General features: G+C 71.9%; 102 protein-coding genes (2 of these 102 running past the window's edge). 33 read left to right on the top strand and 69 right to left on the bottom strand.

The window, feature by feature from the left end; genetic code table 11:
• Window positions 1-1,205: the start of an Ig-like domain-containing protein gene (locus tag DEI91_RS04105; RefSeq protein WP_146244201.1), read on the bottom strand. Its footprint begins 5,509 nt before the window's first position; the window shows 1,205 of its 6,714 coding nt (coding positions 1-1,205); the start codon lies at window positions 1,203-1,205; its stop codon lies beyond the left edge, outside the window.
• Between the two features lie 323 nt (window positions 1,206-1,528).
• Complete coding sequence (locus tag DEI91_RS04100; RefSeq protein WP_111051051.1) at window positions 1,529-1,852, bottom strand: hypothetical protein; 324 nt, start codon at window positions 1,850-1,852, stop codon at window positions 1,529-1,531.
• A gap of 286 nt (window positions 1,853-2,138) precedes the next feature.
• On the opposite strand from DEI91_RS04100, the gene DEI91_RS16170 reads away from it, so the two are divergent.
• The 3 genes from DEI91_RS16170 (at window position 2,139) to DEI91_RS04085 (ending at window position 4,240) form a co-directional block, all read left to right on the top strand.
• Window positions 2,139-2,672, top strand: coding sequence for a VanZ family protein (locus tag DEI91_RS16170; protein ID WP_181439474.1), 534 nt, complete (start codon window positions 2,139-2,141; stop codon window positions 2,670-2,672).
• A 72-nt stretch (window positions 2,673-2,744) separates the two neighbouring features.
• Entirely contained in the window at window positions 2,745-3,908 is a 1,164-nt protein-coding gene (locus DEI91_RS04090) for an ATP/GTP-binding protein (RefSeq protein ID WP_258374282.1), read from the top strand.
• Window positions 3,905-4,240, top strand: coding sequence for a hypothetical protein (locus DEI91_RS04085; protein WP_111051050.1), 336 nt, complete (start codon window positions 3,905-3,907; stop codon window positions 4,238-4,240). Before DEI91_RS04090 ends, DEI91_RS04085 begins: the two co-directional genes overlap by 4 nt.
• A 334-nt stretch (window positions 4,241-4,574) precedes the next feature.
• On the opposite strand, the gene DEI91_RS04080 is transcribed toward DEI91_RS04085, so the two are convergent.
• From DEI91_RS04080 to DEI91_RS04000, 18 genes are all read right to left on the bottom strand, one after another.
• On the bottom strand, window positions 4,575-5,138 hold the full coding sequence (locus DEI91_RS04080; RefSeq protein WP_111051049.1) for a hypothetical protein: 564 nt from the start codon (window positions 5,136-5,138) through the stop codon (window positions 4,575-4,577).
• A gap of 451 nt (window positions 5,139-5,589) precedes the next feature.
• On the bottom strand, window positions 5,590-7,410 hold the full coding sequence (locus DEI91_RS04075) for a DUF4012 domain-containing protein (RefSeq protein WP_181439473.1): 1,821 nt from the start codon (window positions 7,408-7,410) through the stop codon (window positions 5,590-5,592).
• Between the two features lie 39 nt (window positions 7,411-7,449).
• Window positions 7,450-8,421, bottom strand: a complete 972-nt coding sequence (locus DEI91_RS04070) for a GDP-L-fucose synthase (protein ID WP_111051047.1) — start codon at window positions 8,419-8,421, stop codon at window positions 7,450-7,452.
• On the bottom strand, window positions 8,421-9,449 hold the full coding sequence (gmd, locus tag DEI91_RS04065; protein ID WP_111051046.1) for a GDP-mannose 4,6-dehydratase: 1,029 nt from the start codon (window positions 9,447-9,449) through the stop codon (window positions 8,421-8,423). Before gmd ends, DEI91_RS04070 begins: the two co-directional genes overlap by 1 nt.
• A 32-nt stretch (window positions 9,450-9,481) precedes the next feature.
• The gene (locus DEI91_RS04060; RefSeq protein ID WP_181439472.1) at window positions 9,482-10,393 is read right to left on the bottom strand and encodes a beta-1,6-N-acetylglucosaminyltransferase; all 912 of its coding nucleotides are present in this window, start codon (window positions 10,391-10,393) and stop codon (window positions 9,482-9,484) included.
• A gap of 184 nt (window positions 10,394-10,577) precedes the next feature.
• Window positions 10,578-12,023: an oligosaccharide flippase family protein gene (locus tag DEI91_RS04055; RefSeq protein WP_111051044.1), complete on the bottom strand. Its 1,446-nt coding sequence runs from the start codon at window positions 12,021-12,023 to the stop codon at window positions 10,578-10,580.
• Window positions 12,020-12,994 carry a hypothetical protein gene (locus DEI91_RS15910; RefSeq protein ID WP_146244200.1) on the bottom strand — a complete coding sequence of 325 codons (975 nt, stop codon included), beginning with the start codon at window positions 12,992-12,994 and terminating at the stop codon, window positions 12,020-12,022. Before DEI91_RS15910 ends, DEI91_RS04055 begins: the two co-directional genes overlap by 4 nt.
• The gene (locus DEI91_RS04050) at window positions 12,991-14,079 is read right to left on the bottom strand and encodes a glycosyltransferase (RefSeq protein WP_111051043.1); all 1,089 of its coding nucleotides are present in this window, start codon (window positions 14,077-14,079) and stop codon (window positions 12,991-12,993) included. Before DEI91_RS04050 ends, DEI91_RS15910 begins: the two co-directional genes overlap by 4 nt.
• Window positions 14,076-14,642 carry a DapH/DapD/GlmU-related protein gene (locus DEI91_RS16825; RefSeq protein WP_309148039.1) on the bottom strand — a complete coding sequence of 189 codons (567 nt, stop codon included), beginning with the start codon at window positions 14,640-14,642 and terminating at the stop codon, window positions 14,076-14,078. The genes DEI91_RS04050 and DEI91_RS16825 overlap by 4 nt, the downstream gene beginning before the upstream one ends.
• Complete coding sequence (locus DEI91_RS04040; protein WP_111051042.1) at window positions 14,639-15,700, bottom strand: glycosyltransferase family 4 protein; 1,062 nt, start codon at window positions 15,698-15,700, stop codon at window positions 14,639-14,641. Before DEI91_RS04040 ends, DEI91_RS16825 begins: the two co-directional genes overlap by 4 nt.
• The gene (locus DEI91_RS04035; protein WP_111051041.1) at window positions 15,700-17,001 is read right to left on the bottom strand and encodes a hypothetical protein; all 1,302 of its coding nucleotides are present in this window, start codon (window positions 16,999-17,001) and stop codon (window positions 15,700-15,702) included. Before DEI91_RS04035 ends, DEI91_RS04040 begins: the two co-directional genes overlap by 1 nt.
• The gene (locus DEI91_RS04030; protein WP_111051040.1) at window positions 16,998-17,864 is read right to left on the bottom strand and encodes a glycosyltransferase family 2 protein; all 867 of its coding nucleotides are present in this window, start codon (window positions 17,862-17,864) and stop codon (window positions 16,998-17,000) included. Before DEI91_RS04030 ends, DEI91_RS04035 begins: the two co-directional genes overlap by 4 nt.
• On the bottom strand, window positions 17,857-18,999 hold the full coding sequence (locus DEI91_RS04025; protein ID WP_146244199.1) for a glycosyltransferase family 4 protein: 1,143 nt from the start codon (window positions 18,997-18,999) through the stop codon (window positions 17,857-17,859). The genes DEI91_RS04030 and DEI91_RS04025 overlap by 8 nt, the downstream gene beginning before the upstream one ends.
• A complete protein-coding gene (locus DEI91_RS04020) occupies window positions 18,963-20,066 on the bottom strand; it encodes a glycosyltransferase family 4 protein (protein WP_181439471.1) in 1,104 nt (367 codons plus the stop codon). Before DEI91_RS04020 ends, DEI91_RS04025 begins: the two co-directional genes overlap by 37 nt.
• The gene (locus DEI91_RS04015; RefSeq protein WP_181439470.1) at window positions 20,059-20,679 is read right to left on the bottom strand and encodes a WecB/TagA/CpsF family glycosyltransferase; all 621 of its coding nucleotides are present in this window, start codon (window positions 20,677-20,679) and stop codon (window positions 20,059-20,061) included. The genes DEI91_RS04020 and DEI91_RS04015 overlap by 8 nt, the downstream gene beginning before the upstream one ends.
• Before the next feature lie 171 nt (window positions 20,680-20,850).
• Window positions 20,851-22,317 carry a sugar transferase gene (locus tag DEI91_RS04010; RefSeq protein ID WP_111051298.1) on the bottom strand — a complete coding sequence of 489 codons (1,467 nt, stop codon included), beginning with the start codon at window positions 22,315-22,317 and terminating at the stop codon, window positions 20,851-20,853.
• A 13-nt stretch (window positions 22,318-22,330) separates the two neighbouring features.
• Window positions 22,331-23,263, bottom strand: a complete 933-nt coding sequence (locus DEI91_RS04005) for a hypothetical protein (RefSeq protein ID WP_111051036.1) — start codon at window positions 23,261-23,263, stop codon at window positions 22,331-22,333.
• A 16-nt stretch (window positions 23,264-23,279) separates the two neighbouring features.
• On the bottom strand, window positions 23,280-24,725 hold the full coding sequence (locus tag DEI91_RS04000; protein ID WP_111051035.1) for a polysaccharide biosynthesis tyrosine autokinase: 1,446 nt from the start codon (window positions 24,723-24,725) through the stop codon (window positions 23,280-23,282).
• Window positions 24,726-24,882: 157 nt separating this feature from the next.
• Between DEI91_RS04000 and DEI91_RS03995 the strand changes: the two genes are divergently transcribed.
• The 4 genes from DEI91_RS03995 (at window position 24,883) to DEI91_RS03980 (ending at window position 32,361) form a co-directional block, all read left to right on the top strand.
• A complete protein-coding gene (locus DEI91_RS03995; protein WP_111051034.1) occupies window positions 24,883-25,605 on the top strand; it encodes a CPBP family intramembrane glutamic endopeptidase in 723 nt (240 codons plus the stop codon).
• 111 nt (window positions 25,606-25,716) lie between these two features.
• Window positions 25,717-26,853, top strand: a complete 1,137-nt coding sequence (locus DEI91_RS03990) for an acyltransferase (RefSeq protein ID WP_181439469.1) — start codon at window positions 25,717-25,719, stop codon at window positions 26,851-26,853.
• 210 nt (window positions 26,854-27,063) lie between these two features.
• Entirely contained in the window at window positions 27,064-30,921 is a 3,858-nt protein-coding gene (locus DEI91_RS03985) for a TIM-barrel domain-containing protein (RefSeq protein ID WP_220038041.1), read from the top strand.
• A gap of 147 nt (window positions 30,922-31,068) precedes the next feature.
• The gene (locus DEI91_RS03980; RefSeq protein WP_111051032.1) at window positions 31,069-32,361 is read left to right on the top strand and encodes a PP2C family protein-serine/threonine phosphatase; all 1,293 of its coding nucleotides are present in this window, start codon (window positions 31,069-31,071) and stop codon (window positions 32,359-32,361) included.
• A 220-nt stretch (window positions 32,362-32,581) separates the two neighbouring features.
• Here DEI91_RS03980 and DEI91_RS03975 read toward each other — a convergent pair whose 3' ends face one another.
• Window positions 32,582-33,271: a response regulator transcription factor gene (locus tag DEI91_RS03975; protein WP_111051031.1), complete on the bottom strand. Its 690-nt coding sequence runs from the start codon at window positions 33,269-33,271 to the stop codon at window positions 32,582-32,584.
• A complete protein-coding gene (locus tag DEI91_RS03970; RefSeq protein WP_111051030.1) occupies window positions 33,268-34,581 on the bottom strand; it encodes a sensor histidine kinase in 1,314 nt (437 codons plus the stop codon). The genes DEI91_RS03975 and DEI91_RS03970 overlap by 4 nt, the downstream gene beginning before the upstream one ends.
• A 176-nt stretch (window positions 34,582-34,757) precedes the next feature.
• On the opposite strand from DEI91_RS03970, the gene DEI91_RS03965 reads away from it, so the two are divergent.
• On the top strand, window positions 34,758-35,117 hold the full coding sequence (locus DEI91_RS03965; RefSeq protein WP_111051029.1) for a hypothetical protein: 360 nt from the start codon (window positions 34,758-34,760) through the stop codon (window positions 35,115-35,117).
• Window positions 35,118-35,349: 232 nt separating this feature from the next.
• Here the strand turns inward: DEI91_RS03965 and DEI91_RS03960 are convergent, their stop codons facing one another.
• The 6 genes from DEI91_RS03960 to DEI91_RS03935 form a co-directional block, all read right to left on the bottom strand.
• Window positions 35,350-38,814: an SdrD B-like domain-containing protein gene (locus tag DEI91_RS03960; protein WP_111051028.1), complete on the bottom strand. Its 3,465-nt coding sequence runs from the start codon at window positions 38,812-38,814 to the stop codon at window positions 35,350-35,352.
• A gap of 118 nt (window positions 38,815-38,932) precedes the next feature.
• Entirely contained in the window at window positions 38,933-40,963 is a 2,031-nt protein-coding gene (locus tag DEI91_RS03955; protein WP_258374281.1) for a potassium transporter Kup, read from the bottom strand.
• A 106-nt stretch (window positions 40,964-41,069) separates the two neighbouring features.
• A complete protein-coding gene (locus DEI91_RS03950) occupies window positions 41,070-41,744 on the bottom strand; it encodes a response regulator transcription factor (RefSeq protein ID WP_111051026.1) in 675 nt (224 codons plus the stop codon).
• Complete coding sequence (locus DEI91_RS03945; protein ID WP_111051025.1) at window positions 41,741-43,132, bottom strand: sensor histidine kinase; 1,392 nt, start codon at window positions 43,130-43,132, stop codon at window positions 41,741-41,743. The genes DEI91_RS03950 and DEI91_RS03945 overlap by 4 nt, the downstream gene beginning before the upstream one ends.
• Window positions 43,119-44,093 (bottom strand): CPBP family intramembrane glutamic endopeptidase, encoded by a 975-nt coding sequence (locus DEI91_RS03940; RefSeq protein WP_111051024.1) that lies wholly within the window; start codon window positions 44,091-44,093, stop codon window positions 43,119-43,121. Before DEI91_RS03940 ends, DEI91_RS03945 begins: the two co-directional genes overlap by 14 nt.
• A 153-nt stretch (window positions 44,094-44,246) precedes the next feature.
• A complete protein-coding gene (locus tag DEI91_RS03935; protein ID WP_111051023.1) occupies window positions 44,247-45,191 on the bottom strand; it encodes an NAD(P)-dependent oxidoreductase in 945 nt (314 codons plus the stop codon).
• 70 nt (window positions 45,192-45,261) lie between these two features.
• Here DEI91_RS03935 and DEI91_RS03930 point away from each other — a divergent pair, with 70 nt between their 5' ends.
• Window positions 45,262-45,684: a MarR family winged helix-turn-helix transcriptional regulator gene (locus tag DEI91_RS03930; protein WP_111051022.1), complete on the top strand. Its 423-nt coding sequence runs from the start codon at window positions 45,262-45,264 to the stop codon at window positions 45,682-45,684.
• Window positions 45,685-45,719: 35 nt separating this feature from the next.
• On the opposite strand, the gene DEI91_RS03925 is transcribed toward DEI91_RS03930, so the two are convergent.
• Window positions 45,720-46,208, bottom strand: coding sequence for an SRPBCC family protein (locus DEI91_RS03925; protein WP_111051021.1), 489 nt, complete (start codon window positions 46,206-46,208; stop codon window positions 45,720-45,722).
• Window positions 46,209-46,388: 180 nt separating this feature from the next.
• Here DEI91_RS03925 and DEI91_RS15905 point away from each other — a divergent pair, with 180 nt between their 5' ends.
• Together DEI91_RS15905 and DEI91_RS03920 are read left to right on the top strand one after the other, a co-directional pair.
• Window positions 46,389-46,640, top strand: coding sequence for a hypothetical protein (locus tag DEI91_RS15905; protein WP_146244198.1), 252 nt, complete (start codon window positions 46,389-46,391; stop codon window positions 46,638-46,640).
• 254 nt (window positions 46,641-46,894) lie between these two features.
• Window positions 46,895-49,519: a LamG-like jellyroll fold domain-containing protein gene (locus tag DEI91_RS03920; RefSeq protein ID WP_111051020.1), complete on the top strand. Its 2,625-nt coding sequence runs from the start codon at window positions 46,895-46,897 to the stop codon at window positions 49,517-49,519.
• Between the two features lie 108 nt (window positions 49,520-49,627).
• On the opposite strand, the gene DEI91_RS03915 is transcribed toward DEI91_RS03920, so the two are convergent.
• Window positions 49,628-49,951, bottom strand: a complete 324-nt coding sequence (locus tag DEI91_RS03915; RefSeq protein WP_220038040.1) for a DUF1330 domain-containing protein — start codon at window positions 49,949-49,951, stop codon at window positions 49,628-49,630.
• A 180-nt stretch (window positions 49,952-50,131) separates the two neighbouring features.
• On the opposite strand from DEI91_RS03915, the gene DEI91_RS03910 reads away from it, so the two are divergent.
• The 5 genes from DEI91_RS03910 (at window position 50,132) to DEI91_RS03890 (ending at window position 55,349) form a co-directional block, all read left to right on the top strand.
• Entirely contained in the window at window positions 50,132-50,740 is a 609-nt protein-coding gene (locus DEI91_RS03910; protein WP_111051018.1) for a TetR/AcrR family transcriptional regulator, read from the top strand.
• Between the two features lie 103 nt (window positions 50,741-50,843).
• The gene (locus tag DEI91_RS03905; RefSeq protein ID WP_111051017.1) at window positions 50,844-52,547 is read left to right on the top strand and encodes an endo-1,4-beta-xylanase; all 1,704 of its coding nucleotides are present in this window, start codon (window positions 50,844-50,846) and stop codon (window positions 52,545-52,547) included.
• 68 nt (window positions 52,548-52,615) lie between these two features.
• A complete protein-coding gene (locus DEI91_RS03900; RefSeq protein WP_111051016.1) occupies window positions 52,616-53,230 on the top strand; it encodes a hypothetical protein in 615 nt (204 codons plus the stop codon).
• A gap of 67 nt (window positions 53,231-53,297) precedes the next feature.
• Complete coding sequence (gene pip / locus DEI91_RS03895) at window positions 53,298-54,269, top strand: prolyl aminopeptidase (protein ID WP_111051297.1); 972 nt, start codon at window positions 53,298-53,300, stop codon at window positions 54,267-54,269.
• Between the two features lie 102 nt (window positions 54,270-54,371).
• A complete protein-coding gene (locus tag DEI91_RS03890) occupies window positions 54,372-55,349 on the top strand; it encodes a nuclease-related domain-containing protein (protein ID WP_111051015.1) in 978 nt (325 codons plus the stop codon).
• A 71-nt stretch (window positions 55,350-55,420) separates the two neighbouring features.
• Here DEI91_RS03890 and DEI91_RS03885 read toward each other — a convergent pair whose 3' ends face one another.
• From DEI91_RS03885 to DEI91_RS03875, 3 genes are all read right to left on the bottom strand, one after another.
• A complete protein-coding gene (locus DEI91_RS03885; RefSeq protein ID WP_111051014.1) occupies window positions 55,421-55,750 on the bottom strand; it encodes a hypothetical protein in 330 nt (109 codons plus the stop codon).
• Window positions 55,751-56,427: 677 nt separating this feature from the next.
• Entirely contained in the window at window positions 56,428-56,985 is a 558-nt protein-coding gene (locus DEI91_RS03880) for a low molecular weight phosphatase family protein (RefSeq protein ID WP_181439467.1), read from the bottom strand.
• Between the two features lie 2 nt (window positions 56,986-56,987).
• On the bottom strand, window positions 56,988-58,280 hold the full coding sequence (locus tag DEI91_RS03875) for an adenylosuccinate synthase (RefSeq protein WP_111051012.1): 1,293 nt from the start codon (window positions 58,278-58,280) through the stop codon (window positions 56,988-56,990).
• A 187-nt stretch (window positions 58,281-58,467) separates the two neighbouring features.
• On the opposite strand from DEI91_RS03875, the gene DEI91_RS16165 reads away from it, so the two are divergent.
• Window positions 58,468-58,626, top strand: a complete 159-nt coding sequence (locus DEI91_RS16165; RefSeq protein WP_181439466.1) for a hypothetical protein — start codon at window positions 58,468-58,470, stop codon at window positions 58,624-58,626.
• A gap of 132 nt (window positions 58,627-58,758) precedes the next feature.
• On the top strand, window positions 58,759-58,932 hold the full coding sequence (locus tag DEI91_RS03870; RefSeq protein WP_111051011.1) for an Rv0909 family putative TA system antitoxin: 174 nt from the start codon (window positions 58,759-58,761) through the stop codon (window positions 58,930-58,932).
• 115 nt (window positions 58,933-59,047) lie between these two features.
• Here DEI91_RS03870 and DEI91_RS16160 read toward each other — a convergent pair whose 3' ends face one another.
• Both DEI91_RS16160 and DEI91_RS03865 read right to left on the bottom strand, forming a co-directional pair.
• On the bottom strand, window positions 59,048-59,215 hold the full coding sequence (locus DEI91_RS16160) for a hypothetical protein (protein WP_181419427.1): 168 nt from the start codon (window positions 59,213-59,215) through the stop codon (window positions 59,048-59,050).
• 137 nt (window positions 59,216-59,352) lie between these two features.
• Entirely contained in the window at window positions 59,353-62,982 is a 3,630-nt protein-coding gene (locus DEI91_RS03865; protein ID WP_111051010.1) for a S8 family serine peptidase, read from the bottom strand.
• A gap of 156 nt (window positions 62,983-63,138) precedes the next feature.
• Here DEI91_RS03865 and DEI91_RS03860 point away from each other — a divergent pair, with 156 nt between their 5' ends.
• The 4 genes from DEI91_RS03860 (at window position 63,139) to DEI91_RS03845 (ending at window position 68,271) form a co-directional block, all read left to right on the top strand.
• The gene (locus DEI91_RS03860; protein WP_111051009.1) at window positions 63,139-63,795 is read left to right on the top strand and encodes a TetR/AcrR family transcriptional regulator; all 657 of its coding nucleotides are present in this window, start codon (window positions 63,139-63,141) and stop codon (window positions 63,793-63,795) included.
• Complete coding sequence (locus tag DEI91_RS03855; protein WP_111051008.1) at window positions 63,792-64,529, top strand: hypothetical protein; 738 nt, start codon at window positions 63,792-63,794, stop codon at window positions 64,527-64,529. Before DEI91_RS03860 ends, DEI91_RS03855 begins: the two co-directional genes overlap by 4 nt.
• A complete protein-coding gene (locus DEI91_RS03850) occupies window positions 64,526-66,607 on the top strand; it encodes a YhgE/Pip domain-containing protein (RefSeq protein ID WP_111051007.1) in 2,082 nt (693 codons plus the stop codon). The genes DEI91_RS03855 and DEI91_RS03850 overlap by 4 nt, the downstream gene beginning before the upstream one ends.
• Before the next feature lie 605 nt (window positions 66,608-67,212).
• Window positions 67,213-68,271, top strand: coding sequence for a LacI family DNA-binding transcriptional regulator (locus tag DEI91_RS03845; RefSeq protein ID WP_111051296.1), 1,059 nt, complete (start codon window positions 67,213-67,215; stop codon window positions 68,269-68,271).
• Window positions 68,272-68,379: 108 nt separating this feature from the next.
• Here the strand turns inward: DEI91_RS03845 and DEI91_RS03840 are convergent, their stop codons facing one another.
• Together DEI91_RS03840 and DEI91_RS03835 are read right to left on the bottom strand one after the other, a co-directional pair.
• Window positions 68,380-69,054: a TrmH family RNA methyltransferase gene (locus DEI91_RS03840; RefSeq protein ID WP_375537663.1), complete on the bottom strand. Its 675-nt coding sequence runs from the start codon at window positions 69,052-69,054 to the stop codon at window positions 68,380-68,382.
• 43 nt (window positions 69,055-69,097) lie between these two features.
• Window positions 69,098-69,775 carry a TetR/AcrR family transcriptional regulator gene (locus DEI91_RS03835; RefSeq protein WP_111051006.1) on the bottom strand — a complete coding sequence of 226 codons (678 nt, stop codon included), beginning with the start codon at window positions 69,773-69,775 and terminating at the stop codon, window positions 69,098-69,100.
• A 99-nt stretch (window positions 69,776-69,874) separates the two neighbouring features.
• Here DEI91_RS03835 and DEI91_RS03830 point away from each other — a divergent pair, with 99 nt between their 5' ends.
• Window positions 69,875-70,672 carry an HAD-IIA family hydrolase gene (locus tag DEI91_RS03830; RefSeq protein WP_111051005.1) on the top strand — a complete coding sequence of 266 codons (798 nt, stop codon included), beginning with the start codon at window positions 69,875-69,877 and terminating at the stop codon, window positions 70,670-70,672.
• 5 nt (window positions 70,673-70,677) lie between these two features.
• Here the strand turns inward: DEI91_RS03830 and DEI91_RS03825 are convergent, their stop codons facing one another.
• Entirely contained in the window at window positions 70,678-71,631 is a 954-nt protein-coding gene (locus DEI91_RS03825) for a CPBP family intramembrane glutamic endopeptidase (protein WP_111051004.1), read from the bottom strand.
• On the opposite strand from DEI91_RS03825, the gene DEI91_RS03820 reads away from it, so the two are divergent.
• A complete protein-coding gene (locus tag DEI91_RS03820; protein ID WP_111051003.1) occupies window positions 71,630-72,358 on the top strand; it encodes a metal-dependent transcriptional regulator in 729 nt (242 codons plus the stop codon). The two genes, DEI91_RS03825 and DEI91_RS03820, sit on opposite strands and share 2 nt — an antisense overlap.
• Before the next feature lie 93 nt (window positions 72,359-72,451).
• On the opposite strand, the gene DEI91_RS03815 is transcribed toward DEI91_RS03820, so the two are convergent.
• Complete coding sequence (locus DEI91_RS03815) at window positions 72,452-73,096, bottom strand: HEAT repeat domain-containing protein (RefSeq protein WP_111051002.1); 645 nt, start codon at window positions 73,094-73,096, stop codon at window positions 72,452-72,454.
• Window positions 73,097-73,186: 90 nt separating this feature from the next.
• On the opposite strand from DEI91_RS03815, the gene DEI91_RS03810 reads away from it, so the two are divergent.
• Window positions 73,187-74,137: an aldo/keto reductase gene (locus DEI91_RS03810; RefSeq protein WP_111051001.1), complete on the top strand. Its 951-nt coding sequence runs from the start codon at window positions 73,187-73,189 to the stop codon at window positions 74,135-74,137.
• A gap of 84 nt (window positions 74,138-74,221) precedes the next feature.
• Here the strand turns inward: DEI91_RS03810 and DEI91_RS16155 are convergent, their stop codons facing one another.
• A complete protein-coding gene (locus DEI91_RS16155) occupies window positions 74,222-76,141 on the bottom strand; it encodes a hypothetical protein (protein ID WP_111051000.1) in 1,920 nt (639 codons plus the stop codon).
• On the bottom strand, window positions 76,138-76,689 hold the full coding sequence (pyrE, locus tag DEI91_RS03800) for an orotate phosphoribosyltransferase (RefSeq protein ID WP_181439465.1): 552 nt from the start codon (window positions 76,687-76,689) through the stop codon (window positions 76,138-76,140). Before pyrE ends, DEI91_RS16155 begins: the two co-directional genes overlap by 4 nt.
• Before the next feature lie 88 nt (window positions 76,690-76,777).
• On the opposite strand from pyrE, the gene DEI91_RS03795 reads away from it, so the two are divergent.
• Both DEI91_RS03795 and DEI91_RS03790 read left to right on the top strand, forming a co-directional pair.
• Window positions 76,778-78,463 (top strand): hypothetical protein, encoded by a 1,686-nt coding sequence (locus DEI91_RS03795; protein ID WP_111050998.1) that lies wholly within the window; start codon window positions 76,778-76,780, stop codon window positions 78,461-78,463.
• A gap of 101 nt (window positions 78,464-78,564) precedes the next feature.
• Entirely contained in the window at window positions 78,565-79,920 is a 1,356-nt protein-coding gene (locus DEI91_RS03790; protein ID WP_146244197.1) for a peptidoglycan DD-metalloendopeptidase family protein, read from the top strand.
• A 45-nt stretch (window positions 79,921-79,965) separates the two neighbouring features.
• Here DEI91_RS03790 and DEI91_RS03785 read toward each other — a convergent pair whose 3' ends face one another.
• The 6 genes from DEI91_RS03785 to DEI91_RS03760 form a co-directional block, all read right to left on the bottom strand.
• Window positions 79,966-80,763, bottom strand: a complete 798-nt coding sequence (locus DEI91_RS03785; protein WP_111051294.1) for an aminoglycoside 3'-phosphotransferase — start codon at window positions 80,761-80,763, stop codon at window positions 79,966-79,968.
• Between the two features lie 122 nt (window positions 80,764-80,885).
• On the bottom strand, window positions 80,886-81,476 hold the full coding sequence (locus DEI91_RS03780; protein ID WP_111050996.1) for a hypothetical protein: 591 nt from the start codon (window positions 81,474-81,476) through the stop codon (window positions 80,886-80,888).
• Window positions 81,473-82,087 carry a hypothetical protein gene (locus DEI91_RS03775; RefSeq protein WP_111050995.1) on the bottom strand — a complete coding sequence of 205 codons (615 nt, stop codon included), beginning with the start codon at window positions 82,085-82,087 and terminating at the stop codon, window positions 81,473-81,475. Before DEI91_RS03775 ends, DEI91_RS03780 begins: the two co-directional genes overlap by 4 nt.
• Window positions 82,084-82,425 (bottom strand): hypothetical protein, encoded by a 342-nt coding sequence (locus tag DEI91_RS03770; protein ID WP_111050994.1) that lies wholly within the window; start codon window positions 82,423-82,425, stop codon window positions 82,084-82,086. The genes DEI91_RS03775 and DEI91_RS03770 overlap by 4 nt, the downstream gene beginning before the upstream one ends.
• A complete protein-coding gene (locus tag DEI91_RS03765; RefSeq protein ID WP_110823409.1) occupies window positions 82,422-82,613 on the bottom strand; it encodes a DUF2273 domain-containing protein in 192 nt (63 codons plus the stop codon). The genes DEI91_RS03770 and DEI91_RS03765 overlap by 4 nt, the downstream gene beginning before the upstream one ends.
• On the bottom strand, window positions 82,610-83,056 hold the full coding sequence (locus DEI91_RS03760; RefSeq protein ID WP_111051293.1) for an Asp23/Gls24 family envelope stress response protein: 447 nt from the start codon (window positions 83,054-83,056) through the stop codon (window positions 82,610-82,612). The genes DEI91_RS03765 and DEI91_RS03760 overlap by 4 nt, the downstream gene beginning before the upstream one ends.
• 99 nt (window positions 83,057-83,155) lie before the next feature.
• Here DEI91_RS03760 and DEI91_RS03755 point away from each other — a divergent pair, with 99 nt between their 5' ends.
• Window positions 83,156-83,992 carry an exodeoxyribonuclease III gene (locus DEI91_RS03755; RefSeq protein ID WP_111050993.1) on the top strand — a complete coding sequence of 279 codons (837 nt, stop codon included), beginning with the start codon at window positions 83,156-83,158 and terminating at the stop codon, window positions 83,990-83,992.
• A 16-nt stretch (window positions 83,993-84,008) separates the two neighbouring features.
• On the opposite strand, the gene DEI91_RS03750 is transcribed toward DEI91_RS03755, so the two are convergent.
• Window positions 84,009-84,932, bottom strand: coding sequence for an AEC family transporter (locus DEI91_RS03750; RefSeq protein ID WP_111050992.1), 924 nt, complete (start codon window positions 84,930-84,932; stop codon window positions 84,009-84,011).
• A gap of 61 nt (window positions 84,933-84,993) precedes the next feature.
• Here DEI91_RS03750 and DEI91_RS03745 point away from each other — a divergent pair, with 61 nt between their 5' ends.
• Window positions 84,994-85,578, top strand: coding sequence for a nitroreductase family protein (locus DEI91_RS03745; RefSeq protein WP_111050991.1), 585 nt, complete (start codon window positions 84,994-84,996; stop codon window positions 85,576-85,578).
• A 76-nt stretch (window positions 85,579-85,654) separates the two neighbouring features.
• A complete protein-coding gene (locus DEI91_RS03740) occupies window positions 85,655-86,419 on the top strand; it encodes an HAD-IIB family hydrolase (RefSeq protein ID WP_111051292.1) in 765 nt (254 codons plus the stop codon).
• Between the two features lie 78 nt (window positions 86,420-86,497).
• On the opposite strand, the gene DEI91_RS03735 is transcribed toward DEI91_RS03740, so the two are convergent.
• The gene (locus tag DEI91_RS03735; RefSeq protein ID WP_110823401.1) at window positions 86,498-87,121 is read right to left on the bottom strand and encodes a phosphoribosylanthranilate isomerase; all 624 of its coding nucleotides are present in this window, start codon (window positions 87,119-87,121) and stop codon (window positions 86,498-86,500) included.
• Window positions 87,122-87,202: 81 nt separating this feature from the next.
• Window positions 87,203-88,258, bottom strand: a complete 1,056-nt coding sequence (locus DEI91_RS03730) for a serine/threonine-protein kinase (RefSeq protein ID WP_111050990.1) — start codon at window positions 88,256-88,258, stop codon at window positions 87,203-87,205.
• A gap of 215 nt (window positions 88,259-88,473) precedes the next feature.
• Here DEI91_RS03730 and DEI91_RS03725 point away from each other — a divergent pair, with 215 nt between their 5' ends.
• Window positions 88,474-88,671, top strand: a complete 198-nt coding sequence (locus DEI91_RS03725; RefSeq protein WP_110891495.1) for a DUF2945 domain-containing protein — start codon at window positions 88,474-88,476, stop codon at window positions 88,669-88,671.
• A gap of 30 nt (window positions 88,672-88,701) precedes the next feature.
• On the opposite strand, the gene DEI91_RS03720 is transcribed toward DEI91_RS03725, so the two are convergent.
• From DEI91_RS03720 to DEI91_RS03655, 14 genes are all read right to left on the bottom strand, one after another.
• The gene (locus DEI91_RS03720; protein ID WP_111050989.1) at window positions 88,702-89,403 is read right to left on the bottom strand and encodes a DedA family protein; all 702 of its coding nucleotides are present in this window, start codon (window positions 89,401-89,403) and stop codon (window positions 88,702-88,704) included.
• A gap of 158 nt (window positions 89,404-89,561) precedes the next feature.
• On the bottom strand, window positions 89,562-91,724 hold the full coding sequence (locus DEI91_RS03715; RefSeq protein WP_111050988.1) for a fructose-specific PTS transporter subunit EIIC: 2,163 nt from the start codon (window positions 91,722-91,724) through the stop codon (window positions 89,562-89,564).
• Between the two features lie 115 nt (window positions 91,725-91,839).
• Window positions 91,840-92,868 carry a 1-phosphofructokinase family hexose kinase gene (locus DEI91_RS03710; RefSeq protein ID WP_111050987.1) on the bottom strand — a complete coding sequence of 343 codons (1,029 nt, stop codon included), beginning with the start codon at window positions 92,866-92,868 and terminating at the stop codon, window positions 91,840-91,842.
• Window positions 92,865-93,653, bottom strand: coding sequence for a DeoR/GlpR family DNA-binding transcription regulator (locus DEI91_RS03705; protein ID WP_111050986.1), 789 nt, complete (start codon window positions 93,651-93,653; stop codon window positions 92,865-92,867). The genes DEI91_RS03710 and DEI91_RS03705 overlap by 4 nt, the downstream gene beginning before the upstream one ends.
• 168 nt (window positions 93,654-93,821) lie before the next feature.
• Entirely contained in the window at window positions 93,822-95,009 is a 1,188-nt protein-coding gene (locus DEI91_RS03700) for an ABC transporter permease (RefSeq protein WP_111050985.1), read from the bottom strand.
• Window positions 95,006-95,800: an ABC transporter ATP-binding protein gene (locus DEI91_RS03695; RefSeq protein ID WP_111050984.1), complete on the bottom strand. Its 795-nt coding sequence runs from the start codon at window positions 95,798-95,800 to the stop codon at window positions 95,006-95,008. The genes DEI91_RS03700 and DEI91_RS03695 overlap by 4 nt, the downstream gene beginning before the upstream one ends.
• Window positions 95,797-96,840, bottom strand: coding sequence for an efflux RND transporter periplasmic adaptor subunit (locus DEI91_RS03690; RefSeq protein WP_111050983.1), 1,044 nt, complete (start codon window positions 96,838-96,840; stop codon window positions 95,797-95,799). Before DEI91_RS03690 ends, DEI91_RS03695 begins: the two co-directional genes overlap by 4 nt.
• A complete protein-coding gene (locus DEI91_RS03685) occupies window positions 96,837-97,334 on the bottom strand; it encodes a hypothetical protein (protein ID WP_111050982.1) in 498 nt (165 codons plus the stop codon). The genes DEI91_RS03690 and DEI91_RS03685 overlap by 4 nt, the downstream gene beginning before the upstream one ends.
• On the bottom strand, window positions 97,334-97,849 hold the full coding sequence (locus DEI91_RS03680) for a hypothetical protein (protein WP_111050981.1): 516 nt from the start codon (window positions 97,847-97,849) through the stop codon (window positions 97,334-97,336). The genes DEI91_RS03685 and DEI91_RS03680 overlap by 1 nt, the downstream gene beginning before the upstream one ends.
• Before the next feature lie 107 nt (window positions 97,850-97,956).
• Complete coding sequence (locus DEI91_RS03675; RefSeq protein ID WP_146244196.1) at window positions 97,957-98,469, bottom strand: hypothetical protein; 513 nt, start codon at window positions 98,467-98,469, stop codon at window positions 97,957-97,959.
• Between the two features lie 47 nt (window positions 98,470-98,516).
• Window positions 98,517-99,692: a HAMP domain-containing sensor histidine kinase gene (locus DEI91_RS03670; protein WP_111050979.1), complete on the bottom strand. Its 1,176-nt coding sequence runs from the start codon at window positions 99,690-99,692 to the stop codon at window positions 98,517-98,519.
• Entirely contained in the window at window positions 99,689-100,342 is a 654-nt protein-coding gene (locus tag DEI91_RS03665) for a response regulator transcription factor (protein ID WP_111050978.1), read from the bottom strand. Before DEI91_RS03665 ends, DEI91_RS03670 begins: the two co-directional genes overlap by 4 nt.
• A 42-nt stretch (window positions 100,343-100,384) precedes the next feature.
• Entirely contained in the window at window positions 100,385-100,942 is a 558-nt protein-coding gene (locus tag DEI91_RS03660) for a DUF2231 domain-containing protein (RefSeq protein ID WP_111050977.1), read from the bottom strand.
• A gap of 233 nt (window positions 100,943-101,175) precedes the next feature.
• A complete protein-coding gene (locus DEI91_RS03655) occupies window positions 101,176-103,344 on the bottom strand; it encodes an ATP-dependent Clp protease ATP-binding subunit (RefSeq protein WP_111050976.1) in 2,169 nt (722 codons plus the stop codon).
• 199 nt (window positions 103,345-103,543) lie between these two features.
• Between DEI91_RS03655 and DEI91_RS03650 the strand changes: the two genes are divergently transcribed.
• Window positions 103,544-104,902 (top strand): heparan-alpha-glucosaminide N-acetyltransferase domain-containing protein, encoded by a 1,359-nt coding sequence (locus tag DEI91_RS03650; protein WP_111050975.1) that lies wholly within the window; start codon window positions 103,544-103,546, stop codon window positions 104,900-104,902.
• On the opposite strand, the gene DEI91_RS03645 is transcribed toward DEI91_RS03650, so the two are convergent.
• The 4 genes from DEI91_RS03645 to DEI91_RS03630 form a co-directional block, all read right to left on the bottom strand.
• Window positions 104,847-106,283 (bottom strand): MFS transporter, encoded by a 1,437-nt coding sequence (locus DEI91_RS03645; RefSeq protein WP_111050974.1) that lies wholly within the window; start codon window positions 106,281-106,283, stop codon window positions 104,847-104,849. The two genes, DEI91_RS03650 and DEI91_RS03645, sit on opposite strands and share 56 nt — an antisense overlap.
• Before the next feature lie 105 nt (window positions 106,284-106,388).
• Complete coding sequence (gene tatA, locus DEI91_RS03640) at window positions 106,389-106,694, bottom strand: twin-arginine translocase TatA/TatE family subunit (protein ID WP_111050973.1); 306 nt, start codon at window positions 106,692-106,694, stop codon at window positions 106,389-106,391.
• A gap of 192 nt (window positions 106,695-106,886) precedes the next feature.
• Entirely contained in the window at window positions 106,887-108,341 is a 1,455-nt protein-coding gene (locus tag DEI91_RS03635; RefSeq protein WP_111050972.1) for a sugar transferase, read from the bottom strand.
• 104 nt (window positions 108,342-108,445) lie between these two features.
• A complete protein-coding gene (locus tag DEI91_RS03630; protein ID WP_111050971.1) occupies window positions 108,446-111,079 on the bottom strand; it encodes a glycoside hydrolase family 2 protein in 2,634 nt (877 codons plus the stop codon).
• 275 nt (window positions 111,080-111,354) lie between these two features.
• Between DEI91_RS03630 and DEI91_RS03625 the strand changes: the two genes are divergently transcribed.
• A complete protein-coding gene (locus tag DEI91_RS03625) occupies window positions 111,355-111,777 on the top strand; it encodes a pilus assembly protein CpaE (RefSeq protein WP_111050970.1) in 423 nt (140 codons plus the stop codon).
• Window positions 111,778-111,918: 141 nt separating this feature from the next.
• Here the strand turns inward: DEI91_RS03625 and DEI91_RS03620 are convergent, their stop codons facing one another.
• Window positions 111,919-114,797, bottom strand: the 3' portion of a protein-coding gene (locus tag DEI91_RS03620; RefSeq protein WP_146244195.1) for a hypothetical protein. The gene runs 262 nt beyond the window's last position; 2,879 of the gene's 3,141 nt are visible here — the last part of the coding sequence; its start codon lies off the right edge, out of view; its stop codon occupies window positions 111,919-111,921.

Here is a 114,797-nt window from a genome sequence, read left to right as displayed (position 1 = left end):
GGCGTGGTGGCCGCGCGGACGGGCTTCATCCGGTTCGTGAAGGTCACGACGACGTCCGTGCCGTCCGCGGAGGTCGCGGCAGGGAACGCGAAGGAGCCGGAGTTCCCCGTCCCCTGGGCGATGACCGCGTCGTTGTTGACGTTCACGGCCTTCCATGTGGTGTCGTAGTTCGCGAGGTCCGTGGTGCCCGCTGCGGTCTGGGTCGCGGTGTAGGTCTTCGCCGGAGTCGTCAGGACGGCACCGGCGTGGTCGGTCTGGACCCCGGTCATGACGCCCGCGGTCGTCGCGGTGTTGCCGCTCGAGACACCGCCGCCCGTGACCCGGAGGCCGAATTGATCACTCGTCCGCCAACGCGCGTCGACGCTCGCCTGAGCCGAGAGGGTGTTGGCGTAGTTGCAGGTCGCCAGGTCGTTCGACGTGTAGTTGCCGGTCCCGATCCGGAACGAGGTGGCCAGGTCCCCGGATCCCGGATCGATCTTGTACATCATCGTGCCGACGGATGCGTAGAGGTAGCCGTCCGAAGAGAAGGCGATGCCCGGGCTGCCGCTCTGGTCGGCGGCGATGGGGAGCGTCGCCACGAGGGACGTGGGGAGGTTGACGTTGCCGCTCGTCGCGGGGATCGTCTCGGTCTCGACGCGGCGGATCTGGTTGCCGGTGACGACGAAGAGCAGCCCGCGCGTGCTGAACGCCATGTCGCCGTTCTTGTTCGCCAGCAGGTTCCCGAGCGTACCGACCTTCCCGATCTTCTCGCCGGTCTTCGGGTTGTAGGCCGCGAGGTACGCGGGATCGCCGCCGTCGGCGGTGTAGTAGATGCCGGTGGCCGGGTTCACCGCACCTCGGAGCAGGCCGCGGCCGCCGTTCGGGTCCGCGCCGGTCACATCGGGCAGCCGGACGTCGTTGACCGCGTCGTACGAGGCGATGACGTTGCTCGAGTTCGCTGCGTAGGCCGCGATCCCGTTCCGCGCGACTCCGAGCGCGTTGATCGCGGGCGACATGCTCTTGACTGCCGTCACGGCACCCGTGGTGGCGTCGATGGCGGACATCTGACCGTTGCCGTCGATGCCGTACAGCGTGTTCTGGTCGCAGGACAGAGCCGACGCAGCGACGGCGGGGTCCGCGGCGACCGCCTGTGTGACGGCAGCGCCGACGAGCAGGGCGGCACCGAGCATGGCGAGGGGGCGGAGGCCGAACGCACGGCGAGGCACAGCGGTGCCCTGGGGAGCAGGCAGCATGAGTCACTTTCGGGTCGAGACAGCGAGCCTGGCGCGGTCGAGGATCCGAGGGACTCGGGGAACGGCAGCCGACGCCGGTCCTGATCCTGGCAGGAAGCTGAGGCCCCATGGGGACAAGCGGGGTCCCCAGTAGGGGGGACCAGTGCCAGAACGCGGGGTACACGCCCCCGGACTGGGGACACCGCTCCGGGAACGTCGAAGCCCCGCCGGTGTTCCGGCGGGGCCTCGGTCATGCTGATCCGGAGGTCGTGCCTCCGGGTGGTGCTTCGCTTCTGCGCGCTCCGTGTTGGGGTCGGTCAGTCGACCGGTCGGATGACGGACGGGAGCACGATGTGCAGGCGCTCGGCGAGACGCGACTGTGCGTCCTCCAGCGAGCGGAAGTCCCCGACGTACTGGCCGAACGTGTCGGACACGAAGTAGTGCCCGTCCCGCTTGTCGACCGTGCCACCGAAGTAGCCGCCGTAGTTGGCGGACCAGAGGCCGGTCTCGACCTCGGACCACGTGAGCACGGCGCGGGACGGAGTGTGGGCCACCTGGGCCTCGAGCACGGCGATCGTGTCGACGGTGTCCGTGTCGAGGGTCACCTCGACCTGGTGCATGTCGTGGCTGATGATCGTCATGGCCCTGCTCCTTCACGTTCCGGGGTACATCTGCTTGCGAGAACCACGGTACGGGGGACGCCATCGACCCACCAGCCAGCCCCGTGGATTCACGGGTTCTCCTGATCCGCTCCGGTATCGAAGCCCGGAAAACCGGGACAAGACGTCACGTTTCCGGGGTACAGGGGACAAACCGGGGTACTCGCGATCTGGACGGAACGCGTCGGACAGGGGTCGGGCCTCCCGTCCGACGGTCCACCGGTCGGTGGATCCGGTCTGGAGGCCCGTCCCGGTAGCGTCACCTCCTGTGACCCCTGAGCGTCCAGACGACCGCGTGCACGACGTGCCGTCGGCGCCGGTCGGGCGCGTGGCCGGGTCCGCGATCCGCCGCCACGGTGGGACGAGTGCGCACGCGACCGGGCGGAGTCGCAGCGTCGCTGCAGTGCTCGCCGTCGGTTACGGGGTGGCGGTGGTCCTCATCGGCTTCTGGGGCAGCCCGGTCGACGCCCGTGTGCAACCACTGCTCGCCCGCGTGGTCGCCGCGGCGCAGCGACGTGGAGCGCCGGACTGGTTCGGGTACGGGCTGTTCGAGTCCCTGGCGAACGTGGCGTTCTTCGTGCCGCTCGGCCTGCTCGTGGTGCTGCTCGCCGGCGCGCGCTGGTGGTGGGCCGGCGCCGCGTCGGGGTTGCTCGTCAGCGCGGCCATCGAGACCGGGCAGGCGCTGTTCCTACCGGCACGGGTGGCGACGATCGACGACGTCGTGGCGAACACGATGGGCGCCGTCGTGGGGGCGCTGCTCGGGGTCGTGGTGCTCGGGGTGGCGGCGCGGCGACGACGCTGACGGCCGGTCGCAGGCGGTTCACCTGCGGGCGGCTCAGCCTTCCCGCACGTCCCCCCGCCTACGGTCGGGGACATGGCCACGAACAGCACCCCGATGGTGGAACAGCACATCGCCGTCTTCGGAGGGAGTGGCAGCGGCAAGACCGTCCTGCTCTCGTCGTTCTACGGTGCCGCTCAGGAGCCGAGCGTCCGCCGGGCGAACCGGTACGCCGTGACCGCCGAGGACCGCGCCCAGGGCCGCACGCTGCACCGCAACTACCTGGGCATGCGCGACGGCGACACCGTGCCCGGCCCGACGCGGTTCGCCTCGACCTCCTACCGGTTCGTCATCGAGCCGTCGGCGGACGCCCTGCCGAAGGGCCGATCGAGGCAGAAGGCGGTGAAACCCCTGCGGATCGTCTGGCACGACTACCCCGGTGAGTGGTTCGAGGAGGACCCGAGCTCCGCCGACGAGGCCACGCGCCGGGTCGAGACCTTCCGGTCGCTCCTCAGCGCCGACGTCGCCGTGCTCCTGGTGGACGGACAGCTCCTCGCCGAGCACGCCGGCGAGGAGGACCGCTACCTCAAGGCGCTGCTCACCGACTTCCACACCGGGCTGTACGCGCTCCGCGACGACGTGCTCGAGGACGGCAAGCGCCTCACGCGCTTCCCGCGGATCTGGACCCTCGCGCTGTCGAAGGCCGACCTGCTGCCCGACGTCGACGTCGAGGCGTTCCGCGAGCTCGTCATCGGCAAGGCCGGCGGGGAGCTCGACGAGCTCCGCACCGTGCTGCAGAGCTTCGTCCAGGACCCCGACGCGCTCGACGTCGGCGAGGACTTCCTGCTCCTGTCGTCCGCGAAGTTCGAGCCGGGCGCCATCGACGTCACCACCCGCACCGGCGTGGACCTGCTCCTGCCGATCACGGCGATGCTGCCGTTCGAGCGCTTCGCGAAGTGGGCCACCACCCGGCAGCGCGGCGCCCAGGTGGCCGAGCAGTTGCTCAAGTTCGCCGGTCCCGTCGTCGGGTTCCTCGCCACCTCGCGCTACGGCAAGTCCCCGCTCGTCGGCGCGGCCGCGGGCTGGATCGGAGGCGGCATCGGATCCCGCGCGGTCAGCTTCGCCACGAAGCGCGTCGCGAAGTTCAAGGACGAGGCCACGGCCGAGCAGGAGTTCACCAGCCGGGTGCTCGCGCGCTTCGCCGAGGACCTGGACCGCGGCGTCGAGCAGCGTGTGCTGCGCCGGGGCGACGAGTCGTGAGCTTCATCTGGGCGACCCGTGGTCGTACGTGGGGCTTCCGGTTCCTGTCGACCGAGCAGCCGGGGCAGGACCCGTTGGCGCGCTACGAGCAGGCGTTCGACGGGGTCCGCGACGTGCCGGCCGTGGTCCGTCGTCGCGCCGGGGTGCTCGCCGTGCGCTTCCCCGATCCGGAAGGACGCCGTGACCGGTCCGGGCGGCCAATCCCCCACGAGTTCGTGCTGACGCCGCCGCTCAGTGACTCGGTCCGCTCGGTCGAGGACGCGGTCGCGCAGGTCTGGCCGCTCGTGCGGGAGCGGTACGCCGAAGTGTGGGACTTGCCGAAGGCACCGTGACCTCGGCATCGTGTCCGCAGAGCTGCGGACACGATGGGGTCGCCGTTCGTCGCTCGTGTTACGAGCAGCCGGGAATCCGCCGCGTTCGACTGCCAGGAGGCGCAGCGGCCGTCTGCCCGACCCGTCGCGGACGTACGGTCAGCACGTGAACCCGAATCGCAGACAGTACCGTCGTCCCTCCGCTTTCCCCTGGTGGCTCTGGGTGGTCGCCCCGCTCGCCGTCATCGGCGTCGTCGGCGTCCTCCTCGTCGTGACGTGACGTCACACACACCCTGAACACGACGGAACCCCCGGAGCCTGACGGCTCCGGGGGTTCCGCTCAGTGAGCTGAAGCTCAGACGGTCTCGCGCTGGCGACGGACCGAACCGCGCACGACGAGCAGGCCGCCACCGAGGACGACGGCGCCACCGGCGACCCAGAGGGCCAGGGTGGAGACGGTCGAACCCGTGAAGGCGAGGGAACCGTTGGTGCCGGTGCCACCGGTCGAGCCGGCGCCAGCAGCGACGTCAGCCGGGGCGATGGTGAAGGACGCGACGCCGACGACACCGGAGGTGGCGCCCGTGGCGGTCAGGTTGTAGCTGCCCGAGCCGCCCACCGGGAGGGTGACGCGGACGTCGAGCGAGCCGTCGGCGTCGGCGACGTACCCACGCGAGACGGTGGTCACGGGCAGGGCACCGAGCGTGGCGTCGTTCACGCCGGCACCGGTGATCTGGACGTTGACCGTCTCGTTGTCCTGGAAGGCGCCTTCGCTGAAGTTGATGACGACGATGCCGCCGGCAACGTAGTTGCCCGAGATCGTGACGTCCGAGTCGGGAGCGTAGCCAGCTGCGTTGGCAGCGGCGGGAGTGGCGAGCAGTGCGGCGCCAGCCAGCACGACCGCGGCGATGAGCTTCTTCATGAAGTGGTTCCCCTAGTGATCTGATCCGACAGACCCTGATACCAGAGCCCTGCCTCCGCAGATGTCAATCCCCCCCTGACCACAGACATGGCAGGTGCGATTGGCGAAGTTCCCTCAATGTAGCGGATGTTCACAGTTTGTTGCCACCCTTCGTGCAACGAATTCGTGAACTCGAGCTGGGTCTAGTCACAGCATTCGTGTGATCGCGACGACGTGCGTCCATGCGCCTTCATCTACGACAGAGAGAACCCCCGGTCACGACCGCCTGACCACCACCCGAAGCTGCATCGGGTCGCAACGGTGCGGACGACTTTGCCGACCTTGGTGGCCACTCAGGCCGCCCACCACCCCCGGACTGGGGGCAGAGCAGCACGCGTAGTACGGCGAAACACCGCGTGGTGATGCCCCGTCCAGCTGGCGAAGATCCCCTATTGTCCGCGTCGCTCCAGCATCAGCCGACCGGAACCGGCTCAGCGCAGTCGAACCGTAGCGGCTCGACCTTCGTCTGACGGACACCCGGAGTCGACTCTGCCTGCACGCCGGCCTTGGCGAACTTCGCCTCCCCGAGGAACGCGACGCGGAAGGTCGTGCTCTCCCCTGGTGCGAGCAGCGTCTGGATCTGCGCGACGGGGTGCTCGCCGTCCATGACGGTCTGCAGGGCCGCGCCCTTGCCGTCCTGCGAGGCACCGAGGTAGATCGCGCCGGGCGGTGCGTACACCGCCATCAGGGTCTTGATCTTGCCGGGCTCTGTCCCGAAGTCGCCCCCACCGGTCACGTATCGCGGAAGGCTCGTGGCAGCATCGGCGGGCGCGGTGTTCTTCAGCGTGACCTCGACCACCGAGGTCGGCCGTCCGTCCTTCCGGCAAATAGAACTGCCGACGGAGACCTTCTTGTCGAGGTAATAGTCCATCTTCGCAGCGGTGCCGTCGTTGAGGTAGACGCCGAACTCACGGGTCTGCGCCGACGCGGTCGGGAGGGTGCCGGCGACAGCGGTGCCCGCGATCTGCTTCTGCTCCGCCTCGTCCGCGCTCCAGAGCCGGAGTCGCCCGTCCTTCGTACCTTCGGTAAGCGCGCCGATGAACGCCTTGGTGTCGAATTCTCCACTCGACACCTTGTCGAACACCGCACTCGCCGCCGACGCGAAGAACGCGTCCTGCACTGTCGGGTCTGGGTACTTGGCGTAGACGTCGCTCAACAGGAGCTTCGCGGCGTTGTCCGAGGTCAGCGTGTCCCCGGTCGGCAGCTGCACCGGACCGGTCGCACGCAAGATGTAGCCGAGGGTCACCGGGTCGATGGCCAGGACGCCGTCCACCTGCTGGCCAAACTCCTGCTTCCACATCTCGCGAGCCAGCGCCCCCGTGACGTCGAAGCGCGGTGTCAGGTTGACGTCCTGCATGTAGCGACCCGTGATGTCGCCGTAGAGGCTCGTCGTCGCCGCGGACAGCGGTAGCACTGGCTTGTCATACGGCCCGAAGGACGATCCCGCCGCTTGATTCGCGAGCGCGATCGCCCCGTCTCTCGCCTGCAGCAGAGCCACCGCGCCGGGGATACCGCCACCGGCACGCAGCTCGGCGTTGTTCTGGAAGAGCAGGACGTAGTCGCGCGCGCCGTCGTGTCCGAGCATGGCGGGCGCGAGCTGCAGCACCTTGTTGACCGTGGTCGCCTGCTCGGTGACCGATCCGAGCGCATTGCGCAGTTGATTGACCGCCGACGTCACTGGCGACAACGTCGCGCTCGTGTCGATGGCATCCGCTTCACCGCTGGCCTTCGCCAGGGTCTTCGTCGCGCGGGCGACCGACGGCTGTGCGTCCACGAGCGGCTGGAGTTCGATGCGACCACCCTTCGGTGCGAGCGCGTCCTGATTCAGGTCGCCGATGACCTCGGTGACCGGGCGCACTGCCCCCGCTGCGACCTGGTCCACGATGACCGCGACCTCGCGTACGGCCCGGAGGTTCGACCCGAAGAAGGGTGTGATCTGCGCGGCGCTCCAGATCGGATCGCTCGTCAAGCTCCGCGCCGACGACGCGTGGTCCTCCAGCTGCTTCGCCGTGCGCTGCGCCGCCGATGCATCGCCGTCAGTGATCTGCGAGCGCAGCGTGCCCACGAGCGCAACCGACTGCTCGAGGTGCCGCTTCGCCAGCAGCCCGCGAACTCCGACCCAGGCGACGGCGACGATCAAGAGGAGGACGAGCGCAAGGACGATCCACAGCACGATCCGGGCCCTGGACCCCCGGCGTACAGCAGCGCGTCGCGACTCGGGCAGGTCGGACATGGGCCTAATTCTATGGTTGCTCATGTCCGACCTGCGTCGTCATTCGCGGATCGTGTCGACGTGCTCTCGGTACCAGCTGATGGTGCTCCGAAGTCCGTCTTCGAGACCGATGCCTGCGGTCCACCCGGCGTCGGCGAGCTTGGAGACGTCGAGCAGCTTCTGCGGCGTTCCGTCGGGCTTCGTCGTGTCCCACTCCGTCTCGCCCTCGAAGCCGACGATCTTCGCGATCGTCTCGGCGATCTCCTTGATCGTCACGTCCGAACCGGTGCCGACGTTGACCTGCTCAGGCCCGTCGTAGTGCTCCATGAGGTGCAGAACTGCTGCGGCCATGTCGTCGACGTGCAGGAACTCGCGACGAGGCGATCCGGTCCCCCAGTTCTCGACTCGGTCCGCGCCCGACTTGGCCGCCTCGTCGTACCGACGGATGAGAGCGGGCAGGACGTGCGAGCCCTGCGGCGAGAAGTTGTCGCCGGGTCCGTAGAGGTTCGTCGGCATCGCCGAGATCCAGTGCTTGCCGTGTTGCCGGCGAACCGCCTGGACCTGCATGATTCCGGCGATCTTCGCGATGGCGTAGGCGTCGTTCGTCGGCTCGAGGTGCCCCGTGAGCAGCGAGTCCTCGTGGATCGGCTGCTCCGCGAACTTCGGGTAGATGCACGACGATCCGAGGAACATGAGGCGCTCGACGTCGTGCTCGACGGCGGCGTCCATGACGTTCACCTGGATCTGGAGGTTCTCGCTCAGGAAGTCGTGCGGGTACGTGTTGTTCGCCATGATGCCGCCGACCTTCGCCGCCGCCAGGACGACGTACCGCGGCTTCTGCTCGGCGAAGAACGCGAAGACGGCGTCGCGGTCCTTCAGGTCGAGTTCCGAGGAACTGCGCCCGACCAGATCCGTGAAGCCCTCGGACTGGAGCTTCCGCCAGACCGCAGAACCGACGAGGCCCCGGTGCCCGGCGACGTAGACGCGCCCGGCTCGATCGAGCGGCCCGGGAACGAACTCGTTGTCCGCCATCATGCCTCCCAGCTCGCGAGCTTCACCTTGTCGATCCACGGGCGACCCTCGTGCTCGAGCGCTTCGATGTCGGCGTCGACCATGATGCGCGCCAACTGCGCGGTGTCGACCGTCGCTTCCCAGCCGAGCTTCTCCTTGGCCTTCGACGCGTCGCCGACCAGGGCGTCCACCTCACTCGGACGCAGGTAACGCTCGTCGAACCGGACGTGGTCTTCCCAGTTCAGCCCCGCGTGCGAGAACGCGGTCGAGAGGAAGTCCTTGACCGTGAAGTCGCCGCCCGTCGCGAGCACGAAGTCATCGGGCTCGTCGACCTGCAGCATCCGCCACATGCCCTCGACGTACTCAGCGGCGTACCCCCAGTCGCGAACGGAGTCGAGGTTGCCGAGGTACACGTGGTCTTCGAGCCCTGCCTTGATCCGAGCCACTGCCCGTGTGATCTTCCGGGTGACGAAGGTCTCGCCGCGACGCGGCGATTCGTGGTTGAACAGGATCCCGTTGACGGCGAACATCCCGTACGCCTCGCGGTAGTTCCGGGTCACCCAGTAGCTGTAGACCTTCGCGGCGCCGTACGGGGAGCGCGGCCAGAAGGGCGTCTCCTCGTTCTGCGGCGGCGGCGTCGCGCCGAACATCTCGGACGACGACGCCTGGTAGAACCGCGTGTGGATGCCGGACATACGGACAGCTTCGAGCATGCGCATGGAACCGACACCGGTCACATCGCCTGTGTGCTCAGGCTCATCGAAGGAAACCCGCACGTGCGACTGGGCCGCGAGGTTGTAGACCTCGTCCGGCTTCAGTTCGCCGAGCAGGCTGACGAGTCGCGCTCCATCACCGAGGTCGCCGTAGTGCAGGAAGAGCTTGGCATCCGGGTTGTGCGGATCGACGTAGAGATGGTCGATCCGCGAGGTGTTGAAGGTCGAAGCACGACGGATCAGGCCGTGCACTTCGTATCCCTTTGCGAGCAGCAATTCTGCCAGATACGACCCGTCCTGACCTGTGATGCCGGTGATGAAGGCTTTTTTCTGCAACGTTCCCCTTTTCCGAGTGTCGTACCTGTGCATCATTCCTGATGCAATCTCTCAACCTTGATCCGGTCGCGAAGACCGTCGCTCTCGCCCGAAACGATCTTCCGGATGAAGAACATCGGGCTGCGAGCGACCTCCACCCAGTCGTCGTTCGTGAAGACACGGATGAGCGTTGGATCGATGAGATGGAGGTTGGCATACCGCCAGTTACCTGGGCCGACGTAGTCCTCGAAACCGCCAGCTGGTGTCGAGTTCGCGAACGGCGTGCTCATGATCAACGACTGGTAGAACTTCTCCTCCGGGCAGAAAAGCGCCGCGAAGTAGTGCTCAATCTCGGGGGTCACTGCCTCTTCCATCGACCGCATGCACTCGGCGGTCACCGCGAAATGCGTCCCCCCATGCCCGACGACGAGTCCGTCAGGAACTGGCGGCACGCGCTTTCGGCTCAACGGACCGTCGACGAGCCGGATAATCCCGTTGCGCAGCTTGCGCAGCGCCTTGTTGCCGGTCCGTCGTGACAGCAAAGGCAGGTCGCGGTGATGAGTGCGATCGATCTGGCGGAAGTACTTCGGCTCACTCTTGGCAATTTCGAAGGCCCGCAGGTACTGCCGCCCCTGGTTTGACCTCAGATGGTCCACCAGGTCCGCCACTGGACGGAGCGGGTAGTCAGATCCGGAAAGCATGATGAGGTAGTCGTCATCGGCGGCGACGCGGAGGGCTTCACGCACGAGTATCCGGATGGCTCGGACCTGGGAGTAGCCACCCCAGTTGACTTGGACACGCTCGGTGAAGGTCACGTTGCCATGCCCGCCGACGGCGAGCTCGAAGTCCTCCATGCTCGCTTTCGCGTCCACATGCACGATGACCCGATAGGGCTCCAGCGCGGTCACGAGTTCACGGAGGTGCTGAGCGTCTTGGAAGGTATACACAAGGAAGATCGGCGTCATCTCAACCCTCCGCGGTTGCATGGCACGGCAGTGCTCCTATCGCGCAGCGACACGAGAGCCAGCCGAACGCCACAGCGCAGCTTGCCCTGCAGGAATCTCGCCAGGTGACGAGCGCTTCTCAGCATAAGACCCCGCCGTGCCCGAATCTGCACCTGTTGAAGCAGTGCGGACGACCGGCAGATGCTCATGCCCCGTTCCTGCCCAGGATTCCACGCCGCCTGAGAATCGCAAGCGGTCCGAAGGATCGTCGCCGTGCGAGGACCCAGAAGCCGAGGGTGACGAGGCCGACGAGTCCCAGGACGAGTTCGACGATCGATCCGTCGGCAGAGGCGAGGAGCAGGTACAGCGCGAGGTACAGGACCACTGCGAAGGCAAGGGGCTGAGCGTAGCCGATGGCGACTTCGACGAGACCCAAGGCGCCCAGGCGCCGGGCCTGGAGCAAGTGCACGATGTGACGGACCACCGTGGCAGCGATCATCGCGAGGATCGCGAACTCGTACTCCCTGTGCACCAGAACCAACATCACGCCTGTCGCACTGATGAGGAAGGCGAGCGCCTCCGCTACCCAGATCGCGCGGAAGAGCGACGCTGATTCCAATGCGCCCGCGAACAGCACCATGAGTGGCTGCAGGGCACCGAGCACAGCGAGCAGGGGGAGGATGCGCGCGGCCTGGTCCCAGCCGGGGCCCAGGACCACGCCGACGATGACCGGTCCTACCCCGGCCATGACTGCCCCGATGGGGAGGGTCAACCATGCCACGAGGCCCAACATGTCCAGCCAAGCTGACCGAGCGGCAACACTGCCCACTGGATAACGGCGGAATTCTGGGTAGATGACCTGCATCAATGCGTTCTGCAGCTGCGAGAAGGGAACGGTCGACAGGACATCCGCCCTGTTCCATGCTCCGAGTACTGCTGTCCCGATGAACTGGCTGACACTCCACCGCGGCGCATTGCCCGACACGTACTGAACGATCGACACCGCGACGATCTTCGTACTGAAACGGACGTTGTCAGACCGGAGCGCGAGCCTTCCCGGGGCCAAAGCACCGCGAAGTCGTCCCGCCGCCCAGATGAACGTCCCCCACTGACCTACGATGGCCGACACCGCCAGCGACTCGGGGCTCTTGAACACCAAGACCGCGCCCGCACCGATGGCCATGCCAATGACGTTGGCCACGAACGTCGCCACGGCCAGATCGCGGAACACGCCCTCCCGGCGAAGCAGCCCGCTGCTCAGGCTCAGCATCGGCAGGATGAGAGCGCTCACCGCCAGCAACCGGACGGGTCCGGCAGCCTGAGGAGCTGCCCACAGCGCGCTCCACAGGTCTGCAGTCCCCAAGGTGAAGAGAGCCGCGGCTCCCCCGATGAGCAGCGCGTACGTAGCGAGTGGGCGGGTCGACTGACGGTCAGCATCCGGCGCACGGGCGGCGGTCTGCGCCAGCCCCCCGGATCCGAGGAGGTTCACGAACGCTGCGATGGAGAGCGCGACGCTGTACGCGCCGAAGACGGACGGATCGGCGAGTCTCGAAGTCAGCGCCGCGTAGCCGAGCTGCACGATCACGGTCAGGAGCTGCAGTCCATACACCCAACCCGCGCCCGCCGCGAGACGCCGGCCGATGGAACTCATGCGCCTTCCACCGGAAGCATACGGCTGAGCCGGGCCGTGTCGAGTCCACTGCTCGGTACATAGGCGAACCACCGTCCGGAGTCAGGGACACGATGCCACCATGGCACACGGGCGATGACCGGCGCTCGTGACACCAGCGCAGCGAAGAACCCGAACGAACTAGGTGCGGCGACGATGAGCTGTGCAGAAGCAATCGCAACGAAGTCGTGGTCCCGGTCCCCGGAATCATTGATCTGCACCCCGAGTTGTTCCAACTCCTTGAGGTCGCCAGCATCGCCAGAGGTGTACAGACGGATGGGCATCCGTTCGAAGCGGCCGATCGATCGGATTTCTGCGATCAGCTTCTTGTAATAGGGCACACCGAGCCAGCGGTCCGGATGTGTGGTCGGACCGACGTCTCCACGGCGAGCATGTACAGCGATGTGATCGCTGGTGGATTCCGCTGTCAAGAGCTCTCGTCCGAGATAGCCAGCCAGCACGGCGCGTCGCAGGGCAGGCGCTGCTGGTGTCTGGTCCCACCGTCGCTGATCGAGGCTGAGACGGCCGATCCAAGGCCTCGCGCGCCCTCTCGCCGCGCGGTCCACAGCGTGCCGAAGGGCAGGGAGAGCCCAAGGCTCGGTTTCGAAGCCCGTCGCCGGCAGACGTCGCTCCAGGAGCCGATTGCTCGGAAGTGCGGCAGTCAACTCGGACAACGCGAACAAGCCCCGCGAATCTTTCGTCACGTCCCCACCGAAGTAGGGGACTCCGAGGTCCTGCGCCCAGAGGTACCCCGACACCCAGGTCGACAGCTGATGACCGAGGTCGGGATACGGGTCCACTCGAGCCCGCAGCCCCACCATGTTCTGCGGAGGACGCCACCCCCCCTGGTCGATCGGGATCGAGGCGGCCCGCCGTAGCTCCCGATGAGCGATCGAGCGCTCGGCCTTGATGGCTGCTCTGAGCGGCAAGGTCCGCAACGGCTTGAGCTTCACCGACTTGCATCCCGGTTCGCAGCCCAGATGGTCCGCGCACCGGACGGGTCGATCCAGGTTCTGCGCCAGTTCAACATCTGCAGCATGAGATCGTCCTGCCGGAACGTCGCCGCCGCGAACTCCCGCCCTGCCTGGATCCGGCGCAGCCGCTCGTCGGTCGTCGTATTCTCCAGGACGGAGTCGATGGAGGCGATGAGCGCTTCGGGGGAAGTCCCGCGGATCAGGAAGCCCTCAGCCTTGTCACCGAACAGCTCGTCATACCCCGGGTGGTCGGTCGTGGCGTGGATGGACCCTGATGCCAAGGAGATCGGCAAGCGATTCGAGAAGTAAGAGTCTTCATTCGCAAAATGGTCCCAGTTGGCACTCACCCATCCTGATGTGATGGCCTCGTCCTGCGCTTCGAACGGGGCCGGTCCTTTCGCTGTCGGACCTTCCCATCCGCGGCCGTAAACGGCGAGTCGGGTGCCGAAGTGCTCCTGCATCAGTTCGACGAATCGGATCCGCTCCCGCCAGTCCGGAAGTCCGCGGAGCCGCGGACGGTTCCTGTTCGCGACAATCACAACCTCGAACGGGCGGTCTTCCCGGAGCGGTCGATCGAAGTTGACCGAACGGTTCGGCTCGTAGGCCGAGGGCAGCCAGCGGACGTTCTTGCTTCCTGCACGACGGAAGTTGTCGGCGAACGTTCCTCTGCCCACCGTGAAGACGACATCGGCTGCGCGCCCCGCCTCACGCGCTTCGATCGGAAGAGGATGCAAGTGGCGTGAGTAGGGATCTGCCTCGTGGTAGATGAAATCCGAGCGGCACGATGCCTGGAGGTCGGCGAAATGACTTCTGCGGAGCCCGGTGCCGACGAGGTGTTGCATCAGGAGGATGTCGGGCTGGAAGGCTGCTACTCGTTCGAGCAGCTCTCGCCGGTGCGCCCTGGCATCACCGCCACTACGCACGGCGTCCAAGAGACTGAAGACCTCGAGCGACTCGATCATCCCCGCGCGATGGAGCATCTCCAATGGCTCGCGGAAACCGACCTGGCGAAAGCCCCCGAACTCGTTCGGGACGTAGAAGATCCTCGGAGCACGTCCGCTCATGCTGACCCCCCGTTCTCTTGCGTGCTCCTGAGCCGAACGCCCGCGCTCCGCAGCGCGGACCAGTGCTCTTGGAGAGCGACCTCTTCGAATCTCGTACCGACGATCCTCGCCGGATTGCCGGCGACGATCGTGTTCGCGTCGACGTCTTTCGTGACGACCGCTCCAGCCGCGATGACCGCGCTGTCACCGACAGAAACGCCGGAGAGGATCACGGCGCCGAATCCGATCCAGACATCGCTACCGATGATCGTGTCATCGCTCAGCGCATTGGTGGTCCCCACCCATGGAGTGGCCGTGATGGGTGTCCCCACAACCCTCATGTCGTGATCGCGACGGCCGACGATCGCTGATCTGTTCGCGACGAGGACGTGGTCTCCGATCGACCCGTCAACCTCGATGCGGACGTCAGAACCAATGTGAACGTGATTACCGATCCGGAGCGACCGCGGAGCCCAGATCCTCACACGTTCACCCATCACGAGCGCGTCGCCCGACAACACCGTCGACGGCAGAGCGTTCTGACGCTTCTGCCGCTTGATCCTCCTGAGGAGTGCGCGGATCATTTCGTCCCTCCGTTCCGCACGACGGCCGCGCGGTAGATCTCGACGTACTCGGCGGTTCCTCGCGCAGGCCGAAAGTCGACTGTCAACGCCTGGGTGCCCCGAGAAGCCCTCCGCAGGGATTCGAGCCAGACGGCGGGCTCGCGGGAGGACACCATCGTCACCCCTGGTTGGGACGCTGCCCAGCGGAGACCTGGAGCGTCCGCCACCACCGCGGGCAACCCGACGACAAGCGCCTCGGCCAATGCCACCGGCATTCCTTCGTTGACGCTCGGCATCGCAAAGACACGGCCGCCGACCAGCGTCGTGATCGGGTCGCGGGCACCGCGTGACACGAGGAGACCCCTCTTCTCGAGCTCCTCGAGGAGACGCAGCTCAGAGGGCTCAGCATGGTCCTCGGATCCCACATGAGCCACCCGCAACCCGCCCATCAGCGCGGCTTCCAACACGACATCGTGGTTCTTGATCCAAGAGCAGTTCCCGACCAACACCACCGGTGCCGAAAGATCGTGAGGATCATCGTTGGGGTGGGCCCCAGTGAGCGCGAAGTACCGCGGGTCAACCCAGTTGTAGACCACCTTCACTCTCCTGGCGAAGCGTTCTTCATTGGATGCCACGTCGTGACTGGGGACGATGACCGCGCGAACGAACCGGTCGGCGACAACCGCCTGAAGGAATCGGCTCACGAACCACTTGCCCCGGGCAGTGAAGACATTGTGCACGGTCCTGACTATCGGCACCGCGCGTTCGATTCGTCGGATGGTGAGCACGTTCTGCAGGTAGTTGCCCTCAGAGTGCAGGTGAACGACGTCTGGTCGAAAGTCTGCGATGACACGCGCCAGGAATCGCCGTCCGGCTGCACTCCGGAGAGGCTGCTCGGTTGTCGAGACGCCGTAGCCCGCAAGTCGGATCTCGGTTGCATAGGGATGCTGGACGCCGAAACCCGCGACATGAGCGGCTACGCCGGACGCCTTGAAGTCGGCGGCCCCGGAGACGAGCATGCGTTCCATACCGCTGGGACGCAGCTCACCGAGGATGTGGAGGACGCGAAGGTTCGGCATCAGTGGCTCACCCGCAGGCGAGCATCGTCCAGGCGCGGGTTCGCCGCTTCCATGTCATAGCGCGGGAACTTCCTATCGAGGAACGCGAAGGCCAGCGGTACGCAGGTCCACCACTGCCACGAGTAGGTCCAGCCGTACACGAGGAAGCATACGAGGATGCATGCGACGAAGACGTCTCGGCCAGGGCGAAGGCCTTCGAACACGCGCGGCACGATGATGGCAAGCAAAGCGAGGAGGCCGATGAGTCCCTCGCGCAGGTACACCGTGACATACCAGTTGTGCGGCGCGAAGACCACCCAGCGTCCGACGCCCTCGAAACGACCGAATCCATGACCGAAAGGCATGCCGAACAGGACGCTCAGTGGTCCGCCGCCCAGGGACTGCACGACGAGACCGATCCAACTGGTGAGCCGCGCATCGTACGTCCCGGTGTTCGAGGCGGAGCCCACGAACTCGGCGACGAGGTTGCTGTTCGCTGCGCGACTGACCGCTATGGCGAGACCGATCACGAGGACTGTTGCGGCGAACGGGATGATCTTCTGCCGAAGCGCGCGGGGTGCGCGCCACACGAGAACGAGCGCCAGAGCAATCATGGTCAACCACACCGTGCGCTGCTGGCTCACCGCCACGACCAGCATGAAGATCGCGGACAAGAACACGTACCGCTGCTGATTGGTGCGGTTCCAAAGCCGGAGCGCGAGCACCGCGCAGAGGACGAGGAGGAAGGCCTGTGATGAGACCAGCGGGCGCCCCGTCTGGCTGAGTTCCCCGCTGACGGCCACGAAGTCGTCGGTGCCGCCCAGGCCGTAGCGCGCAGCGTGGTAGGCCGCGACAAGACAGAGACCCACGCCTTGAACGACGACGAAGTACTTCTCGGCCCACACGACGTCTTCGTGCGCCCACTCCCGGGTCACCCCCCAGAAGACGATCCCCATCACGTAGAGGAAACCCCGTGCCTCGTTGACTGCAAGGCCGAGACCGTACTGCGATATGCCACGGGCGAGCGACACCGCGAGCAGTACGAGCAGGAGAACGCTCGCGAACACGACGAGCGGAGAGAGCCGCGACAACGCCTTGCGGGAGTCAATCGTTGCTGCGATGAACAAAGCGACGGCCAAGATGTCGCCGACAGTGATCGTCGTCCCGCCGAACGTCCCGATCGTTCCGAAGTTGGGGAATTCCCACGCGGTCAGGGCGTAGAGCGACACGGCCCAGAACACGAGCCGCGGATTCAAACGAACGAACCCGACCAGCAACGCGATGACGATGGCGCCGACGAGCAGCAGAAGCAATGTCGTCATCGGACCGGCCTCCCAGCGGAGAGCGCCCCACGCAGGTTGCGCACCCACCACAACGCGTACGACGAAGCAAAGAAAAACCACCAAGATCTCGGCTGATGCCGTCGGAGGTAGCGCAGGAGAGACCGTGGGTTCCCAGCGCCCTTCTTCCCGACGTAGGCGCGCCAGGCCGCCGCGAGCGACGAATGAGCCACCGCCGCGTTCCTGCTGCAAAGCCCGACCGCTCCGCCAGCGACCCAGACGGGAACGCCGCTCGACGAAGCTCTCATGCCGTAATCGACATCGGCGAAGGCGTGACTGAAGCCCCCGTCGATCGGACCGACCGACCGTGCAACGTGCACCGGCATGAGCACGACATTGCCATTGAAGGCGTCGACACGGATTGCCTCTTCCGTGACGCTCGGTGGCGCTACGAGATCGAATGCCAACGGATGAACTCCACTACGGCGGAGGCCACCGTAGGTCAACGCGCCGCTCGTCGGGTCGATGGTGCTCCCCACGATGACGCCGGGAGCGAGTGTCTTTGACGAGTGCAGCAGATCCCGCAAGCCTGACGGCGTCAGCTCCACGTCATCGTTGAACCACATGAGCCAGTCCGCGGGTTGTACGTCAGTTCGCGTCAGGACCTTCTGCTCGGCGGTCGCCATCGATTTCGCCCAGAAGGCGGATCCGTCCCCCCGAAGGACATGCAGTTGCTCGACGACGTTGGAAGCACCAGCGATCGTGCCATCACTCGATCCGTCGTCGAACAGGGTGACGTCGAAGTCGACGTCCGCTTGTGCCGTCGCCACTTTCAAAGAGCGCAACGCCCGAACCGTGGTGGCTTCGCGGTTGTGACTCGCCACGATCACGTGCAACTTAGTCATCGGAGTCCTCGATTGCTTGTTTCATACCGGAGCGGAATCGACGGGCCATCTGCTCCACCGAGAAATCCACGGCTGCCGCTCGGCATCGTTCCTGCATCGCTTCCAGCGCGGCCCGATCCCTCAGGAGTTCGACCGTCTGCATTACCGCCTCTTCTACGGACGACGCCGTCAAGCACGTCTCGCCGGGCTCCAGGTACCCGTACTCAGGAGCGTGCAGGGACGAGGACAGTGTGACGATCGGCCGCCCCGCCACCAGACTGTCGACCGCCACCAGCCCGACCCGACCCGGGAGTAGGAGCACATCGCTCTCGAGGAGTGCGCGCGCTTTGTCTTCGCCCGACAGCGGGCCGCGGTACTCGAGCCAGCTGTACCGGTCGTGCGCTGCTGAGACATCAGCACGCAGTTCGCCATCTCCTGCCACCACGAGCCGGAAGCCGGGCTCGATCTCGTGGACCTGCGTCGCTATCTCGATCAGTTCCCCGACACGCTTGCTTGCGTCGAGGCCACCGATGAACAGTGCCTGAAAACAGTCGGGGACGATGGAAAGACGGACCGCGTCGAGGTCTCGGCGAAGCCGCTCGGCGTCGATGCTGTTGCGCAACACAGTCGTCTTCGAATGGTCGATGCCGACCCGCGTCGCCCACTTCACCCCTGACTCCGTGTAGGCGAAGAACCACGCAGCTCGTCGCAGTAGCGCGACGCTGTACGCGCGTTCCAGGAGGGACGGCGTCTTCACCACGTCCGAGCCATGACCCCACATCGCAACCTTCTTGGCAGTCCAAGGCCATGCGAGGAGCAACGGGACGTCGAGGTTCCGGCGGGCCTGCTCGACGACGATGAGGTCGGAGCGGCGCACCGCTGGAGGAAGCACGCGGAGCGTGAGCCGCCGACCCAGGATCTTGAACTCTCTTTGCCGGATTCGGCGGAGCCATGGCTGCGGCCCCGCGCCGTCGTTGCGCCGCGCCAGATCGCCGGCAGGTTCCCCTGCAAACACCACCAACTCGTCCCCGTCGGCCGCCGCCGCCGCCGCCATCGCTGCGAAGAGGGGAACACGGTAGGCCGGCACGTACTCCTGGACGATCGCGAATCTTCGACCTGTCATTCCGGAGCACGTCCCGACAAGAGAGACTGCCACGCTCGTCGATACCCGACCAGACTGAACCGCTTGTCGAACGTCTGGCGCGCCCCGGCGCTGAGGTGCCGCCGCAGGTCGGCAGACCGCAGTACCGCGAGGCAACGATCGGATGACGCAAGCCAGTCATTCTTCGTCACGAGGTACCCGTTGACGCCGTCAGCCACAATGTCCTTGATCCCGCCCACATCGTAGGCGACCACGGGCACTGCGAGACGGAGCCCCTCCAGCAAGGTGAGTGGCTGAGCTTCGAACCGGTAACTACTCGGGAAGACCAGCACCGAGGAGGCGGCTACGACGTCGTCCCGCTCCGCATCGAACAGCGGTCCGGCAAAACGCACTCTGGCCTGGGAATCAGGACTAAGCATCGCCCGGAGATCGTTCGTGTACTCCGGCGACGAGGTCCCACCGATCACGACAGCGCGGGCAGTCGGCACCTCGGTGAGGCACCGATCGGCAATCCTCATGAAGTCCTCCGCACCCTTGCCCGGGATGAGGTTCGACACGTAGACCAGCTGCGGGCTTTCGTGCACTTGGGTGCCCGCGGGTTCTACCGTCCCGACGGTGTTGGGGATGACCTGAATGACGTCGTTGAACCCACGCACGTCGTCCTTCATGGACTCTCCGAGAACCACGACGGACCGCGCTCCAGCGAGCATCGCCCGCACCCCGCGCGCCTGGAGCCTTCCCATGGCGGCGAGTTCCGAGTACCCGGAAGTGTGCACGTACGCGATGTAGTCCCGCCGCTTTGCCCTGAGCAGGAGGCTCAGCAGCACGTCCATCCAGAACGAGGGCGGTCGGTTGGTGGTGAAGAAGACGACGGACGCAGCACGATGCCGATCGAGGGCACGCCAGAGTCGCGTGAAGAGCGAGAACGCGGCGAAGAGCTTCCGCAGGCTCGTCTCGCCGATCTCGCCGACCGAGGTGCTGAAGCGACGATCCACGAGGGACGTGACCAGGCCCAATTTGTCACACGACTCGAGGAAGGTACGGGTCATGATCGTGGAGCCGTGCACGGGAGGAGGAAGTTGACTGATCGCGATCACGTCAACTGTCGACCGCTCAGCCACGATGCCTCCGGAGGGCGAGGATGACGAAGCGCAGATTACCGAACACATAACGCCGCCAAAGACGGCGTGGCTCCCGCCCGAAGCGGTAAGCCCACTCCAGGCCAGTCCGGCGCCAGAAAACCGGCGCTTCGACCACGTCACCCGACACAAAGTTGAAGGCAGCACCGACCGCGAGAACGACGGCCGGGTGACTGGCAGCAATGCGGGCGACCTCGTAGTCCTGCTTCGGAGTGCCGATCCCTACCCAGACCACGTTTGCCCTGGTCCGCTTCAGCATCACGTCGATCTCCTGGTGATCGGCCGGCTCGAGCGGACGGAACGGCGGACTAAAGCTCCCGACGACCGACGCCTGCGGGTATCTCGTGGCGATCGTCGACTGGAGGCGCGCAAGGGACTTCTCCGTACCACCCAGCAGGAAGTGGCGCATGCCTGTGTCGGGCGCTGAATCGAGCAGCGCGCGGAAAGCGTCCGGCCCGCGCATGTGAGCGACATGATCGGATTTGCGCCGCGCGAGCCACGCGAGAGGAGTCCCGTCAGCGACATTCACACTGCCGTGTTGGAACAGCTCGAGGTACGTCCTGTTCTCCGTGAGTGACACGGTGTAGGCGTTCACGAAGTGCACCGGGACCCCGCTGTCACGCAGCGTCGCGGCGACGAGTCGTACACGTTCCAGAACTTCTTGTGCCGGCCTTGCTACGAGCGAGACGCCCGCCACTCGGACACGAGGAAGTCCGAGGAGTTCGGCTCTCGCAGTTCCCTGATCGCCGGAATGTCGGTCGTTCATTCAGTACGCCCCTCGGCTCGCGGTAACGGCTCTGAACGTCTTCCAGAGGATGAGCAGGTCGCCGACCATCGACCAGTTCTCCACGTAGAACAAGTCAAGACGGACCGAATCTTCCCAGGAGAGGTCAGACCGTCCGCTCACCTGCCAGAGGCCAGTGAGCCCGGGTTTGACTAGGAAACGTCGATGCACGTGCGCGTCGTACCGTTCGACCTCACGTCGCAGTGGTGGCCGCGGGCCCACCAGCGACATGTCCCCGCGGATGACATTGGCCAATTGCGGGATCTCGTCCAAGCTGTACCGCCGCATGAACCCCCCGACCCGGGTCACCCGGGGGTCGTTCTTCATCTTGAACAGCACGTCGTTGCCCTCGGCGCGATCGAGCTGGCTGAGCTCCTGCAGCCGGGCTTCAGCGTCCACGACCATCGACCGGAACTTGATCATGCGGAACGTGGCGCCATCGAGCCCGACGCGCTCCTGCCGGAAGAAGACCGGCCCGGGCGACGTCAGCTTCACCATCAGGGCCAGGACGAGCAGGACCGGCGACAGCACGATGATGAGCGCCGTCGATCCGATCAGGTCGAACGCCCGCTTCGTGTAGAGCTTCCGGCCCGAGTAGGTCGGGGTCTCGACGTGGATGAGCGGCAGGCCCTGCACCGGGCGGGTGTGGATGCGTGGACCGCCGATGTCGGTCAGGCTCGGCGCGACGACCAGGTGCTGCCGGCCGGGCTCGAGGGACCAGCTGAGCTGCCGGACGCGTTCGGGCGGCAGGTCGTCGGCACTCGTGATGACGACGGTGTCCGCCCCTGTTTCCGCGAGGGCCTCGGCCAGGTCGTCGAACCCGCCGTAGCTCTGCACGGTGGAGCCGGGTAGGACACCGCGGGTCCCTGTCGAGACGGCGGCGCCGACGACGCGGTAGCCGGCCTCGGGCGTCCGGCCGAGCTCGCGTGCGAGGTGCAGGACGCTGCTGGTCGACCCGATCAGCAGCACCTTGGCGGAGTAGTTGCCGCGCTTCCGCTCGGCGACGAGCCACTGGCGCCACATCCACCGCGACAGCAGCAGGACGAGGATGCCGACCGGGAACGCGATGAGGATGTAGCCGCGGGCCAGGTCCACGTGCAGCAGGTAGGCGGCGATCGCGAGGAAGCCGAACACCCGCACGCTCGAGTCCGCGACGAGGCGGTACTCGGTGCTGCCGACGCCGATGACGCGGTGTCCGCGGGTGTCGTACAGCGCGAGGGCGCTCATCCACACGGCGATGACGACGATGGAGATGCCGGTGTAGCTGAGACGCAGGTCGGCGGTGTTCGTCGCCAGGTTCGAGTCGAGCCCGAGCCAGGCGATCTGCACGCCGAAGACGACCCAGAACAGTGCCAGGAGATCAGTGACCAGGACGCGGCGCGAGTAGGACCGGCTCCACTCCTCGGTGGAGCCCGTCGACGCGGAGACCCGCAGCGCGCCCGCGGTCATGGTCGCCACCCGGTCACCATGTGACGCCGCCGTCCGCCGAGACGGAGACGGTGTCGTCCGCCCAGAGCCAGATGCTCTGCCCGACGCGGTCGAGGCTGACGGGGCCGGCCGTCGCGGCGTCGGCGTCGCAGCCGACGGCGGTCGTGGGGGTCTCCGGTGTCACGCCGATCGCAGTCATCGAGGCGATCTCGACACCGGCGCAGGCTTCCGCTCCGACGCGGGCCAGCAGGTACGAGTCGCCGTTGTCCGCCATCGCACGGACCCCGCCGACCGGCACGTCGACCCACTCCCCGGCACCGGACCGCCACTCGACCTGGCCGTCGCAGACGACGACGGAGGTCTGCTGCCCCTGGTACGCCTCGATCGGCTCGCTGCACGGGGGCTCGACGACGCCGGCGGTCGTGACGATGCCCGCCGTCGAGATGCCGGCGCCGGCGGCGCCGGGAGCGCCGTCCGTCCAGGTCGCGCCGTCGTCCGCGCTGGTGCGGACGGTGGGAGTGCAGTCCGCACCGATGCCCGCCAGGATCGCCAGGTCCGTACTGGAGGCCCGGATCGCCATCAGCGTCGACACGTCCGGTCCCAGCGCGACCGGCACCCACGTCGCTCCACCGTCCACGGTGTGTTCGAGGGTGGGTGCGGCACCGCCGCACGTCTCGCCGGACGCGCGCCACGCCTCCTGGCCGTCCACCGCGGACAGGAAGCGGCGCGTGTCGCCTGCGGCCGCCGCGGTCGGAGTGGGGGTCGGATCGGTGCTGGCGTCCGGGGAGCTGGAGAAGGTGGGGATGGGTCCCGCCGGGTCACCGGCGTTGGGCGCCGTACGTCCGAGCGCGAGCAAGACGAGCGCGATGTCGACGACCACCAGCACGACGACCACGACGGCGACCCAGACCAGGGTCGTCCGTCTGGTCGACGAACCGAGGTTTCGGGTCCCCCGGCGAGTGTCCATGTCCCCCGACCTCGTCTCAGCGCTCAGCGCGGCTCAGTGCGCCGAGCTTCTTCCCGCCGCGCTTGGGCGGCTTGACCTTCGGTGTGTCCTCGTCCGCTTCCAGGCCGTAGCCGTACCCGTAGCCGTACCGGCCGTAGCCGTAGGCGCCCGGGCCGCGGACCGGCATCATCGTGATGACGAACCCGGCGATCGGCGCACCGACGTTCTCGAGTGCCGAGACGGCGGCGGCGAACTGGCCCTTGTGCGTCTTGCCCGAGGCCACGGCGACGATCGCGCCGGAGGCCTTCTTCGACAGGATCGCGGCGTCGGTGACGGGCAGGAGCGGCGGGGCGTCGAACAGGACGTAGTCGAACTCCTTCTCGAGGCGTTCGATGAGGTCCTGCATCGCCCGCGAGCCGAGGAGCTCGGACGGGTTCGGCGGGATCTGACCGGCCGGCAGGACGACGAGGTTGCCGCGGCCCCAGGGCTGCGCGACGTCCTCGAGCTCGGCGCGGCCGATGAGCACGTCGGTGAGACCGGCGTTCGTGTCGACGTCCATGTACTCGGCGACGCGGGGGCGACGGAGGTCGGCGTCGATGAGGATGACGCGGAACCCGGCGCTGTCGAGCGCGATGGCCAGGTTGGCCACGGTGGTGCTCTTGCCCTCGGACTGCACGGAGGACGTCATCACGAAGGTGCGCGAGCCGGTCCCGAGGTCCAGGAACTGCAAGTTCGTGCGGAGCGTGCGGAAGGACTCGGCGCGCGGGCTGCGCGGGTCGACCTGCACGATGAGCGGACGCTCCGAGGCCTTGCTGTCGAAGGCGATGCCGCCGACGACCGGCTTGTCGCTGATCTTCTCGACGTCCTGCTCCGTGCGGACGCGGTTGTCGAGCGTCTCGCGCAGGACGGCGATGCCGACGCCGAGCGCGAGTCCGACCAGCAGGCCGAGGGCCACGTTGACCGGGACGTTCGGGCTGACCGGGGCGCTCGGCACGTCGGCCTGCTTCACGCGGGTGAGCTTGACGCTGCTCGTGCCCTCGGCGTCGGTCGCCTCGATGTCCTCGACGACGTTGGTGAGGCTCTGCGAGGTCGCGTTCGCGATGTCCGCCGCCCGGACCGGGTCGGTGTCGTTGACGCTGATGGAGATGAGCGTCGTGCTCGTCGGTGCGCTCGCGGACACCATCGTCGCGAGCTGCTCGGCGTTCATGTCGAGCTGGAGCTTCGAGATGACCGGCAGGAGCACGATCGGGGTGGACACCAGGTTCGAGTAGGTCAGGACGCGCTGCTGCGTGAAGGTGTTGCCCTGGGCCAGGTCACTCGCGCTGCCCGAGGTCTCCGTCGACACGAACACCTGGGCGGAGGCGGAGTACACCGGCTTCTTCAGCAGTGAGAAGCCCGCTGCCGCGGCCACTCCGACCAGTGCCAACACCAGGATGAGGACCCATCCCTTGCGCAACACCGTGATGTAGTCGCGTAGTTCCACGCGGCCCGCCTTCCCCGACGATCCTGCCGCGCTCCTGCGGTCCCAGCACAGGCGCACCGGGGATGTCCCGGCCTACGGCATTCAAATAGTGCCACATGATCGAGCAACGCTCGGCTGTGTCGGGCGATCCGGTCGCCGCGTCCTCTACGGTGACCCCATGAGCACCGAGTCCGACGTGAAGCACGCCGAGCCCGACACGAGCCGCCAGCGCGACCTGGTCATCCTGCTCGTCGCCCTCGGGGTGGCGGTCATCCTGGCGCGCGTCGTCGGCGGCGTGAGCCGGAGCGGCGGCATCCCGTCACCCGTCCTGCAGGTCCTGGCAGCGGACGTCGCGGTCTGGTTGCCCCTGGTGGCGGGGATCGTCTGGGTGCTGCGGCGGTCGCCGAACCCCGGCCGGAGGCGGGTCCTGCGGCTCGAGATCGGGGACGCGGTCTTCGCGCTCGGCATCGTCATCCTGGTCCGGGTGTTCGACGCGTTCCTCGGGCTGGCGTTCGGCGGCCGGACCGGCCTGGAACCCGTCCCCACCCTCGGGACGCCGGACATCGCGCTGCTCGTGGTCTCGGCGATCGGCATCGTGCTCGTCAGTCCGTTCCTCGAGGAGGTCTTCTTCCGTGGCCTGTTCCAGCGCCGGATGGCCGAGGAGCTCACGCCGCGCACCCGCTTCATGGCCGTGCTGCTGACCGCGTTCCTCTTCGCCGTGCTGCACGTCCTGCTCGGCGCCGGGACGACGCAGCTCGACGGCTTCCGCGTCTTCCTCACCACCTTCGCGCTCGGGTCCCTCACCGGCACGCTCGTCGCGATGACGGACCGGATCGGCGGCGCGATCCTGGCGCACGTCCTCTTCAACGCGGTGGCGGTCGTCGCGACCTGGCCGCGCTGACCCGCCTCTGATCGACGGGCCGCTCCGCCACACGGCAGGCGCGCGCCGCGCTGTCCACATGTCGTGTACGGGATACGAGGTGCTGGACGTCACCTGCCCCAGGCTTGGTGTGTGACCAGCACGACGACCGTCCCACCCACCGCCCACGCTCGTGTCTCCTCCCTCGACGGGTTGCGCGGTGTCGCGGCGGTCGTCGTGCTGGTCCACCACGCGCTGCTGACCGTGCCGCAGCTCGCCGGCACCGCGTACGGCCGGGTGCCGGAACCGGGCACGCTCGCGCACCTGCTGACCACGACCCCGCTGCACCTGTTCTGGGCCGGGCACGAGGCCGTGGTCGTCTTCTTCGTCCTGAGCGGCCTGGTCCTCACGCTGCCGGCCCTGCGGAACCCGGTCATGTGGCGTTCCTACTACCCTGCTCGCGCCCTCCGGCTCGGCGTGCCGGTCCTGACAGCGGTGGCGCTGGCCGCACTCGTCGCCGTGGTGGTCCCGCGGTCCGGAGCGGCGGACCGCGGGCCGTGGCTCGCCGAGCACGCGTCGGGGCCGTCGCTCGCGGACGCCGTCCTGGCCGCCGTCCTGCTCGGGCCGAACCCGGTGGACAGCGTGCTCTGGTCGCTGCGGTGGGAGCTCGTGTTCTCCCTCGCGCTGCCGGCGTGTGTCCTGGTGGCCCGGCGGACGAGCCGCACGTGGTGGCTCACCGCGGTGCTCGCGATCGCGACCTCGACCGTCGCCGCCGCCGCGCAGGTCGACGCCCTGACGTACCTGCCCGTGTTCCTGGTCGGGTGCGCCCTCGCCGCAGGCTGGGACCGGATCCCCCGGGTGGTCGGGCCGAGCGGTGTCGTCGCGGCCGGCGCCGCCTGCCTCGGCATCACCGCCGCGTGGTGGATCGCACCAGTGCTGCCGACAGCCCTGGCTCCACTGGCGGACGTCCTGACACTGCCGGTCGTGCTGGGTTCGGCCGCGCTCCTCGTGGTGCTCGCCGGGCGGTGGGACGTGGCGCAGCGCCTGCTCGAGCGGCCACCCGTCCGCTGGCTCGGCGGCATCTCGTTCAGCCTCTACCTGGTGCACGAGCCGGTCGTCGTCTCGGTCACGCTCCTGCTGCCGCCGGGCCTCGCGTGGCTGACCCTGCCGATCGCGGCCCCGGTCGCGCTCGGGCTCGCCGCGCTCTTCGCCCGCTGGGTGGAGTTCCCGGCGCACCGCCTGGCGAAGCGGGTGGGACGAGGCGTCATGACCGGGGCGAGCGTGCGCTGATCGGGTGATCCGGGCCTCCCGTCCGGTCCGCGGAGCGCAGCCGCGAACCCTCCGATCTCCTGTCGGACTTCCCTGAACGACCTGTGAGCCCTACTCTTTCCCACGTTGTAACGCGGGCTGTCGGGGGTGCCCGCGCAACGACCCCAGCAGATCGCTGTCGGACTCGAACCGACGAACGACCGGACGACGCCGTCCACGAGGAGCTCACCTTTGCGTCCCACTCTCACCTCGACCCGGAGGCGCCGACGCGTCCTCGGGTCGTCCCTCGCCGGAGCCCTGGTCGGCGCACTCGCGCTCGGCGGCCTCGGCATCTCCGCCCTGCCGGCAGCCGCCGCGCCGGACGCCCGCACCGTGGTGTCGGGAGACGCCCGCTTCCAGGTGCTCTCGCCCACCCTGATCCGCACCGAGTACGCCGGTGACGCGCAGTTCATCGACGAGGGCACCTTCAACGTCGTCGGCCGCGACGACTTCGCCCCGACGCCGTTCACGCAGACGCGCGCGGACGGCTGGCTGACGGTGAGCACCGGGGAGATGACCGTGCAGTACCGGGAGGGCACCGGCGACTTCAGCCAGGACAACCTCCGGGTGACGCTGGAGACCTCCACGGGGCAGACCGTCACCGGATCGCCGTGGGTCACCGCCGAGACGCCCTCCTGCGCGGTGGGCACCCTCTGCGAAGGCGAAGCCCTCGCGCTGCAGGGCCTGGCGAACGCCAAGGACCACGCCGGCTACACCGGATCGGGCTTCGCCGCCGGGTTCGAGAACGTCGGCAACTCCATGACCTTCCGCACCGACGTGCAGCGTGCCGGCGCCTACGACCTCGCCATGCGGTACGCGAACAACCGCGGCGGCGACGGCAAGCTCGAGACCCGCACGCTGAGCATCGTCGTCGACGACCAGGCGCCGGTCACCCTCAGCCTGCCCGCCGGCGCGAACTGGGACGAGTGGAAGCAGACCACGGCCGCCCTCGACCTGACCGCGGGCACGCACACCATCCGCATCGAGCGCAGCGCGTCCGACTCCGGCCGGGTCAACGTCGACAGCCTGGCGGTCGTCCCCTCGGGTGCCGCCTACCCGACGCCGACCGACGCGGACGCCGGACAGGACTGCGCCTTCGGCGTGGTCTGCGAGGCCGAGGACACCGGCAAGGCCGGCGGCGCCACGGTCGCGACCGACCACAACGGGTTCTCCGGCGACGGCTTCGCCGCCGGGTTCGAGCGCGCCGGCGCCCAGATGACCGCGCACGTCACCGGTGTCCCCGCCGCGGGCGACTACGCGCTGCAGGTCCGGTACGCGAACGGCTCCGCCGCGGCGCCGACCCTCACCGCGGCCCCGGCCGGCCAGACCGCCACGACCGCCGAGCTCCCGCGCACCAGCGGCTGGGACTACTGGAACACGGTGACGGTCCCGGTGCACCTGGCCGCCGGCACGAACGACGTCGCGATCGGCTGCCCGACCGTGGCGGCCAACTGCAACGTCAACTTCGACACCATCGCCGTCGTCGACCAGTCCTCACCGGTCCTCGCCGCGCACGCCCCGCTCGGCGGCTACCGTCGCGACCTCGACACGACGAACGGCTCCGTGAAGACGAACCCCGGCCTGCTGTACCAGGACGGGTGGTCGCTCCTCGACGACACCGCCTCGGCGCTGGACGACCCCGCGACCGAGGAGCCGACGCCCCGCGGTGACCACGGTGGGAAGGGCTACCAGGACGGCTACGTCTTCGGGTACGGAACCGCGTACACGACCGCGCTCAAGGACCTGGCGACCCTGACCGGGCCGTCGAAGCTCCTGCCGAGCTGGGCGTACGGCGTCTGGTACTCCGAGTACTACGACCGCTCGCAGCAGGACTACCTGGACATCGCCGCGCGCTTCAAGGCCGAGGGGGTGCCGGTCGACGTCATGGCGATCGACACCGACTACAAGACCGGCAGCACCACGAACCAGGGCGACAGCAAGTGGAACGGCTGGTCGGTCGACCCCGCCCGGATCCCCGACATGACAGGGCTGCTCGCCGACTGGCACGAGCAGGGCATCCACAACACGCTCAACATCCACCCGTCGATCTCGGGCAGCGACCCGGAGTTCGCGAAGGCGCAGGCCACCGCGAAGGGCAAGCTCACCAAGGGCGACGGCGACCGCTACCTGTTCGACTGGTCCGACCCCGACCAGCTCAAGGCGTACTTCGAGCTCCACGACACCCTGCAGCCCGAGGGCGTCGACATGTGGTGGCTCGACTGGTGCTGCAGTGAGAACTCGAAGTACTCGGCGAACGGCGTCACCCCGGACGCGTTCATCAACCAGCAGTACGCGGAGTACACGGACGAGCAGCTCGAGGGCCGCGGCCTGGCGTTCTCCCGTGCGTACGGCTCGCTGACCGCGGGCGGCTACGGCAACCCGCAGGCCGTCCCGACCGGCCCGTGGGCGGACAAGCGCACCACCGTGCACTTCACCGGCGACACCACGTCCTCGTGGCAGGAGCTCGCCGCGCAGGTCGGCTACACGCCCGGTGAGTCGGCGGCGACCGGCCTGTCGGCGATCAGCCACGACATCGGTGGGCACAACGGTGGTCAGTACGGCATCGAGGGCAAGGAGCCGGGCACGACCCAGCTCCCGCCCGACATGTACGCCCGTTGGGTGCAGTTCGGCGCCTTCCAGCCGATCGACCGTCTGCACAGCAACCACAGCGACCGGCTGCCGTGGCAGTACCCGGCCGAGGCGAACGCGTCGGCGAAGCAGTTCCTCAACCTCCGCGAGGACCTGCTCCCCCTCACCTACACCCTCGCCGCCGACGCCAGCCGCACCGGTACCCCGATGCTGCAGCCGCTCTACCTGCAGTACCCGGAAGCGCAGGAGTCCTACGCGCAGGCCGGCTCGGAGTACCTGTACGGCGAGGACGTCCTCGTCGCACCGGTCACCACCGCGAACGGTGACGACGGCACCGCCACCCGTTCGGTGTGGTTCCCGGCCGGCGACACCTGGACCGACTGGTTCACCGGGAAGACGTACGAGGGCGGCACCACGGCCGACGTCACGACGGACCTGACCACCATGCCGGTGTTCGTCCGCAGCGGCGGCATCGTCCCGACCCGCTCGCACCACGTCGCGAACGACGCCGCACCGCTCGACGCGGTCACGGTGACGGTCGCGACCGGCGCGGACGGCACGTTCGCCCTGCACGAGGACTCCGGTGAGGGCCAGCCCACCGCTGCGGGGGCCTCGGCCCGTGCGGCCGGGAACGCGGCGTCGACCGCCATGCGGTTCACGCAGCAGGCGACCGGTGGGACGCTCGACATCTCGCCCGCCGACGGCTCGTTCGACGGCCAGGTGCGCGAGCGCTCCTGGACGGCGACGTTCACGAACGCCGAGCGTCCGCAGTCGGTCACGGTCGACGGCGCCCCCGTCGCCGCGTCCGAGTGGACGTACGACGCCGACAGCCGCACCCTCACGGTGCCGGTCGCCGAGCGCTCGGTGGCGGACCGGACCGTCGTGCGGTACTCGACCCTCGCGGCCGCCGTGCCGAGCCTCCAGGTCGAGGACCAGCGGGTGACCGCCGGGAACACGCAGACCGTGACCGGCACCGGGTTCCCGGCGGACGCGGCGGTCACGCTGGCGACGACGCCCGACCTGGGCGACGACGTCACCGTCCGCACCACCGCGGACGGGACCTTCACGGCCGAGCTGGACGTGCCGGCGACGGCCGCCGCCGGTCGCGTGGACGTGACCGCCTCCGTGGGCGGCGCGGTCCTGGCCCGGGCCGCCTTCACCGTGACGGCTGCGCCGCCGACGGCCTCCCCGTCGCCCACGCCGAGCACCGGTCCCGGTGCCGGCGCAGGCCCCGGGGCAGGTGGCCCCGGCGCCGGCGGCCCGGGTGCTGCCGACCCGGGAGCCGGGAACTCGGGCGCCCAGCCCGTCGGTGACCAGCCGGGAGGCTCGGGTGCGGACCGCGACGGCGCGCTCGCCTGGACCGGTGCGAACGTCGTGCCGATCGGCATCCTCGCCCTGGTGCTCCTCGCCGCGGGCGGGCTGCTCCTGGCGCAGCGGAAGCGGCGCCGACACGCGGAGTGAGTCGGACGGGCTGAGCGCGCGACGCTGAGCCCGCGGCCGGACGACGGCGGGGTACCCGGGAACGGGTGCCCCGCCGTCGTCGTGCTGGCCCCTCTTCGGGTCGCCACACCGGCGTGTTCCAGTCCGACCCAGTAGCCTGCCCTGAGCATGTCTCGCCCCACCAGCGTCATCGACAACCCCCTCGTCCGGCAGGCTCCGATCAGCGGCCTGCTGGCCCTCGGCGCGCTGTGCACCGTGGCGCTGCCGTCGCTCGCCGTGACCCACGTGGAGCTCTTCCTCGCGAGCCTCGTCGCGACCGCGATCGCAACACTGCTCGCCGCGGTCGCCGTGTACTTCCCGCGTGCGGTCGCGCTCGTCCCGATCCTGCTGGCCGTCGACTTCGTCTCGATCGCGCTGTTCCGGACGGGCACCGGGGCGGGAGCGTCGGTCTTCACGTCGCTCGTGGTCCTGCCCGTGGTGTGGTGGGCGTCCCTCGAGGGGCGACGCACGATCGTGTACTCGGTCATCGGCGTGACGTTCGTCATCCTGGCCCCGTTCGTGCTCCTGCCCGGTACCGTGCCGCGTCCGAACGAACTCGTCCGCCTCGGGATCACCGTCATCGTGTTCGGCACCGTCGCGGTCATCGTGCACGAGTTGTCCCGCCGCGCCCGACGGTCGGTCCTCACCGCCGAGGCCCGTGAGAGCCGCGTCCGCGCCGAGATCAGCCGCGCGGCCGCCGTGCAGCGGTCCCTCCTGCCGACCTCGAGCGACCACATGGGCGACGCCGTCACCGTCGCCGGGGCGTGCCTGCCCGCGAAGAGCGTCGGCGGCGACTTCTACGACTGGTACCGCACCCGGGACGGCATCGCCGTCAGCCTCGGCGACGTCATGGGCAAGGGCGTCGGGGCCGGCCTGATCGCCGCCGCCGTCCGCGCCACGATCCGCAGCGCCCGCACGGTCGACGACACCTCCGAGGCGCTGCGCCGCGCCTCCGACGGCCTCGTCGCCGAAGGGGCCGGCACCGACGTCACGTTCACCACGCTGTTCCACGCCCGGATCGACGACGACGGCACCCTGCAGTGGGCGGACGCGGGCCACGGCCTGAGCTTCATCCTCCGCGTCGACGGGGGTGTGGAGCGCCTGCGGTCGGTCGACCTGCCGCTCGGGATGGGCCTCCGCGACGAGTGGGCGACCACCACCGGGATCCTCGAGCCGGGCGACCTGCTCATCTCCTTCAGCGACGGCGTGCTCGACCTGTTCGGCGGACGTGACGACGCGGTCGACTCGGTCGCCGAGCTGGCAGGCACCGACCGGACGCCGGCCGCCATCGTCGCGGCCCTGTCCGAGCGCGCGGCCCAGGTGCCGCACGACGACGACGTGACCGTCATCGCGATCCGCCGCGAGGCCGTCGTGTCCTCGCCGACCGAGGTGGCCGCGGCGCCGCTGACGCGCTCCGTCTGAGCGGGCCGCGCGATCCGCGTTCGGCGACGCCGTCATGGGCGCGGAGACCGTCGCCCAGCGCGCTTCGTGCCGGACGGGAGGCCCGTCGCGGCCCCGCCACGCGCCTCCCGGCCCGCCGTCCGCACGCGCGGCCACCAGGGCGGGCGGTCATGCCCGGGGACACCGTTCGGCTTCGCGTGTGCGGATGGTGTCGCTCAGCGCGGACCGTGCCGGTCGACGGCTACGCGGACCAGTCCGGCCGGACGAAGCCGCTCTCGTAGGCGAACACGACGGCCTGCACGCGGCTCGTCGCCCCGACCTTGGCGAGGACGCTGCTGATGTGGGTCTTCACGGTGGCCTCGCTGATCCAGAGGTCCTTCGCGATCTGCGCGTTGCTCGCGCCGCGGACCAGGGCACCGAGGACCTCCCGCTCCCGGACGCTCAGGGCGGCGAGCGCCGACGCGTGTTCGGCCGGCGGGGTCGGCGCTGCCGGGCCTCCGGTGGCAGGGGCCGTGAGCAGCCGGTTCTCGAGCAGGGCGCGGGTCATCGACGGCGCGATGAGGGTGTCGCCGGTGTGGGCGGCCCGGACCCCGGCCGCGATCAGGTCCGGGCCGGCGTCCTTGAGCAGGAAGCCCAGCGCACCGGCACGGACCGCGTCCAGCAGGTACTCCTCGTCGTCGAACGTGGTGAGGATGACGACGGCGCCCGCCGTGCCCGCGGCCACGATCGTGCGGGTGGCGGCGATGCCGTCGAGCACCGGCATCCGGACGTCCATGAGCACGACGTCCGGGCGGAGCTCGGCGCAGACCGCGACCGCCTCGGCGCCGTTCGGGGCCTGTCCGACCACGGTCAGGTCCGCCTCGGCGTCGACCATCATGCCGAGTCCGGTCCGGACGACCGCCTGGTCGTCGACGATCACCACGCGGATCACGGGGCCACCACCTGACGGTCGACGGGCACGGGGGCGGGCTGGGTCGACGCGCGGCCCGGCACCGTCGGGGTCGCGACCACAGCCGGGACCGACGCTGCCCCACGGACATCACGCGGGGCCTCCAGCACGACCCGCCAGCCGCCGCCGTCGACCGGGCCAGCACCGAGCACCCCACCGATCGACGCGGCACGCTCCCGCATGCCCCGGATCCCGGCCCCGCCCGCGGCGAGCGCCGGCACCCTCGGACCGCCGGCGGCGCCGCCGTCATCGAGGACCTCGAGGCGGATGCGGTCCTCCGTGGCGGCGAGGGTGATCCGGACCGAGGAGCCGTCGGAGTGCACGAGGGTGTTCGTCAGGGCCTCCTGGCAGACGCGGAGCACGGCGAAGTCCTGCATGACGCCGAGGCTGCCGGGCACACGGAGGTCGACCTCGACACGGACGCCCGTCGCGCGCACCCGTTCGGCAGCGTCCTCGATCGCACTGCGCAGCGACACCGGGGCGTCGGTCGTCCCGCCGTCCCCGCCGGCGCGGAGCACCCGCACCACCTTCCGCATCTCGGACAGCGCCTGCTGCCCGGTCCCCGCGACCCACGAGGCGTACTCGGCGAACTCGGCCTGGTCGGCGACCCCGACACGCACGAGGGCCTGCGACCGGACGACGATGGCGGCCATGTGGTGGGCGACGACGTCGTGCACCTCACGGGCGACGGCGGTCCGCTCCTCCGAGGCGATGCGGGCGTGGTCGGCCTCGCGCAGACGCACGAGCTCCTCGTTCCGGCGCTGCAGGACGAGTTCGGAGCGTCGACGCCGAGCGGTCGCACGGCCGAGGAACGCGCATGCGACGAGCAGGATTCCCATCAGGACGATCGTCGACCAGTCCGCGTTGCTCGACCACACCCGCCAGTCACCGAGCACGGCGAGCCAGTCCCGGACGGGGACGGAGGTGAGCGGCAGGAACATCGCGAGCACGGTCGGCACCGCTGCGACGGCGAGCACCACGAGCACCCGACGGCCGGCGGCACACGCCAGGTAGACGGCGATGACGAGCGGGATGAGGCGGACCTGGAGGACGTCGAACGTCCACGACGGCCACGCCACGACGACACCGACCCCCACGAGCAGCGGGTACGGCAGTCGTTGCCCCACGGCGATGCACGCCGCGACGAGCAACGCGGTCAGGCGGTAGTCGTCGAGCCGGGTCGGGTACCACCCGGCTCGGTGCAGCCCCTCCATCGCGACCAGGGCGGCCCCGAGGAACGCAACCCCCGCGAGCGCGGACCGCGCCGCCGGCGGGATCGACAGAGGACGCATGGCGAGAGGCTAGCCCCCGCAGAGCGCCTCACGCCTCCCCCGAAGGTCGGAGTCACCGGTGGGGACGATCAGTCGGACGGCCGGGAGGGCCCAGTCGGACCACCGATGCGGCCGACGTCCGCCTCGTCGCAGGCTGGGACCACCGCACACCGCGGCCCATCCGACGGGAGCACGTGATGCAGAAGAAGACCGCAGCCACCCTGACCACGCTGGCCCTCATCGCCGCGATCGCCGCCACCGGCGTGGCCGCTGCGACCGTCGCGGGACCGGAGGCGACGGGCACGACCGACGGCACCGTCAGGACGGGCGGGGTCTCGACGGTCGTGCAGACCACGGCCCCGACGACCGACGACGACGGCTGGCAGGGGCAACTCCCGGACGCCGACCGGTTCCGCACGCTCTCCGACGCCGAGCAGCGGGCCGTGTTCACCCGCGTGGACCGTCTCATCGGGGACCTCCGCGGGACGGGGGACGGCGCCGGACTCGTCGCCCAGCTCAGCGGGTACCGCGGCGAGATCGAACGCGCTCGCGGGTGACCGCGCGACCCGGCGACCAGGCGACCCGGGGACCCGGCGTTCCGGCGATCCGGCGATCCGGGGCCCGGGGCCCGGGGACCCGGGGACCCGGCGTTCCCGCGATCCGGCGATCCGGCGATCCGGCGATCCGGCGACCAGCGACCGGATGCCCGGATGCCCGGATGCCCGGATGCCCGGACGAGAGGCGCGGGGCGGCCCCGCCACGCGCTCCCGTCCGGGCACGCCCGTCATCTCACCGACGGCGGACCCGGACCCGGTCCCGCCGGGCGACGACGATCGCCGCGCCTGCGCTGAGGAGCAGCAGAGCGACACCGACCAGCACCGGGAGACCGGCGGCCCCGGTGAAGGCGAGGTCACCCCGCCCGGGCCCCGCGCTGCCGTCAGCGCGCTCCGGGTGCCGCGCGTCCGCGGAGGCCGAGCTGTCGTGCCGACCCCCAGGTCCGACCTCCCCCGGCGAGCCGGTCCCGGCACCGGGCGTACCTGGTCCGTCCGGGCCGTCCGGCCCTCCGCCACCGCCCGCGTCCTCGTCCGGCAACAGTCCCGCGTCGACGGAGGTGGTCCGCTCGACGCCGTGGAGGACCCCCTCGGCCGTCGTCCGGCGACCGAGGGTGACCGTGGCCGTCCTACCGTCGGGACCCGCGTCCGAGTCGATCGCGTCGTCGTCGCCGATGTGCTCCCGGGTGAGGTGGCGCCCGTCGGGTGCGGCGAACGCGACGACGTAGGCGCCGGGACGGAGTCGACCGAAGTGGTAGCGGCCGTCCGCGTCCGTCGTCGTCCTGCGGTCGACGCGGTGCCCGTCGTCGTCCGTGCCGGTGAGCCGCACGTCGACGCCGCGGACGCCGGGCTCGTCCGGGTCCTGCAGCCCGTCACCGTCGAGGTCGGACCAGACCCGGTCACCGATCGCGCCGGCCACGACCCGGATCGACGCGCAGTTCGACCGGACGTCGAGGGTCAGGTTCGCCGAGCGGAGGCCGAACCGGTTCGCGTATGTGTCGCCGTCGTGTTCGCCTTCGGTCGTGAGGGCCAGCGTGTGGGTCACGGTGGTGCCGGGCGGGACGGGGGCCGACCGGGTGATGCGGAAGGCGGTGACGTCCCGCAGGGAGCCGGGGCACCCGTGGTGGCCGAAGTCCGCCTCGGCGCACCAGACGGTCGATCCGCCGGGCCGGTTCGACGCGTCGTCCCCGTCGAGCGAGACGTCAGCCGGCGCGGCGGCGGTGTACCGCACGGTCTCCCCGGCGCCGACGTCGACCGGGACCGGCCCGGCGAGGGTCGTGCGCCCGTGGAACGTCCCGTCGTCCGCACCCGCCGGGTCGGGCAGGACGTCGATGAGGTCGACGTCCCGCGCCGGTTCGGCGTCGGTGTCCGTGTAGTCGAGCTCCCACCGCAGCTGGTCGCCCACGACGACGACCGGTTCGACGGCCCGTTCCTCGACACCGACGCCGGCGGTGGTGACGACCTGCAGGGCACGCTCCGCCTGACGGAACCCGAGGTCGGAGGCATCCGCGGGCGACGCGATCTCGACCTGGTTCCGGATAGGCCCGGCGGGCGCAGCCGACGAGACCGTGGCGCGGTACGTGATCGGGGGGACGGGCACGTTCGGCTGGACGTCGTGCATCGTCCAGGTCAGCCGCTGGTGGGGATCGCCGTGCGGGTCCCGGACGGTGTCGATCGCCGGGGGCACCGACGCACTGTCCGGGACGTAGGCGGTGTGCAGCGGCAGGGTGTCGCGGACGGTGACGTCGGTCGGACGGCCGCGGGCGTTCCCGTTGGTCAGCGTCGGGTAGAGGGCGTACTCGACGGTGCCGCCTGGCACGGTCGCGCTGGTCTTGTCCGGGGTGTCGGCGGCGTCGTGACCGGTGTCGACGGTCTTCTTCGTGATCCTCGCGAGGTCCTCGGTGATGACGACGCTGTCCGTCAGCACACCGACGCCGAGCGCGGGGTCGGCCGTGTCGTGCACCCACCCGTGGTGACCTGCGCCGAACGAGAGGTGCCCGAAGTCCACCGCGCGGGTCCCGTCCGGCGCCGACAGGACCGTCACCCAGGAGTGCAGGGTCGCGGACTCCCCGCCCCGCAGGTCACCGACGGCACGGACGGCCCCGACCGCACCGATCCCACCGGGGACGTCCCGGGGCGAGTCGTACCACGGACCGTCGGCGTCGTCGCAGGTGTGCTGCTGTCCCTCGGCCGGCGAGGTCATGGCGTAGGCGGCGTACTGGACGCGGGCGTCGGTCAGTCCACTGACCCCCGCGACGACCGACGAGCCGCCGATGCCGGACAGGCGTTGCGTGGCCCGGTCGAAGGTGTCGCACAGCACGGCACCGCGGTAGGGCGTCAGTCCGTGGTTCTCCATGGCGACGTCACTGCGGAGTCGAGCGCCCGGCGTCGTCCACGGGTCGCCGTGCCGAGCGGAACCGGGGCGGACCGCGGCGCCGTCGCCGACGACGCGGTAGAGCCACTTCCCGCCACTGCCGTCGGCGAACTCCACGATGTTGCGCTCGGAGACGTTGTCGTCGGTCGGCTCGACACCGCCGGGGTAGTTCGGGGCGCCGCTCACTGAGGTGGTCTGCAACGGGGTGTACCGGTTGACGGAGCGCACGTTCGTGCCGTCGGGCGGTGTCGGCATCCAGAAGCTGATGTAGCCGCTGACGACGTACCCGATCTCGCCGCCCGCGATGGGACCGCCGTACTCGTTCTCCGTCGGCATGCGGTCCGGGTCGGTCACGGTCCCGGCGATCGTCACGTCCACGTCCTGCCCCGGGGCGCTCTGGCGGCAGGTGAACGTGCCCGAGTCCGCGACCGCACCGGCTCCGCCTCCGGTGCCGGCCGGCAGCCCGCCCAGGCCCGGCACGTCCGGGGAGAGCGGGCCGCACGCCGGCTCGTCCCCGTTCCACAGGCGGGCACCGGAGGGCAAGCCACCGAGGATCTGTGAGACGTCGTCGGTGAACGTCATCGGTCCGGCGCTCTTCTCGAAGCCGACCAGTCCCTGTCCGGGGACGACAGGTCGCCAGGCGACCGCGATGGGGTAGACGAGCTGGATCCCGCGTGCTCCTCCGGGGCCGGGGACGTCGGTCCGCAGGACCGACGCCTGGACCTTCTTCGACAGGTCGTACCGTGCGGCCGCGGACACGACGGTCGTCGGCGACGTTGCGGAGACCGGGTCGTTCTCGGCCTCGTCGGCGGTGCCGGTCCCGGTGACGCGGATCTCGTCGCCGTTCCGCAGGTCGGCGGAGACGTCGAGGACCGCGGGGACCGCGATCGCGTGCCCCTCGGCGATCGTGCCGAGGTCGCACGTCAGGTCCTGGCCGGAGACCATCGAGCCGCCACCGGTGCACGGACCGGGCACACCGGCCCAGCTGGTGCCGGCGGGCGCGGTGAGCGTGAAGCGCTCGTGGGCGCTGGGGCCACCCGTGGAGTTCATCGTCACGCGGTAGGTGACGGAGTCGAGCGTGCGGACGACGCCGTTGTCGTCGCGGGTGTCACCACCGGGGACGTCCTCCGGGGTGAACGGGCCGTTGCCGTCCTCCGCGACCTCGATCGCGAGGCCGACCACCGCGTCCGTGGCCGCATCCGCACGTGCCGCGGCGGGAGTCGTCGGAGCAGTCGATGCGACAGCCCAGGTCGGTGTCGCTGCGGTCAGGGCGAGTCCGACCGCCGTCACCGCCGTGAGCGCGGTGCGGAGGGGGATGTGTGGTCGCAAGAGGGCTCCAAGGGGGCGGGCACGCAGCTGTACCCGCATCTGATGTACCGGACATCACCCATCGAACCCCATCGGCGGCTCCTTGTCCGCTTCCCGGTATTCCGTATTCCACAACGGCTCAGACTTCGACGTCACTCCCCATCGTCACCGTGCGCCGGAGCGGCAGCCCGAACCGTGCGGCCGGGTCGGCGGCGTTGTGGGCCATCGCGACGAACAGCTTCCGTCGCCAGGACACCATGCCGCCCTTGCCCGACCCGGTCCGGAGCGCGCCGCGGGAGATGAAGTACGACGCCTCGGTCATGTCCTCCTGCGCCAGGTCGAGCACGCCGGCGGCGCACGCGGCACGCATGGCAGCGGGCAGGTCCTGGTCGTCGGAGAACCCGAACGTGATCGTGATGTGGTCGATGCCGTCCTCCGCGTGGCCGAGCTCGTCGCGCCTGAACGCATCGGACAGGGCCACGTGCGGGACGTTCGCGGTGAGGACGGACACGATGACGACCCGCTGGTGCACGACGCCGTTGTGCTCGACGTTCGCCCGGAGCGCGAGCGGGGTGGTCTCCTTGTTGGGGTGCGGGAACACGGCGACGCCGGGGACCCGCGGGATGTGGTCGGCGTTGACCGTGTCGATGAACTCCGACAGGGACCCCTCGCGCTTCCGCCGCTCCTGCTGCACGAGCTGGCGGCCGCGGTGCCAGGTCGTCATGAGGGTGATGACGGCGAGGGCGATGAGGAGCGGCACCCATCCGCCGTGCACGACCTTCGACAGGTTGCCGGCCAGGAAGGTGAGCTCGAGGCCGCCGAACACGACGGCGACGAGCACGAGCTTCCACGTCGCCCAGCGCCACAGGGGCTTCACGACGACGAGCAGCAGGAGCGTGTCGACGACGAGTGCCCCGGTGACGGAGACCCCGTACGCGGTGGCGAGCGCGGCCGAGGACCGGAAGGCGAGCATGATCGCCATCACGCCGATGAACAGCAGCAGGTTGACGGCCGGCAGGTAGACCTGGCCGCCCTCGCGCTTCGACGTCTGGCGGATGGTGAGCGGCGGGAGGAGCCCGAGCTGCACGGCCTGCCGGGTGAGCGAGAACGCGCCGGAGATGACGGCCTGGCTGGCGATGACGGTCGCCGCGGTGGCGAGGACCACCACGGGGATCTGCGCCCAGTTCGGGAACAGCAGGAAGAACGGGTCCTTCGTGGCCGTCGGGTCCTCGAGCACCAGCGCTGCCTGGCCCAGGTAGTTGCAGACGAGCGCGGGGAACACCACGAAGAACCAGGCCCGGAGGATCGGCATGCGCCCGAAGTGGCCCATGTCGGCGTACAGCGCCTCGGCACCGGTGATCGCGAGGACGACCGCGCCCATCGCGATGAAGGTGATGAACGGGTGCGCGAACAGGAACGCGATCGCCCAGGTCGGGGACAGCCCCTGCAGGACGCCGGGGTGCTCGACGATGTGCGGGATGCCGGCCACGGCGATGACGACGAACCAGAGGAGCATCACGGGTCCGAACGAGGCACCGACCTTGGCGGTGCCGAACCGCTGGACGACGAACAGGCCGACGAGGATGACGGCCGCGATCGGCACGACGAGGTGCTCGACCGACGGAGCCGCGGTGCCCAGGCCCTCGACGGCGGACAGCACGGAGACGGCCGGCGTGATCACGGAGTCGCCGTAGAACAGGGCGACACCGACGATCCCGATGACCAGGAACACAGTCGTCCCGCCCGGCCGGTTCGCGTAGAGCCGCCTGGCGAGTGCGGCGAGCGCCATGACCCCGCCCTCGCCGTGGTTGTCGACGCGCATGAGCACGAGCACGTACTTGATCGACACGACGATCGTGATCGACCAGACGAGCAGCGAGATGACGCCGTACACGTCCTCGGGGATGGGCCGGACGATCCCGCCGTCGACCGAGAACACCGTCCGCATCGAGTAGAGGACGCTCGTGCCGATGTCGCCGAAGACGACGCCGAGCGCAGCGAGGGCCAGGCCCGCCTTGCCACGGTGCCCACGGGCCTCCCGACCGGCGGGCTGCCGGGCGGCCGTCGCGGGGTGTGTGGCGTCGTCGCCGGGACCGGCGTCTCCGGGCTGGGCGTCGCGCGCAGCCGACGGCTGGTCGGACGACGGCGACGACGCGCGGGTCTCGGTCACGGCGGGCACTCCACTCCAGGCCGTCCGGGCGACGGCCGCGCCCATCATGCACCCGCGGAGTGACAGCGGAGCACCAGGCACACCTGACGCAGCGTCGAACGGCTGCTCACGCGTCCTGGTCCGGCACCGTGACGATGCGGTTCTGGTACGCCCACACCACGGCCTGCAGACGCGATCGGACGCCGAGCTTCGGCAGCATGCGCGCCAGGTGCGACTTCACGGTGGAGACCTCGACGACGAGCTCGGCCGCGATCTCCTCGTTCGACATCCCCTGCGCCAGGAGCAGCAGCACGTCCCGCTCCCGGGCGGTCAGCACGCCGTCGACCCGGTCCCCCGTCACCGGCTGCAGGCTCCGGCGCGAGGTGAACTCGCGGAGCACCCGCCGGGTCAGGGCCTGGTCGAGGGTGCCGTTGCCCGCCGCGACCTGCCGGACGGCGCCGATGATCGTGTCGGGCTCGGCGTCCTTGAGCAGGAACCCGGACGCCCCGGCCTCGAGGGCGCCGAACACCAGGTCGTCCATGTCGAACGTCGTGAGCATGAGGACGGGCACGGCGGGGTCGGCGTCCGGGCGGCAGAGTTCGCGGGCGACCTCGATGCCGTTCCGGACCGGCATCCGGATGTCGAGGACGGCGACGTCGGGCCGGGTGCTGCGGGCGAGCGCGAGCGCCTCGCCGCCGTCGGCGGCGATCCCGACGACCTCGATGTCCGGCTCGGCGTCGAGGAGCGCCGAGACGCCGGCCCGGACGAGCGGCTGGTCGTCGGCGACGAGCACGCGGATCACCGCGCCACCTCCTGGTGGTCGGCCGCCGTGTCCGAGCCGGGCTGGGCCTCCCGGCCGAGCCGCAGGGCGACCAGCCAGCCGCCGTCGTCCGTCGGACCGACCTGGAGGCCCGCCCCCACCAGTTCCGCCCGCTCGCGCATGCCGCGGAGCCCGTTGCCACCCGCGGGCGTGCTGCCCTGCGCCGGCACGGCGGCCGGCCCGTTCTCGACGCGCACGAGGAGGTGGTCGTCGGCGCGGTCGTCGATCGTGACGGTGCACGACGCTCCCGGAGCGTGCAGGGCCGCGTTCGCGAGCGCCTCCTGGACGGTGCGGTACGCGGCGAGCTGCGCGAGCGGGCCGACGCCGTCGCCGAGCGGACGACCGACGCGGGGCGCGCGGTCGGTGGCCAGGACGTCCAGGCGGACGTCGCTACGGAACCGTGCCCGTTCGACCAGGTCGACGATCCCGGCGACGGTCTCGACGGCACGCTCGGCGGGGCTGTCCTCGCGGAGCAGGCCGACCAGGCGGCGGAGGTCCTCGAGGACGGCGGTGCTCTGCTCCCGGACCTGGCGGACGCCCTCGTGGGCACGCTCGGGGTCGGTGTCGATCTGGCGGTCGATGACGGCGGACATGAGGGCGATCCCGGAGAGGTGGTGGGCGGCGATGTCGTGGAGTTCCCGGGCCATGGCGGCACGCTCGCGGGAGACGGCGGCGTCGATCAGGGCGTCCTGCTCCCGGTCGACCGCGGTGGCCTCGGCGGTGCGGGCGACGCGGACCTCGCGGCGGGACAGCACCACCAGGGTGACGAGCAGCGGCAGGCCGACGGCGCCGACAGCCTGCAGGACGCCCTGGCCGACCGAGGTCGTCAGGCCTTGGGTGAAGTCGGCACGGAAGCCGCCCGCGAGCACGGCCCAGATCGCCGCTCCCCCGATCACGACCAGCACGGCCGCTGCGGTGAGTGCGGGCCACAGCCGTGCGAGCGGGACGCGGAGTGCGGCGAGGACGACGGCCACCGCGACGGCGAACGGCGTGAGCCCGAAGAGCTCGAACGCCTGCGGGGCGAGGACGGCGACGAGCACCGGGATCGCCGCCACGACGACGAGCGTGGTGCGCGGTGCCCGGCGGGCGGCGAGCAGGGCGGCCGCCTGGGCGAGGAGCCCGACGGTCAGGACCGTCCACGGCGCGCTGCCGACGGCCGGGTAGCTGACGGTCTCGCCGACCGTGTCCGGGTCGGCGGCGTCGAGCGGCGGCAGGGCGAGCAGCAGACCGAGGGCGACCACGGCGGTGCCGAGCGCGACGAGCACGTCGGTGCGGCGCTCGCGGGCGGTGGCGGGACGCCGGGCGGGCGCAGCGCCCCCGGCCTCGGCCTCGGCCTGGGGGCGCTGCGCGAGCGGCTCAGCGGGTGCCATGCTGCGATCCTACGAGGGGCTCCGCCGACGGGATCGGGGCGTCGATCGGCAGCGCCCGACGTGCCGGGTCGTACCCGAGGTGCCCACGGGTCGCGATGAGCAGCACCACGGCCGTGATCGTCGACATGATCGTCAGGCCGATCATCAGCGTGCCGGCGGTCATGCTCGGGTACATCGTAGGGAAGAACGTCGAGATCGTGTTGTTCACGCCGACGTGCAGCAGCAGAGCGAGCGGCAGGCTCTCGCCCGTCTTGTTGAAGACCTGCACCATCAGGACGTTGAACGTGATGGTGAACAGGGCGAACACGACGGGCTCGCTCCAGTGCGCGTCCGGCCACCCGCCCCAGTCGCTGAGGTACAGCGGCATGTGCCACAGCGCCCACACCGGGCCGAGGATCGCCGCGGCACCGAGGCCACCGAAGCGGTGCTGCAGGCGGGGCAGGGCGAAGTCGCGCCAGCCCGGCTCCTCGCTCAGACCGGTGGAGAACAGCTGGATGACGAGGCCCGGCACCACGGCGGCGAACACGAGGGCGGTCGGTGCGTGCACGTCCCCGCCGGCGAACGGCAGCGCCGACACGATGATCAGGGCCGGCACGACGACGAGCGCCAGGGCGTACCAGTACCAGGCGACCCGCCAGCGGAACAGGCGTCCGACCCAGCGGCGGAGACCCGGGCGACCGTCGGCGACCGCGGTCACGATGAACGCGCCGCCGAGCGGGCCGAGCAGTGCGCCGGGCAGCACCCCGGTGAACTGCGCGCTGCCGAGGACCTCGGCGAAGTGGATGTCCCAGACGCCCATGCCGTGCGGCGACAGGATGTAGGGGACCCACGCGAGCCAGCTCAGCCCGAGTGCGAGGGTGAAGAACGACCCGAGCGGGTGCCGCGCGATGACGCCGCGGATGCCGTGCCGGTCCTGCGGGGCGGTGCCGGTCGTCGACCGGGCTTCGATGGTGTTCGTCATGACATCGACGCTAGGAACTGCGCCGCGCCGGGACGACCGGCCGAGGGACGCACCTGCGGGACTTGCATCGAAGGATGCAGGCCGAGGCCGGTGCGGACGGGAGGCGCGGGGCGGGCCCGCACCGCGCCTCCCGTCCGGCTCCTGGTCCGACGACTACCGCTCGTTCCCGGCGCGCAGCCAGGCGATGTAGTCCGCCGCTGCCGCCGCCGCGTCGTACTCGGGCGTGAACCCGGTGTCGTCGCGGAGCCGCGTGATGTCGAGCCACTGCTGCGGCTGGTCCGGTCCGACGGGCAGGTCGGCCGTGAAGTCGGGCACGACCGTCCGGATCGCCTCGACGACGTCGGCGTTGCTCGTGGCGTGCCCCGACGCGACGTTGTAGGTCAGGTGCCGCAGTCCGGGAGTGCGCATGAGGAGGGTGAGGGCACGCCCGGTGTCCTTGACGTACAGGAGGTCGAGCGCGTCGTTACGGTGCGGAGGCGCCACGAGGCCGGAGACGTCCGGGGTCGTCCCGCGCGCGGCTCCGAGTGCGAGCGACGGCGCGGCGAAGAACGGGTCGGGCTGGTGGCCGCCGGGACCCCACGTGCCCGAGATCCGCGCGTTGACGATCTGCACGTCCGTCAGGTCCGACAGGTGCAGGGCGAGCAGCTCGGCGATCTTCTTGAACGTCGGGATGGCGTGGACGTGCCGGAACGAGATCGGGTCGTCCTCGGAGAGCGCCCCGGCGCCGCCGAAGCCGTAGACACCGATCGTGCTCGCGACCACCACGCGGGGGACGTCCCATGCCCGGGCCGCACGCACGATGTTGAGGAAGGCCTCGATCGCGGTGCTCGTGGCGTCCACGGGGTCTCCGCCGTCACCCGCCCAGGGCAGCGCGACCGCGAGGTGCACGATGCCGGTGATCGGGAAGCGGCGGCCCACGGCGAGGACGGCATCGAGGTCGGCGACGTCCGCCTGCACGACGTGCACGGGCAGGTCGGCGAGCTGTGGCGGCACCTCCGGGGTCCGGCGCTGGAGCAGGACGCACTCCTCTCCTGCCTCGACGAGGGACCGGACGGTGTGGGAGCCGATGAAGCCGGCTCCGCCTGTGACGAGGATCATGCTCGGACCTTTCGTTTAGACCACTGATCGTCAGCGGTACTGACGATCAGCGTAGGACTAAGATCACACCATGTCCAGCGATGCCCGACCGACCGACGTGCTCGGGTACCTCCTCAAGCACGCGACGATGGTCCTCAGCGAGCGGACGGACACCGCGCTCGCCCCGCTGTCGATCGACGGCAAGGAGTTCGGCGCGCTGCGGGTCCTCGCCCGGCGCGAGCCGATGTCCCAGCTCCAGGTGGCGCAGACCCTCGGCATCGACCGGACGACGATGGTCGCGCTCCTCGACACCCTCGAGCGGAAGGGCATCGTGGCGCGACACCCGGATCCGGCAGACCGTCGACGCAACGTCGTCGAACTCACCGAGCAGGGCGAACACGTGGTGGACGCGGCCGAGGCGCTCCGCCACCAGGTCGAGGAGGAGTTCCTCGCACCCGTCGGAGCAGCCGACGGCGAGCGACTCCGACGGACGCTCCGGGCACTGCTCGAGTAGGAGTCGGGTCCCTCAGCCGTGCGAGCGGACGCCCGTCACCGATCCCGGTCCGGAGCCACGGCAGCCAGCACCACCGGGTCCTCGCAGCCCCGCGCGAAGCCCGCGATCCGCCGGTCGATGTCCCGCTGCAGCACGAGCACGCCGATGCGCTCCGCGAGCGGGGCGAGCCACTTCGGCTTGCAGGTGAAGTTGTAGCGCCAGACCGCCAGCGTGTGCCCCGGCTGCCCCTCGGCGGCGCTGAACCGCCATCCGCCGCCCATGCGCTCGAAGAACCACGAACCCTTCGTCATCTTCATGCCGACGTTCGACGGCGGGTTGTACGAGACGTACTCGCTCTCCATCGCCAGCCCGAAGCGCTGCACCGTGTACGTCCGCACGCCCTTGCCGGGGACGGTCGCACCGATGAGGTGCTGCCGCCGGATGAACGGGTCCCACCGCTTCCGCACCTCGCCCTGCGTCTGCGAGACGGCGAAGGCGACGTCCACGTCGACCGGGACGACACAGCGGGACTCGACGACGGGCATGCGCCCATGCTGGCACGCGGCGGGACCGCCGGACGGGAGGCACGGGGCGGGCCCGTACCGCGCCTCCCGTCCGTCCGTCGAACTCCTCATCGGCGGGATGCTCGTCGTGCTCCCGTTCCTCGAAGCAGGTCGCCACGGCGCCGGTGCGCCAGGAGCAGGACGACTGCGTATCCTCCGATCATGCGCACCCCGAGAGAGACCTTCGGCTTCGAAGGAACAGGACGATCATGGGCTCGCGTCCTGCTCGACCTGGTGAGTGGCACGCTCGTACTCTCCGGCGGCGCTGTCATCGCCAGCAGTGCAGCGCTCGGTCACTCGACTGCGATCTGGATCGGTAGCGGAGTGATCCTGCTCGGGGTCGTCTGTTGGGTTGCCAGCATCTTCCTGTCCGTTCGAGCAGCACGGCGCGAGCCGCAGGATCCGTCTCGGTAGCCGATCGTCTACCGGACACTGAGTGCGAGTCGACTCGGACGCCCGGACGGGAACGTGCGACTCCGGACCCTCCATGGGGTGTAGCCGCCGTCATCGGGGGTGAGGAGGACCCCACCATCGAACTGCAGCGCCACGGCAAGGCCGACACCGGAAGGAAGTCGTCCGCGCGGCGACAACGCCCGCGTTGCCTCCCGCTCACACTGTGGTCACACTCAGGAAACCAGCGGGACAGACGACGCCACCAGCATCGTCGCGTGACCGCACACCGACCACTCCCCCGGGCCTCCCGACGGAGGACCACCGCCCTGGGTGTCACCGCCCTCGCTGTGGCCGCCACCGTCGGCCTCCCCGCCCTGACCGCCACCCCCACCCCGGCCGCAGCCGCCCCTGCACCGGCCGCCGACCTCGCGTCCCGGTTCACCCTCGCGGTGCTGCCGGACACGCAGTTCTACTCCCGCTACTCGGCCTCGCAGTTCCTCCCGCGCTACGGCGACGACCCGTTCCACGTGCAGACCCAGTGGCTGGCCGACAACGCCGACGAGCTGCACATCCCCTTCACCACCCACGTCGGCGACGTCGTGGACCAGGTCGGCCAGGCGGGCGAGTGGCAGGCCGCCGACCGGGCGATGTCCGTGCTCGACGCGGCGGGCATGCCGTACAGCATCACGACCGGCAACCACGACGTCCGGAACTCCGCGGACACGGTGTTCGACACGTCGTACGACCTCGCCGCCGAGCCGTACCTGCGCACCTTCCCGGCCACCCGCGCCACCGGTCAGCCGACCATCGAGTCGGGCACGGACCGCACCGGGCTGAGCCAGTTCCACGTGTTCGAGGCCGAGGGCCAGCGCTTCCTCTCGCTCGCACTGCCGTGGCGGGCCTCCGACGAGACGCTCGCGTGGGCGAACCAGGTCATCGCGGCCCACCCGACGCTGCCGACGATCCTCACCTCGCACGAGGTCATCAACATCGCGACCGACGGGCTCACCGCGGTCGACACGGCCTACGGCGAGCGCCTGTGGAAGAACGTCATCGCCCCGAACGACCAGGTGTTCCTGACGTTCAACGGCCACTTCCACGGCTCCACGTGGAAGAGCCGCACGAACGACGCCGGGCACGCCGTCACGCAGGTCCTCATCGACCACCAGATGGACTACGAGGGCGGCAACGGCTACCTCGGCCTCGTGGAGTTCGACCTGACCAACGGCACGCTCGCGATGCAGACCGCGTCCCCGTGGGTGACGTGGAAGCCGTCCGAGACACTCACGTCCTACGACCAGCCACTGCTCGACGCCGCGAACCAGCGCTACAGCGTGCCGGTGGACTTCCGCACCCGGTTCGCGGGCTTCGCGCCGGACTTCCGCGCCGGCACCGCCGACGAGCCGCCGCTCATCGAACGCGCACGGCAGATGCTCCTCGACGGCTTCGAGGGTGCACCCCCGGTCACGACCGAGCTCCCCGGCGGCCGCGCCGACCACACCGTCGTCGACGGCACCCTCGCCTGGTGGCGTCCCGGCGAGCAGGAGCCCGGCACCCTCGCCCCCGGCGCCACGGTGACCGACGTCGTCGGCGACGCCGACCTCACCCGCATGACGCACGCCGAGTCGGGCTCCCCGACCGCGCAGGACGGCGACGTGACCGTCACCGACGAGTCGCACCCGCTCTCCTCGGACGGCGCCGGCCTCTGCTTCGCGAACGCCGACAAGGCCGCGAAGCGCTTCAGCGCGCTCACCTCCCCCGGTGACACGGTCGTCGACCGGGCGACCTTCCCGGAGGGTTACACGATCGAGACGTTCCTGCAGGTCGACCCCTCGTGGACCGACGGCGCGAACTCCTGGTCGAAGGCGATCGTCCGCAGCGGCAACCGCTCGCAGATCGGCGTCCCGCAGACCCGCTGGGACTGGACCGCCTCGCCCGCAGCGCTCGGCATCTCGAACCTCAAGGAGTTCCAGTGGACCGAGGTGACCGCCGACCCGTCGAAGGGTGACCGGACGGCGTGGTCGGGCGAGATCATCCCCGGCCGCTGGCTGCACGTCGCCCTCGTGAACGACGTCGACGCCCGCACCACCACGATGTACATCGACGGCGCTCCGGTGCTCCGCAACGCCACGGACACCGGCGGTCAGACCGTGCAGGACGGCATGCCGTGGCTGTTCGGCAGCGACTGGGTCGACGACGCCGCGACGAACGGCTGGAACGGCTGCATCGGGGAGACCCGCGTGGTCGACCACCCGGTCAGCGCCGAGTCGTGGCTGACCGCCCGCGCCGACCTCGACGTCCTCACCGTCGACGAGCCGGGCACCGAGGTCGCCCCGACGTCGATCACGGGCTCCGGCCACCCGGGCGCCACGGTGACGCTCTCGGGCGCGGTCGCCGGCAGCGCCGAGGTCGCCGAGGACGGCTCCTGGTCGGTCGACGTCGCCGGCAAGGACGACGACGACATCCGGGCAGCTGCCCTCGTCCGCGCCGCCGCGACCGGCGAGGCGCAGGCCGTGCAGTCGATCGGCACCCGCAGCGGCGCTGCGGTCGCGTTCGCGGTTGCCCTGCCGGACGCCGCCGAGCCCACCGACCCGGCCCCGACCGACCCCGCGTCGCCCGTCCCCGGTGACGGCGGCGACGACGCTGGTGACGACGGCTCGGTCTCGCCCGCTCCGGGTACCGGCCTCCCCGGCGCCGACGGCCCGGGTGCTGACGGCCCGAGCGCCGACGGTCCGGGTGCCGGTGACGGCACCACGCCGGACGGCGACCTCGCCTTCACGGGTGCCCACGGCCTCGGGCTGCTCGGCGTGACGGCGCTCCTGCTGCTCGCCGCGGGGACCGCGGTCCTCGTCCGCCGACGGCTCGGCACGCTCCCGCGGATCGCGCCGACGGAGCAGTAGCAACAGACGGACGGGAGGCACGGTGCGAGCGCGCGCCGTGCCTCCCGTCCGTCGTCGGTGCCGGACCGACACCCCCGTGGCGATCGGCGGGTCGGCGTCGGGTGACGGTCAGGCCGCGGCGGGCACGCCGGGCAGGAAGACCAGGCGACGACGCACGGCGGTGGCGGCGATCGCCCGGGCCGGGGCGTACGCGTCCGAGTCGTACCAGGTCTGCAGGGCCTCCATGTCGGGCCACTCGACGACGGCGACGACGACACCGGCATCGCCCTCGGCGACCGTCGGTTGTGCACCCAGGACCACGAAGCGGCCGCCGAACTGCTCGACCGTCGCCGGGGTCAGCTCGGCGTACCGCTGCGCGCCGGCGGGGTCGAGCACCTCGAGGACCTCGGTGATGCTGTAGGCGGGGGGACGAGCGGTGGTGGTGTCGGACATCAGGGTCTCCTCGGTTCGTTCGGGCTGCGTGCGTGCTGCCCGGAGTGGGACGTCGAGCGACGTCGAAGCAATGATGTTGCTCGTCATCATTGATTGTCAAGCCCTTTGATGCCGACTAACATCAAAGCGAGCCGCGGCTCCGTCCGCCGGAACCGCGCCGACCGCACGAGGAGGAGACCGATGCCCCGCATCACGCAGGCCCAGAAGGAACGCAACCGCGAGCAGATCGTCCGCGCGGCGAGCGAGGGCTTCAAGCTCCACGGTGTCGACGGCGTCGGCATCAAGGACCTGATGCAGAGCGCCGGCATGACCAACGGCGGGTTCTACAACCACTTCGCGTCGAAGGAGGACCTCGTGCTCGAGGTCTACCGGCAGGGCTTCGCGGACTCACTCGCGGCCGTCAGCGCAATCCGCGCCGACCACGCCGACACGGCCGAGTCTGCCCTGGGCGCCGTCGTCGACACCTACCTGACGGCTGCACACCGCGACCACCCCGAGACCGGCTGCCCCTCCGCGGCCCTGCCGGTGGACGCCGGGCGGCACGGTGCTGCGGCGCAGGGCGCGTACCGCGACGGGCTCGAGGGGTACTTCGGGAACCTCACCGAGCTGCTGACCGAGCACGCTCGGCAGACCGGCACCGAGCTCGCCGCGGAGGACGCCCGGCGTCAGGCGGTGGCCGTGTTCACCCAGATGGTCGGGGCGATCGTGGTCTCGCGGGCCGTCGCAGGAGCGGACCCGACGCTGGCGGACGAGGTCCTCGCTGCGAGCGCGCACCAGCTCGGACGGTGACGACGGTCGCCGTGCTGCGCGCTCGGTAGGCTCCCGACATGCCGACCCGCCCCGTCCGCGACGACCGGACCGCCCCGCCCGCCGCCACGGACGACGTCCGCTGATGGCAGCCGCGACCACCCGGCGACGGTGCGCCACGAGCGCGGCGGCCGCCGGCCTCCTCCTCGTCCTGGTGGGCTGCAGTTCGACGGAGCCGCCGGACGAGCGGGGCACGGTCATCGACGTGCTGGCGCAGGACTGGAGGCACGTGCCCGGGGTCGCCGCGGACGGCGACGGGGTGCGGGTCACGGCGACCGGGAGGCGCATCGTCGAGCAGGACGGCGGCGGCGGCCGACCGGACCCAGCGCTGGACCTGATGGGGACGCACCTCGTGGCCGAGGGCGACTTCACGCTCCGGGCGTCGTTCACGGACGTGACCGCCGACGCCACCCTCACCGTCGCCGACAGCCCGCCGGTGATCGCCGACGAGTTCCGGATCGAGCCCGCGGGTCTCCGACTCACGCTCCGCGGCGACGACCTCGGGATCGCGGTCTCCGACGGCTCGCCCCCACAGGACGTGACCGACCCGCGGCCGACGAGCGAGGAGCACGTCACCGTCGCCGACCCCGAGGCCGGGTTCTCCGTCCACCGTTCCGGCGACCTGCTCGAGGTCGCGAGCGACGGGGAGACGGTGGCCTCCCTGCCGCTCGGCGACGTCTTCGACTCGGGCGACCTCTGGCTGGGGATGTCGAGCGAGGAGGGCTCGTTCACGGTCGACGCGCTCACCGCCACGGCACCAGCGGGGACTCCCCTGTCCGTCGCCGGTCCCGCCGCGGCCGATGCCGAGCGGTCGCCCGACGGGCTCCAGGCGCTCGCCGACCGGGTCCGCCCGGGCTTCCGGATCGGGGCGGCGGTGGCGCTCGGCCCGCTCGCCGCCGACCCCGACACCGCGAGCGCGTTCGTGGGTGAGTTCGGCGCCCTCACCCCGGAGAACGTCATGAAGCCGCAGGCGCTCTCCCCGCGGCAGGGCGAGTACACCTTCCAGGAGGCCGACGCCCTCCTCGACCTCGCAGAGCGCGAGGACCTCGCCGTGCACGGCCACACCATCGCCTTCTCGGAGGCGATGCCCCGCTGGATGCGCGAGCTCCCCGCCGACACCGAACCGGAGCGCCGGGCCAGCGCCGAGGTGCTGCTCGACTACGTCGACACCGTCGTCACGCACTTCCGGGGCCGGCTCGACTCGCTCGACGTCGTCAACGAGCCGTTCGACGTCGACCAGGGCACGGACCTGCAGGAGAACACCTGGTACCGCGTCTTCGGACCGTCGTACCCGGTGGTCGTCTCGAAGGCCGTGCACGACGCGGACCCCGACGTCCGACAGTTCGTCAACGAGAACGGCGCGGACGTCCCCGGTCCCCGACAGGACGCCCTGCGGCAGCTCGCCCTCGACACGAACGAGCAGGGCGGGTACATCGACGGTGTCGGCCTGCAGGCACACGTCTACGACCTCGAGACCGACACCGTCTCGGCCGAGGACCTCACGACGACCCTCGACGACTTCGCGGAGGCCGGGCTGCTCGTCCGGATCTCCGAGAACGACGTCACGGACAGCGAGGGTGCGGACGCCCAGGCGGAGCAGTACGCCACCGTGCTCGGGACCTGCCTGCGCTCGGACGCCTGCGTCTCCTGGACCACGTGGGGCGTCGACGACCGCTACGACTGGTTCGTCGACGACGACGGCGGCCTGCAGCAGGGGCACGACCTCCTGTTCGACGACGGTGAGCCGACGCCCGCGTACGACGCCGTGCGGGCGGTGCTGGCGAGCTGACCACCGAAGAGCGGCGGAGCTCGCGACGGGAACGTCAGCACGGCCGGGCAGGGTCGTACGCTGGGCCGGTGGTGGAGCTCATCGTCCTGGTCATGGCCGAGTACATGGTCGACGACTCCCCGCTCTGGTACCGAGGATCACGGGAACACGTCGGGGTCGCGGACGCCGAGGGCCTCGGGCTGAGTGCGTCGCTGCGGGACGACCTCAGAGCGTGGAACGACGTCTACGACTCCCGCAGCGAACCGGACTTCGCGTGGTCGTCCGCCGAGGAACGGGACGCACATCGTGTCACCGCCTTCACGTTGGCGAGCCGCGTGCAACTCGAACTCGGGGACGACGCGCACGTCTGGTGCGGAGCGGGACAGGGCATCGACATGGTCGCCAGCGGGGGAAGGGCCGTCGTCCTCACGAGCAACCAGGCCGGGACCGACGTCCTGTTCCTCCGCGACGGGAACGGCGACCGCATGACAGCTCGTGCCGCTGGCCTGCGTGAGGGGACGGCGAAGGCGATCGTCCGCTGGCGTGCCGTGACCGAGCGCGTCGACAGGCCGTTCGGCGGCGCCGAGACGCGTGCCCTCGGACTCCGGACGGCCGGGCGCATGCAGTCGGACCTCGGGACGGAAGCACAGGTCGTCTTCACGGCCGGCGTCTGGGCGCCGGACCGGCACGACCAGGTCGACTGATCCTCCCGCGTCGCGGCCCGACGGTACGGTGGCAGCGACCGCCACCCACTCGCTCGAGAGGACCCCCGTGCGCCAGCTGTACCCGCCGCTCGACCCGAACCGCTCCGGACTGCTCGACGTCGGGGACGGCCAGCAGGTGTACTGGGAGGAGTGCGGCTCCCCCGACGGCAAGCCGGTCGTGTTCCTGCACGGCGGGCCCGGCGCCGGCTGCTCCCCCGACCACCGACGGCTCTTCGACCCCGCCCGCTACCGGATCGTGCTGTTCGACCAGCGCAACTGCGGCCGGAGTCTGCCGCACGCCGGCGACCCCGCGACAGACCTGTCGGCGAACACGACGTGGACCCTCGTCGAGGACATCGAACGGCTGCGGGAGCACCTGGAGATCGACGCGTGGCAGGTGTTCGGCGGCTCCTGGGGGTCCGCTCTCGCGCTCGCGTACGCGGAGACGCACCCGGAACGGGTCTCCGAACTCGTCATCCGGGGGATCTTCACGCTGCGGACGAGCGAGATCGACTGGTTCTACGAGGGTGGGGCCGCGAACGTCCTCCCCGACCTGTGGGAGCAGTACCTCGCCCCGGTCCCGGTCGACGAGCGGCAGCCCGGCGGACTCGTCCGCGCCTACGAGCGACTGCTCGCCGACCCGGACCCGGCCGTGCACGGACCGGCCGCGGTCGCGTGGGCGAGCTGGGAGGCGGCGTCGATCACCCTCCTGCCCCGACCCGACCTCGTCGCCCGGTACGCGGACCCGACGACCGCGCTGGCGTTCGCCCGGATCGAGAACCACTACTTCACGCACGACGGCTGGTTCGAGGACGGGCAGCTCATCCGCGACGCCGGCCGACTCGACGGCATCCCGACCGTCATCGTCCAGGGGCGCTACGACATGTGCACACCGGCCGTGACCGCATGGGACCTGCACCGGGCACTGCCGTCCGCGGAGTTCCGGATGATCGACGACGCCGGGCACGCGTTCGACGAGCCGGGGATCCTCGACGCCCTCATCGAGACGACCGACCGCTTCGCCGACGGGGTGCGCTGACCCCACGCGGCTGGACGCGCTGACCGGACCGACGGCGGAGGTGCGGAGGACGCGCCGACGCGGGACGCGCCTCCCGGCCCGTCGGCGTGGTGTGGTTGGTCCATGACCAGCGACCTCGTGCCGTGGTTGGTCGCCGGGGGGCTCGCCGTCGTGGTGGTCGTCCTGGTGGTCCTGCTGCGGCGACACCAGACGTCCACCCGCGCCGAGCTCGACGCCGCCGACCGGGCGCGCCGAGACGAACTCGCGCAGCGCGAGGCGGAGCACCGCGACGAGACCGCTCGCATCGAGGCGGACCGCGCCGCGCAGGTCGAGGCGGCGGAGGCGCGCCGGCGGGACGCCGTCTCCGAAGCCGAGGAGAGCCGCGCGCTCCTGCGCCGGGGCATGAAGTGGGAGGAGGCGTCGGAACAGGCGATCCTCCGCGCTTGCCGGGCCGCGGGTGTGAACGGCGTGCTCATGACGAACGTCGTCTTCGTGCCCGTCGGTGAGACGGAGCAGGGATCGTGGCGGACGTTCGTCGCGCAGGTCGACCACGTGCTGGTCTCGGACTCGGGGCGCGGCCTGGTGATCGAGAGCAAGCGCTGGGGCGGCATCGTCTTCGACGGGCGTCGGCCGAGCGAGGTGCACCCGGCGTTCCGGAACCTGGTCGACGAGTCGTCCCTCGTCCCGCCGTTCGCCGTCCAGGTGCAGAGCCGGAAGGTGCTCAACGCCGAGGAGGAGGCCGAGAACTGGTGGCGGGTGCGGGTGCAGGCGAAGAGCGCGTCGCCCGCGCAGCAGGTCCGGCAGCAGGCGCGTCGGCTGGCGCGCTTCGTCGACGACCGCACCGGCGTCTCCCGCACGTGGTTCGACACGTGCGTGTTCTACTCGTCGCCGTCGGCCGCGGCCTTCGTGCAGGCGGAGGACCGCAGCGGCACGGTGACCACGAGCATCGTGACGAACGACCACGAGCTGCAGTCGGCACTCGCGGCCTGGGCGGCGAAGGACCCGGTGCCGAACCGGACCCGGGCGGACGCGGTCGTGCGGGCCCTCGCCGGGCAGGGCGCGCACGCGATCACGGTCGGGAACTACCGACTGCCGGAGTGACACCGGCCCTCCACACGCGACGACGCCCCGCTGGCCTGTGCCAGCGGGGCGTCGTCGTCAGTCGGAGCGGGCTACGCGACCGGGCGGATGACCGACGGGAGCATGACGTGCAGGTGACCGGCGAGGGCGGTCTGCGCGTCCTCGAGCGACGAGAAGCCGCCGACGACCAGGCCGAAGGTGTCCGAGGCGATGTACCGGCCGTCGCGCTTGTCGACGGTGCCGCCGAAGTAGCCGCCGTAGTTGGCGATCCACTCGTCGTCGCCCTCGAGCGTCCAGGTGAGCTTCGCCCGAGCGGCGCGGGCGCTCGTCGCGGCCTCGGCCTCCAGGACGGCGACGATGTCGACGGTGTCGGTGTCGAGGGTGACGTCGGTCCCTGCGGTCCGGTTGATGGTCGTGCTCATCGCGCTCTCCTGTCGTGTTCGGGGTACGTGCTGCGGTACCTGAACGCTACGACACCGAGCGGGCCGATCGACAGCGGAGCCCGTCGATTCACGGGTTCAGCCCCGGATGTTCATCCGTGATCCCCGGAACGACGGGCTTCGTCATCCGCCGGTCGGGGTACATCGGGGGGCATCGGGGTACTCGTGTTCCGGACGATCAGGGTGCGCGGTGGCGACGCGGACAGCCAGCTCGCGGCCGCCGGCGGGTCGAGGCCGTGGGGGCCCGCTGAGGCGGTGCCGGTCTGGTGAGATGCCGCCAGCTCGTCGCGACGCCGCCGGCCCGCTGGGACGCCGCCAGCCCGCTGAGACGCCGCCACCTCGCTCGAACGCCGCGACATCCCGAGGCGTCTCGCGGAGGACGCGGCGTCGCGCACAGACAGGGGCGTCCTCCGCAGACGGGGGCGTGTGCCCGGCCGCGTCGCGAGACGCCCCCGAGTCGCCGAGACGCCGCCGGAACCGGGGGCGTCTCGTGGAGAACGCGGCGTCACGCACAGACGGGGGCGTCTCGCGCACAGACGGGGGCGTCTCCCGCGCAGACGGAGGCGTCTCCCGCACAGACGGGGGCGTCTCGCGCTGACCCCTGCACCGGGACGCACCGCACGCTGCACCGCACCGCACGGCCCACGCGCCGCCCGCCCTCAGGAGACGGCGCGGAGGGCGTCGGCGATCGTGGCCAGCGCCGCGTCGATCTCGTCGGCGACCCGCACGTGCGTGGACTCCGAGCGACGGTAGGGGTCGTCGACGTCGTCGTCCGCCGGGTCCGCGGGCGGCGGCACGGCACCGCGCAGGCGCGCGACCCGCTCGACCAGGGCCTCCGGCGAGTGCACGTCGGCGAGGTCCCCCGGCTCGAGGCCGTCGAGCACGCGCGCGAACTGCTTGATGGTGAACGCCCGCTTCGCCGCCCGCGGTGCGAGTTGCACGACCGCGGACCGGTGCGAGCGCTCGGCCGTCAGGACGAGGTCGGCGGACGCGGCGATCTGCTCGGTCAGGTAGCGGGACCGGTGCGCCTCGGTCGAGCCACCGAGGCGCTGCGACTGCGCGGCCGCGGCGCCGTCCATGACCGCACCGTCGTCGGCGATGGTGCCCGCCGACTCGACGACGTGCACGGACGCAGCCGGCCCGAGGCGCGCCTGCAGCACCTGGGCGCCCAGCGGGGAGCGGCAGATGTTGCCGCTGCAGACGAAGAGGATCCGCACGCTCAGCCCTGGCCGAGCAGGTCGTGCCGCACGACGATCGCGTCACGACCGGGACCGACGCCGATCGCGGAGATCCGGGCGCCGGACATCGCCTCGACCGCGAGCACGTAGTCCTGCGCGTTCTTCGGCAGGTCCTCGAACGAGCGTGCGCCCGTGATGTCCTCGGACCAGCCCGGGAACTCCTCGTAGACCGGCTTCGCGTGGTGGAAGTCGGACTGGGACACCGGGACCTCGTCCACGCGCTCCCCGTCGACCTCGTACGCGACGCAGACCGGGATGGTCTCGAGGCCGGTCAGGACGTCGAGCTTCGTGAGGACGAAGTCCGTCACGCCGTTGATGCGGGCCGTGTAGCGGGCGATCGGGGCGTCGTACCAGCCGCAGCGACGGGGACGGCCTGTCGTGGTGCCGAACTCGAAGCCGTTGGCGCGGAGGAACTCCCCCGACTCGTCGAACAGCTCGGTCGGGAACGGACCGGCGCCGACGCGGGTCGTGTACGCCTTGACGATCCCGATGATGCGCTCGAGCCTGCCCGGCCCGATGCCCGAACCGGTCGCCGCGCCACCGGCCGTGGCGGAGGACGAGGTCACGAACGGGTAGGTGCCGTGGTCGACGTCGAGCATGGTGGCCTGACCCGCTTCGAACAGCACGGTCTCGCCGCGCTCCAACGCCCGGTGGATCTCGAGCGCGGTGTCGGCGACCATCGGCCGGAGGCGGTCCGCGTACGACAGCAGCGACTCGACGATCTCCTCCGCGTCGATCGCCCGGCGGTTGAAGACCTTGACGAGCAGGTGGTTCTTCTGGTCGAGGGCGGCTTCCACCTTCTGGCGCAGGATGTTCTCGTCGAAGATGTCCTGGATGCGGATGCCGACGCGGTTGATCTTGTCCGCGTAGGTCGGTCCGATGCCGCGACCGGTGGTGCCGATCTGGCGCTTGCCGAGGAACCGCTCGGTCACCTTGTCGATGGTGCGGTGGTAGTGCGTGATGACGTGGGCGTTCGCGGACACCCGGAGCTTCGACACGTCGACGCCGCGGGCCTTGAGCGCGTCGAGCTCCTGGAACAGGACCTCGATGTCGACGACGACGCCGTTGCCGATGACCGGGGTCACGCCCGGGGTGAGGATGCCGGACGGCAGCAGGTGCAGCGCGTACTTCTCGCCGCCGACGACGACCGTGTGCCCGGCGTTGTTGCCGCCGTTGAACTTGACGACGTAGTCGATGCGGGAACCGAGGAGGTCGGTGGCCTTCCCCTTGCCCTCGTCGCCCCACTGGGCGCCGATGATGACTGCTGCGGGCATCTGGTTCTCCTCACGTTGGCGGAGGACCGCACACGGCCGTCCGGGCCGGTGGTCCACCCGAGTCTATCGACTGGTCACCTCGGCGTCACCGGCCGGACGGTCCCTGTGCAGGACGTCCGCGGCACGGAGCACGCTGGGACACACACGATCCGCCTCCGCAGGATCCGCACCGACGGAAGGAACCACCATGAGCGACCCGATCGACGACGTGAGCCGCCTGCTCGACGGCCAGCAGGCCGAGGACCTCACCGACGGCGGCATCGGCTCCGTCGAGGGCGCACCGCAGGACGTGATGCCCGAGACCGACCGTGGGCGCGAAGCCGCCGAGGAGCGCCCGGACGCCTGAACAGCCCCGCTGCATGAACAGCCCGCCGCCTGAACAGCCCCGCCGCCAGGACAACTCCGACGCCTGGACACGGGCGGAGCGGCCCCGGAGCACGGTGGACCGGTCAGTGATCCGACGAACGGAAGGAACACCATGAGCGACCTCAGCGACAAGGCCAAGGACTTCGCGAACAGCGACAAGGGCGAGAAGGCGACCGATGCCGGCCTCGACAAGGCCGCCGGCGCGGCCGACAAGGCCACCGGCGGCGGCCACGGCGACCAGATCGACAAGGCGGAGAACGCCGCCGACGGCAAGATCGGCAACTGAGCCGGTCACGCCGCCCGGCACGATCGCGCCGCAGACGGACGGGAGGCCCGGTACCAGCTGGTACCGGGCCTCCCGTCTGTCCGTGGCGCGCGTCACGCGACCCGCGGTCGGGGCATCACCCCCGGAAGAAGTCCGCGTACGACGGGTCCCCGATCGGCTGCGTGTGCCCCGGCTCGGCCAGTCGCTCCTCGACCATCGCCCGGATGACGTCCGGCGGCGTGAGCCCGCGTCGACGCCACTCCATCGGGTTCTGTCGGAGCTGCACCAGGGTGTTCGTTCGCATGCATCAACTCTGGCACCCGTTACCTAGTTCGTCTAACTACATGTCCCGTACGCGCACTGGTCGTCGCTCGTCCGGCCCCGGACACGGAAGGGGTGCGGTGCCGATCGGCACCGCACCCCTGTCCTCGGCTGTCCGTCCTAGCGGCGGGACACCTTCGCGGTCGGCTCGGACGTCGCGGTCCCGTCCTGGAACCCCTTCGCCTTCGCGACGACCGTCACGGACATGCGGTGACCGACGTCCGAGGTGCCGAGCGTGTACCGCTGCGACGTGGCGCCCGCGACGACCTCGCCGTCACGGAGCCACTGGTAGCCGTAGGTCACGCGCTTGCCGTTCCACGAACCGTGCTGGGCGGCGAGCCGCTTGCCGACCACCGGGTTCCCGGAGACCGTGACCGCGCTGCCCGGGCGGAGCGCCAGGACCGGGGCGGCGACCGTCGTGGTGACGGTGTCCGCCTGGTCGCCGACCGCGTTGCCGAGGTGCAGCAGCAGCACCCGGGCGCTGGTCACGGCAGCGTCGCGGGTGACGCGGAGCGAGCCACGGTCGGCGAACAGCACGCCGGTCGAGGTGCCCTGCGCGAAGGTGAGCGCCGGCGCCGTCGGGTCGTAGGTCGCCTCGGCCGTCTCGTCGACGACGTACGAACCGCTCGTGGCGAGTGCCGGGGCGTACGCCGACTCGGTGAGGACCGAGTACGAGAACGCCTTCGTGGCACCGATCGTGGCGGCCTGCACGGTCAGGACCTTCACCGCACTGTCGAACGTGTTGAGGTCCTGCCCCGCGGTGCCGCCGTTGAGCGGCTGCGAGTCGACGGTCTTGCCGGTCGCCAGGTCCACCGTGGTGGCGAACGTGGCGTCGACCGTGGCCGACTTCGCGTCGTACACCAGGTAGTCCGGCTCGCCGTCACGGTCGGTGTCGATGAGCACCTCGACGTTCGTCACGGCACCGGGGTTCGCGTCGGGGCCGGCCGTCTGCACGCCGAACGCCAGCGTGCCCGAGGCCGCGTCGTAGTTCGCGCCGAAGGCACGGACGTCGGCTGCTCGCAGCGACTGCTCGGCCGAACCCGCCGGGACCGGCTCCTGGCCGTCCGTCCCACCGAGCACGAACGGTGCGACCGCCGCGTGGTACCCCGTCGTCGCGTCACCCTGGTCGACCGTGCGCCCGGTGAGGGCGAGGTCGGCCGTGGTCTCCCCGGCAGCGAAGGTCACGTCGGAACCGTGCACGGCGCTGACCGGCTTCGGGGCCACGTAGGCACCGAGGCGGAGCGGGTTGAGCTTCCGGTCGGTCGGCGCGAAGGACACGACCCCGGACTCGGCCGCGACGAACTCACGCTGGTAGCCGGACTGCACCGGCTCCTGGGTGGGGTCGATGACGCGACGCAGCTGCGTCGGGTCGGCGATCGTGTACGTCAGCTTGACGGTCGCGGTGCCGTGCGCCGGAGCGGTGACCCGCTTCGTGCTGAGCGCGAGGGTGACGCCCGGCTGGTCCACCTGGGCCTGGTAGGCCACGTCGTACGTGTGCGGGCGGCCGTCGGTGTTCTGGATCTGCAGGGTCCGGGACTCGCTGGTCTTCCCGCTGACCTCGACGACGCCGAACGAGGCGGTGACGAGCTGGTCGTTCTCGATGCTGCGGACCGTGGTCCCGGCCGTGACCGCCTGCAGCGCGTCCACACGGCCGGTGCCCTGTCGGAGCAGCGTGGCCGTGCGGTCGCCCTGCTCGACGTCGTGGGTGGCGGTGTTCATCACGGCGGCCTTGACCTGCGGGGCCGTCCACGACGGGTGGGACTCGAACGTCAGCGCGACGATGCCGGCCACGTGGGGCGTGGCCATCGACGTGCCGCTCATCGACATGCGGTCGTCACCGGTGCCGTTGGCCGCGGAGATCACGTTCACGCCGGGGCCGGCGACGTCCGGCTTGACGACGTCGTCGAACGAGCCGTGCACGCCACGGCTGGTGAACGGCGCGAGTGTGTTCACGCTCGCCGCGTCGGTCGCCAGTTCGGTGCCCTTGAGCTCCTCGGCGAACCGCACGTGCAGGGTCCCGGCCTTCGCGGCGGCCTGGAGGCTCGCCACACTGTCCGAGGTCAGCTCGGCACCCGGGATGGTCGCGTTCCCCGCGATGCCCGAGTCGAAGCTGGTCACGGTCCCGGCGAGCAGGACGCCGACACCGCCGGCAGCCTGCACGTTGGTGAAGCGCACACCGGAGCCGCACTCGAGCGCCCCGTCCGTCCACTTCAGCCAGACGACCTTTCCCGCGATCGTCGCGGCCTCGTCCGCGCTGAACGCCGCGCACCCGTCGATGTTCGTGCTCGGGACGACGACGTCGCCCTCGACCGGCAGGTCGCCCTGGTAGTTCTGCGAGTACTGCGAGCGGTACGTGCCCGCGACGTCGGCCGGCGCGGTCGCCTGCACGCCGTCGAACAGCGACTGACCGGTGGCGCTCGCGGCGACGGTCAGGGCGCCCTCGGCATTGCCCGGCGAACCACCGATGTCGGTGAAGTCGTCGGCGTTGCCGGAGGCGATGACGGGCAGGACACCGCGGGCGGTGAGCGCGTCGATCTTCGCGTTGTCGGGGTCGTCCGGTGCGCCGTAGTCGGAGCCGAGCGACAGGTTGAGGACGTTGATGTCCTTGCCCTCGGTCAGCGCCTGACCGACCCAGTCGAGCGCGGCACCGGTCAGGTCGGTGGACCCGCCCCCGTCGCCGAACACCTTCAGGGCGTAGAGCCCGGCCTCGGGCGCGGTACCCGGGCCGATCCACATGTCCTGCACCTGCTGCGTGGTGAGCTTCGTGTAGTCACCGCGGAAGGTCTGCTTGTCGGCGTCGAGCCCGTACCCCGCCGCGGTGCCGGACACGTGCGTGCCGTGGTCGCCGCCCTTGCCGTCGATCGGGTTCGCGTCCGGAGCCGGGGTCGGGTCGTACGCCGGGTCACTCGAGTCGGCGTTGTAGGTCGGGCCGGCGAAGTCGTAGCCGCCCAGGAACTTCGATGCGTCGAACCAGCTCGGGTCGGGTGCTCCGGTGCTCGCGAGCGCGGCGTCGTACGCGGCCGTGGTGCCCGGTCCGCCGAAGTCGGCCTGCGTGTAGTCGAGCCCGGTGTCGAGCACGGCGACGTTCACACCCTTGCCGGTGCGTCCGGTCTGCTGCCAGGCGTCGAGCGCCCGGGTGTAGACGTCGCTGGCGGCGTTCTGCGGCGCGACGCCGTCGGCGCCGGGTCGCACGAGGCTCGGGTCGACGCCGGAGGGCGCGGCGCCGGCGTCGGCGTTGACCGTCGGCTCGACGACCTTCTTCGGCGTGAGCGGGATGACGCTCTCGACGTCCGAGCGGGCGGCCACCTTCCGCAGGGCTGCGACGTCGGCGACGACCGCGACACCCGGCACGGTGTACTCGGTCGAGTACAGCTCGGTCGCATCATCGTCAGCCTGCTGGACGGCGTCACTGACGGCGTCCGTGGTCGCGGTGATCGCCTCGACGCGCTGCTTCGCGGCCGACGACGGTGCCTTCGACCTGGTGAGGTCGCCGCCCTTGGCCTGCGCGTCGACCTCGAGCGCGCCCTGGCCGGTCGTCCGCACGAACGCGGCGATCGTCTTCGCGGGCTTCGCGTCGCGCAGCGGCTGCGCGAGCTTGAGGTCCGCCGCGGACAGGCCGGACGGCGCCGCGGACGCGGCTCCGCCGACGGCGAGCCCGCCGCACGCCAGGGCGGCGACGGCGATGCCGGCGGTCAGGACGCGTGCGACGCGGGAGGGGTTCGGGTCGTGGTTCGGTGTTTCACGGTTCAAAGGGCGCACTCCGGTTCATCCGTGTTCCGTGGGAATTGGTGTGAAGTTATGCGGCCGTTCACAGCTGGCGCAGTCCGCTCTTCGGGGGACGTGCCCTGTCCGGGGGGTGCCTCCGAACAACTTGCACACGTGTGTGCACGTTATTACGATGGCCTCGTGACCACCCCCGATCCGCCTGTCCGCGCGCCACGGCGCGATGCAGCCGAGAACCGCGCCGCCCTGATCGACGCCGCGAGGACCGTCCTGCAGGGTGATCCGGACGCCGCACTCGAGACCATCGCCACCGCCGCCGGGCTGTCCCGGCGTGCGGTCTACGGACACTTCCCGTCCCGCGACGACCTCGTGCGCGAGGTCGTGACCACCGGCGCCACCCGCGTGGCCGCCGCGATGCCGACCGCGTCCGACCTCGGGGCGCTCCCGCCCGCGGCCCGGCTCGCGGCGATCGCGGTGACGCTCTGGACCGAGGTCTCGCACGTGCGCTCGATGGCCCGCGTCGCGATCCGCAGTCCGTTCGGCGAGTCCGTCGCCGAGGTCTTCGCGCCCCTGCGCGCCCAGGTCCGCACCGCGTGTGCGCTCGGGATCGCGGACGGCTCGATGCGCGACGACGTCGACGCCGACACCCTCGGTCGACTGGTCGAGGGAGCCTGCATCGCCGTCCTCGACGAGGCCACGCGATCCGGCACGAGCGACGAGGACGGCCGCCGCATGGTCGTCCTCTCCGCACTCGGCATGGCCGGCATCGACTGGCGCACCGCGATGCTCTCCGAGCCGGTCACCCCCGCCACCCCGAACTCCGTGGAGGAACCCGCATGACCCTCGAACTCGACCACGTCGGCATCGGGGACGCCCCCGGAGCCGCGCTGCCCGTCGTCTCCGCCGTCGCCGCCCCCGGGCACCCGGGCATCCTCGCGGTGGAGACGGAACAGGCCCCCGTGCTCGCGTCCCTCGTCGCCGGGGGTCGCATGACGCCGGACACCGGACGGGTCCTGCTCGACGGACACGACGACCCCGCGGCCGTCCGCCGCGCGTTCGCCCTCGTCGACACCCCGGGCGTCGCCGAGCCCTTCCCCGTCATGAGCCTCAAGCGCATCGTGCACGAGGAGCTCGCCTTCGCCGGGCGTCGGCCCTCCCGCGCGGACGTCGCGACCGTCCTCGAGGAACTCGACATGACGACCTGGGCCGACACGCACGTGCAGCGTGTCCCGACCGACGTCCGCATCCGACTGCTCGCCGAGCTGGCGCTCCTGCGTCCGGACGTCACCGGGCTCGTGATCACGTCGCCCGAGCGGCACGGCGGAGCGACCGCGGAGTGGTTCGCCGTCGTGCGGGACATCGCCCGGCGCGGCGTGACCGTCGTGCTCGTCACCTCGAAGGCCGCAGCCGAGGCGGCGAGCGCCCTGCTCGACACCATCACCGACCACGGCGACGCGGCAGACACCACCCAGGGTCCCGAGGACGCGACCCGGTCCGGGAGCAGCCCCACCGGCCTCCCGGCCGACACCTCCGACACCACCGACGCAACCGCTCCCCTGGAGACCCGCTCGTGACCATCCCCTCGCTCGTCCGCGCCGAACTCGCGCGCCTGACCGCCACCCCGCTCGCCCGCCTGGCGTTCATCGCCCTCATGTGCGTGCCGCTGCTGTACGGCGGCGCCTACCTCTGGGCCAACCGCGACCCGTACGCCAAACTCGACCAGATCCCGGCCGCCATCGTCGACCAGGACGCCGGGGCCACCCTCGACGGCGAGCGCGTCGACTACGGGAAGGACGTGGCGGAGGAGGCGATCGACGGGCACGACTTCGACTGGACCGAGACCACCGCCGCCGACGCCCGGTCCGGCGTGCGCAACGGCACGTACGACTTCGTCGTGACGATCCCGCACGACTTCTCGGCGTCCCTGGCGTCGGCGCAGTCCGACCACCCGGAGCGCGCCGAACTCGTCATGACCACGGCGGACACGAACTCCTACCTCGCCTCGACCATCGCGGAGCAGGCCGGCAAGACCATGCGGACGGCCGTCGCCGAGCGTGTCGGGAAGGAAGCGGCGACCACGCTGCTCGTCGGGCTCGCGGACGTGCGGGACAGCCTCGGGGACGCGGTCGACGGCGCCGGTGAGCTCGCCTCCGGTGCAACCGAAGCCGCGAACGGGGCGGACCGGCTCGAGGACGGCACCGCGGAACTGGCTGCCGGCGCCGGGACCCTGGCGTCCAGCACGGCTGCACTGCCCTCGCAGACGGCGCAGCTCGACTCGGGCGCGCAGCAGGTCGCGACCGGAGCGGCGTCCCTGGCCACGGGCCTCCGGTCGGCGCAGCAGCAGACGGCCGCGCTGCCGGACCAGACGCGGCAGCTCGCCGACGGTGCCGCGCAGGTCGCGGCCGGCAACGCCGAACTGGCCGCCCGCGTCGACGAGGCGAACACGACCGTGCAGGCGATCCAGCCCGTCGACGCGGACGCCGTCCTGCAGGACATCACCGCGAACCTGCCCGAGGGCGTCACCCTGACGCCGGAGCAGCAGCAGGCCCTGACCGCCACCGTCACCTCGGCCGTCGACCGGGCGAACAGCGCCGGAGTGGACGCGAAGCAGCAGCTCGGTGCGACCACGCAGCAGATCGACACGCTCAGCGCCGGTGCCCGCCAGGTGTCCGACGGCGCGGCAGCACTGGCCGACGCCGCCCCGCAGCTGTCGTCCGGCATCGCCACCGCCGCGGACGGCGCCTCGACGCTGTCGACCGGTGCCGCACAGGTGGCCGCGGGGACGCAGCGGTTGGCCGACGCCGCCCCGCAGCTGTCCTCGGGAGCGTCGCAGCTCGCCACCGGTGCGGCCTCGGCGGACGACGGTGCGCAGTCGCTCGCCACCGGCGTGCACGCACTCGAGTCCGGCTCGTCGGAGCTGGCGTCGCAGCTGGACGAGGGCCGGACGGAGATCCCCGCGTCGACCGCGTCGTCGCGGAACGCACAGGCCTCCGTCATCTCGGACCCGGTCACGGTCGGCGACGACAACATCGCCGCGGCCTCGAACTACGGAGCCGGCCTCGCACCGTTCTTCATCTCGCTCGCCGCGTGGATCGGCATGTACGCACTGTTCCTCATCCTCAAACCGATCTCGAAGCGCGCCATCACCGCCGTGCGCCGACCCCTGCGCGTCGTGTTCGGCGGCTGGCTCACCCCGGCGCTCCTCGGCGTCGTGCAGATGGCCGCGCTGTTCCTGATCGTCCGGTACGCCCTCGACCTCGACGTCGTGCACGCCGGCGGGACGGTCGGCGTCATGGTCCTGGCGTCGGCGACCTTCGCGGCGATCATCATGACGCTCAACGTGCTGCTCGGCTCGGTCGGGCAGTTCCTCGGCCTGGTGCTCATGCTCATCCAGCTCGTCACCGCGGGCGGCACGTTCCCCTGGCAGACCCTGCCCGGGCCGCTCGCCGCGCTGCACTTCGCCCTGCCGATGACCTACTCCGTCGACGCGATCCGGCAGACGATGTACGGCGGCTCGCTCGGCACGGCGTGGAGCGACGCGGGCGTGCTGCTCTGCTGGTTGCTCGGCGCGCTGCTGGTGTCGTACCTCGTCACGGCGCGGCAGACGCGGACGCGGACGCTGCGCGACCTGCGGCCGAGCCTGATCGGGTAGGCGGGGCGCGGGCCGGCGCGGGCCGGCGCGGGCCGGCGCAGGCCGGCCCCGCACGACCAGATCCGCTCCGCACCACGCACTCCCGCGGTGCGGACCGGTTCCTGTTACGCCCAGCCAGGGGTCGGGCGCGGCGGCGGCCGGGAGGCGCGCGGCCAGCCCGCCCCGGGCCTCCCGCCCCGTGCGCCGCCCCGTAGGCGGCGCGGGCCGGACCCGCACGACCAGATCCGCTCCGCACCACGCACTCCCGCGGTGCGGACCGGTTCCTGTTACGCCAAGCCAGGGGTCGGGCACGACGGCGGCCGGGAGGCACGCGGCCAGACCGCCCCGGGCCTCCCGCCCCGGGCCTCCCGCGCCGTGCGCCGCCCCGTAGGCGGCGCGGGCCGGACCCGCACGACCAGATCCGCTCCGCACCACGCACTCCCGCGGTGCGGACCGGTTCCTGTTGCGCCCAGCTAGGGGCCGCGCACGGCGGCGGCCGGGAGGCGCGCGGCCAGCCCGCCCCGGGCCTCCCGCCCCGTCCGCCGCCCGGCAGGGCGTGGAGCGCGACAGCGCTAGCATCGGGGAGACGCATCCGGCGGATGCGCAGCCGGAGGTCGAGGATGACGATGGGGAACACCAAGCCCGCGACGATCTACGACGTCGCCGCGCGTGCGGGGGTGTCGAAGTCGCTCGTGTCCCTCGTGTTGCAGCGCTCCCCGCGCGTGAGCGAGCAGCGTCGGGCGGCCGTCCTCGCGGCGATCCAGGAGCTGGACTACCGACCGTCGACCGCCGCGGTGTCGCTCGCCGGCACCCGCTCCCGGACGATCGGGGTCGTGCTCGACGACTTCCGGAACCAGTGGTTCGTCGACCTGCTGACCGGCCTCCGCGAGGCGCTGCAGGACCAGGGTCACCGACTCGTCGTCGCCGACCGCTTCCTGAACACCGGGCTCGACGCCTCCCCCGTCGAGGGCTTCCTGTCCATGCGGGTCGAGGGACTCGTCATCGCCGGGGAGCCCGACACCGACCTCGCGATCCCGGCGAGCACCCCCGTCGTCGTCGCGGGCGGCCGGGCAGCGCTCGCCCGCGCCGACACCGTCGCGAACGACGACCTCGCCGGCGGGCGCATGGCGGCCGAGCACCTCATCGAACTCGGGCACGTGCGGCTCGGCTTCGTCGGCGGGCACTCGGCGGCGAGCGACGCACGGCTCGAGGGCTGGCGTTCCGCCATCGACGCTGCGGGCGCACGGGCTGGACGGACGGCGTCGGCCGGCGTCGTCGGGGCGACCGGTGCGGCGGCGTCGACCGACGTGACGGGGGTGGCCGTGGTCCTCGCAGCCGACGTCACCGAGGAGACCGGGTCCGCCGGGACACACCGCCTCCTCGACGAGCACCCCGAGGTGACCGCGGTGTTCGCCGCGAACGACGTGACCGCCCTGGGCGCGATGTCCGCCATCGCCGAACGAGGGCTGCGCGTGCCCGAGGACATCTCGGTGATGGGGTACGACGACACCCCGATCGCGGCCTCGCGGTACGTGGGCCTGACGAGCATCGACGACCGCAGCATCGACATCGGCCGCGGTGCCGGGGTGCGGCTGCTCGAACGCATCGCGGACCCGGGGCTGACCCCCACCGAGGTCCTGGTCGAGCCGCGGCTCGTCGCCCGCCGGACGACCGCGGCGCGCTGACCCGCCTGCGCGGGACCCGCCCCGCCGGCCCCGGCGAGCCACCGCGGCTCGTGGCCCGTCGGACGCCCGGCGGACCGGTGCACGCCGCCCCCGGAGACGCGGTCCGTGTCAGCCCGGCAGCACGGCGTGCTGCACGACCCACCCGTGCATGACGATCGCGGCAGCCGCTGAGGCGTTGATGCTCCGCGTCGACCCGAACTGCGTGATCTCGAGGTGCCCGTCGGCGCCCGCGACCGCCTCGTCCGTGAGCCCCGGCCCCTCCTGCCCGAACAGGAACACGCAGCGCTCGGGGATCGCGGCGGTCTCGATGCGCTCGGCCCCCGGGGTGTTGTCGATCGCCACGACCGGTCGCCCCTCGTCCCGCATGGCCGCGAGGAACGCGGCGACGTCCTCGTGGTGCCGCACGTGCTGGTACCGGTCGGTGACCATCGCCCCGCGGCGGTTCCAGCGGCGTCGGCCGATGATGTGCACGGTCCCGGCCAGGAAGGCGTTGGCGCTCCGCACGATGGACCCGATGTTCAGGTCGTGCTGCCAGTTCTCGATCGCCACGTCGAACGCGTGCCGGCGGGTGTCCAGGTCGGCGACGATCGCCGCCATCGACCAGTACCGGAAGCGGTCGACGACGTTGCGGGTGTCGCCGTGCTCGAGCAGTTCCGGGTCGTACTGCGGCCCCTCGGGCCACGGCCGTGGGTGCGGCCCGACGCCGTGCGTCGTCGCCTCGTGTGTGGGCGGCAGCGCCGGAGTCGGCTCCGGCAGGTCGCCGGACGGGAGGCCCTGGGTCACGTGACCAGCGTACGGCGCGTGCACCGCGCCTCCCGTCCGGCGCTCAGCCCGCGGCCCGCCCCCCGGCGTCCGCGACCCGCGTCTCGATGCCCCCGATCAGCACGTCGAGCCCGAGCGCGAAGCGCGTCTCGTACGAGTGCTCGCCGAGGACCTCCCCGACGAGCCGGTGCCGCTCGGGCCGCCCGGCCTCGGCGTCACCGCGCCCGACCTGCACGGCGGTGTGTCCGACGACGAAGTCGTAGACGACGAAGAACGCGTACATCGCCTCGGTGTCGGAGAGGCCGGCCGCGCGGAGGGCCCCGACGACCGTCGCGACGACGGCGTCCGACTCCGACGATGCGAGCGGCGCGCGGCTGCTGTGCGACTCGAGGACGAGCGGGTGCCGGATGAGCAGGTCGCGGAAGGTGGTGGCGAAGACCCGGACCACGGCGCGCCAGTCGTCGGGCCAGACGAAGGTGGCGGTGAACTCGTCGACGGTCCGGCGGACGAGTTCGGCGTGCAGGTCGTCGAGTCCGCCGATCGTCCGGTGCACGGTCATCGGGGCGACGCCGAGGGCGGCGCCGAGCGCACGGAACGACAGGCGGTCCAGGCCGTCCTCGTTCGCGATGACGGTGGCGGCGTCGATGACCTGGTCACGGGAGAGGACGTTCGGTCGACCGCGGCGACGAGGTGTCGCTGCGGCGCCGTCCGGGCTGGGACGGGAGTCCTGGTCGACGAGCACGGGCTTCCTCCTGACGGTTCCGGTACGCGTACGGGAACGCGTACCGAAAGCCTAGGGCACTTCGGGATTCCGCCCTGGACTGCCCACTACGCTTGCCGCATGGCATCCCGCGACGAGGTCGAGTGCTGGCTGACGGACATGGACGGCGTGCTCGTCCACGAGAACCAGGCGCTCCCCGGCGCTCCCGAGCTGATCCAGCAGTGGCTCGACGAGGGTACGGAGTTCCTCGTCCTGACCAACAACTCGATCTTCACGCCGCGCGACCTCAGCGCCCGACTGCGGAGCTCCGGGCTGCACGTGCCCGAAGAGCGCATCTGGACGAGCGCGCTCGCGACGGCGGACTTCTGCCGCTCGCAGATGCCCGGCGGCTCCGCGTTCGTGATCGGTGAGGCCGGCATGACCACCGCCCTGCACGAGGCCGGCTTCATCATGACCGAGACGGCTCCGGACTACGTCGTCGTCGGAGAGACGCGGAACTACTCGTTCGAGGCGATCACGAAGGCCGTCCGCCTGATCCGCGACGGCGCGCGCTTCATCGTGACGAACCCGGACGCGACGGGACCGAGCGCCGAGGGCGTCCTGCCTGCGACCGGCGCCATCGCCGCGATGATCGAGAAGGCCACCGGCAAGCAGCCGTACGTCGTCGGCAAGCCGAACCCGATGATGTTCCGCTCGGCGATGAACCGGATCGGCGCGCACTCCGAGAACACCGGCATGATCGGCGACCGGATGGACACCGACGTGCAGGCCGGCATCGAAGCGGGCCTGCACACCGTGCTCGTCATGACGGGCATCAGCGACCAGGCCGAGATCGACCGGTACCCGTTCCGCCCGAGCGAGGTCATCTCCGGCGTGCACGAGCTGCTGCACACCGAGCCGTACGAGGTGGAGATCTAGTCCGGTCAGCCGGCCAGCTGCGCCGGGGCCTCCGCTCCGGTCGGGAGGCCCGCCTCCGGACCGCGCACCGCGACGGCTCCCATGGGCGGTACGGTCCGCCACCGGCGGCGCAGGCGCCGGCCCCGGTCGTCCCGCCACGCGACGACCCCGCCGGCGACGACGCCGAGCAGCAGGACCGCGATCGTCGCGAGACCGAGCAGCCCGACGAGCAGGAGGTCGACCGAGCCCGGGTCCGAGGCGCTGACGCCGATCGCGCCGAAGTCCCAGAACGCGTGCAGCAGCACCGGCGCGAGCAGGGTGCCGGTCAGGCGCCGGGCCAGGTAGAGCACCGACCCGAACGTCGTGGCGAACACGACCTGCAGGACGGTCGTGGCCACCGGGGCGCCCGACAGGACGTTCACGAAGTGGAGCAGTCCGAACAGCAGGCTCGAGACCGCCCACACCCAGGACTCCGGCAGGCGGCGCCGGAGCCCGACGAGCAGGACCCCGCGGGTCAACAGCTCCTCGAAGACACCGACGAGCAGGACCCCGAGCGCGAGGAGCAGGAAGTACCGCAGGCTCTTGCCATCCCAGTCGAGGAGCGGCAGCCGGAGGAGGCACACCGCCAGGACGAGGACCGGCGCCACGATGGTCCACCGCGGCCCGCCGCGCACCGGGTCGACCGTCGCGATGCGCCACCACCCGAGCGCCGTGACGACGACCGCCAGGATCCCCGCCACGATCGCCTCGGGGACGACGAGGTCGTGCACAACGCTCTCGATCGTGCGGCCGAGCGTCGGGTAGTCGTCGCTCGGCCGGGCCCGGACGATGCTCACGACGGCGAAGACGACGAGCGGAGCGACCCCGATCAGCAGCGACGGCGGGACCGGCCACCACCCGCGACGACGACGGCGGACGGCAGGAGGCTGGACGGGGGTCACCTCCCGGTTGTACCAGGAGCGGCCGTACCATTGGCCCATGCGCCTGCCCTCGCTCAGCACGATGGCCGAGGACTACGTCAAGCTCGTCTGGAAGGCCGGCGAGCGCGGCGACGACGGCCTCGCCACCCGGGACATCGCGGCGGCGCTGCGAGTCTCGGCGTCGACCGTGTCCGGCAACCTCCGCAAGCTCGACCGGGACGGCCTCATCGAGCACACCCCGTACCGCGGCGTCGTGCTCACCCCGCTCGGTCGGCAGGCCGCGGTGGCGATGGTCCGTCGGCACCGCCTCATCGAGACGTTCCTGGTCGAGCGACTCGGGTACTCCTGGGACGAGGTGCACACCGAGGCGGAGGCACTCGAGCACGCCGTGTCCGAGACGTTCCTCGACCGGGTGGACGCGGACCTCGGCCATCCGACGCACGACCCGCACGGCGACCCGATCCCGGGCGCGGACGGCGTCGTCCCGGACTCCCCCGGAGCCCTGCTCGGCACGGTCGACCCCGGCGTCTGCGGGACCGTGGGGCGGGTGTCGGACGACGACCCGGCACTCCTGCGGTACTTCGACGAGCTCGGGGTCGGACTCGGCACGCACCTCCGCGTCGAGCGCGTGCGGGACTACGCGGGTGTCGTCGCGGTCACGCGGCGGGACGCCGGCGGGACGGAGGCGCCGCTGGACCTCCCGGCCGCCGCGGCGACGGCCATCTGGCTGACGCCCGACGCCCCGCACCGACCAGACGCCCCGCACCGACCAGACGCCCCGCACTGACCCGACACCCGCACTGACCCGACGCCCGCACTGCCCCGGCGCCGCCGCGCCCGGCCCGCGCCGCGCCGCCCGGCAGCGGCACCCGCGGCGCGCTCAGCCCTTCGCCGACCGCGTCCGGCCGAGCGCGACCTCCCGCCGAGCCCGTGCGAGCGCGAGCGCCGAGCCCGCGTCCGGGTCCTCGAGCAACCGCACGGTCTCGGCCGCGTGCTCCCGCACCGCGGCGTTCCGGTGCTCCGCCGCCACGGCGAGGACGGGCGCGGCGGCCTCGGACCCGAGCCCGGCGATCGCCCGGCTCAGCGCCAGCCGGGTCTCCTCGTCCCCGTGCCCGAGCTGCACGGCGAGCGTCTTCGCGAGCTCCGGCCGTCCGGACTCCGGCGCGAGCAGGACGGCAGCGCGCCAGGCGGTCCGGGCGACTCCCGGGTCGAGGTCGGACAGCCGTTCCGCGACCTGCGGGTACACGGCGCCGTCGCGGATCTTCGACAGGGTGTGCAGCGCCTGGCTCCGTGCCTGCGCCTCGGGCCGCTCGAGTTCCGGGAGCAGCCGCGGCACGACCACCGCGGCCGGGAGGCGCACCAGCGCCCAGGTGAGCATCTCGCGGACCTGCAGGTCGGGTTCGACCGCGCACTGCTCGACGAGGGTGTCGAGCTCGTCCACGGACGGGGTCGTCCCGGCGGCCATCACCGCCCGGAGTCGGACGGCGGGACGGGGGTCGGTCAGGTACGAAGCGAGCGTCGGCATGGCCCTCCCACCTCACCCCTCGCACCTGGGTGCCGGCTCGGCGCGCGGCATAGCGTGGACCGGATCGTTCCGACCTGAAAGGACCGTCACATGCCCCGCATCGGCTCCAGTGACCTCACCGTCTTCCCCCTCGCCCTCGGCGGCAACGTCTTCGGCTGGACCGCCGACGAGGCCACCTCGCACCAGGTCCTCGACGCCTACACCGGCGCCGGCGGCGACTTCGTCGACACCGCGGACGTGTACTCCGCCTGGGGCGACGGCAACTCCGGCGGCGAGTCCGAGACCGTGATCGGCTCGTGGTTCGCCGCGTCGGGCAAGCGCGACGACGTGACGATCGCCACGAAGGTGTCGCAGCACCCGGAGTTCCGCGGCCTGTCGGCGGAGACCGTCGCGAAGGCTGCCCGTGCGAGCCTCCAGCGCCTCGGGACGGACCGGATCGACCTGTACTACGCGCACTTCGACGACCAGGACACCCCGCTCGAGGAGACGGTCCGCGCCTTCGACCAGCTCGTCCGCGAGGGTCTGGTCCGCTACACCGCGATCTCGAACTACTCGGCCGAGCGTGCGTCCGAGTGGATCCGCATCGCGGAGGAGCACGACCTCGCGGTGCCGGTCGCGATCCAGCCGCACTACAACCTCGTGACGCGCGAGCCCTACGAGTCCGAGATCGCCCCGCTCGCCGCCCGGGAGCACCTCGGCGTCGTGCCGTACTTCGCGCTCGCCGCCGGGTTCCTGACCGGCAAGTACCGCTCGTCCCAGGACGTCGCCGGCAAGGACCGTGAGGGCCAGGTCTCCGGCTACTTCTCGGACCAGGGGCTCGCCGTCGTGGACGCCCTGTCCGCGATCGCGTCCGCGCACACCACGGAGATCGCCTCGGTCGCGCTCGCCTGGCTGCAGGCACAGCCGGACGTCGTCGCCCCGATCGCGTCGGCCCGGAACACCGAGCAGCTGCCGGCGCTCCTGGCCTCGGCCGACCTCGAACTCAGCGCCGAGGAGCTGCAGACCCTCACCGACGTGTCGGCGGCAGTGCCGACGTCCTGACGGACGGCACCGCGAGGCGGACGGGAGGCTCCCCACCAGCTGGTGCGGAGCCTCCCGTCCGTCGTCACCGCGGTCCGGCAGGCGTCAGTCGGCGGCCGGTGGCACCTCGGTCAGCACGGCCGCCGCGGCGGCCGGACTGCTCGACGGCGCTGCCGGGTGGTCCTCGATGGTGTTGCCGAGGAGCCACCTGGTGAGCAGGAAGACGACGACGAGCAGCACGACGATGATCGCGATCGAGCCGTAGACCAGGAGCTGCTTCCCGCGCCGGCCCTCGCTCTGCAGGCGCGCGAAGCCCTCGTTGATGAAGTTGTCACGGTCCCCGGTCGACGCCTCGGCTGATCCGTCCCGGGGCGCGGTGCGCCGGGCGGCAGCGGGCGCGACCGGCATCATGCGCGTGCTGGTGTCCTCCGGGAGACCGCGGATCTGGTCGATCGCCTCGGTGCCGAACAGGTCCTTGATGACGCCGGTGTCGCTCGTCTCGCGCCCCTGCCACTCGGACTGGTCGATGTCCTCGGGCCCGAGCAGCCGGGGCGTCCCGTCCCGCTCGGGCACGGCGTACGGGTCGGACCTGCGGTCCGTGTCGGTCGCCTCGTCGGCACCGACGGCCCGGTCGTCCCAGGTGGGGAGCGGTTCCGGTTCCCGGCGAGCGGCACGCGGCTCGACCAGTGGCGGGACGCGGTCGGCGGGGACGACCCGCGGCGACTCGTCGTCCTCCGCCTCCCACCACGGTGCGGCGGCGGCCGGCGGCACGACGGGCGGGACGACCGACGGCGGCACCGGGGCTGCCGAGCGGGGGGCGAACGCGGCGGTGGGGGCCGGTCCCACGTCGACGGCGGGGTCGTCCAGGTCGTCGTCCAGGTCGTCGTGGAGACCGTCGCGGCGTCCACGGGCGACGGCGTCGCGGTCGAGGGGCATCGCGACCGTGGCGTCGTCGGTCACGTCACCCGGGAAGACCTCCCCGGTCCGGGCGGCCTCGTCGCTGAGCGACCAGCTCGAGCCGCCCGACGGCGTGGTCTGCTCGCCGGCCGGGTCGTCTGCGGCGGACGCTGCGGCCGCGGCGTCGTCGGCGGCTGCGGCGTCGTCGGCGGCGTCGTCGGCGGCTGCGGCGTCCGGCGCCGTCGTCCCGGTCGCCCAGGACCCCGCGGCGACCAGGTTCGTGTCGAACGCGTCCCGGGTCAGCGTCGTCGGCACCTCACCGGTCTCCTCGCCGAGGACGGACCAGTCGAACGGGCGGTCGGCCTGCGGGGCCCCGTCCGCGTCGTCGTGCAGGCGGAGCAGCTCCGTGAAGGTCGGCGGCTCGTCGGTCGTGGGCAGGACGTCCTCGACGCCGAGCGGTTGCGCCTCCGGCCCGCCGGCGAGGGCCGGTGGCACGGGCACGTCGACCGGCGGCACCGCACCGGACGTCGCGCGACCGAGCCAGTCCACGTCGGAGCGGCCGACGCCGTCCGGATCGGTGCGGCGACGCTCGTCCTCGATCGCCCGGGCCTCCGCGGCGCGGGCCTGCCGGTCGGAGCGGGCCGTCGGCAGGGTGATGGCACGCGGATCGGGGGCGTTCGACACCGGTGGCACGGTCGCGGGGGGCGGGACCCGACCGGCGACGCCGCCGGGCAGCGCGAGTTCCTCGGGCATCGAGATCGCCTGTGTCGCGCCGGGGTCGAACTCGGACGCGGGAGCCGGCTCGGGCTCCGGGACCGACGCGGGAGCCGGTGCCGACGTGGGAGCCGGGACGGACGCCGGCGCGACCGGCACGGACGCGGGGGCCGTGAACGGCTCGGGTTCCGGTCGACCGGCCTGCCGGGCGGCGCGCTCGGCCTCGCGACGCTCCCGACGGGAGGGCCACTCGTCCTCGGTCAGGGGTGCGCCGAAGATGTCGGCTGCACTGCGGAGACCGGAGAACGGAGCGTCCGGGGCGGGCGCACGCCGGGCCTCCAGGCCGTCGTCCCCGGAGTCGGGGGTGACGGTGCCGTCGGGCTCGCGCGCGTCGTCCGGACGCTCCTCGGTCACGCGGACAACCCCAGGTCGGCCAGCCCGATGGCCGCGAGGTACGGGTACCCAGCCGCCTCGATCTTCTCCTTCGCGCCGGTGTCCCGGTCGACGACGACCGCGACGGCCGCGATGACCGCTCCCTCGCGCTCGAGCGCCTCGGCTGCCTTCAGGGGCGACCCGCCCGTGGTCGAGGTGTCCTCGAGCACGACGACGCGCTTGCCGCGGACGTCGGGGCCCTCGACCTGGCGGCCGCGGCCGTGGTCCTTCGGCTCCTTGCGGACGACGAACGCGTCGTAGGCCAGGCCACGGGCCGCGGCCTGGTGCAGCACGGCGGTCGCGATCGGGTCGGCGCCCATGGTCAACCCGCCGACCGCGACGACGCCCTCGACGTCGGCGATCAGGTCGGTCATGACCTGGCCGATGAGGGGCGCGACGCGGTGGTCGAGGCTCACCTTGCGGAGGTCGATGTAGTACGACGCCTGCTTCCCGCTGGTCAGCGTGAAGTCGCCGTGGAAGACCGCATCGGCCTTGATGTGCTCGATCAACTGCTCGCGCGCGTGGGTCACGGTGCCCAAGATTAGCGGGCGAGGTCGCCGAGCGCTCCCGGAGGGCTCCGTCCGGTTGTCGCGACGTCGGCGCAGGTACGCTCCGGTCATGCCCCTCGCCCGACCGCGGGACCGTGCCCCGCAGCTCGAGGCCGGTGCCCGTCGCCCCCGTGCAGCCGTCGTGCGGGCGGTCGGGCACGAGGCGGTCGGCGTGCTCCTCGCGCTGGCCCTGGCGGTCGTCGCGCTCCGTCACGTCCTCGCCACGGCGCGGGTCGCCCTGCTCTGGTACGACGGCGACTCCGTGCTCCTGCCGCTCGTGGCGCGGTCGATCGCGCTCGGGCAGCCGTTCGAGTGGGCGATGTCGCCAGCGCTGTTCTTCTTCCCCGAGCTGCCGGTCTACCTGGCCGTCTCCGCCGTCACCGCGACACCCCAGCAGGCCCTGGCGCTGAACGGCGTCCTCGTGCTGCTCGCCGTGTACGCGCTCGTGCGGGCGGCCGCGAACGAGCTCATGTCCGCCGCTGCCCGTCCGGCCCGGATCGCGGTGTCGGTCCTCGCCGTCGTGCTCGTGACGATGCTCGTCCTGACCGAGTCCTCGGCGACCGCGACGTCCCTCGAGCTCGCCTCCCTGCTCCTCACGACGACCTACTACTACGGGGCCGTGCTCGCGATGCTCGCCACCGCGGTGCTCGTGCTGCGCACCGTCCGGACCGGCCGGGCGTCGGTGCCGATGCTCGGGACCGTCGGCGTCCTGGCGGCGCTGACCACCGCCTCGAACCCGCTGTACGTGCCGTGGTCGGCGGGGCCCGTCGTCGTGACCCTCGGGCTGCTCGTCGTCGCCCGGCGCGTCCCGTGGCGACCTCCGGCCCTGGTCGCCGGCGCGCTCACCGCCGGCGCCGCGCTCGGGTACCTCGTCCGGATCCCGCTCCGTCCCTTCGTCTCGCTGGACCCGTCGACGTACGTGCACCCGGAGCGGGCCGGCGCGACGGCGGCGTTCTTCGCGGCGCTCACCGACGAGCGTGCCGCCTCGGCCTCGGGGGACGCGGGGCTGCTGCTCATGCTGCTCGGCGTGCTGCTCAGCGCGGGTGGGACGGTGTGGGCCTGGCGGTCGCGGTCCTCGCGCGCGGTGCTGCTCGCGACCGCGCTGCCGCTCGTGACGATCGTGGCGGTGTCCGTCGGCGTCGTCGTCGCCGGCTCGCAGACGCCCCGCTACCTCGAGCCCGTCGTGACGATGCCGCTCCTGGCGCTCGTCGCGGTCTGCGAACTCGCCCGCACCGCGGTCCGGCAGACCCGGCTGCACCGGCCCACGCGCACCCTGCGCACGGTGTCGGCGGTCGTCGCCGCGCTGGTCCTGGTCGCGGGTGTCGCGGTGACGCCGGGCACCGTCCGGTCGGTCGTCGACGCCCGGTACGGGCCGGTCGCGTGCCTCGACCGGTGGGTCGACGCGCACCGCACGGCGGACCGCGACCCCGTCGGCGTCGGGCAGTTCTGGACGATCCGACCGCTCGCCGCGTACGCGGACCGGGACGTCCGGTTGCTCCAGGTCCGCGACACGTTCGACACCTACCCGTGGCTCGTCGACCTGGGCGCCTACCGGGACGCCCGGCCGGACTACGTGGTCGTCGGGTCCGGTGACGTCTGGACGACCCCGGTGGAGGACTCGCTCGGTCCGCCGGCGACGATCACGCACTGTGGCGGGTACGACGTGCACGACTACGCGGGCACCCGCGGCGCGGAGGTGCTGCGGAGCACGGTCGTCGGATCGGCGGACCGGATCCTCCGCGAGCGCGGCTTCTGACGGTCACACCGTCCTCCACAGCCTCGATCACGCCACGGATCCGTCCACAGCGGAGCGTCGCCGCAGCGGAGCGCCTGTGGAGATGTATAGGCTCCGTTGCGATGTCTCGCTCCGTGGTCACCGCCCCCCGTCCCCGCTCCGCGCCGACGGCCAGACGGCGCCTGCTCGCCACCGGGCTGGCGATCGCCGGTCTCATCGGCACGCTCGTCCTCGACGCGCCCGCCGCCCAGGCCGCCACGTACCCCTCGTGGGACGACGTGGTCGCGGCGCGCGGCAAGGAGTCCGCCAAGCAGTCGCAGATCGTCGAGATCCGCGGGATCATCGACGGTCTGTCGGAGGACGTCGACGCCGCTCGTGCCGAGGCCGAACGCCTCGGTGCCGCCTTCGAGGCCGCCCAGCGCAAGGCCCTGCGTGCCGCCGAGAAGGAGCAGGCGCTGCGGTCCGACGCAGAGGAGCACGCCGAGGTCGCCGAGGCGAGTGCCGCCCAGGCCGGCCGGTTCGCCGCACAGATGGCGCGCTCCGGCGGAGCCGACGTCACCACCAGCGTGCTGGCCGGTGGCGAGGACGCACGTGACCTCCTCTACGACCTCGGCGCGCTGAGCAAGCTGTCCGAGCAGGCCGAACGCGTCGAGACCGCGGCCACCAACGACGCCTCCGTCGCCCGGTCGCTCACCGACCAGGCCGACCGCGCCGCCCTCGCGCTCGAGGACCTCGCGCAGGCCGCACAGGACCGGATGAGCGAAGCCCAGGCCGCCTCCGACCGCGCTCAGGCCGCGTACGACGAGCAAGAGGCGAACAAGTCCCGACTGGAGGCCCAGCTCGCCTCCCTGACGTCCGGTCGCGCCACGACCGAGGCCCAGTACGAGAAGGGCGAGCGGATCCGCAAGGCGGAGGAGGAGCGTCGGCGCAAGGCGCTCGAAGCCGAGCTCGCCCGGCAGCAGCGCGCCCAGGCGGCTGCGGCAGCAGCGGCTGCGGCGAACCAGGGCGGCGGCGGCGGCGCCCCGGTCAGTTCCGGCGGCGGTGGCGCCGCTCCCGGCTCGGGGTCCGGCTCCGGCTGGGTGCGTCCGGCGGGCGGCTGGATCACGAGCGGCTACGGCGTGCGCGTCAACCCCTACACGGGCGCCACGGCGATGCACGACGGCATCGACCTCGGCAGCGGCTGCTCGACCGCGATCGTCGCCGCGTCCGCGGGCACGGTCGAGTACGTCGGCCCGTACGGCGGGTACGGCAACTACGTCCGCATCAACCACGGCGGTGGCGTCCGGACCGCGTACGGCCACATCGTCAACGGCGGCTTCCGGGTCTCGCCCGGCCAGCGGGTGAACGCGGGGACGCTCATCGCCCTCGTCGGGTCCACGGGCAACTCGACCGGGTGCCACCTGCACTTCGAGACGCACGTCGGCGGCGGCACCGTGAACCCGGTGCCGTTCATGGGCGCCCGCGGCGTCGGCTTCTAGTCCGGCACCACCGCGCGGGCTCGTACGACCAGGTCGGTCGGCGGGTCAGCTGGACGCGCGACGCGGATCGTCCACGTCGTCCACGTCGAGTTCCCACAGCGCCCGGTACCAGGCCGTCCGTTCCGGGTCCTGCGGCAGTCCGTAGGCCTCGTGGAACAGGTCGTCCCAGCCCGGGCCGTGGTTCCACCCGAGGCTCATCGACGCCACCGCCAGGTCGGCCCACCGGTCCGCGACACCGAGCGAGCCCAGGTCCACGTGCCCGATCCACCGGCCGTCGGCGCCGAGGAGCGTGTTCGGCGTGCAGGCGTCCCCGTGGCAGACCACGAGCTGGTCCGTCGCGGGCTCCGGACCGATCCGGTCGACGTCCCGGCCGGCCGCGCGGGCCCGGTCGAGGCGCTCGTCCGTCGACCACGCGAAGGGACACGTCGGGACCGGCAGGTTGTCGTGCAGCGCCCGGAGGCCCTCCCCCACGCCGATCACCGCCGCACGCGGGTCGTCCCGCCACCGCGGGTCGACGGCGCTCCATCCCGGCACCGGTCGGGTCGTCATCCAGGCACCGGATGCGTCGGCGCCGTGTTCGAGCACCTCGGGCACGGTCAGCCAGCGGCCCGCCCATCGCAGTCGCGAGACCTCGGCGTCGATCCACGGCGCGTACCGCGGCGGCACCCACTTCACGTAGCCCGCGGCCCGGTCCGGCGCCGGTCCGAGCCGGAAGGTCATGCCACCGACCGAGTTCACCCACACCGGCTCGAGCGCCCGCCCGCCGGCCAGGTCGCCCACCACCGCCGGGACGTCGACGGGCCCGGTCGGGAGCCCGCCGCGTCCGGCGAGGTCGTCCGACACCGCGCCGACCGCCGCGACCTCGCCCTCCGGGTCACCGGAGACGCCGGGGCTGCCTGGGCCGCCGGGCCCGCCGGGGCCGCCTGGGCCACCGGGACCGCCGGGGCCGCCGCGGCCGGGCACGGTCAGCGCACCCGGTCCGGGCGGGAGGACCCGCCGCGGGCGATGCGCAGCAGCACCGGCAGGCGCTCTCCGAGCAACGCGTCGAGGTCGGTCACGACGGCCTCGACCCGGTCGACGAGTTCGCGCGGTGGCGCTCCGCGTCGGGTCCGGACCACGATGCGGACCGCGGTACGGCGACGGACCCGGCGGACGTCGACCGCGAGGGACGCGACCTGCGGCAGCGGGGCGATCGCGGACGAGAGCGCGTGCTCGATCGCCGCCGCCTCGATGCGGACCCGTCCGGGCAGGCCGTCCGCGGGGCCGTCGTCCTCCAGGACGGTGCTGGTCCTGCCGCCCCGGATGGAGGTGAGGACGAGGAGCGCCAGGACACCGAGGGCGATCGCGCCGCCGAGGACCCAGGACCACGCGGGCACGGCGGCGTCCCGTGGTGCTCTGGACCCGAGGCCGCCGAGGGCGGTGTCGGCAGCGGTGTGCCAGCGGTCGGCCGCGGCGGGCAGGGTCTGCACGAGGACGACGGCGACCCCGAGGGCGAGGAGCACGAGGCCGACCACCACGAGGACGATCCGACCGACCGTGCGGTTCGTGCCGTTCATCCGTCGATCCTGCCGGTGGTGCGTACCCGGACGCGGGCGGTGAGGGGCGGCACGACGTCCACGGCGGCGAGCTCACGGTCCACGGCCGCTGCGGCAGACGCCTCGTCGACGTCCACTCCGGAGGCGGGCAGGAGCACGACGTCCAGGGCGCGGCGGCCGACGGACCCGACCGCGGCGTCCGGTCCCAGCCGGGTCGCGGACCGGGCGGCGCGCGCGGCGGCGGACGCGAGCACCTCGTCGTCGACGACCACGCCGAGGCGGTCGGAGCGGACCGCGTGCCGGGGTCGTCGCGCCGGCAGGAGGCCGTGCAGCAGGGACCAGAGACCGAGCACCGCGACGACGGCCCCGACGGCGACGACCGCCGCGTCGACGAGCCCCGCGGGTGCCCGGAGCGCGGCGTCCACCAGGGTGCGCGGGTCGACACCGGCGATGCGCTGTCCGAGCAGGACGACCACGGCGGCGACGGCCACCGTCACGGCGACGAGGACGAGGAGCGTCATCGCGACGACGACGGACACCGACCGGGACGCGGACGTCTCCCGACGGACGAGACGGCGCACGGAGCGGTCGTCGTCGGCGGCCGGGGTCCCCTTGGCGGGACTCGTGCTCACCGGACCCTCCGCGGCCGGGCGAGGACGGCGGACGAGAACGTCAGCGAGACGCGCGCGACCTTCCGCCCGGTGATCGTCCGGAGCCGTTCCGCGATCGAGGTGCGCGCGCGGTGCGCGGTCGCGAGGACGGGCTCGTGCGGGACGGCGTGCGTCCCGAGGACCGGCAGGGCCAGCGGGCTCGTCACCTCGACCGCCAGGGCGCCGCGACCGTCGTCGACGACCCGGGCACGGACCTCCCGGAACGGTGTCCGGAGCACCTCGGCCGCGACCGCCTGCGCGGTGTGCACCAGGGCCGGGGACGCGATCCGGTCGGTACCGGGCACCGGCACGTGGCTCACGAGGAGCTCCGTCGACCGCGGAGCACGTCGAGCAGTCGACGCACGTCGACGTCGCCGCTGACGATGCGGCCGACCAGTCCGCCGACCGCGATCGCGACGGCCACCACGACGAACGCCCAGAACCCGAGCGTCAGGGCGACCACCGCCAGGACCGCTCCGACGGCCATGCCGACGACGGTGGCGTTCACCGGACGCGCGTCTCGGGGACGACGGGAGCGTCGAGTGCGGGGATGTCCACGTCGACGATCGCGATGTTCACCTCGGTGACCTGCAGCCCGACGAGGTCGGTGATCGCGTCCGTGACGGCCTGCCGGACGGCGGCGGCGACCTGCTGCATCGGCGTCGGGTACTCGACGACGATCGTCAGGTCGACAGCGGCCTGGGTCTCGCCCACCTCGACCCGGACGCCCTGTCCGAGGTCGCTCGACCCGATGGCGTCCCGGATGGCACCGAACGCCCGCGCGGTGTTCCCGCCGAGCGCGTGGACGCCGGGGACGTCGCGGGCGGCGATGCCCGCGACCTTCGCGACGACCGCGTCGTCGATGACCGTGCGTCCGGTCGAGGTGACCTGGGTGGTGGTGCTGCCGGTGGTCGCGCCGTCCACGCGGTCCGGGTCGGTCGTCGTCGCCATGAGTGCCTCCATCGGTCCTGCTGGGGATGTGTGCGTCCAGGGAACACCCTCGCACCGGGGCTCGTCCGCCCGGTCGGTCCGTCCCGGTAGGTTCGGTGCATGCGTGTCGCGACCTGGAACGTCAACTCCGTCCGGACCCGAGTCGGTCGGGTCGTCGACTGGCTCGTGCGGGAGGACGTCGACGTCCTCGGCATGCAGGAGATCAAGTGCAAGCCCGAGCAGTTCCCGGTCGAGGCGTTCGAGGCGGCCGGCTACACCGTGGAGGCGCACGGCCTCAACCAGTGGAACGGCGTCGCCTTCGCCAGCCGTCTGCCGATGGAGGACGTCACCCGCGACTTCCCCGGCCAGCCCGGCTTCCTGAAGGGCCAGGAGGGGCCGGACCTGCCCGTCGAGGCCCGGGCGATCGGCGTCACGGTCGAGGGTGTCCGGCTCTGGAGCCTCTACGTCCCGAACGGGCGCGAGCTCGGTGACCCGCACTACACGTACAAGCTCGATTGGCTCGCGCAGCTGGCCGACCGCACCAGCGAGTGGTTGGACGCCGAGCCCGACCTGCCGCTCGCGCTGATGGGCGACTGGAACGTGGCACCGCTCGACCAGGACGTCTGGGACATGCGTGTCTTCGAGGGGTCCACGCACGTCAGCGAGCCGGAGCGCGCCGCCTTCCGCACGTTCGAGGAGCGCGGCCTGCAGGACGTCGTCCGGCCACTCGTCCCCACCGGCTACACCTACTGGGACTACAAGCAGCTCCGGTTCCCCCGCAACGAGGGCATGCGCATCGACTTCGTGATGGGCTCGCAGGCGTTCGCGGACGTCACGGTCGGTGCGACGATCCACCGGGACGAGCGCAAGGGCGACGCCCCGAGCGACCACGTCCCGGTGTCGGTCGACCTGGACCTCGACACGGTCCTGGACGACGACCGCCCGATGATCTTCTGACGCTCCGAGCACCCGCCTACGGGTGCAGCAGCGCCGCGATCGCGACGAGGACCGGCACCGAGCCGACCGTCGTCAGCAGCACCACGTCCCGGGCGACCGGGACGGCCGCGTCGTACCGCTGGGCGTAGTTGAACACGTTCTGCGCCGACGGCAGCCCGGCGAGGACCGTCAGCACGAAGACGTGTGCGGCGTCCAGACCGAACGCGTACCGCGCGAGCAGGAACGCCACCACCGGCATCACGAGGAGCTTCCCCACGGTCGCGAGCAGCACGTCGGCCCGGATGGCCGGGTCCCGCAGCGGGGCCGACCCGTGCAGGCTCATCCCGAACGAGAGCAGCACCACCGGCACGGCGGCCCCGCCGACGAGCACGAACGGCTCGAGCACAGGCTCCGGCAGGGTCAGCCCGGTCACCGAGCAGACGAGTCCGAGCACCGAGGCGATGATGAGCGGGTTCGACACCGGGCCGAGCACGCGCCGCCGCCAGCCGCCCCCGGACGCCGTGGCCGCGTCGAGGACGGTCAGGGCGATCGGCGCCATCACCACGAGCTGCAGCATGATCACCGGCACGACCGCGGTTGCCTGCCCGAGGACGTAGACCGCGACGGGCAGGCCGATGTTGTTCGCGTTCGAGTACGACGCCGCCAACGCACCGACCGTGGTCGTGGTGAGCGGGCGCCGCAGCACGAGCGCGAACACGGTCGCGGTGACGACGGCGACCGACAGCGCGGCGAGCGCCGACACGGCGAGCATCGGGGAGAACAGCGTCGCGACGTCGGCCGTGGCGATCGTGTGGAACAGCAGGCACGGCATGAGCACGAAGAACGCCAGACGGCTCATCACGAACTGCGCGTGCGGCCCGAGCAACCCCGCACGCCCGACTCCGTACCCGGTCGCGATGACGACGCCGATGATCGCGAAACCGACCAGGACGCCACTCATCCTGCCCATCCTCGCAGGCGGATCGGGAAATGTGTGCGCGCCGCCGGTTGTTCCGGCGAGCATGACGACGACGCTCTCCCGCACCACCGACTCCAGCCAGCCCCTCGTGCCGCTCCTCGAGGAGCGCTGGAGCCCCCGCTCGTTCGACGAGTCCGCCACCATCTCGGACGACCAGCTCGACGCGCTCCTCGAGGCCGCTCGATGGGCGCCCTCCGCCGCGAACACGCAGCCCCGCCGCTTCGTCGTCGGCCGTCGCGGCACGCCGACGTTCGACCGCATCCACGCCACGCTCATGGGCTTCAACGGGGCCTGGGCCCACCGTGCGGGAGCACTGCTCGTGGCGATCGCCGAGCCGGTGACCGCCGACGGTGAGGAGCGCCGCTGGGCCGAGTACGACCTCGGTCAGTCGGTCGCCGCCCTCGCCGTCCAGGCGCACGCCGAGGGCCTGCACCTGCACCAGATGGGCGGCTTCGAGGTGGACGCGCTCCGTGCCGCCTTCGACCTCCCGGAGCACCTCGTCCCGGTGACGGTCACCGCGATCGGGCACGTCGCCGACCCGTCGCAGCTCGACGAGAAGGCCGCGGCACGCGAGACGGCGGAGCGCACGCGCCTCCCGCTCGACGAGGTCGTGCTCGTCAAGGAGTGACCCGACGGGCGGGCCCGGCACGCCTCCGGGCCCGCCCCACTCGGTCCGGACACCGGGTCCTGGCATGATCGAGGGCATGTCCACACCCCGCCTCGTCGCGTTCGACCTCGACGACACGCTCGCCCCGTCGAAGTCGCCGCTCGACCCCCGCATGCTCGACACCTTCGCGTCCCTGCTCGAGGTCGTCCCCGTCGCCGTGATCAGCGGCGGCAACTTCCAGCAGTTCGAGCAGCAGCTCGTCACGCCGCTCCGGAACCGGGACGGCCTGGAGCTCGACGCGCTGCACCTCATGCCGACCTGTGGCACGCGGTACTACCGCTGGGACGCCGGGCAGTGGGCCCTGCAGTACGCCGAGGACCTCACCGACGACGAGAAGACCCGTGCCCTCGCCGCGGTCGAGGCCCAGGCGAAGGCCGCCGGCTACTGGGAGTCCGAGACCTGGGGCGCCATCCTCGAGGACCGCGGTTCGCAGATCACGTTCTCCGCGCTGGGCCAGACGGCTCCGGTGGACGTCAAGAAGCTGTGGGACCCGACCGGTGCGAAGAAGGACGACCTCCGTCGCCGCGTGCAGGCCGAGCTCCCCGACCTCGAGGTCCGCTCCGGCGGCTCCACGAGCATCGACATCACCCGCAAGGGCATCGACAAGGCGTACGGCATGCAGCGGCTCGCCGAGCTGACCGGCATCGCGCTCGACGACATGCTCTTCGTCGGTGACCGGCTCGACCCCGAGGGCAACGACTACCCGGTCAAGGCGCTCGGCGTCCCGAGCCACGCGGTCGAGGGCTGGGAGGACACCGACGCGTTCCTCCGCGAGCTGGTGCCGACGCTCCGCACCGCCTGACGGCGGGCCTGCGACGGACGGGAGGCTCCCCACCGGGCGGGTGGGGAGCCTCCCGTCCGTCGTCCGCGCGCGACCGGCTCAGGGGATGCTGCGGACCGCCTCGACGAAGGCGCGGATCCGCGCCACGTCCTTGACGCCCCGGGAGGACTCGACACCGCTCGAGACGTCCACGCCGTCCGGGTCGAGCCGCTGCACGAGGTCGGCGACGTTCGCCGGGGTGAGCCCGCCGGCGAGGATCCATGCCTCGTCCACCGAACCGGTGAGCGTGGCGGGGTCGACGAGGTGTCCGCTCCCGGGCTCCGCCGCGTCGAGCAGGAGGAGGTCGTGGTCGAAGGAGGCGCGCTGCTCGGGGGTCTCGCGCAGGTAGTCGGCGGCGGCGACGGCGCGGATCGTGAAGAACCCGGCGTCCCGGGCGCGGGCGAAGTCCGACGCGGACTCCCGGCCGTGCAGCTGGAGGGTGGTGAGGCCGACCTCGGACGCGATGCCGACGACCTCGTCGATCGCCTGGTCGCGGAAGACCCCGACGGCGTCGATGCCGTCCGGCAGTCGTTCGACGAGGGCCTTGGCGGCGTCCGCGGTCACCGTGCGGGGGCTGCCCGCGGCGAACACGAAGCCGACGGCGTCCGCACCGGCGTCGACGGCGGCGTCCAGGGTCTCCGGCGTCGAGAGGCCACAGATCTTGATCCAGCGCTGGTCGCTCATGCACCCATCCTGCCCGATCGCCCCGCTCGCGGGACCGTCCGGAGCGGCGCGCTCAGCGAACGCGGTGGCGGCGAGCGCAGGTCAGTGCAGTGCGCCGACCACGTAGGACCCGACGCAGGCGGCCGCGACCGCCAGGGCGGTGACCGACGCCGCGATCACGTTCCGCCGGCGCCAGCGTCGCACCACGTCGAACGTCCCGCGGCGCGCGTGCCGGTGCGCGGCGCGGTGCATGCGGTGCTCCCGCCGGTGCACCTCCCGGCCCGGTCCGAGCGGCACCGGCCCGGTGACCTGGGTCGAACCGCCGCGGAGTGCCCGGGCGACCGCGACCGCGGTCGGGCGTTTCGCGGGGTCGCGCGCGGTCATCTTGGTGAGCAGGTCGCGCCACTCCGCAGCGACCGAGTCGGGCACGGTCGGGTCGCGACGGAGCCGGGCGAGCGCCGCCTCGATCACGGTGCCGGAGTACTCCTGCACGCCGGTCAGCGCCTCGAGCAGCACGAGCCCGAGCGAGTAGACGTCGGTGGCGTAGCTGATCGGTTCCCCGGCGACCTGCTCCGGCGACAGGTAGGCCGCGGTGCCGATGATCGTGCCGTCGTTCGTCAGTCGGGAGCCGTCGACGAAGTGCGCGACGCCGAAGTCGGTGAGCTTGACGGTGCGGACGAACCCGGAGGCGCCCTCGTCGCTCAGCAGGATGTTCGCCGGCTTGACGTCCCGGTGCACGATCCCGCGCGAGTGCACGTACGCGAGGGCGTCCGCGAGCTGGGCACCGAGGTCCGCGACCTCGTAGTTGTGCAGCGGCCCCTCGGCCAGGCGGCGGAGCAGCGTCGCGTCGGCGATGAGCTCCATCACGATGTAGCGGTGCGGCCCGTCCTCGAAGTCGTGCGTCCCGGCGTCGTAGAGCGGGATGAGCCCGGGGTGCGAGAGCATGCTGAGCAGGCGGATCTCACGCTCCTGGCGCACCCGGTCCGCGGTGGTCATGCGCTCGGGTGTGGCGAACATCTTCACGGCGACGGCGCGGTAGGTGTGTTCGTCGCGCGCCTCGTACACGGAACCCATGCCCCCGGTACCGATCAGTTTGACGAGGCGGTACCGTCCTGCCAGGACGGTCTCCGCCCGTGCGCTGTCGGTGGCCAAGCTCATGGTGCACGTCGATCCCTCGGGAGTCCGGATCCGCGTCGGGTGTTCGCGGTGTGACTCCCCGGCCACGGTACCCGGGGCCCCGCCGATCCGAGCCGCGGTTACCCGAATGTGACCGGCGACAGGGCCCGGAACTGCGCACCAGGGATGATCCAGCGGCCGCGCGTACCGTCCACGTCCCGGACGGAGTGTCCTCCGGAGGACGGCGGGAGGCCGACATGCGCAAGGGTGACGAGGTCCAGTGGAACACCTCGCAGGGGAAGACGACGGGCAAGCTCGTCGAGAAGAAGACCGAGGACTTCGAGTTCGACGGGCAGACCTTCAAGCCGACGGACGACGACCCGTACTGGATCATCGAGTCGGAGAAGTCCGGCAAGCAGGCCGCGCACAAGGAGTCGGCGCTCACCGCGAAGTGATCCGTCCGCCCGCGGAGCGGACCGCCGGGATCAGCTGCGTGCAGCGGCGCGACCCCGGCGGATGCGCCGGACGACGAACGCGACGACGACCACGACCACGGCCAGGTACACCGCACGGTCGATCCACTCCGTGTACGCCTCGACCCGCTCGTACTGCGTGCCGAGCGCTGCGCCACCGAGCACCAGGATCGAGTTCCACAGCCCGCTTCCGAGGATCGTGAACAGCGAGAACGTGGCGAGGTGCATCCTGTCGGCACCCGCGGGCAGCGAGATGAGACTGCGGACGACGGGGACGAGGCGGCCGAAGAACACGGCGCTCTTGCCGTGCCGGTGGAACCACGACGCCGCCTTGCGGAAGTCGTCCTCGTCGACGAGCGGGAGCTTCCCGAACCACCGGACGGTCCGCTCGAAGCCGATCACCGCGCCGAGCCAGTAGAGCACGAGCGCCCCGACGTAGGACCCGGCCGTCGCGAGGACGAGCACGAGCGTGAGGTCCATCCGCCCCGCACCGCCGAGGAACCCGGCGAGCGGCAGGATCACCTCGGACGGGATCGGCGGGAACACCGTCTCGATGAAGAGCATGAGGGCGACGCCCCACTCGCCCATCGTGTCGATCACCTGCAGGACGAGGCCGGTCAGCCCGCCGATGTCGGGGTCCGGGCCACCTCCCGATCCGGAGGACGCGGTGGCGGCGCCGGCGTGGGCGACGGTCGAGGGAACGGCGGTCGTCATGCCGCCACCATGCCTGAGCGGGCTGACAGAGTCCGGGGTGCGGGCCCGTCTGCACGAGACGCCGCCGGACGCACGAGACGCCGCCGGACCTGGCGGCGTCTCGCCCGGTCCGGCGGCGGCTCAGCAGCCCGGCGGCGTTCCGCGGGGCACGGACGTGCCTATGCTGCGACCGGCGCGCGCTGCCCGACCGTGTCGCCGGCGGACGCTGCCTCGTCGGCGGCGGCGTCGGTCTCGGCCGGCGACCGGCGCACCCACTTCTTCAGCGCGACGAGCACGAGCGCGGACACGACCGTGCCGGCGAGGATCGCGACGACGAACATGAGCACGTTGCCGATGGCGAAGAACACGAAGATCCCGCCGTGCGGCGCCCGCGAGGTGACGTCCGCCGCCATCGAGATCGCACCCGTGACGGCCGCTCCGACCATCGACGCCGGGATGACCCGCAGCGGGTCGGCCGCGGCGAACGGGATCGCGCCCTCGGAGATGAACGAGGCACCGAGCAGCCACGCGGCCTTGCCGTTCTCGCGCTCGGGCTTCGTGAACCCCTTGCGGTACAGGACGGTCGAGGCGAGCGCGAGGGCCAGCGGCGGCACCATGCCCGCTGCCATGACGGCGGCCATGATCTCGAACGGGACGACGTTCGAGGCGCTGCCGGCACCGAGCCCGGCGACGGCGAAGGCGTACGCCACCTTGTTCACCGGCCCGCCGAGGTCGAACGCCATCATGAGCCCGAGGATGATGCCGAGCAGGACCGCCGAGGCACCGGTGAGCGAGTTGAGGAACCCGGTGAGCTGCGTCATGAGCCAGGCGATCGGCCCGCCGAGCACGAGGAGCATGAGGCCCGAGGCGATGATCGACGCGAACAGCGGGATGATCACGACCGGCATGAGTCCGCGGAGCCAGCGCCAGGTCGGGATCCGCCCGATCCAGTAGGCGGCGGCACCGGCGATGAGACCGCCCACGAGCCCGCCGAGGAAGCCGGCGTTCATGAAGACGGCGATCGACCCGGCGACGAAGCCCGGCGCGATGCCGGGCCGGTCGGCGATGGCGTAGGCGATGTACCCGGCGAGCGCTGCCACGAGGAACCCGAGCGACACGGAGCCGATCTGGAAGGCCGCGGCACCGAGGTAGTACCCGAGCCCCTGCGACGGCAGGTCGAGCAGGGTGGAGTGCTGCAGCGTCCAGACCGCGTTGTTGACGCCGTCGTCACCGTGCGCCAGCGCGATGCCGTACCCCGACAGCAGGAAGCCGAGGGCGATGAGGAGCCCGCCGCCCGCGACGAACGGGATCATGTACGACACACCCGTGAGCAGCCAGCGCTTGAGCGCCTGTCCGAAGTGCTCGTCCTTCGCGGTGCTCGTGCCCGCCTCGGCCGCGGAGCCGGAGACCCGGGCGGCCGCGGGGTCGTCGGCCGCGCGGAGCGCCTCGGCGATCATCGCGTCGGGCTCGTCGACGCCGCGCTTGACCGGCCCGGACACGAGCGGCTTGCCGGCGAACCGCGAGCGGTCACGGACGTCGACGTCGACGGCGAAGACGACGGCGTCGGCGCGGGCGATGAGGGCCGGGTCGAGCGGCTCGACCTGCGAGGACCCCTGCGTCTCGACGTGCATCTCGGCGCCGGCCCGCTGGGCAGCGGCGACGAGGGCGTCGGCGGCCATGTAGGTGTGCGCGATGCCGGTCGGGCAGGCGGTGACGCCGACGATGACCTTGCGGCGCGCTCCGGCGGCGGAGGTGTCGCTGTCGACGACGTGCGTGTCCGTGGCGGACGCGGGGCGGGCCTCCCGGCCGGACGGCGCGGCGGCTCCGCCCACGTTCCCGACGCCGGCTGCGGCGACCTCGCCGCTCACCTCGCGGTCGACCAGGTCGACGATCTCCTGGCGGCTCGTGGCGGCGCGGAGCGCCGCGGTGAAGTCCTCGCGGATGAGCGCACGCGCGAGGGTGGAGAGGACGGTGAGGTGGTCCTTGTCCGCGCCGTCCGGCACCGCGATCATGAAGACGACGTCGGCGTCGCCGTCCGGCGCACCGAACGGCACCGTCCGCGCGAGACGGGTGAAGGCGAGCGTCGGGGACGTGACCGACGTCGACCGGGCGTGCGGGATGGCGATGCCGCCGGGGACGCCGGTGCCGACGCTCGCCTCACGGGCGATGGCGTCGGCGGCGAGGGTGTCGCCGGACGCGGCCCGGCCGGTCGCGGCGATGCGGTCGGCCAGGACGCGGATGACGTCGGACGAGGTGGCGCCGAGGTCCTCGTCGAGGCCGACGAGGTCGACCCCGATCAGGTCGACGCCGTCGCCGGCGCCGGTGCTGTGCGCAGCGGACATGGTTGCTCCTTCGCAGTGGCGCGGTGCGCCGGGGCTGTGCTGGTGGGACGGGGAGTGCTGGTGGTGCTCCGACGACGGGTGACCGGGTCGGGAGGCGGACGACGGACCGGGGAGGTCAGACGACGTGCGGGACGGGGTGGTCGGTGTGCTCCGGTGGGGCGACCGCTACCGACGGGTCGAGACGACGGACGACGACCGCGTCCGGGTCGGTGGCGTCGAGCGCGGGGACGTCGCTGCCGGGGAGGCCCGCGGCAGCGGCACCCGTCGCCACGGCCTGGGCGAGGCGACGCTCCTGCGCCGCGCCGGCGACCTCGGCCAGCAGGTACCCGGCGAGCGAGGAGTCACCCGCGCCGACCGTGGACCGCGCCGTGATCCGAGGTGCTGCGGCCGACCAGGACCCGGTGCCGTCGACCAGGACGGCACCGGCGCTGCCGAGGGTCAGCAGGACGGTGTCGACGCCGCGGTCCCGGAGCCGTGCGGCTGCCGCGGCGGCGAGGCCCGGGTCGCGCTCGTACGCGTCGGGGTCGCCGCCGACGACCTCGGCGAGCTCCTCGGCGTTCGGCTTGACCAGGTCGATCCGCTCGCCCGACTGCAGGAGCGCCGTGAACGGGACGCCGGACGAGTCCACCGCGACCTTGACGTCGTCGCCGTGGCGCTGCCGGACCGCGCGGACGAGCACGGCGAGGGCGTCGTCGGGCAGTCCCGGCGGGAGCGACCCGGCGAGCACGACCCAGCGTGCGGCGGGTCCGGTCGCGGTGGGCCCCGCGGTCGTGGCGACGAGCTCCGCGAGGTCCGCGAGTCGACCGGCGAGCGACGGTCCCGGCTCGTTGAGCTTCGTCGTCGTGCCGGTCGGCTCCGTGACGGTGACGTTCGAGCGGAGCGCGGCACCGATCGGCAGGGCGGCCGTCGGGATGCCGCGGGTGGCGAGGCCGAGCAGCACGGGGTCGGTCTCGTCGCCGGGCAGGACCGCGACGGTGTCCCCGCCGCTCGCGACGACGACCCGCGAGACGTTGACGCCCTTGCCGCCGGGCTCCGCCGTGGACCGGACGGCTCGTTGCACGGCGCCGCGCTGGAGTTCCCCGGACAGTTCGATCGTGCGGTCGAGCGAGGGGTTCGGCGTCACGGTGACGATGCGGGCGCTCATGCGACGACCACCTCGACGTCGGCGTCGGCGAGGGCCCCGGCGAGGTCGGCTGGCGGCTCCTGGTCGGTGACGAGCGTGTCGATCTCGTCGAGTCGGGCGAAGCGCATGAGGGCCTCGACCCCGTGCTTCGCCGCGTCCGCGAGGACCACGCTCCGTCGGGCGGCGAGGACGTAGGCGGCCTTCACCGCGGCCTCGTGCTCGTCGGGGGTGCTCAGGCCGAAGCCGGCAGAGAGGCCGTTCGTCCCGACGAAGGCGACGTCGGGGCGGAGTGCGCCGATCTGCTCGACGGTCGCGGTGCCGACGGCCGCGCTCGTCACCCCGCGGACCCGGCCGCCGAGCAGGTGGAGCTCGACGTGTGCGCTGTGCTGGAGGACGCCCGCGATCGGGACGGAGTTCGTGATGACCGTGATCGTCGCGCCGGGGGTGGCGGGCTCCCAGCGGGCGAGCTCGGCGGCGACGGCACCGCTCGTCGTGCCGGCGTCGAGCGCGATCGACCCGGTGAACGTCGACGGGACCAGGCGCATGGCGGCGCGGGCGATCGCGGTCTTCTCCGGGCCGTGCTGCCCTTCACGCTCGGCGACGCTGAGTTCGACGAGGCTCGACCGCTCGACCGGCACCGCTCCGCCGTGCACGCGGCGCAGCACCCCGGCGGTCTCGAGGGCGTCGAGGTCGCGGCGCACGGTTTCGGTGGTGACGGCGAAGTGTTCGGCGAGCCCGGCGACGGACACCCGACCCGCGGACTGCAGGGCCGCGGCGATGGCCTCGTGCCGCTCCGTTGCGTACATGCCCGGACTCCTTCGTTCCCGTTGGTTCTGTGCACTGTACGTGCAGGTCCAACACGAACGCAACCGTTCCACAGGAGAACCAACATCGACTGCGCGGGAGGGAGGCACGGAACCGGTCCGCCCGGCCCGGCCCCGTGCCTCCCGGCCCGCTCCTGCCCGCCCCGCGCCTCAGGCGGCGGCGAGCGCCGAGGTCGGCGGGATCCGAGCCGCCTTGGCCGCGGGTGACAGCCCCGAGAGGCCGCCGATGAGCACGGTCGCGGCGAGTCCTCCGCCGACCGCCCAGGGTGGGACGGCCACCGGCCAGCCCTGCCCCAGGGCGAACACGAGCGTGACGACCACGCCGATCACCACGCCGGCGACACCACCGAGGAACGACAGCAGCAAGGACTCGACGAGGAACTGGTCCCGCACGTCCCGCCGACGGGCACCGAGCGCACGGCGGACACCGACCTCGGCCCGCCGCTCGAGGACCGTGATCACCATCGTGTTCGCGACCCCGATCCCGCCGACGAGGAGCGCCACGCCTCCGATCCCGACGAGCAGCCCGGTGAACGACTCGTCGGTCGCGTTCTTCGCCGCGAGTGCGTCGGACGGACGGGTCACCGCGACGTCCGCCGGGGACGCCGGGCTGATCGCCCGTGGGAGCTGGTCCCGGACGGCGGCGACCCGGTCGGGGTCGGCTCTGGTGTAGACCGCGGACGGATGCCCGTCCCACCCCAGGTCGGTGGCGAGGCCACGGGGCACGAAGACCTGGTTGTCGAGGTCCTCGGCGAGCTGCAGCGGTCCGAGGACACCGACGACCTGCACCCACCGTCCGCCGAGCCACACGCGGGTGTCCGCCGACACGCGGTCGATGCCGAGGGAGCGTGCCGCCGTCGCCCCGAGGACGACCTGTGCCGGTGCTGCCACCCCCGGGTCGAGCCAGCGCCCGGCCGTGACGGAGCCGCCGAGGACCTCCGGGACGTCGCCCTCCGCCTCGAGGACCCCGATGCCCTTCGTCTCCGCCGGCGGGACGTACGGGTTCCGGTACACCCGGCCGTCCTCGACCTTGCCGACCCCGGCGGCCTCGAGCACGTCGTCCTGCCGCTGGACGGACCCGACGGCAGTCGTGGGCAGCGGCACCTGCTCCGCGAACGACTCCGCCTGCGTGACGGTCAGGACGTTCGTCCCGAGGGCGTCGAGGACCCGGTCGAGCGCGGCCTTGCTCGAGGACGAGATGCCGACGACCGCGATCATGGCGGCGATCCCGATCGCGATGCCGAGGGCGGACAGCACGACCCGGGTCGGTCGGGTCCGCAGGCCGAACACGCCGAGCCGGAGCAGGTCGCCCGCGCCGAGGGTGCGTCGGGCGCTCACCGTGCCGCTCCCGGGTGCCGACCCATCGCCGCCGCGAGACCGGCGGCGTCGCTCGCGCTGTCCTCCTCGATCCGCCCGTCCCGCATCCGCACCTGACGGGGCAGCGACGCGGCGAGTTCGAGGTCGTGGGTGATGACGAGCACCGTGGTGCCGGCGGCGTGCAGTTCGCGGAGCACGCCGAGGATCGCGGCTCCCGCCACGGTGTCGAGCGCGCCGGTCGGTTCATCGGCGAGCAGCACGGTCGGGTCGCCGACGATCGCACGGGCGATGGCGACGCGTTGCTTCTCGCCGCCGGAGAGCTGGTGCGGCCGGTGGTCGACCCGGTGCCCGAGTCCGACACGCTCGAGCGCCGCCACCGCCCGCTCGAGACGCTCCTGCCGGGGCGTCCCGGTGTAGAGCAGGCCGTCCGCGACGTTCTCGGTCGCCGTGGCCCCGGCCTGCAGGTGGAAGTGCTGGAACACGAACCCGATGTGCTCGGCTCGCAAGGCGGAGAGCGCGTCGTCGGAGAGCGACCCGACGTCCGCCCCCGCGATCGTCACCGTGCCGGACGTGGGACGGTCGAGCGTCCCGATCGTGTTGAGCATCGTCGACTTGCCCGACCCGGAGGGTCCGACGACGGCGACGAGTTCCCCGCGGCGGACCTCGAGCGAGACCCCGCGGAGGGCCTGCACCTCGCCGTACGACCGGGTGACCTCGGTGAGGACGAGGACGGTCTCCCCCTCCGCGGTCCGGGCCGCCGTCCGGGGCCGGTCAGCCCCCGTCACGGCCCCCGTCGTCGCGGCGGCGGTCATGCCGGCACCACCACCCGGGCGCCCTCGGCGACGTCGCCCGTCACCGCAGCGCGGCCGTCGGCCACGAACCCCACGTCGACGGGGACGCGCCGCGTCTGTCCGTCCTTCCCCACGACGTCGACCGCGTACCCGGAGGAGCCGTGCGCGACGAGCGCCGACACCGGGACCGACAGGACGTCACGCTCGGTGTGTCCCGCGGCGACCACCTGGGCCGACGCTGCGTCGGGCAGCCGTCGGTCGCCGGCGTCGAACGACACCGTGACGGTGACGTTCTCCTTCCCGTCGTCCGACTCGGCCGGGACCGCGTCCACGACCTCGCCGGCCATCGCCGCCCCGCCGCCGTTGACGAGCACCCGGACCGCGGTCCCGACCGCGAACGGCCCGGCGTCACGTTGTGCGACCGTCGCCGTGACGACCCGCTTCGTGCTCGTCACCTGCAGGACGGCACCGCCCGCCGGCTGTCCGAGCCGTCCGGGTACGGAAGCCACGCGGACCGTCCCGTCGACGAACGCGATCTGTCCGCCGTCGATCGTGCCGGTGACCGGGAGTCCGCGGTCTCGTTGCCACTGCCGGACGGCGGCGGCGGTCCTCGGGCCGAACACGTCGTCCTCGGCGACGTCGAGGCCGAGCGCGGCGAGGTTCTCGTTGAGCTGGCGCACGTCGGCGCCGCGCAGCCCTCGCGAGAGGGGACGCCAGAGCGGCGTGGTGCCCGTGAAGGCACGGACGGGCCGCTCGTCGACCGCGTACAGCGGTTCGTCGCGGTGCACCACCTGTCCGGGCCGCGGCAGCCACGTGAGCGTCCCGGTGCCGGAGCCCTCCACCGGGGTCGGCGAACCGTAGCCGAGGGTGCCGGCCGCCGTCCGCGACTCGACGAGGTCGCCGCGCGTCACCTCCGATGTCGGTCCGTGGTACTGCCCGACGTGCTCGGCGGCCTCGGTCGAGGGCGCGGTGACGAGTGCCCACGTGGCGGTCCCCGCTCCGAGGGCGGCCACCAGGCAGACGGCCACGGTCACGGTCCTGGCCCTGCGTGTCATGGTCATCGCCCGGCCTCCGTCCCCACGGCGCCGAACACCTTCGCGTCGCACTCCTGCGCGACGCGGTCGAACGCGTCGGTGTCCGACGGCTTCCACCGGCGCTGGTCCTCCATGCCGTCCGGGTAGTCCGGGAACCCGCCGTCCCGGATGCAGGCCGCCGCCTTCCTCGTGAGCGCGTCCCAGCCGGGCACCGGCTCGGCAGCAGGCGCGTCGGCAGCACCGCCGGAGCAGGCGTCGAGATCGGCGACCCAGCGGTCCGGGTCGACGCCCTCCGGGACGCTGACCTGCGCGCGGGACCCGCCACTCTCCGCGAACTGCGAGTCGTCCACGTCGTGACCGCGGTCACGCATGCACGCGCCCACTTCTGCTGCCGACGCCGCGGACGGGGAAGGCGAGTCCGAGATGGGCGGGCGGGTGTCGTCATGCGGTGCCGACGAGCACCCGGTGAGCAGCGTCGGCACGAGCAACAGGGCGAGCACGACTCGGGCGTCGATCCGCATCAGCCGACCTCCTGCGTCTTCGAGTCGGGCGCGTACTGCTGCATGCACTTCTGGGCCAGCTCCTGGAACGCGGGCTCAGCGGCCGGTGGGTACTCGTCCGGGAGGAACGAGATGCCGCCGTCCGACCCGTCCTCGGGGAAGTCCGGGTACTCCTCGCGGATGCACGAGGCGACCTGCTGGTACTGGCGCGCCCACTTGTCCTGCTCCGCCGAGTCGGCGCGGCGCACACCCAGGTCCTCCGCACACTTGCCCGCCGCGCTGTGGAAGCGTTCCTGGTCGACACCCGTCGGCGAGAGGACTGTCCCGGAGCTGACCTGGTCGTCGCTCGGGTCCTCCACGTCGAACCCGGCGGAGCGCATGCAGTCACCCCACTTCGCCCCGATCCCCGTGCTCGCGTGGGTCGATCCGGCGGAGGGCTCCGTCGCGCCCGAGCATGCTGCGACGCCGGTCGTCAGCCCGAGGGCGAGCAGACCGGCGAGGAAGAGTCGTGTCCGTGGTCTCGTGGTCGTCGTCATGCCTCCAGCACAGCGGCCCAGGCGTTGCGGCAGCGGTACCGCCGAGGTCACAGGGACGCAACACCGATCTGCCCCGTCGACCGGCCGTCGTCGCGAGTCGACGCGCCTCATCCGACGCTCTGCGTCTTCGTGTCGGGCGAGTACTTCCTCGTGCACTCGTCGGCCCGCTGCTGGAACGCCGGATCGGCGGCAGGCGGGTACTCCTCGTCGTCCCACCCGACCTGACCGGGCGGCTGCTCCGGGAAGTCCGGGTAGGCGTCACGGATGCAGGACGCGACCTGGTCGTACTCGCGGATCCACTTCTGCTTCATCGCGGAGTCGGCTCCGTGCACGCCGAGGTGCTCCGCGCACTCGTCGGCCGCAGCCCGGGCGTGCTCCTGGTCGGCATCGGCGGGCAACGTCACCGTCCCTGAGCTGACCTGGTCGTCGCTGGGGTCCTGGACCTCGAAGCCGGCGGAGCGCATGCAGTCGCCCCACTGGGCACCGAGGCCCGCTGCGGTGTCGGACGACCCGGCGGCAGAGTCGGACGACCCCGAGCACGCGGAGAGGCTGACGGCCAGCCCGAGGGCGAGCAGGCTGGCGAGGAGTGGTCGAGGGCATGGTCTCGTCGTCGTTCTCATGGGCCCAGCACAACGAGGAGCACGTTGCGGCAGCACCACAGCCGAGGTCACACCGACGAAACACCGATCCGGACCGCGATCCCGCCGCCGTCCCGTGGCTCGATCGTCAGGGTCCACCCGTGTGCCCGCACCACGGCTGCGACGATGGACAGGCCGAGCCCGCTGTGTCGCCGACCCGACCTCGTCGCAGGAGGCTCAGCGCCCGTCCCACCCCGCCGGAACGGCTCGGTCAAGCGGGCGACGTCCGCCGCGCGGACCTCCGGCCCGTCGTTCTCGACGAGCACCCCGGCAGCGTCGACCGTCACCCGGACGGTCCCGCCCGGCACGTTGTACTCCAGGGCGTTGTCGACGAGGTTCCGCAGCGCCTGCCGCAGCAACACCGGCTCACCCCGCGCGGTCGGCATCCGGACGGGAGGCCCACCCTCCGTCCGACAGGTCAGTGTCACCCCGGCGGTCCCCGCCCTCGCGCGGTGGTCCGCGACCACCTCGTCCACGAGCGCGCCGAGGTCGACCTCCTCGAGCCGCCCGTCCAACCCCCGTTCCGCCTCGGCGAGGACGAGCAACGACTCCACGAGGTGCTCGGTGCGCCGGTTCTGCTCGAGCAGCTCCGCCCGCGTGCGCGCGAGGTCGTCCGGACCGGCGTCGTCCGCGAGCCCGATCTGGAGCGCCGCCCGCTGCACCGCGAGCGGGGTCCGGAGCTCGTGCGACGCCTGCGCGACGAAGCGCCGCTGACTCGCGAAGGCGCCCTCCAGCCGGTCCAGCAGGTCGTCGATCGTCCGTGCGAGCCGCCGGAGTTCGTCGTCCGGCCCGTCGAGCGCGATGCGCTCGTGCAGGGTGGACGCCGAGATCCGCCGGGCGGTCGCGGTGATGCGGTCCACCGGCGCGAGCATCCGGCGACTCACCAGCCAGCCGATCCCGCCCGCGAGGACGCCGGCGCCCGTCACACCCAGCAACGACCACTGCCACTGCAACCCGGCCACCACCGCGACCACCTGGACGCCACCACTGCCGTCGAGGGTGACCGCCGTCGCCGGAGCCCGCTCCGGCCCGACCGCCGGGACGCCGCTGACGTGCTCCGCACCCGGCTGCCGGTCCACCACGGCACGTTGCAGCGACGCCTGCGAGCCGAGGTTGACGACGGCCACGGTGCCGGCGGCGAGTGCCATCGCGGTCAGGGCGAACGCGAGGGCCGTCCGCGCCCGGATGCTCCAGGTGCGCGTCACAGCACGTAGCCCTGCCCGGGCACGGTCGTGATGGGATCGGGGACGCCGAGCTTCCGCCGCAGCTTCGAGATCGTCACCCGCACCGCCGTGGTGAACGGGTCGACGTTCATGTCCCAGACCTTCTCGAGCAGCTCCTCGGCGGAGACCACCCGTCCGTCCGCGCGCAGGAGTTCCTCGAGGACGCCGAGTTCCTTGCTCGTCAGGTCGAGCGGTCGGCCGTCGCGCGTGGCCATCCGACGGTTCGTGTCGACCACGATGCCGTCCCGTTCGAGCACGGGAGCCACGGGTGCGAGGCAGCGCCGTCCGAGGGCGCGGACCCGAGCGACGAGCTCCGGGTACTCGAACGGCTTCGTCAGGTAGTCGTCGGCGCCGATCTCCAGGCCCTGGACGCGGTCCGCCAGCGACGTCGCTGCCGTGAGCATGAGGATCCGGGTGAGCGACCCGCGGGCTGCCAGCCGGCGGGCGACCGCATCCCCGTGCAGACCCGGGACGTCCCGGTCGAGCACGACGACGTCGTAGTCGTTCACGGCGAGGAGTTCGTCGGCGGTGTCGCCGCGGTACGCGACGTCCACGGCCATGTCCTGCCGCTGCAACCCCTTCGCGACGAGGTCGGCCAGCGCCACCTCGTCGTCCACCACCAGCACACGCACCGGAACATGATGTACCAGTGCGGTATGTGGCGGCTGGGAGTCCTACTCCTTGTCGAAGGGGACCTCGCCCGAACGGCTGACGCCGCCGCGCTGCCGGTACGACAGGTGTCCGCCGAGGTACCCGCCGACCGACACGGTCGCGAGGCCGACGTACCCGAGCATCCGGCCCGCCGCGTGGTTGCCGCGCTTCCGCTGCAGCCAGGACAGCCCGTAGAACGTGATGCCGACCCAGTTCACCGCCTGGTGGACCCACCCCGTGCGCAGCTGCTCGCGGTTCATCTCCGACCAGTCCGTGTAGCCGGCGACGCTCGCGCTCCCGGCCGAGGCGACCCCGAGCCCGACGAGGGTCTTCGCGGCCTTCTCGTTGCCCTTCCCGCCGACGAGGTCCAGGACCGCCGCGGAGATCCAGGCACCGAGCGGCACCTGCACCATGAGCGGGTGGATCGGGTGCCCGAACGGCACCCCGTGCAGGATCTGCCGGAGCGCACGCGGGCGGATGAGGGCGTTGACGACCTTGCGGTCGAGGTCGACGGCCTTGTCGAGCACGCTCGCCTGCTCGATCGAATCGGTCACGCGTCGCAGTGCTGCAATCTCCGGCATGCTGCTGACGCTAGACCGGTGACGGGCAAGGGGTTCTCAGCAGGGCGACGCTGTCCGCCAGGCGTCACCATCGCACTGCGACGGGGCCAGCACCGGAGCTCCACACCATCACTGCTGCATGGCGCGTGGCGCCGACGCGGACGGGAGGCCCGGTGCCGGTCCCAGGGACCGGCACCGGGCCTCCCGTCACCGCGCCCGCGCCGGTCAGGGACCGGCGACGCTGGCCCGATGCGTCACTCCTCGACGATCTCGGCGACCTCGAACGGTTCGACGGTGAGCTGTTCTCCGCCCGGTGCCACGTCGACGCGCACCGCGTCGCCGTCGCGCACGTCCCCGGCGAGGATCGCCCGCGCGAGCTGGTCGTCGATCTGTCGCTGCATGAGCCGGCGGAGCGGGCGGGCGCCGTACGCGGGCTCGTACCCGCGCTCCGCCAGCCAGGCGCGGGCGTCCGGCGTGACGGCGAGCTCGAGACGACGTCCGGACAGACGCCGTGCGAGCCGGTCGACGTACAGCGAGACGATCTGCGCCAGGTCGTCCGGGGTGAGCGCCTGGAACACGACCATGTCGTCGAGCCGGTTGAGGAACTCCGGCCGGAACGCCTGCTGGACCATCTCGCGGACCGCCGCCTCACGCTGCTCGTTCGACAGCGCCGGATCGGTGAGGAACTGGGACCCGAGGTTCGACGTCAGCACGAGGATCGTGTTCCGGAAGTCGACCGTTCGGCCCTGACCGTCGGTCAGACGCCCGTCGTCGAGCACCTGCAGGAGCACGTCGAAGACCTCGGGGTGCGCCTTCTCGATCTCGTCGAGCAGGATCACGGAGTACGGACGACGACGGACGGCCTCGGTCAGCTGCCCGCCGGCCTCGTAGCCGACGTACCCGGGCGGGGCGCCGATCAGCCGCGCGACCGAGTGCTTCTCGCCGTACTCGCTCATGTCGATGCGGACGAGGGCCTTCTCGTCGTCGAACAGGAACTCGGCGAGCGCCTTCGCGAGCTCGGTCTTGCCGACGCCGGTGGGGCCGAGGAACAGGAACGAACCCGTGGGCCGGTCCGGGTCGGAGATGCCCGCGCGGGTCCGACGGACCGCTTCCGACACGGCAGCGACTGCGGTGCGCTGCCCGATGATCCGGCGGCCGAGTTCGCGCTCCAGGTGCAGGAGCTTCTCGGTCTCGCCCTGCAGGAGGCGGCCGACGGGGATCCCGGTCCACTGTGCGATGACGGCGGCGATGTCCTCGTCGGTGACGCTGTCGTTCACCATCCGGTCGGTCGACCCGGCCTGCTCGGCGGCGGCGAGTTCGGCCTCGATACGGGGCTTCTCGCCGTACTCCAGCCGCGACACGGTCTCGTAGTCGGCCTCCCGCTGGGCGCGCTGCGACCGCATGTTGAGGTCGTCGAGCTGCTGCTTGAGCTCACCGATCCGGTTCAGGGTCGTGCGCTCGGCCTGCCACCGCGCTTCCAGCCCGTCGAGCAGTTCACCGCGGGAGCGCAGTTCGTCCCGCAGGGTCTCGAGGCGGGCCTTCGAGGCGTCGTCCTTCTCCTGCTTGAGCGCGAACTCCTCGACGCGCAGCCGGTCGACGGTGCGCTTCAGCTCGTCGATCTCGACCGGGCTCGAGTCGATCTCCATCCGGAGTCGGCTCGCCGCCTCGTCGATGAGGTCGATCGCCTTGTCCGGCAGCTGGCGACCGGCGATGTACCGGTCGGACAGCGCCGATGCCGCCACGAGGGCGGAGTCGTTGATCGTCACCTTGTGGTGCGCCTCGTAGCGCTCCTTGAGCCCGCGGAGGATCGCGACGGTGTCCTCGACGCTCGGCTCGCCGACGTACACCTGCTGGAAGCGTCGTTCGAGGGCGGCGTCCTTCTCGATGTACTCGCGGTACTCGTCGAGCGTCGTCGCGCCGATGAGCCGGAGCTCACCGCGCGCCAGCATCGGCTTGAGCATGTTCGACGCCGCGACCGACCCCTCGCCGCCGCCCGCACCCATCAGCGTGTGCAGCTCGTCGATGAACGTGATGACCTGCCCGTCGGAGTCGTCGATCTCCTTGAGCACGGCCTTGAGCCGCTCCTCGAACTCGCCGCGGTACTTCGCACCGGCGATGAGGGCGGACATGTCGAGCGAGACGAGCCGCTTGTCCTTGAGCGAGTCGGCGACGTCACCGGCGACGATGCGCTGCGCGAGCCCCTCGACGACGGCGGTCTTGCCCACCCCGGGCTCACCGATGAGCACCGGGTTGTTCTTCGTGCGGCGGGTGAGCACCTGCGACACCCGCCGGATCTCGGCGTCGCGACCGATCACCGGGTCGAGCTTGCCGCTCCGCGCGATCGCCGTGAGGTCGACGCCGTACTGCTGGAGGGCGGTCTTCTGCTTCTCCTGCGAGTCAGGAGCGCCCTGGAGGTTCGCCATGCGTTCCGTCCTTCCGTTGCGTTGCCGTGTGGCCGACCGGCATCCCACCGACCGGACCGGAGTCCTCGGACCGTCAGGCGCGGAGCCGCACTCTCCCGCACCTTCCTGAGTCCACCTGACTCAAGTTTACGGCGGGTGACGACATTCCCGCCACCGGTGGGCAACTCCGACGAAACACCCTCCGCGCTGTGCTGGGGAGATGACCACATCGACAGCTCGCCGGACCCCGGGCCCGGTCACGTCCCTCCGCCGTTCCCCGCACCGCTCCCCTGGCCGGTCCGCCGACGGACCGTCCGACGTCGACGCCCTGATGGCGGGGACACGACCGTCGCGCCTCGACGGCCTCGACCTCGCCCGTGGGCTGGCCGTGCTCGGCATGGTCGTCGCACACCTCGGCCCACCGCATCCGGGCTTCGACTGGGCACGTCCGGACAGTTGGGCGGCCGTGGTGGACGGGCGCTCGGCGGTCCTCTTCGCCCTCTGCGCCGGCATCTCGCTCACCCTGATGACCCGCCCGCGCGAGGACGTGGACGGGACCGCTCCGGACGACCTCGTCGTGCACCGCCGGCGGGTACTCGTCCGGGCCGTCGCCCTGTTCGTCCTCGGTGCCCCCCTGACCGCCCTCGACACCCCGGTCCAGGTCATCCTGCCCACGTACGCGGTGTGCTTCGTGGCCACGATCCCGCTCCTCCGTGCCCGCACCCGCACCGTCGCCGGGGTCGCCGCGACGGCGCTGCTGATCGGACCGGTCTGCACCGCGGTCGGTCGCTCGGTGCTGCACGACGCCAGCGACCCGCTCGTGCACGGCGTCCTGCTCGGCGCCTACCCGGGCACCACCTGGTGGGGCGTGGTCCTGGTCGGGCTCGCGGTCGGGCGGCTCCCGCTCCGGGACACCCGGGTACGCCTGCTGCTGCTCGCCGGGGGCGTGACCGCCGCGGTGGCCGGCTACGGCGGCGGGGTCCTCGCCCGGGCGGCTCTGGGGCTCCCGGCCGATGACACGGGCGTGACCGGGTCGGTGGCTGCTGGGTCGGCCGCCACCGGTCCCGCCGACGGGGGTGCAGCCGGCGACGCCGCGGGGTCGACCGGGGTGACGGGCGGCGCGGGTGCCGGTCCCCTTCCGGACGCGGGCCCGCACCTCGTCCCGCAGGGCGGCGGCACCATCGAGCACCCCGGCATCGACTGGGCCGGGCTGACCTCGGTGCAGCCGCACGCCGGGTCGACGCCCGAGGTGCTCGGTGCCCTCGGCGTCGCGCTCGCGGTCCTCGCGCTCAGCCTGCTCGTCACCCGTCGCACCGGCGTCGTCCTGGCCCCGCTCCGCGCCGTCGGGGCGCTCGCCCTGACCGTCTACGCCGCCCACATCCTCGTGTACGCCGTGCTCGACGCGGTCGGCCGCGACGAGTGGCACACCGGGTGGACGGCGACCGTCCTGGTCGTCGTCGGCGCCGGCCTGGTGGCGACCCCGTGGCGTCGGTGGCTCGGGACCGGGCCGCTCGAGCGCGTGGTCAGGCGGGCGAGTCGGAGTCTCGACGGTCCGGGTCCACGATGCCGACCGCACTGACGACCGCTCCGGCGAGCAGCAGGACCGCCATCACGACCATCGCGCGGTGCAGACCGGTGACCCCGATCTCGCCGTCCAGCACGACGCCCGCGAGCGCGACGGTCACCAGTCCCGCGATGCGTGCGACGGCGTTGTTCACGGCAGACCCTGCACCCGCCTGGCTCTGCGGGACGGATCCGAGGACGGCACTCGTCAGCGGGGTCACCATCGTCGCGATGCCGGCGCCGACCAACACCAACCCCGGCAGGACCGACCACCAGTACCCCGCGGGGTCGTCACCGGCCAGGAGCATGAGCAGCGCACCGACCGCGGCGATCGTCGGTCCGGCCGCCATGAACCACCGCGGTCCGAAGCGCCCGGCGAGCGCACCGATGGTCGTGGAGAGCGCCAGGAGCATCAGCGTCGGAGGCAGTGTCGCGAGCCCGGCCACCCAGGCCGGGAACCCCCAGACCTCCTGCAGGAACAGCGTCACGACGAAGAACACCATCCCGAGTGCGCCGTAGATCGAGAGCGTCGCCAGGTTGCCGACCGCGAAGTCCCGCGCCCGGAACAGCCCGAGCGGCACGAGCGGCGCCCCCGACGTCCTGGTGACGCGCAACTCCCACGGCACGAACGCGCCGAGCGCGACACCGCCGAGGACGAGCGCCCCGACGACGACGGGTGAGCCCCACCCGAGCCGCTCCTGCTCGATGAGGCCGAGGACGACCCCGCCGACCCCGACGACCGCCAGCACCGCGCCGACGACGTCCACCCGAGCGTGCGGGCCACCGCGCACCTCGGAGCTGATCCGACGGACGAGCGGGATCGTGACGACGATCGGCACCGCGGTCAGCACGAAGATCCAGCGCCACCCGATGCCGTCCACGACGAGCCCGCCGACGACGGGACCGAGGATCATCGCGGCGCTCGACCAGGCCGTCCACGACCCGATCGCCTTCGCCTGGGCGGCGCCGCGGTAGGCGGCGACGATCAGCGCCAGCGCACTCGGGGTGATCAGTGCACCACCGACGCCCTGGACCGCCCGCGCGACGACGAGCACCTCGCCGCTCGGCGCAGCAGCGCACAGGACCGAGGCGACGCCGAACACGACGAGGCCCCACGTGATGATGCGCACCCGGCCGAAGAGGTCGGAGAGCGAACCGGCGACCAGGACCAGCGACCCGAGTGTGACGAGGTACGCGTCCACCGTCCACTGCTGGACGACGAGGCCACCGCCGAGCTCGGTCCGGATCGCTGGCAGGGCGACGTTCACGACGCTGGAGTCGAGCCCCACGACGAAGGACGCCAGGACCGCGACCACGAGGACCAGGCGGCGGTCGTCGTGCAGTGGCGCCGTGCCTCCCGGCAGGTCGGCGGCTGCGGCTGGGGCGCTGGTCGTCATGAGGCCATCATGCGCCCGACGACGCCGGAAGACGAGGACAGCCCCCGTGCTGGCGCACGAGGGCTGTCGTCGGTCCCGGGGCCGGGATGCCGATGGGTCGGCGGTCTAGAGGGAGCGGGAGTCCCCGTTCGGCTGCCCCGACGGACCGGGGTTCACGATCGGCTGCTGGACGCCGTTGCTGCTCGGGTACTGCGTCGTCGGCTGCTGGACCGGTGCGGCCGAGGCGTTCGCGGCGGCATCGGACGAGGCGGTGCCGTCCTTCTTGCGGTCGTCGTTGTCCATCTCCTTCTTGAAGATGTTGATGGACTGGCCGACCCCCTTCGCGAGCGCCGGGAGCTTGGTCGCACCGAACAACAGCAGCACGATGCCGAGGATGATCACCAGGTGGATTCCGGTGAGGCCTTGCAACATGTCGACTCCTTCGGTACTGGGACTGACCGCCGTCCGACCAGTGCCCCGGTCGTCCCGTCCGGTCGTCGTCGACCGGGCCGGCGGTGTCCCGCTTGTCCCACCATGCTAACCCGCACGGCGTGAGAAGCACAGGCGAGCGGTCCGATGATCACCGTTCGCCCAGGGTCCGCGCCTCCGCCGGGGCCACGAGCGTCAGTACGCGCCGCGCGAGCGCAGCACCGACGGGACGGTCCGGGCCAGGATGACGACGTCGTGCAGGAACGACCAGTTCTCGACGTAGTGCAGGTCGAGTCGGACGCCCTCCGCCCAGTCCAGGTCGGACCGGCCGCTCACCTGCCAGAGCCCGGTGATGCCCGGGGCGACGAGCAGTCGTCGTTCCGCGAAGTCGGCGTAGGTCGCGACCTCGCTCGGCAGCGCCGGACGCGGACCGACCATGCTCATCGAGCCCGTCAGCACGTTCCAGAGTTGCGGGAGTTCGTCCAGCGATGTGCGCCGGAGCACGGCTCCCACCCGCGTCACCCGGGGGTCGGCCCGCATCTTGAACAGCGGCCCGGCGCCCTCGTTCAGCGCCGCGAGGTCCGCCATGCGGCGCTCGGCGTCGACGCACATCGTCCGGAACTTCACGATCGTGAACGGACGCCCGCCTCGGCCGACACGCTGCTGCCGGAACAGCACCGGACCGCCGTCGTCGACGAGGATCGCGAGCGCGATGACCGCGGCCACCGGGGCGAGGACGAGCAACCCGGACACCGCCCCGACGACGTCGAACAGCCGTTTGCCGGTGCGACGCCGGTAGTCGGGCGTCTCGACGTGCAGCAGCGGCAGGCCGTCGACCGCGCGGTGGTGCACCCGCGCGGCCGCCACGTCGACGAGCGGTGACGACACGACGAGTTCGACCCCCTGACCCTCGAGCTCCCAGCCCAGGCGGCGCAGCCGCTCGTGCCCGCCGTGCACCTCCCCCGCGAAGACCACCGCGCCGACGCCGGTCCGGCTCGCGACCGCCACGACGTCGTCGACCCCGCCGAGCACCTCCGAAGTCGTCGGCCCGACGGTGACCGACCGGGTGGCCGATGCGCAGTCGGTCAGCACCCCGCGGACCCGGTACCCGGCCGCAGGCGTCGACACGACCCGTCCGCCGACGTACGCGACGTCCTCGAGTTCGCCGACCACCAGCACGTCGACGAGGTGGCGTCCGGCGGCACGGCACCGGACCAACGCTGCGCGCCACACCGTCCGGGCGAGCACGAGCAGCACGATCGCGAGCGGGAACGCCACCGCGACGTACCCGCGCGCGATCTGCAGGTCGAACAGGAACGCGACGACCGCCAACACCCCACCCGTCGTCAACCCGGCCGTGCAGAGCCGCCGGTACTCGTCACCGCCGAGCCCGAGCACGCGCGGGTCCCGCGTCCGCATCGTCGTGAGCAGGGTCGCCCACAGGGCGACGGTGAGCGGTGCGACCACCCACCCCGGCGCCCCGGACCGCAGGGGGAACGACGTCCCCGGGAACCGCACGGCGTGTGCGACGGCGAACGCGACGACGAGCACCAGGACGTCGGTGACCGCCATGCCGAACCGGATCAGCCGCAGTGGTGCGGGGCCGCGGCAGGTGGGCCCGGTCACCGCGCCGGCGGTCAGGACGGACATCGGGCCTCCATGGCGGTCGGGACCGGCGCCGCGGCCCGGACGCACCGGACCGCGGGCGACGGTCTGCGTGGAGGACCGACCCTACCAGCCTGACATGTGAGATGTCACCCGCGCTCCGTGCCGAGCACCCGGTCGAGCGTCCACAGCACGGGAGCCGAGGTGAGCGCCTCCGCATCGGCCTCGGACACACCGTCGAGACGGTACTCGACCCGTTCGCCCGGCAGGAGTGTCATGAACCCGCGGTCCACGGTCCCCGTCGGCGAGACCCGGTCCGGCTGGACGAGCAGGTCCCGCACGAGCGACTCGGCCTCGACGACCATCCGGACGGCGTGCACTCCGGGGACGTCCGAGATCGTGACGCGGTAGTGGGCCGGCCGCCAGTGCATGTCCTGGTCGGACGACGGTGTCCAGACGGCCCGCCGCCAGTCCATGTCCGCCACCACCAGCTCGTCGTGGGCGTCGCCGACGACGCCGATCGATGCCGGCAGACGCACGACCGCCACCCCGGGGCCGTCCAGACGCACGGGGAGGAACTCCTCGGCCAGGATCCGACCACCGAGGTCGACGCGACGGACCCGCACCACCGTGTCGAGCCCGCCGCGGGACGACCGGACCGCGACCTCGACCGGAGACCCGGCCACCTCCGGGACGGGGAGGGACGCGGTCCGCGGGTGCGGGCCTCCTGTCCGGTCGTCGCGGTCCGAGCCGGACGGGAGCGGCGCGATCGTCGTCAGCACCTGCGAGACCGGGCGCAGCGTCAGCAGGACGTCGTCGTACAGACGGCGGAGCTCGTGCGCCAGCGGCTTCCGGCGACCAGCGGAGTCGACCGCCGACCACGACGACACCGCCCAGAGGTCGTTGAGCTGCCAGACGACGACGCCGGTGTTGCGCGGCCAGTGCGTCCGCCAGTGCTCGACGCCCGTCGCGATCGCACGGCTCTGCTGCAGCTGGGTCAACCAGTGCCAGCGGTCGAAGTCGTCCTCCCAGCCCGTCCCGAACCGGGGTGCCAGCCCCCGGGCGAGCTTGCCCATGCCGTCGTCGGCCTTCTGGTGGTGCACCACACCGAGGGACGTCGGGGTCATCGGGTCGTCGGTGACCGCATCCCGGAGGGTGCGCCACGCGGGCGGCGCCTGCCAACCGAACTCCGAGACGAACCGGGGCACCGAGTCCCGGTAGTGCTCGTCCGACACGCGGTTCCAGACGTCCCACGAGTGGTGCGTCTCGTGGTCCACGTCGTTGGGTGCCAGCGCCTCGGAGCCCGACCACGGCGAGGCCACCGTGTAGAAGCGCGACGGGTCCACCGCGTCCACGATCGTCGGCAGCAGGTCGAGGTAGTAGTCGAGCCCCCACCCGCGGTCGTCGAGCCCGGCCGCCCAGTCGTCGACGTCGTGCAGCCAGATGTTCTCGTTGTTGCCGTTCCAGACCACGAGGGAGGGGTGCCGGGCGAGCCGAGCGACGTTGTCCCGGGCCTCGGCAATCACCTCGCTGCGGATCGGTTCGACCTCCGGGTACGAGGCGCAGGCGAAGAGGAAGTCCTGCCAGACCAGCAGACCCCGCTCGTCGCACAGTTCGTAGAAGTCGTGGGACTCGTAGACCCCGCCGCCCCAGACCCGGACGAGGTTGGCGTGCATCGCGACGGCCTCGTCGAGCCGGTCGGCGTACCGCTCACGCGTGACCCGCGAGACGATGACGTCGTCGGGGATCCAGTTGACGCCGCGGACGTCCACGAGCGTGCTGTTGACCCGGATGGCGAACGGCCGGCCGACCGTGTCCTCCGCGGTGTCGACGACCACGGAGCGGAACCCGGTCCGGAACGTCGTCCGGTCGAGGACGTCGCCGTCGACCGTCTGCAGGTGCACCTCGACGTCGTACAGGGGTTGCGCCCCGTAGCCCCGCGGCCACCACAGCTCGGCGTCCGGGATCCGCACCGTGACGACGGCCTCGTCCTCCTGGGGCGTCACGTTGACGCGCGAACGCTGTTTCGTGCCGTGCCCGGACACCGTGACGACGAGCACGAGGTCGTCGTCCTCGCCGTCCTGGTCGAGGTCGTTCATCCCGGACCGCTCGAAGGCGATGTGCGCGTCGAGGACGCCCTCGCCCGCTTCCACGTCGACGAGCGGACGGACGTCGCGCAAGCGTGCCGTCGACCAGCGCTCGATCGCCACGGGACGCCACGGCCCGCTCGTCACGGCCGTGAGCCCCCAGTCCCAGCCGAAGTTCGACGCCGACTTGCGGATGTACGGGAACGGCTCGTCGTACGGGCCCGGCATCGCCCCGGCACGCGCGGCGACCCGCTCGGTCTCGCGGTACGGGGACTCGAAGAGGATCTCGAGCTCCCGCTCCGTGCTCGCGTTCGTCCCGTCGGTCACGTCCCGGACGTCGAAGCGGTACCGCCGGTGCATGTTCCGCGTGGTGCCGATCTGCACGCCGTCGAGCGTCAGGGTCGCGACCGTGTCGAGGCCGTCGCACACCAGGTCCACGCGTTCGAACCCGCGTGGACCGACGTCGACGGTGCGGCGGTACGCCCAGTCCGTCTGCCCGACCCACGCCGTCGCCGTCTCGTTGCGGTCGAACGTCGGGTCGGGCAGCAGCCCCTCGCGCTCGAGGTCGGTGTGCACCTGCCCCGGCACCGTGGCGGCGACGACCGCGCCGCGAACGGCGTCGGGCACGGTGCGCGGTCCGTCCTCCACCGGGGTGACGGTCCAGTGGTCGCGGAGTTCCTCGCGGTCGAGGGTCATGCGGGTCCTTGTCTGCTGGCGGATCGGTCCGCGTCGACCGCGGTCCGGCACGTCGTCCGCCGGTCCGCCGCACCACCGGCAACGGCCGGGAGGCTCGGCACCGGTCGCCCGGCGGTCGTCGCGTCGCGCACGCGGGACCGACGGGCGGCCTCACGTGGGGATGCTCGGTGATGGTAGTACGGCTGTCCGGCGACGGGGTCGGGAACCGCCCTCGTCGTCCTGAGCGCGCGAGGCGGACCGGTGCGAGCAGGGGCGCCGAGTGCCAGGCTGGGCCCATGATCAGCGTCGAACTCGCCCGGTCCCTCCGCGCCGCCGGCCTCCGGTGGCACCCGGACACCGGCGACCGCTTCCTGATCGACAAGCCCGGCGTCGACGAGGACGTCTACACCGTGTCCGAGATGACGGTCGAGCGGCACGACCACCCGACCGGCACCGTGCTGGGGTTCAACGGGACCACCGAGTGGGCGCTCGACTCCGTGTCGGTGACGGAGTCGCTCTGGCTGCCGCGCGAGGACCAGCTCCGTGACCTGCTCGGACCGTCGTTCGTCGGGCTGACCCGGCACGTCGGGACGGACGGCCGGACCGTCTGGACCGTGACCGCACGCATCACCGAGGAGGAGCGGACCTTCGCGGCTGCGGACCCGGCCGTCGCGTACGGCGAGGCACTGGCCGCGTACATCACGGCGGCCCTCGACTGAGCCGCAGCACGACCGGACGCCCTGCTCCGGGGAACAGGGCGTCCGGTCGTGCTGCGGGTGGGCGTCGCCGGTCGGCTCGGCCGCCACGGGCCGACCCGGGCGGCGGGTCGACCCGGGCGTCGGGCCGACCCGGGCGTCGGCTCAGGCCCGGTGGCGGCTCTCCTCCCGGCGGCGGCGCACCGTCAGGAGCAGGACCAGGCCGCCGAGCAGCAGGACCACCGCAGCCGGGACCGCGGTCGCCAGGACGTCCGTCCCGGTGAAGGCGAGTTCGGCCGGTGCGGGAGCCGTCGGCAGCACCGTCCGGACCTTCTCCGAGAACACCCAGACCGGGCGGCTCGGAGCCGCGGCCGATGCGACCGGACGCTCGGCCGGGTCGCCGATGGTGACGGTCGGCGCGGTCCGGGCCGCGGTGGTCGCGGTGGTCACCGCGGCGCCCTCTGCCCGGCCGGCGTCTCCGCTCTGGCCGGTGGAGGCGGCACCCGGCGTCTCCACGGAGGCGCCGTTCTCCCGGCGCACCTGACCCATCACGCGGCCCTGCAGGACCACCTCGCCGTCCGCGGCCTCCGCGTCGGTGACGGTGTGGGCCTCCTCGGTCGTGCAGGTGGTGCGCTGACCGGGGTCGAGGTCACCGTCGTCGCACGTCACCGCGGGCAGGTCCGCGGCGTGCTGCAGGTCCCGGACCTGCAGGTTGCCGGTGTTCACCACCGTGTAGCGAATGCGGACCCGGTCGCCGGGGTGCAGGACGTCCGTCCCGCGCGCCGGTCGTTCGGCACCACCGGCGACGGAGACCAGTGCGGCCGCCGTCATGTCCAGCCCGCTCGCGGCGTCGAGGCCGACGCGGACGCTGTCACGGTCGGCCGGACGGGTCCCGTCGGCACCGGTCGCCTCGGCCGTCACGACGATCTCGACGACGCCGTGGTCGACCTCGGACTGGGTGAGCACGTGGTCAGGGACGGCGCACTCGACGGAGTCCCCGGGTGCGATGCCGCCCTGGGGGCAGGACACCGTGGCGTCCGCGAGCTCCACGACCTCGGCCGTGGGCTCGGTCAGGGTGACGTTCCCGGTGTTCGTCAGCGTCAGCACCGACCGGATGTGGTCGCCTGCGGCCGGGACCTCGTGCTCGGTGTCACCGAGGTGCGCACTGAGCGTCGCGTCGATCCTGGCGTGCTGCGCGAGGACGATCCCCGCGCGGCCACCCGCCTCCACGTGCCGCCCGTCGGCTCCCACGGCGGCCGCGGTGACGTCGAACGCGACCTTGCCGGCGTCGATGTCGTGCTGCGTCACGCGGTACGGGGCGAACGTGCAGTCGACGGTCTTCCCCGGAGCGAGCGGCTCCGCCGAGCACCGGGCGGCGAGGCCGTCGTGGTGTGCGACGGCGCCGGAGACGTCCCGGACGGTCACGTTGCCCGTGTTGCGGACGGTGAGGTGCAGCGTGACGCCGTCGCCGGCGGTCGGCTCGTCCTCGTCACCGTCGAGGGCGGCGGTCACCTGTGCGGTGATGGCCGGCGCACGGACGATCGAGACGACCGTCTGCGGTGCGGCGGCCTCCACGCGGGCACCGTTCGTCCCCCGCGCAGCGCCGGTCAGGTCGAACGCGACCGAGCCGGCGTCCACGTCCTTCTGGCGCAGCGTGTACCGGGAGACCTCGCACGCCGTCGAGTCGCCCGGGGCGAGGGCGTCCGTCGGGCACGTCACGTCGACGCCGCGGCGGTCCGTGACGACTCCGTCCACGTGGTCGACCGTGGTGTTGCCGGTGTTCGTGACGGTCATCGACAGACTGACCGTGTCCCCGGCCAGCGGCACCTCGTGCTCGTCGGCGTCGAGCACGGCCGCCGACTCGGCGGTGATCGCCGGGACGCGGGCGAGGGCGAGCGCAGCGGTGTCGGAGCCCTCGGCGGTGGAGCCGCCGGGGCCCTTCGCGGTGACCTCGGCCTCGAACACGGCCTCGCCGTGGTCGACTTCGGCCTGCGTCAACTCGTGGTCCGCGATCGTGCACGTGACCTCGTCGCCGGGGGCGAGTGCCTCGTGCGGGCAGGTGACGTCGTCGCGGCCCACCGTGCCGGCGACGTCCCGCAGGGTGACGTTGCCGCCGTTGCGCACGGTCACGGTGACCCGGACCGGATCACCGGCGCGCGGAGCCTCCTGTCCGTCGCGCTCGGCCGTCGCCGTCGCGGTGACGCCGGCGTGCCGGTCGAGCACCACCGATGCGTCGTCGTGCGCACGTACGGCCTTCCCGTGCGGGTCCTGTGCCTCGACGTCCGCGGTGAACGCACGCTCGCCGGCGTCGACGTCGTCCTGTGTCACGACGTACCCCGTGACGGCGCAGTCCGTGGAAGCGCCGGGAGCGAGGGGCGCCTCGGAGCAGTCCGCGGTCAGCCCCTCGGGGTCCGACAGCGAGCCGGCGACGTCCGAGAGGGTGACGTTCCCATCGTTCGTGACGTGGAGGACGAGTGCGATCTCGTCACCGGCATCCGGACGGCTGCCCGCGGCGAGGGTCGGCTCGAGCGTGCTCGACAGCGCCGGAGCAGCGGCCTCGGTGGCCTGCGTCGCGGTGGCGGTGGTGCTGAGCGCGGTGTCCGTCGTGTCCGCCGCGGTGACCGGGGCCGAGAACGCGACCGAACCGCGGTCGACGTCCGCCTGGGTGACCTCGTGCTGGCCGTGGACGTCACACGCGACGGTCGCTCCGGGAGCGAGGGGGGCCTGCGGGCAGGACACCTCGATGCCCTCCTCGTCCTCGACGGCGGCGGCGACGTCGTGGACCGAGACGTTGCCGTCGTTGTGCACGGACAGGGCGAGGCCGATCGGGTCGCCGACGCCCGGGAGGACGTCGTCCTTCACCTTCGGCGTGAGCGCTGCCGAGATCGCGCCGGTGCGCTCGAACTCGACCGAGGCGTCAGAGGCGGTGAGGGTGGTGCTCTCGCCTGCCGGGGTCGTGGCGGTGCCCGTGGTGTGGAAGTCGAGCCGGCCGGCGTCGAACTGCGCCTGGGTCACAATGTGGTCGATCGAGCAGCCGGTCGTCT

Source organism: Curtobacterium sp. MCBD17_032, from assembly GCF_003234855.1.
In the GTDB taxonomy this organism is placed as follows: Bacteria; Actinomycetota; Actinomycetes; order Actinomycetales; family Microbacteriaceae; genus Curtobacterium.
The sequence above is the reverse complement of the archived record's forward strand: the minus strand, read 5'-3'. Positions and strand labels throughout refer to the sequence as shown.

What these genes read in the sequence shown, in the direction of transcription:
- DEI91_RS03635 (WP_111050972.1), bottom strand. Translation starts at nt 108,341, where the DNA reads ATGTCCGTCCTGACCGCCGGCGCGGTGACCGGGCCCACCTGCCGCGGC.
- DEI91_RS03630 (WP_111050971.1), bottom strand. Translation starts at nt 111,079, where the DNA reads ATGACCCTCGACCGCGAGGAACTCCGCGACCACTGGACCGTCACCCCG.
- DEI91_RS03725 (WP_110891495.1), top strand. Translation starts at nt 88,474, where the DNA reads ATGCGCAAGGGTGACGAGGTCCAGTGGAACACCTCGCAGGGGAAGACG.
- DEI91_RS03885 (WP_111051014.1), bottom strand. Translation starts at nt 55,750, where the DNA reads ATGAGCACGACCATCAACCGGACCGCAGGGACCGACGTCACCCTCGAC.
- DEI91_RS03685 (WP_111050982.1), bottom strand. Translation starts at nt 97,334, where the DNA reads ATGCGGATCGACGCCCGAGTCGTGCTCGCCCTGTTGCTCGTGCCGACG.
- DEI91_RS04100 (WP_111051051.1), bottom strand. Translation starts at nt 1,852, where the DNA reads ATGACGATCATCAGCCACGACATGCACCAGGTCGAGGTGACCCTCGAC.
- DEI91_RS03710 (WP_111050987.1), bottom strand. Translation starts at nt 92,868, where the DNA reads ATGAGCGCCCGCATCGTCACCGTGACGCCGAACCCCTCGCTCGACCGC.
- DEI91_RS04055 (WP_111051044.1), bottom strand. Translation starts at nt 12,023, where the DNA reads ATGAGTTCCATCGGCCGGCGTCTCGCGGCGGGCGCGGGTTGGGTGTAT.
- DEI91_RS03905 (WP_111051017.1), top strand. Translation starts at nt 50,844, where the DNA reads ATGGCAGCCGCGACCACCCGGCGACGGTGCGCCACGAGCGCGGCGGCC.
- DEI91_RS03925 (WP_111051021.1), bottom strand. Translation starts at nt 46,208, where the DNA reads ATGCCCGTCGTCGAGTCCCGCTGTGTCGTCCCGGTCGACGTGGACGTC.
- DEI91_RS03970 (WP_111051030.1), bottom strand. Translation starts at nt 34,581, where the DNA reads ATGCGTCCTCTGTCGATCCCGCCGGCGGCGCGGTCCGCGCTCGCGGGG.
- DEI91_RS03675 (WP_146244196.1), bottom strand. Translation starts at nt 98,469, where the DNA reads ATGAGAACGACGACGAGACCATGCCCTCGACCACTCCTCGCCAGCCTG.
- DEI91_RS03750 (WP_111050992.1), bottom strand. Translation starts at nt 84,932, where the DNA reads ATGAGTGGCGTCCTGGTCGGTTTCGCGATCATCGGCGTCGTCATCGCG.
- DEI91_RS03825 (WP_111051004.1), bottom strand. Translation starts at nt 71,631, where the DNA reads ATGGGCCAATGGTACGGCCGCTCCTGGTACAACCGGGAGGTGACCCCC.
- DEI91_RS03820 (WP_111051003.1), top strand. Translation starts at nt 71,630, where the DNA reads ATGCGCCTGCCCTCGCTCAGCACGATGGCCGAGGACTACGTCAAGCTC.
- DEI91_RS04050 (WP_111051043.1), bottom strand. Translation starts at nt 14,079, where the DNA reads ATGAGCGGACGTGCTCCGAGGATCTTCTACGTCCCGAACGAGTTCGGG.
- DEI91_RS04005 (WP_111051036.1), bottom strand. Translation starts at nt 23,263, where the DNA reads ATGGACACTCGCCGGGGGACCCGAAACCTCGGTTCGTCGACCAGACGG.
- DEI91_RS03935 (WP_111051023.1), bottom strand. Translation starts at nt 45,191, where the DNA reads ATGATCCTCGTCACAGGCGGAGCCGGCTTCATCGGCTCCCACACCGTC.
- DEI91_RS03745 (WP_111050991.1), top strand. Translation starts at nt 84,994, where the DNA reads ATGACGACGACGCTCTCCCGCACCACCGACTCCAGCCAGCCCCTCGTG.
- DEI91_RS04090 (WP_258374282.1), top strand. Translation starts at nt 2,745, where the DNA reads ATGGCCACGAACAGCACCCCGATGGTGGAACAGCACATCGCCGTCTTC.
- DEI91_RS03680 (WP_111050981.1), bottom strand. Translation starts at nt 97,849, where the DNA reads ATGACGACGACCACGAGACCACGGACACGACTCTTCCTCGCCGGTCTG.
- DEI91_RS03980 (WP_111051032.1), top strand. Translation starts at nt 31,069, where the DNA reads ATGTCTCGCCCCACCAGCGTCATCGACAACCCCCTCGTCCGGCAGGCT.
- DEI91_RS04070 (WP_111051047.1), bottom strand. Translation starts at nt 8,421, where the DNA reads ATGGCGGACAACGAGTTCGTTCCCGGGCCGCTCGATCGAGCCGGGCGC.
- DEI91_RS03830 (WP_111051005.1), top strand. Translation starts at nt 69,875, where the DNA reads ATGGCATCCCGCGACGAGGTCGAGTGCTGGCTGACGGACATGGACGGC.
- DEI91_RS03650 (WP_111050975.1), top strand. Translation starts at nt 103,544, where the DNA reads ATGACCACATCGACAGCTCGCCGGACCCCGGGCCCGGTCACGTCCCTC.
- DEI91_RS16165 (WP_181439466.1), top strand. Translation starts at nt 58,468, where the DNA reads ATGAGCGACCCGATCGACGACGTGAGCCGCCTGCTCGACGGCCAGCAG.
- DEI91_RS03705 (WP_111050986.1), bottom strand. Translation starts at nt 93,653, where the DNA reads ATGTACGCAACGGAGCGGCACGAGGCCATCGCCGCGGCCCTGCAGTCC.
- tatA (WP_111050973.1), bottom strand. Translation starts at nt 106,694, where the DNA reads ATGTTGCAAGGCCTCACCGGAATCCACCTGGTGATCATCCTCGGCATC.
- DEI91_RS04080 (WP_111051049.1), bottom strand. Translation starts at nt 5,138, where the DNA reads ATGAAGAAGCTCATCGCCGCGGTCGTGCTGGCTGGCGCCGCACTGCTC.
- DEI91_RS03795 (WP_111050998.1), top strand. Translation starts at nt 76,778, where the DNA reads ATGCCCCTCGCCCGACCGCGGGACCGTGCCCCGCAGCTCGAGGCCGGT.
- DEI91_RS04075 (WP_181439473.1), bottom strand. Translation starts at nt 7,410, where the DNA reads ATGTCCGACCTGCCCGAGTCGCGACGCGCTGCTGTACGCCGGGGGTCC.
- DEI91_RS03915 (WP_220038040.1), bottom strand. Translation starts at nt 49,951, where the DNA reads ATGTCCGACACCACCACCGCTCGTCCCCCCGCCTACAGCATCACCGAG.
- DEI91_RS03965 (WP_111051029.1), top strand. Translation starts at nt 34,758, where the DNA reads ATGCAGAAGAAGACCGCAGCCACCCTGACCACGCTGGCCCTCATCGCC.
- DEI91_RS03760 (WP_111051293.1), bottom strand. Translation starts at nt 83,056, where the DNA reads ATGGCGACGACGACCGACCCGGACCGCGTGGACGGCGCGACCACCGGC.
- DEI91_RS03875 (WP_111051012.1), bottom strand. Translation starts at nt 58,280, where the DNA reads ATGCCCGCAGCAGTCATCATCGGCGCCCAGTGGGGCGACGAGGGCAAG.
- DEI91_RS16825 (WP_309148039.1), bottom strand. Translation starts at nt 14,642, where the DNA reads ATGATCCGCGCACTCCTCAGGAGGATCAAGCGGCAGAAGCGTCAGAAC.
- DEI91_RS16160 (WP_181419427.1), bottom strand. Translation starts at nt 59,215, where the DNA reads ATGCGAACGAACACCCTGGTGCAGCTCCGACAGAACCCGATGGAGTGG.
- DEI91_RS04030 (WP_111051040.1), bottom strand. Translation starts at nt 17,864, where the DNA reads ATGACTAAGTTGCACGTGATCGTGGCGAGTCACAACCGCGAAGCCACC.
- DEI91_RS03655 (WP_111050976.1), bottom strand. Translation starts at nt 103,344, where the DNA reads ATGGCGAACCTCCAGGGCGCTCCTGACTCGCAGGAGAAGCAGAAGACC.
- DEI91_RS03940 (WP_111051024.1), bottom strand. Translation starts at nt 44,093, where the DNA reads ATGACGAACACCATCGAAGCCCGGTCGACGACCGGCACCGCCCCGCAG.
- DEI91_RS03720 (WP_111050989.1), bottom strand. Translation starts at nt 89,403, where the DNA reads ATGACGACCGCCGTTCCCTCGACCGTCGCCCACGCCGGCGCCGCCACC.
- DEI91_RS03815 (WP_111051002.1), bottom strand. Translation starts at nt 73,096, where the DNA reads ATGCCGACGCTCGCTTCGTACCTGACCGACCCCCGTCCCGCCGTCCGA.
- DEI91_RS03660 (WP_111050977.1), bottom strand. Translation starts at nt 100,942, where the DNA reads ATGCCGGAGATTGCAGCACTGCGACGCGTGACCGATTCGATCGAGCAG.
- DEI91_RS03810 (WP_111051001.1), top strand. Translation starts at nt 73,187, where the DNA reads ATGCCCCGCATCGGCTCCAGTGACCTCACCGTCTTCCCCCTCGCCCTC.
- DEI91_RS03690 (WP_111050983.1), bottom strand. Translation starts at nt 96,840, where the DNA reads ATGACCATGACACGCAGGGCCAGGACCGTGACCGTGGCCGTCTGCCTG.
- DEI91_RS03930 (WP_111051022.1), top strand. Translation starts at nt 45,262, where the DNA reads ATGTCCAGCGATGCCCGACCGACCGACGTGCTCGGGTACCTCCTCAAG.
- DEI91_RS03910 (WP_111051018.1), top strand. Translation starts at nt 50,132, where the DNA reads ATGCCCCGCATCACGCAGGCCCAGAAGGAACGCAACCGCGAGCAGATC.
- DEI91_RS03735 (WP_110823401.1), bottom strand. Translation starts at nt 87,121, where the DNA reads ATGAGCGACCAGCGCTGGATCAAGATCTGTGGCCTCTCGACGCCGGAG.
- DEI91_RS03695 (WP_111050984.1), bottom strand. Translation starts at nt 95,800, where the DNA reads ATGACCGCCGCCGCGACGACGGGGGCCGTGACGGGGGCTGACCGGCCC.
- DEI91_RS03890 (WP_111051015.1), top strand. Translation starts at nt 54,372, where the DNA reads ATGACCAGCGACCTCGTGCCGTGGTTGGTCGCCGGGGGGCTCGCCGTC.
- DEI91_RS04060 (WP_181439472.1), bottom strand. Translation starts at nt 10,393, where the DNA reads ATGACGCCGATCTTCCTTGTGTATACCTTCCAAGACGCTCAGCACCTC.
- DEI91_RS15905 (WP_146244198.1), top strand. Translation starts at nt 46,389, where the DNA reads ATGCGCACCCCGAGAGAGACCTTCGGCTTCGAAGGAACAGGACGATCA.
- DEI91_RS04035 (WP_111051041.1), bottom strand. Translation starts at nt 17,001, where the DNA reads ATGACGACATTGCTTCTGCTGCTCGTCGGCGCCATCGTCATCGCGTTG.
- DEI91_RS03845 (WP_111051296.1), top strand. Translation starts at nt 67,213, where the DNA reads ATGGGGAACACCAAGCCCGCGACGATCTACGACGTCGCCGCGCGTGCG.
- DEI91_RS03730 (WP_111050990.1), bottom strand. Translation starts at nt 88,258, where the DNA reads ATGAGCTTGGCCACCGACAGCGCACGGGCGGAGACCGTCCTGGCAGGA.
- DEI91_RS03740 (WP_111051292.1), top strand. Translation starts at nt 85,655, where the DNA reads ATGTCCACACCCCGCCTCGTCGCGTTCGACCTCGACGACACGCTCGCC.
- DEI91_RS03870 (WP_111051011.1), top strand. Translation starts at nt 58,759, where the DNA reads ATGAGCGACCTCAGCGACAAGGCCAAGGACTTCGCGAACAGCGACAAG.
- DEI91_RS03715 (WP_111050988.1), bottom strand. Translation starts at nt 91,724, where the DNA reads ATGTCCGCTGCGCACAGCACCGGCGCCGGCGACGGCGTCGACCTGATC.
- DEI91_RS03645 (WP_111050974.1), bottom strand. Translation starts at nt 106,283, where the DNA reads ATGACGACCAGCGCCCCAGCCGCAGCCGCCGACCTGCCGGGAGGCACG.
- DEI91_RS04010 (WP_111051298.1), bottom strand. Translation starts at nt 22,317, where the DNA reads ATGACCGCGGGCGCGCTGCGGGTCTCCGCGTCGACGGGCTCCACCGAG.
- DEI91_RS04040 (WP_111051042.1), bottom strand. Translation starts at nt 15,700, where the DNA reads ATGCCGAACCTTCGCGTCCTCCACATCCTCGGTGAGCTGCGTCCCAGC.
- DEI91_RS03625 (WP_111050970.1), top strand. Translation starts at nt 111,355, where the DNA reads ATGATCAGCGTCGAACTCGCCCGGTCCCTCCGCGCCGCCGGCCTCCGG.
- DEI91_RS03995 (WP_111051034.1), top strand. Translation starts at nt 24,883, where the DNA reads ATGAGCACCGAGTCCGACGTGAAGCACGCCGAGCCCGACACGAGCCGC.
- DEI91_RS03945 (WP_111051025.1), bottom strand. Translation starts at nt 43,132, where the DNA reads ATGGCACCCGCTGAGCCGCTCGCGCAGCGCCCCCAGGCCGAGGCCGAG.
- DEI91_RS03755 (WP_111050993.1), top strand. Translation starts at nt 83,156, where the DNA reads ATGCGTGTCGCGACCTGGAACGTCAACTCCGTCCGGACCCGAGTCGGT.
- DEI91_RS03855 (WP_111051008.1), top strand. Translation starts at nt 63,792, where the DNA reads ATGACCCTCGAACTCGACCACGTCGGCATCGGGGACGCCCCCGGAGCC.
- DEI91_RS03790 (WP_146244197.1), top strand. Translation starts at nt 78,565, where the DNA reads ATGTCTCGCTCCGTGGTCACCGCCCCCCGTCCCCGCTCCGCGCCGACG.
- DEI91_RS03780 (WP_111050996.1), bottom strand. Translation starts at nt 81,476, where the DNA reads ATGAACGGCACGAACCGCACGGTCGGTCGGATCGTCCTCGTGGTGGTC.